This window comes from Pseudomonas sp. 14P_5.3_Bac1 (assembly GCF_025466135.1).
Classification (GTDB): domain Bacteria; phylum Pseudomonadota; class Gammaproteobacteria; order Pseudomonadales; family Pseudomonadaceae; genus Aquipseudomonas.
The window spans coordinates 1-110,643 of sequence record NZ_JANLOF010000055.1 but is presented as its reverse complement, the minus strand read 5'-3'; the positions used below and the strand labels follow the sequence as shown (position 1 = coordinate 110,643).

Annotated in this window: 113 protein-coding genes, 1 tRNA gene, 2 pseudogenes and 1 riboswitch (1 of these 117 only partly in view); of the genes and pseudogenes, 74 read left to right on the top strand and 42 right to left on the bottom strand. The window is 60.8% G+C overall.

What is annotated here, in order from left to right:
- A protein-coding gene (locus tag NTD89_RS12300) for an NEL-type E3 ubiquitin ligase domain-containing protein (RefSeq protein ID WP_262207928.1) crosses the window boundary here: on the top strand, positions 1-2,164 show its final stretch. It extends 2,666 nt beyond the left edge of the window; only the last 2,164 of its 4,830 coding nucleotides appear in the window; its start codon lies off the left edge, out of view; its stop codon occupies positions 2,162-2,164.
- A gap of 11 nt (positions 2,165-2,175) precedes the next feature.
- On the opposite strand, the gene mnmC is transcribed toward NTD89_RS12300, so the two are convergent.
- Entirely contained in the window at positions 2,176-4,164 is a 1,989-nt protein-coding gene (gene mnmC / locus NTD89_RS12295; RefSeq protein WP_262207926.1) for a bifunctional tRNA (5-methylaminomethyl-2-thiouridine)(34)-methyltransferase MnmD/FAD-dependent 5-carboxymethylaminomethyl-2-thiouridine(34) oxidoreductase MnmC, read from the bottom strand.
- A gap of 155 nt (positions 4,165-4,319) precedes the next feature.
- On the opposite strand from mnmC, the gene pap reads away from it, so the two are divergent.
- The 3 genes from pap (at position 4,320) to NTD89_RS12280 (ending at position 8,433) form a co-directional block, all read left to right on the top strand.
- Complete coding sequence (pap, locus tag NTD89_RS12290) at positions 4,320-5,837, top strand: polyphosphate:AMP phosphotransferase (RefSeq protein WP_145158741.1); 1,518 nt, start codon at positions 4,320-4,322, stop codon at positions 5,835-5,837.
- Between the two features lie 320 nt (positions 5,838-6,157).
- The gene (locus NTD89_RS12285) at positions 6,158-7,342 is read left to right on the top strand and encodes a thiolase family protein (RefSeq protein ID WP_262207924.1); all 1,185 of its coding nucleotides are present in this window, start codon (positions 6,158-6,160) and stop codon (positions 7,340-7,342) included.
- 134 nt (positions 7,343-7,476) lie between these two features.
- Entirely contained in the window at positions 7,477-8,433 is a 957-nt protein-coding gene (locus NTD89_RS12280) for a DMT family transporter (RefSeq protein WP_145158737.1), read from the top strand.
- Positions 8,434-8,819: 386 nt separating this feature from the next.
- On the opposite strand, the gene NTD89_RS12275 is transcribed toward NTD89_RS12280, so the two are convergent.
- Positions 8,820-10,208: a class II fumarate hydratase gene (locus NTD89_RS12275; RefSeq protein ID WP_242195464.1), complete on the bottom strand. Its 1,389-nt coding sequence runs from the start codon at positions 10,206-10,208 to the stop codon at positions 8,820-8,822.
- Between the two features lie 193 nt (positions 10,209-10,401).
- Between NTD89_RS12275 and NTD89_RS12270 the strand changes: the two genes are divergently transcribed.
- The 7 genes from NTD89_RS12270 (at position 10,402) to NTD89_RS12240 (ending at position 18,305) form a co-directional block, all read left to right on the top strand.
- Entirely contained in the window at positions 10,402-10,920 is a 519-nt protein-coding gene (locus NTD89_RS12270; protein WP_003175221.1) for a DUF2059 domain-containing protein, read from the top strand.
- Positions 10,921-10,926: 6 nt separating this feature from the next.
- The gene (locus NTD89_RS12265) at positions 10,927-11,220 is read left to right on the top strand and encodes a BolA family protein (RefSeq protein WP_262207922.1); all 294 of its coding nucleotides are present in this window, start codon (positions 10,927-10,929) and stop codon (positions 11,218-11,220) included.
- A gap of 188 nt (positions 11,221-11,408) precedes the next feature.
- Complete coding sequence (locus NTD89_RS12260) at positions 11,409-12,350, top strand: rhodanese-related sulfurtransferase (protein ID WP_131700399.1); 942 nt, start codon at positions 11,409-11,411, stop codon at positions 12,348-12,350.
- Positions 12,351-12,386: 36 nt separating this feature from the next.
- Entirely contained in the window at positions 12,387-12,989 is a 603-nt protein-coding gene (locus tag NTD89_RS12255) for a DsbA family protein (RefSeq protein ID WP_262207952.1), read from the top strand.
- Complete coding sequence (locus NTD89_RS12250) at positions 12,982-14,784, top strand: ABC transporter ATP-binding protein (protein WP_145158731.1); 1,803 nt, start codon at positions 12,982-12,984, stop codon at positions 14,782-14,784. Before NTD89_RS12255 ends, NTD89_RS12250 begins: the two co-directional genes overlap by 8 nt.
- 195 nt (positions 14,785-14,979) lie before the next feature.
- Positions 14,980-17,454: an EAL domain-containing protein gene (locus tag NTD89_RS12245; protein WP_262207917.1), complete on the top strand. Its 2,475-nt coding sequence runs from the start codon at positions 14,980-14,982 to the stop codon at positions 17,452-17,454.
- 77 nt (positions 17,455-17,531) lie between these two features.
- On the top strand, positions 17,532-18,305 hold the full coding sequence (locus tag NTD89_RS12240; protein WP_410017210.1) for a TenA family transcriptional regulator: 774 nt from the start codon (positions 17,532-17,534) through the stop codon (positions 18,303-18,305).
- 22 nt (positions 18,306-18,327) lie between these two features.
- Here NTD89_RS12240 and NTD89_RS12235 read toward each other — a convergent pair whose 3' ends face one another.
- Both NTD89_RS12235 and lldD read right to left on the bottom strand, forming a co-directional pair.
- Positions 18,328-19,257, bottom strand: a complete 930-nt coding sequence (locus NTD89_RS12235; protein WP_145158725.1) for a GGDEF domain-containing protein — start codon at positions 19,255-19,257, stop codon at positions 18,328-18,330.
- A 281-nt stretch (positions 19,258-19,538) separates the two neighbouring features.
- Entirely contained in the window at positions 19,539-20,681 is a 1,143-nt protein-coding gene (lldD, locus tag NTD89_RS12230) for an FMN-dependent L-lactate dehydrogenase LldD (protein ID WP_262207912.1), read from the bottom strand.
- 101 nt (positions 20,682-20,782) lie between these two features.
- On the opposite strand from lldD, the gene NTD89_RS12225 reads away from it, so the two are divergent.
- The 5 genes from NTD89_RS12225 to NTD89_RS12205 all read left to right on the top strand — a co-directional run bounded on the left by NTD89_RS12225 (position 20,783) and on the right by NTD89_RS12205 (position 26,362).
- A complete protein-coding gene (locus NTD89_RS12225) occupies positions 20,783-21,667 on the top strand; it encodes a LysR family transcriptional regulator (protein ID WP_262207910.1) in 885 nt (294 codons plus the stop codon).
- 86 nt (positions 21,668-21,753) lie between these two features.
- A tRNA-Asn gene (locus NTD89_RS12220) sits at positions 21,754-21,829 on the top strand.
- A 134-nt stretch (positions 21,830-21,963) separates the two neighbouring features.
- Positions 21,964-22,470: a sigma-70 family RNA polymerase sigma factor gene (locus NTD89_RS12215; protein WP_242195440.1), complete on the top strand. Its 507-nt coding sequence runs from the start codon at positions 21,964-21,966 to the stop codon at positions 22,468-22,470.
- On the top strand, positions 22,467-23,432 hold the full coding sequence (locus NTD89_RS12210) for a FecR domain-containing protein (protein ID WP_262207908.1): 966 nt from the start codon (positions 22,467-22,469) through the stop codon (positions 23,430-23,432). Before NTD89_RS12215 ends, NTD89_RS12210 begins: the two co-directional genes overlap by 4 nt.
- Before the next feature lie 95 nt (positions 23,433-23,527).
- Complete coding sequence (locus NTD89_RS12205) at positions 23,528-26,362, top strand: TonB-dependent receptor (protein WP_262207907.1); 2,835 nt, start codon at positions 23,528-23,530, stop codon at positions 26,360-26,362.
- 66 nt (positions 26,363-26,428) lie between these two features.
- Here NTD89_RS12205 and NTD89_RS12200 read toward each other — a convergent pair whose 3' ends face one another.
- The gene (locus NTD89_RS12200; RefSeq protein WP_262207905.1) at positions 26,429-28,291 is read right to left on the bottom strand and encodes a DUF3857 domain-containing transglutaminase family protein; all 1,863 of its coding nucleotides are present in this window, start codon (positions 28,289-28,291) and stop codon (positions 26,429-26,431) included.
- Between the two features lie 258 nt (positions 28,292-28,549).
- Here NTD89_RS12200 and NTD89_RS12195 point away from each other — a divergent pair, with 258 nt between their 5' ends.
- The 3 genes and pseudogenes from NTD89_RS12195 to NTD89_RS12185 all read left to right on the top strand — a co-directional run bounded on the left by NTD89_RS12195 (position 28,550) and on the right by NTD89_RS12185 (position 30,526).
- Positions 28,550-29,203, top strand: coding sequence for a hypothetical protein (locus tag NTD89_RS12195; protein ID WP_262207903.1), 654 nt, complete (start codon positions 28,550-28,552; stop codon positions 29,201-29,203).
- A 48-nt stretch (positions 29,204-29,251) separates the two neighbouring features.
- Positions 29,252-29,530: pseudogene (locus NTD89_RS12190) on the top strand (MFS transporter); the annotation flags it as partial.
- Positions 29,531-29,659: 129 nt separating this feature from the next.
- Entirely contained in the window at positions 29,660-30,526 is an 867-nt protein-coding gene (locus NTD89_RS12185; RefSeq protein ID WP_262207901.1) for a DNA/RNA non-specific endonuclease, read from the top strand.
- On the opposite strand, the gene NTD89_RS12180 is transcribed toward NTD89_RS12185, so the two are convergent.
- Genes NTD89_RS12180 through NTD89_RS12170 form a run of 3 tightly spaced genes read right to left on the bottom strand, consistent with a single transcriptional unit; the run spans position 30,501 to position 32,776 of the window.
- A complete protein-coding gene (locus NTD89_RS12180; protein WP_262207899.1) occupies positions 30,501-31,745 on the bottom strand; it encodes an MFS transporter in 1,245 nt (414 codons plus the stop codon). The two genes, NTD89_RS12185 and NTD89_RS12180, sit on opposite strands and share 26 nt — an antisense overlap.
- 7 nt (positions 31,746-31,752) lie before the next feature.
- Positions 31,753-32,316, bottom strand: coding sequence for an isochorismatase family protein (locus tag NTD89_RS12175; RefSeq protein ID WP_262207898.1), 564 nt, complete (start codon positions 32,314-32,316; stop codon positions 31,753-31,755).
- Between the two features lie 22 nt (positions 32,317-32,338).
- Complete coding sequence (locus NTD89_RS12170; RefSeq protein ID WP_262207896.1) at positions 32,339-32,776, bottom strand: MarR family winged helix-turn-helix transcriptional regulator; 438 nt, start codon at positions 32,774-32,776, stop codon at positions 32,339-32,341.
- Between the two features lie 330 nt (positions 32,777-33,106).
- Between NTD89_RS12170 and NTD89_RS12165 the strand changes: the two genes are divergently transcribed.
- The 8 genes from NTD89_RS12165 to NTD89_RS12130 all read left to right on the top strand — a co-directional run bounded on the left by NTD89_RS12165 (position 33,107) and on the right by NTD89_RS12130 (position 40,695).
- Positions 33,107-34,318: a YeeE/YedE family protein gene (locus NTD89_RS12165; RefSeq protein ID WP_262207894.1), complete on the top strand. Its 1,212-nt coding sequence runs from the start codon at positions 33,107-33,109 to the stop codon at positions 34,316-34,318.
- A gap of 22 nt (positions 34,319-34,340) precedes the next feature.
- A complete protein-coding gene (locus NTD89_RS12160) occupies positions 34,341-35,216 on the top strand; it encodes a LysR family transcriptional regulator (RefSeq protein ID WP_262207893.1) in 876 nt (291 codons plus the stop codon).
- A gap of 110 nt (positions 35,217-35,326) precedes the next feature.
- A complete protein-coding gene (locus tag NTD89_RS12155; protein WP_262207892.1) occupies positions 35,327-35,752 on the top strand; it encodes a VOC family protein in 426 nt (141 codons plus the stop codon).
- 86 nt (positions 35,753-35,838) lie between these two features.
- Positions 35,839-36,603: a 5-oxoprolinase subunit B family protein gene (locus NTD89_RS12150; RefSeq protein ID WP_262207891.1), complete on the top strand. Its 765-nt coding sequence runs from the start codon at positions 35,839-35,841 to the stop codon at positions 36,601-36,603.
- The gene (locus tag NTD89_RS12145; protein WP_262207889.1) at positions 36,600-37,538 is read left to right on the top strand and encodes a biotin-dependent carboxyltransferase family protein; all 939 of its coding nucleotides are present in this window, start codon (positions 36,600-36,602) and stop codon (positions 37,536-37,538) included. Before NTD89_RS12150 ends, NTD89_RS12145 begins: the two co-directional genes overlap by 4 nt.
- Before the next feature lie 171 nt (positions 37,539-37,709).
- Positions 37,710-39,050, top strand: a complete 1,341-nt coding sequence (locus NTD89_RS12140; RefSeq protein ID WP_262207888.1) for an MFS transporter — start codon at positions 37,710-37,712, stop codon at positions 39,048-39,050.
- Between the two features lie 114 nt (positions 39,051-39,164).
- Entirely contained in the window at positions 39,165-39,707 is a 543-nt protein-coding gene (locus tag NTD89_RS12135) for a cysteine hydrolase family protein (RefSeq protein ID WP_262207886.1), read from the top strand.
- 4 nt (positions 39,708-39,711) lie between these two features.
- Positions 39,712-40,695: a GlxA family transcriptional regulator gene (locus NTD89_RS12130; RefSeq protein WP_262207884.1), complete on the top strand. Its 984-nt coding sequence runs from the start codon at positions 39,712-39,714 to the stop codon at positions 40,693-40,695.
- Here NTD89_RS12130 and NTD89_RS12125 read toward each other — a convergent pair.
- The gene (locus tag NTD89_RS12125; protein ID WP_145158695.1) at positions 40,666-40,833 is read right to left on the bottom strand and encodes a DUF2986 domain-containing protein; all 168 of its coding nucleotides are present in this window, start codon (positions 40,831-40,833) and stop codon (positions 40,666-40,668) included. The genes NTD89_RS12130 and NTD89_RS12125 overlap by 30 nt on opposite strands.
- A gap of 81 nt (positions 40,834-40,914) precedes the next feature.
- On the opposite strand from NTD89_RS12125, the gene NTD89_RS12120 reads away from it, so the two are divergent.
- Both NTD89_RS12120 and panB read left to right on the top strand, forming a co-directional pair.
- Positions 40,915-41,871, top strand: coding sequence for a glycoside hydrolase family 6 protein (locus NTD89_RS12120; protein WP_262207882.1), 957 nt, complete (start codon positions 40,915-40,917; stop codon positions 41,869-41,871).
- A 164-nt stretch (positions 41,872-42,035) separates the two neighbouring features.
- Positions 42,036-42,851 (top strand): 3-methyl-2-oxobutanoate hydroxymethyltransferase, encoded by an 816-nt coding sequence (gene panB / locus NTD89_RS12115; protein ID WP_262207881.1) that lies wholly within the window; start codon positions 42,036-42,038, stop codon positions 42,849-42,851.
- Here panB and NTD89_RS12110 read toward each other — a convergent pair.
- A complete protein-coding gene (locus NTD89_RS12110) occupies positions 42,839-44,227 on the bottom strand; it encodes a PLP-dependent aminotransferase family protein (protein ID WP_262207879.1) in 1,389 nt (462 codons plus the stop codon). The genes panB and NTD89_RS12110 overlap by 13 nt on opposite strands.
- Positions 44,228-44,495: 268 nt before the next feature.
- On the opposite strand from NTD89_RS12110, the gene NTD89_RS12105 reads away from it, so the two are divergent.
- On the top strand, positions 44,496-44,684 hold the full coding sequence (locus NTD89_RS12105; protein ID WP_242195389.1) for a DUF1737 domain-containing protein: 189 nt from the start codon (positions 44,496-44,498) through the stop codon (positions 44,682-44,684).
- 14 nt (positions 44,685-44,698) lie between these two features.
- On the opposite strand, the gene cynR is transcribed toward NTD89_RS12105, so the two are convergent.
- Positions 44,699-45,583 (bottom strand): transcriptional regulator CynR, encoded by an 885-nt coding sequence (cynR, locus tag NTD89_RS12100; protein WP_262207950.1) that lies wholly within the window; start codon positions 45,581-45,583, stop codon positions 44,699-44,701.
- 111 nt (positions 45,584-45,694) lie between these two features.
- On the opposite strand from cynR, the gene NTD89_RS12095 reads away from it, so the two are divergent.
- Complete coding sequence (locus NTD89_RS12095; protein WP_262207877.1) at positions 45,695-46,318, top strand: carbonic anhydrase; 624 nt, start codon at positions 45,695-45,697, stop codon at positions 46,316-46,318.
- A gap of 120 nt (positions 46,319-46,438) precedes the next feature.
- Positions 46,439-46,909 (top strand): cyanase, encoded by a 471-nt coding sequence (gene cynS, locus NTD89_RS12090; RefSeq protein WP_145158681.1) that lies wholly within the window; start codon positions 46,439-46,441, stop codon positions 46,907-46,909.
- A gap of 75 nt (positions 46,910-46,984) precedes the next feature.
- Here cynS and NTD89_RS12085 read toward each other — a convergent pair whose 3' ends face one another.
- From NTD89_RS12085 to NTD89_RS12075, 3 genes are all read right to left on the bottom strand, one after another.
- On the bottom strand, positions 46,985-47,320 hold the full coding sequence (locus NTD89_RS12085; protein ID WP_262207875.1) for a low molecular weight protein tyrosine phosphatase family protein: 336 nt from the start codon (positions 47,318-47,320) through the stop codon (positions 46,985-46,987).
- A gap of 20 nt (positions 47,321-47,340) precedes the next feature.
- Positions 47,341-48,381, bottom strand: coding sequence for an alpha/beta hydrolase family protein (locus NTD89_RS12080; RefSeq protein ID WP_262207873.1), 1,041 nt, complete (start codon positions 48,379-48,381; stop codon positions 47,341-47,343).
- Between the two features lie 97 nt (positions 48,382-48,478).
- Positions 48,479-48,886: a hypothetical protein gene (locus NTD89_RS12075; protein ID WP_262207871.1), complete on the bottom strand. Its 408-nt coding sequence runs from the start codon at positions 48,884-48,886 to the stop codon at positions 48,479-48,481.
- Positions 48,887-49,153: 267 nt separating this feature from the next.
- Between NTD89_RS12075 and NTD89_RS12070 the strand changes: the two genes are divergently transcribed.
- Together NTD89_RS12070 and NTD89_RS12065 are read left to right on the top strand one after the other, a co-directional pair.
- On the top strand, positions 49,154-49,549 hold the full coding sequence (locus tag NTD89_RS12070) for a hypothetical protein (RefSeq protein WP_262207870.1): 396 nt from the start codon (positions 49,154-49,156) through the stop codon (positions 49,547-49,549).
- Positions 49,550-49,675: 126 nt separating this feature from the next.
- Entirely contained in the window at positions 49,676-49,990 is a 315-nt protein-coding gene (locus NTD89_RS12065) for a hypothetical protein (RefSeq protein ID WP_145158671.1), read from the top strand.
- A 149-nt stretch (positions 49,991-50,139) separates the two neighbouring features.
- Here NTD89_RS12065 and NTD89_RS12060 read toward each other — a convergent pair whose 3' ends face one another.
- Together NTD89_RS12060 and NTD89_RS12055 are read right to left on the bottom strand one after the other, a co-directional pair.
- The gene (locus NTD89_RS12060) at positions 50,140-50,994 is read right to left on the bottom strand and encodes an MBL fold metallo-hydrolase (protein WP_016704671.1); all 855 of its coding nucleotides are present in this window, start codon (positions 50,992-50,994) and stop codon (positions 50,140-50,142) included.
- A complete protein-coding gene (locus NTD89_RS12055) occupies positions 50,991-51,500 on the bottom strand; it encodes a sugar ABC transporter (RefSeq protein ID WP_262207866.1) in 510 nt (169 codons plus the stop codon). Before NTD89_RS12055 ends, NTD89_RS12060 begins: the two co-directional genes overlap by 4 nt.
- A 123-nt stretch (positions 51,501-51,623) precedes the next feature.
- Between NTD89_RS12055 and NTD89_RS12050 the strand changes: the two genes are divergently transcribed.
- Entirely contained in the window at positions 51,624-52,505 is an 882-nt protein-coding gene (locus NTD89_RS12050; protein WP_145158665.1) for a LysR substrate-binding domain-containing protein, read from the top strand.
- 348 nt (positions 52,506-52,853) lie between these two features.
- On the opposite strand, the gene NTD89_RS12045 is transcribed toward NTD89_RS12050, so the two are convergent.
- From NTD89_RS12045 to selD, 7 genes are all read right to left on the bottom strand, one after another.
- Entirely contained in the window at positions 52,854-53,420 is a 567-nt protein-coding gene (locus tag NTD89_RS12045; protein ID WP_262207864.1) for a hypothetical protein, read from the bottom strand.
- A 120-nt stretch (positions 53,421-53,540) separates the two neighbouring features.
- Positions 53,541-53,960 carry a DUF6691 family protein gene (locus NTD89_RS12040; RefSeq protein WP_262207862.1) on the bottom strand — a complete coding sequence of 140 codons (420 nt, stop codon included), beginning with the start codon at positions 53,958-53,960 and terminating at the stop codon, positions 53,541-53,543.
- A gap of 5 nt (positions 53,961-53,965) precedes the next feature.
- The gene (locus NTD89_RS12035; protein WP_262207860.1) at positions 53,966-54,400 is read right to left on the bottom strand and encodes a YeeE/YedE family protein; all 435 of its coding nucleotides are present in this window, start codon (positions 54,398-54,400) and stop codon (positions 53,966-53,968) included.
- A 401-nt stretch (positions 54,401-54,801) separates the two neighbouring features.
- Positions 54,802-55,719 (bottom strand): DHH family phosphoesterase, encoded by a 918-nt coding sequence (locus NTD89_RS12030; protein ID WP_262207857.1) that lies wholly within the window; start codon positions 55,717-55,719, stop codon positions 54,802-54,804.
- Positions 55,716-56,912, bottom strand: coding sequence for a cysteine desulfurase family protein (locus NTD89_RS12025; RefSeq protein WP_262207855.1), 1,197 nt, complete (start codon positions 56,910-56,912; stop codon positions 55,716-55,718). The genes NTD89_RS12030 and NTD89_RS12025 overlap by 4 nt, the downstream gene beginning before the upstream one ends.
- Positions 56,913-56,984: 72 nt before the next feature.
- Positions 56,985-57,746 (bottom strand): sulfite exporter TauE/SafE family protein, encoded by a 762-nt coding sequence (locus tag NTD89_RS12020; protein WP_262207854.1) that lies wholly within the window; start codon positions 57,744-57,746, stop codon positions 56,985-56,987.
- 10 nt (positions 57,747-57,756) lie between these two features.
- Complete coding sequence (gene selD, locus NTD89_RS12015) at positions 57,757-58,806, bottom strand: selenide, water dikinase SelD (RefSeq protein WP_262207851.1); 1,050 nt, start codon at positions 58,804-58,806, stop codon at positions 57,757-57,759.
- Positions 58,807-59,126: 320 nt separating this feature from the next.
- On the opposite strand from selD, the gene msrA reads away from it, so the two are divergent.
- From msrA to NTD89_RS12000, 3 genes are all read left to right on the top strand, one after another.
- Positions 59,127-59,633: a peptide-methionine (S)-S-oxide reductase MsrA gene (gene msrA, locus NTD89_RS12010; RefSeq protein WP_145158649.1), complete on the top strand. Its 507-nt coding sequence runs from the start codon at positions 59,127-59,129 to the stop codon at positions 59,631-59,633.
- A 93-nt stretch (positions 59,634-59,726) separates the two neighbouring features.
- Positions 59,727-60,212, top strand: a complete 486-nt coding sequence (locus NTD89_RS12005) for a GNAT family N-acetyltransferase (protein ID WP_262207848.1) — start codon at positions 59,727-59,729, stop codon at positions 60,210-60,212.
- A 93-nt stretch (positions 60,213-60,305) separates the two neighbouring features.
- Positions 60,306-60,830, top strand: coding sequence for a GNAT family N-acetyltransferase (locus tag NTD89_RS12000; RefSeq protein ID WP_262207846.1), 525 nt, complete (start codon positions 60,306-60,308; stop codon positions 60,828-60,830).
- 185 nt (positions 60,831-61,015) lie between these two features.
- Here the strand turns inward: NTD89_RS12000 and NTD89_RS11995 are convergent, their stop codons facing one another.
- The 5 genes from NTD89_RS11995 to NTD89_RS11975 form a co-directional block, all read right to left on the bottom strand.
- Complete coding sequence (locus tag NTD89_RS11995) at positions 61,016-61,348, bottom strand: DUF6124 family protein (protein WP_262207845.1); 333 nt, start codon at positions 61,346-61,348, stop codon at positions 61,016-61,018.
- A gap of 327 nt (positions 61,349-61,675) precedes the next feature.
- Entirely contained in the window at positions 61,676-62,926 is a 1,251-nt protein-coding gene (locus NTD89_RS11990) for a flavin-containing monooxygenase (protein ID WP_262207843.1), read from the bottom strand.
- A gap of 337 nt (positions 62,927-63,263) precedes the next feature.
- The gene (locus tag NTD89_RS11985) at positions 63,264-63,707 is read right to left on the bottom strand and encodes a type II 3-dehydroquinate dehydratase (protein WP_262207841.1); all 444 of its coding nucleotides are present in this window, start codon (positions 63,705-63,707) and stop codon (positions 63,264-63,266) included.
- Positions 63,708-63,722: 15 nt separating this feature from the next.
- A complete protein-coding gene (locus NTD89_RS11980; protein ID WP_262207839.1) occupies positions 63,723-64,703 on the bottom strand; it encodes an NAD(P)H-quinone oxidoreductase in 981 nt (326 codons plus the stop codon).
- Complete coding sequence (locus tag NTD89_RS11975) at positions 64,700-65,122, bottom strand: RidA family protein (protein ID WP_253397581.1); 423 nt, start codon at positions 65,120-65,122, stop codon at positions 64,700-64,702. The genes NTD89_RS11980 and NTD89_RS11975 overlap by 4 nt, the downstream gene beginning before the upstream one ends.
- A 183-nt stretch (positions 65,123-65,305) precedes the next feature.
- Between NTD89_RS11975 and NTD89_RS11970 the strand changes: the two genes are divergently transcribed.
- The 7 genes from NTD89_RS11970 (at position 65,306) to argE (ending at position 72,497) form a co-directional block, all read left to right on the top strand.
- Positions 65,306-66,280: a LysR family transcriptional regulator gene (locus NTD89_RS11970; protein ID WP_145158627.1), complete on the top strand. Its 975-nt coding sequence runs from the start codon at positions 65,306-65,308 to the stop codon at positions 66,278-66,280.
- Between the two features lie 322 nt (positions 66,281-66,602).
- On the top strand, positions 66,603-68,120 hold the full coding sequence (locus NTD89_RS11965; RefSeq protein ID WP_262207833.1) for an amino acid ABC transporter permease/ATP-binding protein: 1,518 nt from the start codon (positions 66,603-66,605) through the stop codon (positions 68,118-68,120).
- 28 nt (positions 68,121-68,148) lie between these two features.
- A complete protein-coding gene (locus NTD89_RS11960; RefSeq protein WP_242195337.1) occupies positions 68,149-69,021 on the top strand; it encodes a phytanoyl-CoA dioxygenase family protein in 873 nt (290 codons plus the stop codon).
- 28 nt (positions 69,022-69,049) lie between these two features.
- The gene (locus NTD89_RS11955; RefSeq protein ID WP_145158621.1) at positions 69,050-69,880 is read left to right on the top strand and encodes an ABC transporter substrate-binding protein; all 831 of its coding nucleotides are present in this window, start codon (positions 69,050-69,052) and stop codon (positions 69,878-69,880) included.
- A 50-nt stretch (positions 69,881-69,930) separates the two neighbouring features.
- On the top strand, positions 69,931-70,662 hold the full coding sequence (locus NTD89_RS11950) for a class II aldolase and adducin N-terminal domain-containing protein (RefSeq protein WP_145158619.1): 732 nt from the start codon (positions 69,931-69,933) through the stop codon (positions 70,660-70,662).
- 9 nt (positions 70,663-70,671) lie between these two features.
- Positions 70,672-71,349, top strand: a complete 678-nt coding sequence (locus NTD89_RS11945) for a DUF1028 domain-containing protein (protein ID WP_262207832.1) — start codon at positions 70,672-70,674, stop codon at positions 71,347-71,349.
- Complete coding sequence (argE, locus tag NTD89_RS11940) at positions 71,346-72,497, top strand: acetylornithine deacetylase (protein WP_262207831.1); 1,152 nt, start codon at positions 71,346-71,348, stop codon at positions 72,495-72,497. Before NTD89_RS11945 ends, argE begins: the two co-directional genes overlap by 4 nt.
- 138 nt (positions 72,498-72,635) lie before the next feature.
- On the opposite strand, the gene NTD89_RS11935 is transcribed toward argE, so the two are convergent.
- Entirely contained in the window at positions 72,636-73,874 is a 1,239-nt protein-coding gene (locus tag NTD89_RS11935; RefSeq protein ID WP_262207830.1) for an acyl-CoA dehydrogenase family protein, read from the bottom strand.
- A gap of 273 nt (positions 73,875-74,147) precedes the next feature.
- Here NTD89_RS11935 and NTD89_RS11930 point away from each other — a divergent pair, with 273 nt between their 5' ends.
- The 3 genes from NTD89_RS11930 to NTD89_RS11920 all read left to right on the top strand — a co-directional run bounded on the left by NTD89_RS11930 (position 74,148) and on the right by NTD89_RS11920 (position 75,894).
- A complete protein-coding gene (locus tag NTD89_RS11930) occupies positions 74,148-75,071 on the top strand; it encodes an ABC transporter substrate-binding protein (protein WP_262207828.1) in 924 nt (307 codons plus the stop codon).
- A 138-nt stretch (positions 75,072-75,209) separates the two neighbouring features.
- Entirely contained in the window at positions 75,210-75,512 is a 303-nt protein-coding gene (locus NTD89_RS11925) for a type II toxin-antitoxin system RelE/ParE family toxin (protein WP_242195319.1), read from the top strand.
- Between the two features lies 1 nt (position 75,513).
- The gene (locus tag NTD89_RS11920) at positions 75,514-75,894 is read left to right on the top strand and encodes an addiction module antidote protein (protein WP_242195316.1); all 381 of its coding nucleotides are present in this window, start codon (positions 75,514-75,516) and stop codon (positions 75,892-75,894) included.
- Positions 75,895-75,935: 41 nt separating this feature from the next.
- Here NTD89_RS11920 and gudD read toward each other — a convergent pair whose 3' ends face one another.
- Both gudD and NTD89_RS11910 read right to left on the bottom strand, forming a co-directional pair.
- Positions 75,936-77,261, bottom strand: a complete 1,326-nt coding sequence (gene gudD, locus NTD89_RS11915; RefSeq protein WP_262207827.1) for a glucarate dehydratase — start codon at positions 77,259-77,261, stop codon at positions 75,936-75,938.
- Positions 77,262-77,280: 19 nt separating this feature from the next.
- Positions 77,281-78,642 (bottom strand): MFS transporter, encoded by a 1,362-nt coding sequence (locus NTD89_RS11910; RefSeq protein ID WP_242195309.1) that lies wholly within the window; start codon positions 78,640-78,642, stop codon positions 77,281-77,283.
- 348 nt (positions 78,643-78,990) lie between these two features.
- Here NTD89_RS11910 and NTD89_RS11905 point away from each other — a divergent pair, with 348 nt between their 5' ends.
- The 8 genes from NTD89_RS11905 (at position 78,991) to NTD89_RS11870 (ending at position 88,197) form a co-directional block, all read left to right on the top strand.
- Positions 78,991-79,701, top strand: coding sequence for a FadR/GntR family transcriptional regulator (locus NTD89_RS11905; protein ID WP_242195306.1), 711 nt, complete (start codon positions 78,991-78,993; stop codon positions 79,699-79,701).
- 24 nt (positions 79,702-79,725) lie between these two features.
- On the top strand, positions 79,726-80,421 hold the full coding sequence (locus NTD89_RS11900) for a tRNA (adenine(22)-N(1))-methyltransferase (RefSeq protein ID WP_262207820.1): 696 nt from the start codon (positions 79,726-79,728) through the stop codon (positions 80,419-80,421).
- A 101-nt stretch (positions 80,422-80,522) separates the two neighbouring features.
- A complete protein-coding gene (locus tag NTD89_RS11895; RefSeq protein ID WP_262207818.1) occupies positions 80,523-81,746 on the top strand; it encodes a DUF1444 family protein in 1,224 nt (407 codons plus the stop codon).
- A gap of 265 nt (positions 81,747-82,011) precedes the next feature.
- Complete coding sequence (locus tag NTD89_RS11890) at positions 82,012-82,584, top strand: ATP phosphoribosyltransferase regulatory subunit (RefSeq protein WP_262207817.1); 573 nt, start codon at positions 82,012-82,014, stop codon at positions 82,582-82,584.
- 93 nt (positions 82,585-82,677) lie between these two features.
- Positions 82,678-82,968 (top strand): DUF3144 domain-containing protein, encoded by a 291-nt coding sequence (locus NTD89_RS11885; protein ID WP_119742530.1) that lies wholly within the window; start codon positions 82,678-82,680, stop codon positions 82,966-82,968.
- 347 nt (positions 82,969-83,315) lie between these two features.
- Complete coding sequence (locus NTD89_RS11880) at positions 83,316-85,376, top strand: methyl-accepting chemotaxis protein (RefSeq protein ID WP_262207816.1); 2,061 nt, start codon at positions 83,316-83,318, stop codon at positions 85,374-85,376.
- A 386-nt stretch (positions 85,377-85,762) separates the two neighbouring features.
- Complete coding sequence (locus tag NTD89_RS11875) at positions 85,763-87,502, top strand: OPT family oligopeptide transporter (RefSeq protein ID WP_262207815.1); 1,740 nt, start codon at positions 85,763-85,765, stop codon at positions 87,500-87,502.
- A 68-nt stretch (positions 87,503-87,570) separates the two neighbouring features.
- Positions 87,571-88,197, top strand: a complete 627-nt coding sequence (locus NTD89_RS11870) for a glutathione S-transferase family protein (protein WP_145158593.1) — start codon at positions 87,571-87,573, stop codon at positions 88,195-88,197.
- Between the two features lie 276 nt (positions 88,198-88,473).
- On the opposite strand, the pseudogene NTD89_RS11865 reads toward NTD89_RS11870, so the two are convergent.
- The 5 genes and pseudogenes from NTD89_RS11865 to NTD89_RS11845 form a co-directional block, all read right to left on the bottom strand.
- A pseudogene (locus NTD89_RS11865) lies at positions 88,474-88,620 on the bottom strand (N-methyl-L-tryptophan oxidase); the annotation flags it as partial.
- A gap of 484 nt (positions 88,621-89,104) precedes the next feature.
- Positions 89,105-89,455 carry a hypothetical protein gene (locus NTD89_RS11860; protein ID WP_262207814.1) on the bottom strand — a complete coding sequence of 117 codons (351 nt, stop codon included), beginning with the start codon at positions 89,453-89,455 and terminating at the stop codon, positions 89,105-89,107.
- 92 nt (positions 89,456-89,547) lie between these two features.
- A complete protein-coding gene (locus NTD89_RS11855; RefSeq protein WP_242195295.1) occupies positions 89,548-89,958 on the bottom strand; it encodes a hypothetical protein in 411 nt (136 codons plus the stop codon).
- A gap of 9 nt (positions 89,959-89,967) precedes the next feature.
- Positions 89,968-90,594 (bottom strand): LysE family translocator, encoded by a 627-nt coding sequence (locus NTD89_RS11850; RefSeq protein ID WP_315975607.1) that lies wholly within the window; start codon positions 90,592-90,594, stop codon positions 89,968-89,970.
- Positions 90,595-90,660: 66 nt separating this feature from the next.
- The gene (locus NTD89_RS11845) at positions 90,661-91,116 is read right to left on the bottom strand and encodes a VOC family protein (RefSeq protein WP_262207803.1); all 456 of its coding nucleotides are present in this window, start codon (positions 91,114-91,116) and stop codon (positions 90,661-90,663) included.
- A gap of 125 nt (positions 91,117-91,241) precedes the next feature.
- Here NTD89_RS11845 and NTD89_RS11840 point away from each other — a divergent pair, with 125 nt between their 5' ends.
- The 8 genes from NTD89_RS11840 to NTD89_RS11805 all read left to right on the top strand — a co-directional run bounded on the left by NTD89_RS11840 (position 91,242) and on the right by NTD89_RS11805 (position 98,168).
- Positions 91,242-91,982, top strand: a complete 741-nt coding sequence (locus tag NTD89_RS11840) for a BPL-N domain-containing protein (protein ID WP_262207801.1) — start codon at positions 91,242-91,244, stop codon at positions 91,980-91,982.
- A 200-nt stretch (positions 91,983-92,182) separates the two neighbouring features.
- Complete coding sequence (locus NTD89_RS11835) at positions 92,183-93,094, top strand: LysR family transcriptional regulator (RefSeq protein ID WP_262207799.1); 912 nt, start codon at positions 92,183-92,185, stop codon at positions 93,092-93,094.
- Between the two features lie 107 nt (positions 93,095-93,201).
- The gene (locus NTD89_RS11830; RefSeq protein ID WP_262207798.1) at positions 93,202-94,131 is read left to right on the top strand and encodes a hydroxymethylglutaryl-CoA lyase; all 930 of its coding nucleotides are present in this window, start codon (positions 93,202-93,204) and stop codon (positions 94,129-94,131) included.
- 25 nt (positions 94,132-94,156) lie between these two features.
- A complete protein-coding gene (locus NTD89_RS11825; protein WP_262207797.1) occupies positions 94,157-95,347 on the top strand; it encodes a CaiB/BaiF CoA transferase family protein in 1,191 nt (396 codons plus the stop codon).
- A 12-nt stretch (positions 95,348-95,359) separates the two neighbouring features.
- Positions 95,360-95,884 carry a gamma carbonic anhydrase family protein gene (locus NTD89_RS11820; RefSeq protein WP_262207796.1) on the top strand — a complete coding sequence of 175 codons (525 nt, stop codon included), beginning with the start codon at positions 95,360-95,362 and terminating at the stop codon, positions 95,882-95,884.
- A 66-nt stretch (positions 95,885-95,950) separates the two neighbouring features.
- The gene (locus NTD89_RS11815; protein WP_262207794.1) at positions 95,951-97,267 is read left to right on the top strand and encodes an MFS transporter; all 1,317 of its coding nucleotides are present in this window, start codon (positions 95,951-95,953) and stop codon (positions 97,265-97,267) included.
- Between the two features lie 291 nt (positions 97,268-97,558).
- On the top strand, positions 97,559-97,792 hold the full coding sequence (locus NTD89_RS11810; RefSeq protein WP_106576648.1) for a hypothetical protein: 234 nt from the start codon (positions 97,559-97,561) through the stop codon (positions 97,790-97,792).
- A 76-nt stretch (positions 97,793-97,868) separates the two neighbouring features.
- Entirely contained in the window at positions 97,869-98,168 is a 300-nt protein-coding gene (locus NTD89_RS11805; protein ID WP_017136894.1) for a hypothetical protein, read from the top strand.
- Between the two features lie 37 nt (positions 98,169-98,205).
- Here NTD89_RS11805 and NTD89_RS11800 read toward each other — a convergent pair whose 3' ends face one another.
- Together NTD89_RS11800 and NTD89_RS11795 are read right to left on the bottom strand one after the other, a co-directional pair.
- On the bottom strand, positions 98,206-98,445 hold the full coding sequence (locus NTD89_RS11800) for a DUF6124 family protein (protein WP_122528559.1): 240 nt from the start codon (positions 98,443-98,445) through the stop codon (positions 98,206-98,208).
- A 521-nt stretch (positions 98,446-98,966) separates the two neighbouring features.
- Positions 98,967-99,572, bottom strand: coding sequence for a hypothetical protein (locus NTD89_RS11795; RefSeq protein ID WP_262207792.1), 606 nt, complete (start codon positions 99,570-99,572; stop codon positions 98,967-98,969).
- Between the two features lie 124 nt (positions 99,573-99,696).
- Between NTD89_RS11795 and NTD89_RS11790 the strand changes: the two genes are divergently transcribed.
- From NTD89_RS11790 to NTD89_RS11780, 3 genes are read left to right on the top strand one after another with little or no spacing between them, the layout of a single operon-like run.
- Positions 99,697-100,266, top strand: a complete 570-nt coding sequence (locus NTD89_RS11790) for a nucleotidyltransferase family protein (RefSeq protein ID WP_262207791.1) — start codon at positions 99,697-99,699, stop codon at positions 100,264-100,266.
- A 58-nt stretch (positions 100,267-100,324) separates the two neighbouring features.
- Entirely contained in the window at positions 100,325-100,765 is a 441-nt protein-coding gene (gene tspO, locus NTD89_RS11785; protein ID WP_262207790.1) for a tryptophan-rich sensory protein TspO, read from the top strand.
- The gene (locus tag NTD89_RS11780; RefSeq protein ID WP_262207789.1) at positions 100,765-101,742 is read left to right on the top strand and encodes an alpha/beta hydrolase; all 978 of its coding nucleotides are present in this window, start codon (positions 100,765-100,767) and stop codon (positions 101,740-101,742) included. Before tspO ends, NTD89_RS11780 begins: the two co-directional genes overlap by 1 nt.
- Here NTD89_RS11780 and NTD89_RS11775 read toward each other — a convergent pair.
- Positions 101,681-102,139 carry a hypothetical protein gene (locus NTD89_RS11775; protein WP_262207788.1) on the bottom strand — a complete coding sequence of 153 codons (459 nt, stop codon included), beginning with the start codon at positions 102,137-102,139 and terminating at the stop codon, positions 101,681-101,683. The genes NTD89_RS11780 and NTD89_RS11775 overlap by 62 nt on opposite strands.
- A gap of 163 nt (positions 102,140-102,302) precedes the next feature.
- Between NTD89_RS11775 and NTD89_RS11770 the strand changes: the two genes are divergently transcribed.
- The 4 genes from NTD89_RS11770 to NTD89_RS11755 all read left to right on the top strand — a co-directional run bounded on the left by NTD89_RS11770 (position 102,303) and on the right by NTD89_RS11755 (position 104,113).
- On the top strand, positions 102,303-102,722 hold the full coding sequence (locus NTD89_RS11770) for a GNAT family N-acetyltransferase (protein WP_262207787.1): 420 nt from the start codon (positions 102,303-102,305) through the stop codon (positions 102,720-102,722).
- Between the two features lie 94 nt (positions 102,723-102,816).
- A complete protein-coding gene (locus NTD89_RS11765) occupies positions 102,817-103,284 on the top strand; it encodes a DUF1203 domain-containing protein (RefSeq protein WP_262207786.1) in 468 nt (155 codons plus the stop codon).
- Between the two features lie 110 nt (positions 103,285-103,394).
- Positions 103,395-103,619 carry a hypothetical protein gene (locus tag NTD89_RS11760; protein WP_262207785.1) on the top strand — a complete coding sequence of 75 codons (225 nt, stop codon included), beginning with the start codon at positions 103,395-103,397 and terminating at the stop codon, positions 103,617-103,619.
- Positions 103,616-104,113: a GNAT family N-acetyltransferase gene (locus NTD89_RS11755; RefSeq protein WP_169367240.1), complete on the top strand. Its 498-nt coding sequence runs from the start codon at positions 103,616-103,618 to the stop codon at positions 104,111-104,113. The genes NTD89_RS11760 and NTD89_RS11755 overlap by 4 nt, the downstream gene beginning before the upstream one ends.
- Before the next feature lie 295 nt (positions 104,114-104,408).
- Here NTD89_RS11755 and NTD89_RS11750 read toward each other — a convergent pair whose 3' ends face one another.
- The 3 genes from NTD89_RS11750 to NTD89_RS11740 are packed head-to-tail and all read right to left on the bottom strand — an operon-like array spanning position 104,409 to position 107,181.
- On the bottom strand, positions 104,409-105,173 hold the full coding sequence (locus NTD89_RS11750; RefSeq protein WP_262207782.1) for an ABC transporter ATP-binding protein: 765 nt from the start codon (positions 105,171-105,173) through the stop codon (positions 104,409-104,411).
- Positions 105,170-106,174 carry a FecCD family ABC transporter permease gene (locus tag NTD89_RS11745; protein WP_262207780.1) on the bottom strand — a complete coding sequence of 335 codons (1,005 nt, stop codon included), beginning with the start codon at positions 106,172-106,174 and terminating at the stop codon, positions 105,170-105,172. Before NTD89_RS11745 ends, NTD89_RS11750 begins: the two co-directional genes overlap by 4 nt.
- Positions 106,171-107,181, bottom strand: coding sequence for an ABC transporter substrate-binding protein (locus NTD89_RS11740; protein ID WP_262207778.1), 1,011 nt, complete (start codon positions 107,179-107,181; stop codon positions 106,171-106,173). Before NTD89_RS11740 ends, NTD89_RS11745 begins: the two co-directional genes overlap by 4 nt.
- A 115-nt stretch (positions 107,182-107,296) precedes the next feature.
- A riboswitch (cobalamin riboswitch) is annotated at positions 107,297-107,490 on the bottom strand.
- Positions 107,491-107,602: 112 nt separating this feature from the next.
- Between NTD89_RS11740 and NTD89_RS11735 the strand changes: the two genes are divergently transcribed.
- The 3 genes from NTD89_RS11735 to NTD89_RS11725 are packed head-to-tail and all read left to right on the top strand — an operon-like array spanning position 107,603 to position 110,529.
- Positions 107,603-108,037 carry a hypothetical protein gene (locus NTD89_RS11735; RefSeq protein WP_256676531.1) on the top strand — a complete coding sequence of 145 codons (435 nt, stop codon included), beginning with the start codon at positions 107,603-107,605 and terminating at the stop codon, positions 108,035-108,037.
- Positions 108,034-109,500: an ATPase domain-containing protein gene (locus tag NTD89_RS11730; protein WP_262207776.1), complete on the top strand. Its 1,467-nt coding sequence runs from the start codon at positions 108,034-108,036 to the stop codon at positions 109,498-109,500. The genes NTD89_RS11735 and NTD89_RS11730 overlap by 4 nt, the downstream gene beginning before the upstream one ends.
- A 9-nt stretch (positions 109,501-109,509) precedes the next feature.
- Positions 109,510-110,529, top strand: a complete 1,020-nt coding sequence (locus NTD89_RS11725; RefSeq protein ID WP_262207774.1) for a sensor histidine kinase — start codon at positions 109,510-109,512, stop codon at positions 110,527-110,529.
- Positions 110,530-110,643 lie beyond the last annotated feature (114 nt).

Here is a 110,643-nt window from a genome sequence, read left to right as displayed (position 1 = left end):
GGTACGCCGGGACAGTTTGATCGGCGACCTGCTAGGCACCTCTGGCAGCCAGCATGCACGGTGGCGGCGCACGCTGGTCGAGACTGGCGATGGGGTCCAGGCGTTCGACGACAAAGGTACGCCGCTGGGCGAAAAGGCCTCAGGCCCGGACGGGTTTTACCAGGCTCTGCTCGCCACCTTGTCGCCTGCGCAATTGGCAGCGCTGAACCTGTCGGGGGCAGAGCGTGCCAGTCGATTGCGCGATGCGATCCAGGCGTGCGCCGAGGACGAACGCCACGTGCTTTCACGCCATCTATGGCCCGAGCGTGCACTCCCTGAACCGGCGCCGGTGCCGTGCGTTCAAGCCATGGTGCGCTCGACGCGGCACCCGGCGACGCTGGTGCGCAAGGTCAACAGGCTGTATCCCGGTTTTGACGAGCGGCAGGTGGCGACGTTCCTGGACGGGCAAGGCCCCGATCACCTGGCACGCGCCCAGTCCGTGGAGGCGCTGGAGCGACAGTTCGAGGCCCTGCATCGGGCACTCAAGGCGTGGCGCAATGACGAGACGTCCCTCGCCGGTTTACCCCATCCCCAGGCGGATTACCGCTTGGGCCGTCATCAGGCGATGCAGGCCATCGAGGAGGGCTGGCGACAGACGCTCCTGTTGCCCGATGCCAGCGGGGTAAAGGTCCCAAGCCTGGTCCTCGATGGCCTGGTCGTGGGCCGACTGCCCACCTTGCCGGCGCAGGTCAGCTTTGCCCACGTCCGGCAGTTATCGTTGAACAGAATGGGGCTTGACGATGACGTGGCGTATTTTCTCAAGCACTTCAAGCAGCTCGAGGCGTTGGAGCTGCGCAGCAACGAGGTGACACGCCTGCCGGAAGTACTGTCACAGATGCCCGCGCTCAAACACCTGTACCTCAACGACAACCACCTGCAACTCACCGAACACACCCGCGCCAAGCTGGCTGACCTGCGCGGCCTGCAGGTCTTGAACCTGAGCAACAACCCGTTGATCGACCCGCCTGCCATCGGCCACATGTTCGAGTTGCGTGAGCTGATGCTGCGTCATTGTCGTCTGCGCGCGTTTCCCGGTGGGGTACCGCGCCTGCCTTACCTGCATTACCTCGACCTGCGCGACAACGAGATCCCGGCCGTGCCTGGCTGGTTGTTCACCGCGCCACGCCCTGTGGCTGAAGCCATCAACCTGCGCCACAACCCGCTGGATGAAGCCAGCCGAAAGACCCTGGCCGATTATCGGAGCCGAACCGGCGTCGGCATGGGCTTCCTGGAAGATGACATCGCTCGCCTCAACGAGCAGAAAGCCCGGGAATTATGGCTGGCCGACAGCGCGGTTGCGCGGTACACACAAAAAGAGGCGGTTTGGACGGGACTTCAACAAGAGCCAGAGTCCGAGAGCCTGTTCCGGTTATTGGCCGAACTGGGCGGCACCGGCGATGCTCAACTGGTGCGTGAGGACCTGGAACGACGCGTCTGGCGGGTGCTGGAGGCGGCCGGAACTGACACGCAGCTGCGCGATGAAATTTTTGACCGGGCCGCCACGCCACTCAATTGCGATGACAGTGCGGCGCTGAACTTCAGCAACCTTGAGGTGCTGGTGGAGATCCACGAAGCTGCCAAAGGGGTCGAAGGTGGCAAGTTGACCGCCAAGCCGCTGCTGAAGTTGGCCAAGGGCCTGTTTCGTCTGGATCAGTTGGACAGCTACGCACGCACGCACAGTCAGGCGCACCCGGAGGCCGACCCGCTGGAAGTCAGCCTGGCCTACCGGACAGGGCTGGCCAGCAAGTTTCATTTGCCGGGTCAGCCGCTGCACATGCGCTTTGCCCGCCTGGGCGGCGTCACGGTCGAAGCGCTGAACACTGCCGAAGAACAACTCCGGGCGGCGGAGCGCTCACCCAAGCTCTTGAACTACCTGGTGGAGTTGCCGTTATGGGACAGTCACTTGAAAGTCGCCTTCAGCCGATCGTTCGAGGCGTTGAACGAGCCCTTTGACCAACGCCTGCAGGCGGTCTTTGAAAAAAGCACCGCGCTCAACGACGCCGACTACCTTGACCAGATGAACCAGATCCTGCGCGAACAGCAGGCGGCGCATAAGGGCGAAGCTGAGCGCCTGACCAAGGAGGCGCTGAAACTCGGCGACCTGTCGCCCTGTGTGATCCCGTGATTCGGCCAGGTCTAAGGCTTGCCGGCGTTGCTGCGGATCAGCGCGCGCAAGGCAAAACGGTTGGGGTGGCAAGCTTCGGCCACGCTGCTGGGCAAGGGCAAGGGTTCGGCGTCCAGCCAGGCTGCCAGCAGTTCGGCGCACAGCGGCGCGGTGACCAGACCACGCGAGCCATGGCCGCTGTTGATGTAAACGCCGTCCAGCCATGGGCAGGGTGTGGGCGGCACATGGCGAGCGTCCTTGCGCAGGACCGCGTAGGCCTGGTCGAACGCCTCGCGTTCGGCCAGCGGCCCGACAATCGGTAGGTAGTCGGGGCTGGTGCAGCGGAAGGCGGCGCGGCCTTCCAGGTGCTCGGCAGGGCAGGCATCGGCGCCGAGACGGTCGGCCAGGTCGAGGGAGATTTCCCGCAGCATCTCCAGATTACCGGCGTGCTCGGCGGCAGTGGGCGTCAGGTCGTCGCTCTTGAAGTCGAAGCTGGCGCCCAAGGTGTGTTCACCCAGGCGCGCAGGGGCGACATAGCCTTCGGCGCACACCACGGTGGCCAGCGCCTGGCTCGCCGTCGTTTCTGCCAGCCGTGTGATCTGCCCGCGAATGCGTTTGAGCGGCAGGTCGGCACTGAACGCAAACCGCTTGATCTCGGCAGCACCTGCCAGCACCACCACGCTCGCGCTCGCCAGCAGGGTGTCGCCGGCCAGGGCTTGCCATTGACCGTCAACGCGCTGCAACTCAAGGGCTTCGTGATGCGGCAGCACGTCGATCAACGGGTGCTGCGCTTGCCATTGGCATAATGCTGGCGGGTGCACCCAGCCGCCTTCGGGGTAAAACAGCCCGCCGTGTTCGAGCGCCACGCCGGCGCGTGCCTGGGCTTGAGCCTGGTCAAGCAGGTGCAGCAGGCCCGGCGCAAACGCGGCGGCCAGTTGGGCCTGGCGCTCGGCTTCCTTGGCGTTGAAGGCCAGTTGCAGCACGCCGCAACCGTCCCAATCGACGCCGCGGTGCAGGTGCTCAAGCAAGCGTCGCGTGTGGCCGAAACCGCTGAGGATCAGTTGCGAAAGCGCCGTGCCATGAGCCGAGAGCTTGAGGTAAAGCACGCCTTGCGGGTTGCCCGACGCTTCCTGGGCCAGGGCGCCGTGGCGCTCCAGCAGGCTCACGCGCCAGCCACGTGCCGCCAGGCTGGCCGCGGTGGCGCACCCGGCCAGGCCGCCGCCGATTACCAGGGCGCTGCGCTCACCAGGTACCGGCGCCGGGCGGGCGAACCACGGTTTGCTGTGGGCCGGTGGCGGCGTTTCGGCCGGCCAACCGAGGAATTCACCGCGCAGGATCTCCCACTTATGCCCGATGCCTGGCGTGCGTTTCATCTTGAACCCGGCGGCGTTGATCAGCCGGCGTACCCAGCCGGTGCTGGTAAAGGTGCTGATGGTCGAGCCGGGTGCCGCCAGGCGGGCCAGTTCGGCAAACAGTTCGGCGGTCCACATGTCGGGATTTTTTGCCGGGGCGAAGCCGTCGAGAAACCACGCATCGACCTGGGCATCCAGTTGCGGCAACTGCTCCAGGGCATCGCCGATCAACAGGGTCAGCGTCACGCGGCCGTTATCCAGCACAAGCCGCTGGAAGCCTGGGTGGATGGCAATGTAGTGCGCCAGCAGTTGCTCGGCGAAGGGCGCAAGCTCCGGCCAGAGGGCGAGGGCGCGTTGCAGGTCGGCGTGGCTCAGCGGGTACTTTTCCACGCTGACAAAATGCAGACGCGCGCCCGCCACCGCGTGCTGTTCGAACAGCTGCCAGGCGCACAGAAAGTTCAAGCCGGTGCCAAACCCCGTTTCGCCGATCACCAGTCGCCCGTTCACCGGCAGGGCGGCAAAGCGCGCCTGCAGACGGTTCTGTTCGAGGAACACGTAGCGGGTTTCTTCAAGGCCCGACTGGTCGGAAAAATACACATCGTCGAACACCCGCGAGTGCGGGCGACCTTGGTCGTCCCAGTCGAGCTGGGCGTGGGTGATGGGGGTCATGGGCGGCTCATAAAATAACAGCGGGCAACAGCAAGGCGGCCATTCTAGCTGATCAATGGGCTTTGAATTGACCCACGGCACGTTGGCGTGGAATTTCCTCCCGCGCGTTGTTGCCCAATCCGCTAGTCTTGATCCATCTTGAAACGGAGCTGCCCATGTTCGAATCCGCCGAAATCGGTCACGCCATCGACAAAGACACCTATGAAGCCGAAGTGCCGGCCCTGCGCGAAGCGTTGCTGGAAGTGCAGTACGAGCTGCAGCAGCAGAAGCGCTTCCCGGTGATTATCTTGATCAACGGCATTGAGGGCGCCGGCAAGGGCGAGACCGTCAAGCTGCTCAACGAATGGATGGACCCGCGCCTGATCGAAGTGCGCACGTTTGACCAGCAGACCGACGAAGAACTGGCGCGCCCACCGGCCTGGCGCTACTGGCGGCAATTGCCGGCCAAAGGCCGCATGGGCATTTTTTTCGGCAATTGGTACAGCCAGATGCTGCAAAGCCGTGTGCACGGCGAGATCAAGGATGCACGCCTGGACCAGGCCATCGCCGGTGCCGAGCGCCTCGAAAAGATGCTCTGCGACGAAGGTGCGCTGATCTTCAAGTTCTGGTTCCACCTGTCCAAGAAACAGATGAAAGCGCGGCTCAAGGCGTTGGCCGATGACCCGCTGCACAGCTGGCGCATCAGCCCGCTGGACTGGCAGCAGTCCCAGACCTACGACAAATTTGTGCATTTTGGTGAGCGCATCCTGCGCCGCACCAGTCGCGACTACGCGCCATGGCATGTGATCGAAGGCGTAGATGCGCACTACCGCAGCCTCACCGTGGGCAAGATCCTGCTCGAAAGCCTGCAAAATGCGCTGAAGTTGCCCAAGGGCAAGGCCAGCGGCATGAACCCGGCGCCGTTGTTGGCCTCGGTGGATCAGAAGAGCCTGCTCGACAGCCTCGACATGACTTTGAGCCTGGACAAGGACGATTACGAAGAACAGCTGATCACCGAGCAGGCGCGTTTCTCCGGCCTGATGCGTGACAAACGCATGCGCAAGCACGCGCTGGTTACCGTGTTCGAAGGTAACGATGCGGCGGGCAAGGGCGGGGCGATCCGGCGTGTGGCGGCGGCGCTGGACCCGCGTCAGTACCACATCGTGCCGATTGCCGCGCCGAGTGAAGACGAGCGTGCCCAACCGTACCTGTGGCGGTTCTGGCAGAAGATTCCGGCGCGCGGCATGTTCACGGTGTTCGACCGCTCGTGGTACGGGCGGGTGCTGGTGGAGCGCATCGAAGGTTTCTGCACCCCGGCGGACTGGATGCGTGCCTATGGCGAGATCAATGACTTTGAAGAGCAGCTGCGCGACGCCGGTGTGATCGTGGTCAAGTTCTGGCTGGCGATTGACAAGGACACCCAGCTGGAGCGCTTTCAGGCCCGCGAGAATATCCCGTTCAAGCGCTTCAAGATCACCGAAGACGACTGGCGCAACCGCGACAAGTGGGACGCCTACCGTGCCGCCGTGGGCGATATGGTCGACCGTACCAGCACTGAAGTCTCGCCCTGGACGCTGGTGGAAGCCAACGACAAGCGCTGGGCGCGGGTCAAGGTGTTGCGCACCATCAACCGCGCGCTGGAAGAGGCGTTCGACAAAACCGACAAGCACGACAAGAAGAAAAAGAAAAAATAGCGTTGGCGGGCGCTGACCTGTGGCAGGCAGGCTTTTTGTGGTGAGCAGGCTTGCCCTGCGTTGGGCTGCGAAGCGGCCCCATCGTCGGTCAATGCGTTCTAAATGAAAGAGCGCGGCGTCTGGATCAGGGCCGCTTCGCGCCCCAACGCAGGGCAAGCCTGCTCGCCACAACCAGCGTGTCCGCCACAACATCCCACTTGGCAGAACCAGCCTGCTCATTGCCATGCTTTTGTATAGGCGGGGTGAATGATCATCGCGGTGGGGAGGGCGTGGATTTATCCTCGGTTGATCTCCCAACAACGACAAGATCGAGGTAGCCCATGCGTGAAGTAGTGATCGTCGACAGTGTGCGAACCGGCCTGGCCAAATCCTTTCGTGGCAAGTTCAACCAGACCCGTCCCGACGACATGGCGGCCCATTGCGTGAATGCACTGCTGAGCCGCAATGGCATCGACCCGGCGACGGTCGAGGATTGCATCGTCGGTGCCGGTTCCAATGAAGGCGCGCAGGGCTACAACATCGGGCGCAATGTGGCAGTGCTCTCGCAATTGGGCACCGGCACGGCCGGCATGACCCTCAACCGCTTCTGCTCCTCGGGCTTGCAGGCGATCGCGATCGCGGCCAACCAGATTGCCTCGGGTTGCAGCGACATCATCGTCGCCGGTGGCGTCGAATCGATCAGCCTGACCCTCAAAAGCGTCAACACCGACAACCTGATCAACCCGCTGCTGAAAGAGCAGGTGCCGGGCATCTACTTCCCGATGGGCCAGACCGCCGAAATCGTCGCGCGTCGCTATAACGTCAGCCGCGAAGCTCAGGACCGTTACGCCCTGCAGAGCCAGCAGCGCACCGCGCAGGCTCAGGCTGACGGTTTGTTCGACGATGAAATCGTGCCGATGCCGGTCACCTACAAGGTTGAGGACAAGCACACCGGCGCGGTGCAGATCCTTGAAGGCGTGGTGGATCGCGATGACTGCAACCGCCCGGACACCACGCTGGCCAGCCTGCAAGGGCTGAACCCGGTGTTCGCCGAAGACGGTTCGGTGACGGCTGGCAACTCCTCGCAGCTTTCCGATGGCGCGTCGATGACACTGGTGATGAGCCTGGAAAAAGCCCTGGCACTGGGGCTCAAGCCCAAGGCGTTTTTCCGCGGGTTTACCGTGGCCGGTTGCGAGCCGGACGAGATGGGCATTGGCCCGGTGTTCTCGGTGCCCAAGTTGCTCAAGGCCAAGGGCTTGCAGGTCGCGGATATCGACCTGTGGGAACTCAACGAGGCGTTTGCCTCGCAGTGCCTGTATGCGCGTGACCGCCTGGAGATCGACAACGCCAAATACAACGTCAATGGCGGCTCGATTTCCATCGGGCATCCGTTCGGCATGACCGGTTCGCGACAAGTCGGGCATTTGGTGCGCGAGCTGCAACGGCGCAACCTGCGTTACGGCATCGTCACCATGTGCGTGGGCGGCGGCATGGGCGCCACCGGGCTCTTCGAAGCGGTACGCTAGATCTCACTGAAGAAACCCGGCTTAAAAATGTGGGAGCGGGCTTGCCCGCTCCCACATTTGAATTGTGTCGTATCCCAATTCGTGCGCTTGCCCCTAGAATGCCCGTTCCACTTCCTCAGGCATTCGGGGCACTCATGCACATCTCTTCCGGCCGCTGGGTCTATGGCTTTGGCTTGACCCTGCTGACCGCGTTCCTGTGGGGCATCCTGCCGATCAAACTCAAACAAGTGCTGCGGGTGATGGACCCGGTCACCGTCACCTGGTTTCGCCTGGTCGTCGCCGGTAGCTGCTTGTTTATCTACTTGGCCTTCACCCAGCGCCTGCCCAGCCGCAAAGTGCTCGGCCCCAAGGGCGGTTGGCTGGTAGCCATGGCGGTGTGCGGGCTGGTGGGCAATTACGTGTTGTACCTGGTAGGCCTGAAGATGCTCAGCCCCGGCACAGCCCAGTTGGTGGTGCAGATGGGGCCGATCTTTCTGATGGTCGCCAGCGTGTTTGTGTTCAAGGAGCGTTTCAGCCTGGGGCAGGGTGTGGGCCTGGTGGTGTTGATCATCGGCTTCGGGCTGTTCTTCAACCAACGCCTGGTGGAAATGCTCACGTCCTTGGGCACCTACACCGCCGGGGTGCTGACGATTCTGCTCGCCACTACCACCTGGGTGTTTTACGCCTTGGGCCAGAAGCAGTTGCTGACGGTATGGAATTCGCTGCAGGTGATGATGGTGATCTACCTGTCGTGCGCCGCGCTGCTCACGCCGTGGGCGCATCCGCTGGAGGCGCTGCAGTTGAGCCCGCTGCAAGGCTGGCTGTTGCTGGCGTGCTGCATGAATACGCTGGTGGCTTACGGCGCGTTTGCCGAGGCGTTGGCGCATTGGGAGGCCTCGCGGGTCAGTGCGACGTTGGCGCTGACGCCGTTGGTGACGTTTGTGGCAGTGGCGTTGGCAGCGTGGTTATGGCCGGCGTTCGTGCAGGCCGAAGAGATCAACGCCTTGGGCTATGTCGGGGCGCTGGTGGTGGTGCTGGGGTCGGCGACGGTGGCGCTGGCGCCGTCGTTGCTGGCGGGGCTCAGGGCTCGGCGGGTGCGGCTGGCGTCTTGATGCCTGGCGTGGCGGCCGGGTCGTCGCCGCGGCTTTAGGGTGGTAAACCGGTGTAAATGTGGGCGCTGGCTTGCCTGCGATGGCGGCCTCTGGCGCGCCCCGTATCTCGCTGACGCAACACTGTTAACTGTGGGAGCGGGCTTGCTCGCGAAGGCGGCATGTCAGTTGGCTGGGATATTAGTCGGCGTACATACCCTTTGCTGCGGTAACGGCTACCTAGGGTTCCGCTCTTACAGCGGCTCACTTTTGGAGGGACCGGAATGCCGGCCCAGCCAAAAGTAAGCAAAAGGTCCTCGCCCCACCACTCGGCACCTCGCCTAGGCTCGGTGTGCAGCCAGCGTGGTTAACGGGGCGCCTTAGATCACAAGCAGATCAAAAACCTGAGGTTAGTGGCCGGCTTCGAGCATGTTTTCCGGGCGTACCCACTGGTCGAACTCTTCATCAGTCAAGAAGCCCAGCGCCAGCGCGGCTTCACGTAGCGTCAGGCCCTCGGCATACGCCTTCTTGGCGATCTGCGCCGACTTGTCGTAGCCAATGTGCGGGTTGAGCGCGGTCACCAGCATCAGGCCGCGTTCCAGGTGTTCGGCCATTTGTTCTGCATCCGGCTCAAGGCCGGCAATGCAGTGTTCCTGGAAGTTGTTGCAACCGTCGGCCAGCAGGCGGATCGATTCCAGCAGATTGTGGATGATCACCGGCTTGTACACGTTCAACTGCAAGTGCCCCTGGCTGGCGGCAATGCCGATGGTCACGTCATTGCCCAGCACCTGGCAGGCCAGCATCGACAGCGCTTCGCATTGGGTCGGGTTGACCTTGCCCGGCATGATCGAACTGCCCGGCTCGTTGGCTGGCAACTTGACCTCGGCCAACCCGGCGCGCGGGCCGGAGCCGAGCAGGCGCAGGTCGTTGGCGATTTTCATCAGCGCCACGGCCAGGGTTTTCAGCGCGCCGTGCAGGGTTACCAGCGGCTCGTGGCCGGAGAGGGCGGCGAATTTGTTCGGGGCGGTCACAAAGGGCAACCCCGACAAGGCGGCCAACTCGGCAGCAATCGCCTCGCCAAAGCCGTGGGGCGAGTTGAGCCCGGTGCCGACGGCGGTGCCGCCCTGGGCCAGTTCGCACACCGGGGGCAGGGCGCTGCGGATCGCGCGTTCGGCGTAGTCGAGCTGGGCGATAAACGCCGAGACTTCCTGGCCAAAAGTGATTGGCGTGGCGTCCATCATGTGGGTGCGGCCGGTCTTGACCAGTTTCATGTGCCGCGCCGACAGTTCCGCCAGCCCACCCGACAGGTTGGTGATCGCCGGCAGCAGTTGCGTGTTGATCGCCTGCACCGTCGCGATACTCATGGCGGTGGGGAAGCAGTCGTTGGAGCTTTGGGAGCGGTTGACATGATCGTTCGGGTGCACCGGGCTTTTGCCGCCGCGGGTCTGGCCCGACAGTTCGTTGGCGCGGCCGGCGATGACTTCGTTGGCGTTCATGTTGCTCTGGGTGCCGCTGCCGGTCTGCCAGACCACCAGTGGGAACTGATCGTCATGTTGACCGTCGAGCACTTCATCAGCGGCCTGTTCGATCAGGCGGGCGATATCGGCAGGCAAGTCGCCGTTGCGGTCGTTGACCCGCGCCGCTGCCTTCTTGATCAGGGCCAGGGCATGCAGCACGGCCAAAGGCATGCGTTGCTCGCCGATGGCGAAATTCACCAGCGAGCGTTGGGTCTGCGCGCCCCAGTAAGCGTCATCCGGGACATGCACTTCTCCCAGGCTGTCGGTTTCGATACGGCTCATCGGGCACACTCCTTCAGGTTCGTTTGCGCAGTTTAGGCCGTGATAGGCCTTGGGGGTTCCATAAAAGACTTTTCATCGCAGGCAAGTCCTGCAAATCCAGGCCGAACAAGGCCTGGGGTTGAGCCGCGAGGTTTTTTAGGCGCAGAATGGTCGCCCTTGGGGTCTTACCTCGCCTGCTAGAAAAGGAAACTCGATGACTCGTCTTCGTGCCATCTGTACCGCGGTTGCTCTGGTTTGCGCCAGCGGCCAAGTTTTTGCCGATACCGCCAGCCATAACGCCAGTGCCGAAGCCTTCCTTACCCTGGCCCACGCTGACAAGCTGGGTACCCCGGTGTACATGCAAGTGCAGCAAATGTTCGCCCAGCGTTTCGAACAGACCAAGGCGCCTGCCGCCAAGCAGTCCGTACTGGACAGCTACCAGGCCAAGGCCAACGCCGCGCTGGACCAAGCCATCGGCTGGCCGAAGCTGAAGCCGGACATGGTCAAGCTCTACACCACCAACTTCAGCGAATCCGAACTTAAGGATCTGGTTGCCTTCTACCAGTCGCCACTGGGTAAAAAAGTCCTGGAAAAAATGCCGCAACTGACCCAGCAATCGGCCCAGATGACCCAGGCCAAGCTGGAAAGCGCTGTGCCGGTAGTCAACAAGCTGTTGGAAGACATGACCAACGAGCTGGCGCCAAAAGCCGCCGCACCGGCCAAGAAGAAGTAAGCAGGAATGACCATGCAACAGCGTATCGAAACGGCGCTCGCCGCCCTGAGCCCGCAACACGTGAGCGTGCTGGACGAAAGCCATATGCACAGCCGTGGGTTGCAGACCCACTTCAAGGCCGTGCTGGTCAGCCAGCAGTTCGAAGGGCTTAACCGCGTCAAGCGCCATCAGACGGTCTACGCCACGCTGGGTGACCTGATGAGCGAGTTTCATGCGTTGGCGCTGCATACCTACACGCCTGAAGAATGGGCGAAAATCGACGCAGCCCCGGCCTCGCCGACCTGCGCCGGAGGGCATTGAAGCAGCCACAAGTTGTCAGCTGCACGCGACAAGATTAGAGCCCTCGCAGCTGCCTTCTTGCTACAATCCCCAACGCGCCGCCTAGTCGGCGCGTTTTTTTTGCTTTTACTTGCAGCTTGCGGCTAAAAAACCCAGCTGCCGTTATCCGGTTCACCCCTTACGAGGGTAGCCACCTGGAGAGAACACCCATGACTCAACCGATTGTCGTGGCGGCACTGTATAAGTTCGTCACCCTCGAAGATTACGTCGCCCTGCGCGAGCCACTGCTGCAGGCGATGGTCGACAACGGCATCAAAGGCACGTTGCTGATCGCCGAAGAAGGCATCAACGGCACCGTTTCCGGCAGCCGCGAAGGCATCGATGGCCTGATGGCCTGGCTGAAGAACGACCCACGCATGGACGACATCGACCACAAAGAGTCGTACTGCGATGAGCAGCCGTTCTATCGCACCAAGGTCAAGCTCAAGAAAGAGATCGTGACCCTGGGCGTCGAAGGCGTCGACCCGAACAAAAAAGTCGGCACCTATGTTGACCCGCAGGACTGGAACGCGCTGATCAGCGACCCGGAAGTGCTGTTGATCGACACCCGTAACGATTACGAAGTGTCCATTGGCACCTTTGAAGGCGCGATTGACCCGAAAACTACCAGTTTTCGCGAATTTCCCGACTACATCAAAGCCAACTTCGACCCGGCCAAGCACAAGAAAGTCGCCATGTTCTGCACCGGCGGCATTCGCTGTGAAAAGGCTTCGAGCTACATGCTCAGCGAAGGCTTTGACGAGGTTTACCACCTCAAGGGCGGCATTCTGAAGTACCTCGAAGAGGTGCCGCAGGCAGAGACCAAATGGCAGGGCGACTGCTTTGTGTTCGACAACCGCGTGACCGTGCGCCACGACTTGAGCGAAGGCGACTACGATCAATGTCATGCCTGCCGTACACCGGTGAGCGTCGAAGACCGCGCGTCCGAGCACTATGTGGCTGGCATCAGCTGCCCGCATTGCTGGGATAAGCTGCCGGAGAAGACCCGTCGCAGCGCGATTGACCGGCAAAAGCAGATCGAGCTGGCCAAGGCCCGCAATATGCCGCACCCGATTGGCTTCAACTATAAGCAAACCCCTTCCGAGGCCTGACCCATGCCCGCGCGCCTGCTCTATGTGATGGACCCGATGTGTTCCTGGTGCTGGGGCTTTGCCCCGGTGGCCGAGGCGTTGGTCGAGCAGGCCCAGGCTGCGGGCGTTGAGCTGCACCTGGTGGTGGGTGGTTTGCGCACCGGCAGTGGCGCGGCATTGGAGCCGACCACCCGGCGCTACATCCTTGAGCACTGGCAGGCGGTCACCGAGGCCACCGGTCAGCCGTTCACACGTGAAGGCGCGTTGCCCGATGGTTTTGTCTATGACACCGAGCCCGCGTGCCGCGCCATCGTCACGGCGCGCAGCCTGGCGCCGGATTGCGCGTGGAAGCTGCTGGGGCTGATCCAGCGCGCGTTTTACGTCGAGGGCCGCGATCTGACCCTGGCCAGCGTGCTGGTCGAACTGGCCGAGGAGGCGGGCATCCCGCGTATCGAGTTTGCCGGCGCGTTCGACCGCGCCGAGCAGCACGCCGCGACGGCCGCTGATTTCACCTGGGTGCAGGATTTGGGCATTGCCGGTTTTCCGACCCTTCTGGCGGAGCGTAACGGTCAGTTGGCCTTGTTGACCAACGGCTACCAGCCGCTGTCCGAGCTGTCGCCATTGCTCGCCCGCTGGTTGGAGCGAGCCACCTGTGCATGACCAGCCCGACCGTACCGACCGACTGACCTGGGCGGAAATTCGCCGTCTGGCCCTGCGCCACAAAAAATCGCTGTGGATTGCCAATGGCGTCGCTGTGCTGGCGACGTTGTGCAGCGTGCCGATTCCCTTGCTGTTGCCTCTGCTGGTCGACGAAGTGTTGCTGGGCCGTGGCGATGCCGCGCTCAAGGTGATGAACAACGCGTTGCCCCTGGGCTGGCAGAAAGCTGCCGGTTATATCGGCCTGATGTTGTTGGTGACACTGTGCCTGCGTTGCGGCGCACTGGTGTTCAATGTGGTGCAGGCGCGGCTGTTTGCGCGGCTGGCGAAGGACATTGTCTATCGCATTCGCGTGCGCCTGATCGAGCGGCTCAAGCGCATTTCCCTTGGCGAATACGAAAGCCTGGGCAGCGGCACGGTCACCACGCACCTGGTCACCGACCTGGATACGCTGGACAAATTTGTCGGCGAGACCCTCAGCCGCTTCCTGGTGGCCATGCTCACGCTGGTCGGCACGTCGGCGATTCTGGTGTGGATGCACTGGCAGCTGGCGCTGCTGATCCTGCTGTTCAATCCGCTGGTGATCTACGCCACGGTACAGCTGGGCAAACGCGTCAAACACTTGAAGAAGCTTGAAAACGACAGCACGTCGCGCTTTACCCAGGCGTTGACCGAAACCCTCGACGCGATTCAGGAAGTGCGTGCGGGCAACCGCCAGGGCTTTTTCCTCGGGCGCCTTGGCCAGCGCGCCCAGGAAGTGCGCGACTACGCGATCCACTCCCAATGGAAAACCGACGCCTCCAGCCGTGCCAGTGGCTTGTTGTTTCAGTTTGGCATCGACATCTTCCGCGCAGCGGCGATGCTCACCGTGCTGTTTTCCGACCTGTCCATCGGCCAGATGCTCGCGGTGTTCAGCTACCTGTGGTTCATGATCGGGCCGGTGGAGCAACTGTTGAACCTGCAATACGCTTACTACGCGGCGGGCGGGGCGCTGACGCGGATCAACGAGCTGCTGGCGCGCGCCGACGAGCCGCAGTATGCCGGCGGCGCAGACCCGTTCACCGGGCGTGAGACCGTCGGCATCGAGGTGCGCGGCCTGGATTTCGGCTACGGCGACGAGCTGGTGCTCGACCAGTTGAACCTGGCCATTGCGCCGGGTGAGAAGGTCGCGATTGTCGGCGCCAGTGGCGGCGGCAAAAGTACTCTGGTGCAACTGCTGCTGGGGCTGTATACGCCGCAAGCCGGCAGCATTCGCTTCGGCGGTGCCACCCAGCAGGAAATCGGGCTTGCGACCATCCGCGAAAACGTCGCCGTGGTGCTGCAACACCCGGCGTTGTTCAACGACACCGTGCGTGCCAACCTGACCATGGGGCGCACCCGCAGCGACCAGGCCTGTTGGCAGGCACTGGAAATCGCCCAGTTGGATGCTACCGTCAAGGCACTGCCGTTGGGGCTGGACAGCGTAGTGGGGCGCTCCGGCGTACGCTTTTCCGGCGGTCAACGTCAACGCCTGGCCATTGCGCGAATGGTGTTGGCCGAGCCCAAAGTAGTGATTCTGGATGAGGCCACGTCCGCCCTGGACGCCGCCACCGAGTACAACCTGCACCAGGCGCTGGCGCGGTTTCTCAGTGGGCGTACTACACTGATCATCGCGCACCGGCTTTCAGCGGTGAAACAGGCTGACCGGGTACTGGTGTTTGATGGTGGGCACATCGCCGAGGATGGCGATCATCAGCAGTTGATCGCTGACGGTGGCCTGTACGCCAAGCTCTACGGACATTTGCAGCAAGTTAGGTGATGTTGGGTTTGCAATGATTGACTCTGGCAGGCACAAGAGTCTCCCCAGGAAATAGCGGCTTTCCTGCGCCGTTCAAGGTTCAGGCGCTGAATCGAGCCGGCGCCCTTGAGCGGATCGAGCGAATTTAGCCAAGATTGTGCTGTCAGGAGCGTTAATCACTCGCCTGTTTTTGGTAGTGCTTGTGCAAGGGACCTCATGAAGCAAAAGCGCACTCTCGGAACGACGTTAAGTACGCCTCGGTTGTTGGGCATCGTCTGGCCGTTTATCGCGGTGGTACTGTTCCAGGCATTGCTGGGTTGCGTCAGCCTTTACATGCTCTCGGCGGTACGCGGGTATGTGGCCGGTGAAAGCCTGTGGTCCAAGGGCCAGAAAGATGCGATCTACTACCTGACCCTTTACGCCGACAACCGTGATCCGGCCACTTACCTCAAATACCAGCAAGCCATCTCAGTGCCCCAGGGCGGGCATGAATTGCGCATTGCCCTCGACCGGCCCACCCCCGACCTGACGGCCGCGCGCCTGGGTATCCTCAAGGGCGGCAACCACCCTGATGACGTTTCCAGCCTGATCTGGCTGTACCTCAACTTCCGCCATTTCAGTTATCTGGAAAAGGCCATTGAGCTGTGGACCGTGGGCGACGGTTACCTGGTGCAACTGGATGACCTGGCGCGCGCCATGCATCGGGCGATCAGCGCTGACCAGGCCAGCAGCACCGACGTGCACGCCTGGAAAACGCGCATCACCGCCATCAACGACGGCGTTACGCCGGCTGCCAAGGCCTTCAGTGATGCTCTGGGCGAGGGCTCGCGGGTCATCCTGCGTCTGCTGTTGATCACTAACCTGGCCACCGCACTGGGCCTGATCGTGCTGGCCCTGCTGCGCACCCACAAGTTGCTGACCCAGCGCCATGCCTTCGCCGACGCGCTGCAGGTGGAGAAGGAGCGAGCGCAGATCACTCTTGAGTCGATCGGCGACGGCGTGATCACCACCGACGTCGACGGCGCCATTGCCTACATGAACCCTGCGGCAGAGGCACTGACTCACTGGCGCTCGGCGCAGGCCCAAGGGCTGCCCCTGGCGGCGCTGTTCAAGCTGCTGGACGAGAACGCCGAGCCGGACGGTTTTACGCTGCTGGAGCACATCATCAAGGGCCAGCTCAGTGGCGGCAGCGAACATTCGAAGCTGATCCAGCGCCTGGACGGCAGTACCGTGTCAGTGACGCTGGTGGGCGCGCCGATTCGCAGTGCAGGCAAGGTCAGCGGCGCGGTGCTGGTGCTGCACGACATGACTCAGGAGCGTCAATACATTGCCAACCTCTCCTGGCAAGCGACCCACGATGCGTTGACCGGCCTGGCCAACCGCCGCGAATTCGAGTATCGCCTTGAGCAAGTGCTGCACCCTGCGGGGCGCCAGCAAAGCGGGCGGCATGCGCTGATGTTCCTCGACCTTGACCAGTTCAAATTGGTCAACGACACCTGCGGTCATGCGGCGGGCGATGAGTTGCTGCGCCACATCTGCGCACTGCTGCAATCGGACCTGCGTGAGGGCGACACGCTGGCGCGGTTGGGCGGGGACGAGTTCGGCATTCTGCTGGAGAACTGTCCGGTACCTGTGGCGGAAAAGATCGCCGAGAGCCTGCGCCATACCGTACAAAGCCTGCATTTTGTGTGGAAGGGGCGGCCCTTCATGACCACCGTCAGTATTGGCCTGGTGCACATTTCGCAAACCCCGACCACGCTGGAAGCCTCGTTACGAGCCGCCGACATGGCGTGCTACATGGCCAAGGAAAAGGGCCGCAACCGTGTGCAGGTCTACCACGCAGATGACTCGGAGTTATCCGTGCGTTTTGGCGAGATGGCTTGGGTGCAGCGCCTGCACATGGCATTGGAGGAGAATCGCTTTTGCCTCTACGCGCAGGAAATCTCCCCGCTGGGCCAAACCGATGGCGGCAATGGCCATATTGAAATCCTGCTGCGCCTGCACGACGAGGCGGGCCGGATCATCCTTCCCGACAGTTTTATCCCGGCCGCCGAACGTTACGGTTTAATGACCTCGCTGGACCGCTGGGTGGTGGAGAACGTATTCAAGATCATCGCCCGTTGCATGCACGAGCGTGCGGGCCGACCTATGGCCATGTGTGCGATAAATCTGTCAGGAATAACTATTGGAGATGACGATTTTCTTGGGTTTTTACGTGAGAAATTCGAGGCTTACAGCATTCCGCCTGAAATGATTTGTTTTGAAATAACCGAAACCAGCGCTATAGCGAATTTGGGCAGTGCAATTCGGTTTATTAATGAACTCAAAGCCTTAGGTTGCCATTTTTCGCTCGACGATTTTTGCGCCGGAATGTCCTCATTCGCCTATCTGAAACATTTACCTGTAGACTTCCTGAAGATCGATGGAAGTTTCGTAAAGGATATGCTGGACGACCCGATTAACCGCGCTATGGTCGAAGTGATCAACCACATCGGCCATGTCATGGGTAAGCGCACAATTGCCGAGTTTGTTGAAACACCGCAAATCGAACAGGCGTTACTGGAGATAGGTGTGGATTACGCTCAGGGCTACCTGATTGAACGCCCGCAATTGTTTACCTTTGACAGCTTGCAGTGTCGACCTGTGCGGCCGCAGCCTCTGTTATTCAAGGCGCCCGGCACATTCCGCTGAAACTTTGCTGGTCTGTACAATCACACTTAAAAAGGAGCCTTACAGTGATCGACACATTCAACAGAACCGGCCCGCTTATGGAAGCCTCGAGTTACCCCGCCTGGGCGCAGCAATTGATCCAGGACTGTAGCGAGAGCAAGCGCCGAGTTGTCGAGCACGAACTGTATCAGCGCATGCGTGACAACACGCTCAGCGCCAAGACCATGCGCCATTACCTTATCGGTGGCTGGCCAGTGGTTGAACAGTTTGCCTTGTACATGGCACAAAACCTCACCAAGACCAAGTTTGCCCGTCATCCTGGGGAGGATATGGCGCGCCGGTGGTTGATGCGCAATATTCGCGTGGAGCTCAACCACGCCGACTATTGGGTGCATTGGGCCCGTGCCCACGGCGTCAGCCTGGAAGAACTGCAAGCGCAGAACGTACCGCCTGAACTGCACGCACTGAGCCATTGGTGCTGGCATACCAGCTCGGCCGATTCGTTGATTGTCGCGATTGCCGCCACCAACTACGCGATCGAAGGTGCAACCGGTGAGTGGTCGGCGGTAGTGTGCTCGACCGGTGTTTATGCGGCAGCCTTCCCTGAGGAAGACCGCAAGCGCGCCATGAAGTGGTTGAAGATGCACGCGCAGTATGACGACGCCCACCCATGGGAAGCGCTAGAAATCATCTGCACCCTGGCCGGGACGAACCCCAGCAAAGCCCTGCAGGTAGAGCTGCGTCAGGCGGTGTGCAAGAGCTACGACTACATGTACCTGTTCTTGGAAAGCTGCATGCGGTTGGAGAACGAAAAAGCAAAGGCGCCTGCGGCCACTCGCGAACGTCAGGTTCGCGTCGCCAGCGAGGCGTGATGTAAGCGTGATGGCGGGGTGTTTACCCCGCCATTGCCAAGCGGTTGCGCCCTTCGCGCTTGGCCACGTACAAGGCGTTGTCGGCACGGCGCAACAGGCTTTCGGCAGACTCGGCGGCCAACAGCGTCGAACACCCCAGGCTCACCGTCAGTTCGACCCGTGTGGTCTCCGCCCAATAGTCCTGAGCTTGTGCCGCTTTGCGCAGGCGCTCGCCGACCATCCCTGCCGCGTCCCGGCCGGTGTTGGAGAGCAGGATCAGAAACTCTTCCCCGCCAAATCGAAACACCATGTCGACATTGCGCAGCTGGCTCTTGATCGCCCCGGCCACCGCGCGCAGGACGGTGTCGCCGGTTGCATGGCCGTGAGTGTCGTTGATCTTCTTGAAGTGATCGATGTCCAGCATCAGCAGGGACAACGGGTTCATGTGCCGCCGGGCCATGTCGATTTCGCGTTGCAGGGTCTGGTCCATGGCCACGCGATTACCGGTTTCGGTCAACGGGTCGCGCAGAGCACTGCGAGTGGCGGCGCGGTAGAGCAGGGCATTGCGCATCGGATAAAGCAAGGTTGCCAGCAACGCTTCAAGCTGGACCAGTTCGTCTTCCAGCAAGCGTTGATTGCGTCGAAAGACCAGCTCGCCCAAGTGCTCACCTTCATGGCTCAAGGCATAGCTCACCGAGTGGTGGCCGCGATGACCAAATTCCAGGCGCAGGTCGCTGGCTTCGTGGCGATACTGCAATGCGTCCAGGGGCACCAGGCGCTGAATCTCGCGAAAGAACAGGCCAAGGATGCGCTGGGGCTCCAGGCTGACTTGCAATTGTTGGCTCAATTGCTGACGAAGCTGGGCAAATGACGTCGGTCGACGGGGTGGCAGGAGAGATGGCTGACCAAAACCCAGGCGTTGCAATTTGGCACTGTCGAAGTCAATTGCGTGAGTCTGGGTCGGTGTTTTCATAAGCTATCTGCCTCTAAGCACTTAACTGTCTTACAGGCTGCGTGAGAGTGGCGAGTGCCAAGCGTCTTACTGTTCCTTCAGTTCCGTAAAACATTGGTAACAGTTTAAACCGCTTTACCATGGGTTATAACCCCTGGATACCGCCGCACGTCTTGTCATCGCCTTACCTGCTTGAAAGGGATTAGAGCGAGATTCATGCCATTTCGTTTAACTTATTAAAACTTCTTATAAATCAACGACCGTTTTACAGAGTAAAAACAGTCGTTGGGTACTGACGTCAGTTATTTGGCTGATTGAACCAGCGTAGTGCTGTCAATCTGGTCAATTGACGTGACGCCGGTCAGCGTCATGGCCACGCGCATCTCCTTGGCGAAGATGTCCAGCAGGTTTTCAACGCCGTGCTGGCCATCGGCGGCCAGCGCGTAGGCCGTTGCGCGTCCCAGCAGGCAGGCCTTGGCACCCAGTGCGAGCATGCGCACCACATCCAGCCCGGAACGGATGCCCGAGTCGACCAGTACCGTCAGGTCATCGCCAACCACATCAGCAATCGGCGGCAAGGCTCTGGCGGTAGAGAGCACGCCATCGAGCTGACGGCCGCCGTGGTTGGAGACCACGATACCGTCGGCGCCGAAACTCAGCGCATCCTTGGCATCCTGCGGGTCGAGAATGCCTTTAATGATCATCGGGCCTTTCCAGAATTCACGGATCCACTCCAGGTCTTTCCAACTGATCGACGGGTCGAAGTTGTTGGCCAGCCAGCCGATGTAATCTTCCAGATGAGTAGGTTTGCCGAGGTATTTTGAGATATTGCCCAGGTCGTGAGGGCGGCCCATCAGGCCTACGTCGAAGGCCCATTGCGGTTTGGTGACCGCTTGCAGCATGCGTCGCGATGCCGCGAACGGCCCGGACATGCCGGAGTGCGCATCGCGGTAACGCGCGCCAGGCGTCGGCATGTCCACGGTGAATACCAGTGTGGTGACCCCGGCAGCCTGCGCACGCTCCAGCGCATTGCGCATGAACCCACGGTCCTTGAGCACGTAGAGCTGGAACCAGATCGACTGCGGGCTCTGCGACGCCACTTCTTCAATTGAACACACCGATACCGTCGACAAACAAAACGGAATGCCCTGATTCGCCGCTGCCTTTGCCGCTTGCACCTCACCGCGCCGCGCGTACATGCCGGTAAGCCCCACCGGGCTCAGGATCACGGGCATGGCCAGTTCCTGGCCGAACAGGTGGGTCTTGAGGCTCAGGTTGTCGACATTGCGCAGGACGCGCTGGCGCAGGCTGATCTCGGCCAAATCCGAACTGTTGGCGCGCATCGTGTGTTCGGCGTAGGCGCCGCCGTCGATGTAGTCGAACAGAAAGCGCGGCAGTTTGCGCTTTGCGGCTGCGCGGTAATCGGAAGCGGACGAGATGATCATCAACAGGGTCTCCACAAGGCAAGGTGGGTTCAGCATAAGGAAATATCTGGCATGATAAAAACAACTTTTATCGCTAGCAGCCAGTCGCTAAAGGAATACCGATGAACCTCAGAACATTGCGCGCCTTTGTCGAAGTGGTGCGCCAGGGCGGTTTCTCCCAGGCGGCCCAGGTGGTGTCCCTGACTCAGTCCACCGTGAGCAAGGCGGTCAAGACGCTGGAAGATGAGTTGGGTACGCCGCTGCTCAATCGCCTCGGCCACAGGAACGAACTGACCGCCGCTGGCGAAATTGCCTACCGCCGCGCGCTGGTGTTGCTCGCTGAACGCAACGACTTGGTGGCCGAGATCAACGACCTGCGCGGGCTCAAGCGCGGTGTATTGCGCATTGGCTTGCCGCCCGTGGGCTGCGGCGTGCTGTTTGCCGCGATGTTCGCCGCTTACCGCAGGCGGTATCCGGACATCGATATCGAGCTGACCGAATATGGCAGCAAGAAATTGCGTGAATGCCTGGAAGCCGGCGAGGTCGATCTGGCGGCGCTGCTGTTGCCCATGGACGAAGATTTCGACTACCAGTCGGTGCGCAACGAACCCCTGATGGCCGTGCTGCCCATGAGCCATCCACTGGCCCAATGTACGCGCATTGATTTCAACGACCTGGCGGATTCGCCGTTTATCCTGTTCGAAGCGGGTTTCGCCCTGAATGCCAAGATCCTTGCGGCCTGTGAACGCAAGGGCGTGACGCCGAGGGTAACGGCACGCAGCGGCCAGATCGACTTTATCGTCGACTTGGTGGCGGCGGGACTAGGCGTCGCTTTCCTGCCGCGCATGCTTGCGCACAAGCATCAGCAACCCGGCATCGCGCTGATTGCGCTGGACGAGGCGCACACCGATTGGCACATCGCCTTGGCGTGGCGCGCCAGTGCACACCTGCCGCCCGCCGCCCGCGCCTGGCTGGACCTGGCCAAGGAAATGGCCACCCCGATATAGACGTTTGCAGCGGTTATCCGAGGGAATTCTGGAAAATATGCCTCGGTGCTTGACTTCTTCTTTTTAATCAGTAACATACGGCGCATTCCGCGATAGCTCAGTTGGTAGAGCAAATGACTGTTAATCATTGGGTCCCTGGTTCGAGTCCAGGTCGTGGAGCCAGATAGAGAAAAGCCTGCAGAGATGCAGGCTTTTTTTTGCCTTGGATTTGACTGATGGCAGCCACTCCAACCCCTATACAACGCCCACCCCAAAGCCATAAGATGAGAAGCATTATCATTTAATGCGGACCTGACATGCACGACGACAGCATTGCCTCGCCGGTCGCCAAGCTGTATGCGAATCACCATGGCTGGCTTCGAAGCTGGCTGCATCGGCGTTTGGGGCACAGTGCCGATGCCGAAGACCTGGCACACGACACCTTTATCCGCGTGCTGCGCTCCAAGGAAGATGTGCGCGAGCTGCGCCAGCCCATGGCGTTTCTTGCCACGATCGCCAATGGTTTGCTGATCAATCGCTGGCGTCGCCAAGCGATCGAGCGGGCGTACCTGGAAGCGCTGGCGGCGCGGCCGGTGGCCGAGGAGCCGTCGCCGGAGGAGCGCCACTTGATGATCGAGACGTTGTTGCAGCTCGATTCGCTGCTGGTCGGGTTGTCGGCGCGGGTTCGGCAGATTTTCTTTTTGTCCCAGCTCGATGGGCTGACCTATCCACAGATCGCCGCGCAGTTGAGCCTGACCGTGGCCCAGGTGCAGCGCGCCATGGGCAAGGCGTTCAGTGTTTGCTACGCGAGCCGGTTCGAATGAGTGGCGCCGCGGTTGATCCTCGCGTGCGGGACGTTGCCATCGATTGGCTGGTGCGGATGCAATCCGGGTTGATGAGTGCTGGCGAGCATCAGGCCTTGCAGTTATGGCGCCAGGCCAGTGCCGAGCATGAGCATGCGTGGCAGCGGGTAAGCAGCTTGCCCCTGCTGCTTCAGCCGGGCGCCAATCTATTAGCCGATGCCACGGCGCGCCGGGCGTTGCAGGCGGCCGGGGCTGATCCGCAGCGTCGTCGCCAGGTGCTCAAGTGTTTGCTGGCGTTGGGGCTGCTGGGTGGGATCTCCTGGCAAACGGCGGATTCCACCTTGGTGCGTTCGGCATTGGCGAGCTATCGCACGCGCGTTGGCGAGCGGCGCCACTGGGCCCTGGCGGATGGCTATTCGCTGTGGCTGAACACCGCCAGTGCGGTGAACCTGGACATGAGCGCGGGGCGGCGCAGCGTGCAGTTGATCGAGGGCGAATTGGCCCTGGATACTCCGGCAAGTTCCGCGTCGTTGGAGCTGCTGACCCCAAACGCGGTGCTCTACAGCCATGGCGCCCACCTGCTGGTGCGCCATGATGGCCATGGCACGCAAGTGACGGTCTTGCGCGGTCTGGCGCAAGTGAGCACGCGGCATCAGCCAGCACCTGTACCGTTGCAGGCTGGCTGGCAACTACGGTTTGATGAGCACGGAGCGGGGCACCCGACCGCTATCGACGTGTTGCTGGCCCAGGCCTGGATGCGCGGCATCCTGCCCGCCGAGCGCATGCGCCTGGATCAATTGCTGGCTGAGATCTCGCGCTATCGCCAAGGCTTCTTGCGTTGCAGCGAAGCAGTGGCGGACCTGCGTATAACCGGCAGTTTCCAGCTGGACGATACCGACGCAGCGCTGGCGCTGGTCGTCAATACCTTGCCGGTGCGCATCGAACGAAGAACGCGTTATTGGGTGACGGTGGTGCCCGCGTAAAATTTTTTTCAGCGGCGCGATAGTTTTTTCGATCTGGCTTGGCCTTTAGGTATTACCCACCGGCACAGGTGGGTGTCGATCCTTAGGAGCCTTGCATGATTGCCCCCGCTCGTGTCTTGCGTACCCATACGTTCAGCCTGCTGTTTCTCAGCCTCCAGCCGCTCTATGGCGAGTTGGTTTTTGCGGCCGGTGAACGCCCCTACAGCATCAGTGCCGGCCCGTTGGACAAAGTGCTGTCGAGCTTTGGTGCCGAGGCTGGGATCAGCATGGCGGGCAGTTCGCTGATCACTGCCGGCAAGACCAGCCAGGGCCTGCAGGGCGATTTCAATACCGAGGCGGGCCTGACTCAGCTGCTGTCGGGCACGGGCCTGGGCTATCAGCGCCAGGCGGACGGTGGCTATGTCTTGCGCCCGCACCAACAGGCAATTTCCCTGCCGACACAAAAGGTGATCGGCGAAAATTTCGATGAGGAAGAGGTCTACCCTGCGCCGCGTTCGTCGGTGTATATCTCCGGCGAAGACATGCAGCGCTTCGGCGTGGTCTCGGTGGGCGATGTGCTCAAGGGCCAGCCTGGCGTGCAGGTCGGCGACAGCCGTAATGGCGGCGGCCTGGATGTGAATATCCGTGGCATCCAGGGCCAAAGCCGCGTGGCCGTCACGGTAGACGGTTCGCAGCAGGCATTGGATGTTTATCGCGGTTACGCCGGTACCCAGCAGCGCAGTTACATCGACCCGGACCTGATCAGCGACATCACGATCGACAAGGGCCCAAGCCTGACCTCCAGCGCCATCGGCGGCACGGTGAAGATGCGTACCCTCACTGTCGACGACATCCTCAAAGACGGCCAGAACATCGGCCTGCGCCTCAAGGGCGACCTGTGGAACAACGGCGTCGCCCCAGCCTCCCGAGACCCGCATTCCAAAACCCAGGAGCTGTACTCAGAACCGCACCAGAGTCGCGGTGGGTTGTTTGGCTCAGAGGCGCAGGCTGGCAGTGCGGCGTTTGCCTATACCCATGAGTTTTTCGACGTCGTGGCGGCCTATGCCAAGCGCGATCAAGGCAACTATTTTGCCGGCAAGAAGGGGCAGGATCGCTACCGTACTTACGACCGCTGGGGCGATGAGCAGAGCAGTGTGGCCACCGCCTACAACGCCGGCGAAGAAGTGCTGAATTCCTCGTCGAGCACCGAATCGTTCCTGCTCAAGACCACCCTGCGCCCGGCGGACGGGCATACCTTCGACCTGGGCTATCGCCGTTATGACGGACGCATCGGCGAAATCATGCCTTCGGATATCTTCCGCTTCGGCACCGGCGGCATCTATCAGTACCCGCTGGGTCACACCAAGATCGACACCTACACAGCGCGTTACAACTACTTGCCTTCGGGTAACCCGTTGATGGACCTGACTGCCGACCTGTGGCTGACCGACGCGCAAACCAGCCAGCTCACCTCGGTCAAGGCGCCGGCGTCCCAGGCCTATCGCTCGGACCGCGCCTGGAGCCGTCAGGCTAACCAACGCATTGGCGGCGGCCTGGCCAATACCTCGCGCTGGGCCACCGACTACGGCGACTTGAAGCTGGACTTGGGCGGCTCGTTCCATCTCGAAGCACTGCGCCCGCAAAAAGGCGTGGTCACCAACCAGGACGATATCAACGCCAACCGTATGTTGCGCGAAGGGTCGCGGCAGGAGTTCAGCTTCAATGGCAAGCTGGAATACAAGCCTGTGGACAGGCTCACGTTATGGGGCGGCGGACGTTACACCCACTATCGCAGCAAAGACCACATCGCCAATGCCACGGCACGGCGTGAGGAGCGAGACCTGCGCTACCTGCGCGTCTACAACGGCGGCAATTCCGGCAACATGATGTGGTTCCCTGATCAGAACGGCGATTACACCGACGCCACCGATCCACGCCTGAACAATGGCATTGTCTTCCAGAACACTAACTTTCCTTTCGAGGGCGTTCGGTACAACAACTTTGGCGTGGTTGATTCCACGGTCTATCCGTCCCAGGTCGGGGAGGTGGTTATTGGTTATGACTATTCTGCCAAGGCGAGCAACAGCGGCGGCGCCTTTGCCCCCGCGGTGGGCATCAATATCGAGGTGCTGCCGGACACCTTTGTGTATGCCTCTTACACCCAAGGCTTTCGTATGCCTTCGCTGTTCGAAACCAGCCAGGGCGTGTTGCAGACCATGCCCGGCAAGGGCTTGAAGCCCGAGCGTTCGAGCAATTGGGAGATCGGCGCCAGCACGCTGCAAAAGGGGCTGTTGTTCGATGACGACTCGGCGGCGATCAAGCTGGCCTACTTCAACAACACCATCAAAAACTACATCACCCGCTACTACGATCCCAGCCCTGGCCTGTGGGGCTTGATGCGCTTCAGCAATACCGACAGCTACAAAACCAGCGGCCTGGAGTTCCAAACCCGCTACGATACCGGACGCGTATTTGCCGACCTGTCGTCCACCTACTACCTGAAGACCGAAACCTGCGATTCGGCCTTCGCCGCCACACTGCGCGCCACCAGTGACCTTTATCAGCAAACCGGTAATACGCCGAACTGCACGCCGGGCAGCTTCATGGGTTCTTACACCAACACCCAGAACCCACCACGCTTCGCCGGCAACCTCACCACAGGCCTGAGTTTCTTCGATCAGAGCCTTACGCTCGGTACGCGCATCACCTACACCTCAGGCCCCACCGTCACCGCCGACAAACCCTGGCAGACTGGCGCCACCACGCCGCAATTGAATTACCGCGAAGTGGCCTTGGTCGATCTGTTCCTTAACTACAAGTTGCAAGAACACGCTGGCCTGAACGTGTCACTGCAGAACCTGACCGATCGCTACTACCTGGACCCGCTGGCGCAGAGTTTCATGCCGGCACCGGGGCGCACACTGCGAGTGGGAGTGCAGGCGAAGTTCTAAAGGGGAGGGTGGTGATCCTCGCGCGGCGGTGCATCAGCCCGTCACGCGAGAATCGGCAAGGTGGGGTTACAGCGTCTGCACAATAATCTGGCTTTTCAGGTCGTTGACCATACCTTCAATCGCCGGCTTCATGGCGACGAAATCCTGTGGGCTGCACACCACGTCGGGGTGGTTAAACGCGTAGCTGCGGGTGATCAGTACGCTGTTGCCTTCTTTGACGTAAGTGGTCTGGTAGTTGAATCCACCGGTATTCAGCGTTACAGCCTTGGGCACCGCGAGGATATTCAATTGTTTGGGGAAGTCGAAGCGTGCCTTTTCTTCGATCGTGCCGGAAGTACAGGTGAAGTTCTGAGTACGCTCCTGTTCCGACAGGAAGCTGAACACGTTCTGGCCGATACCGCCCGCCAGGCTGCTAAGCGTGGGCACGCCGGTAGGGCCGGGCAGGTTGACCAGGTTGTCGGTACGCCCCTTGACCGTGGAGGTGAAGGTGGCAGCGTTGCTGTCCAGTGGGTCGGTTTCGATCTTGCCGCTGCCGGTTTGCCCGTACAGGCTGAGGACTTTCTGGGTCAGTTGGTCAAGGTCGGCAGGCATCATCGATTTGAACAGGAAACGGTTGAGTTCCGTCGCCCAGCCTTCCACCGTGGTGCCATTGGTGAAGTCCGCCGCGCCGCTCGGGTCGATTTTGAAATGCAGCGTGCCGTCCACTTTGCCCAGTTGGTTTACGGGTGTACGCGCCAGTTCGCCGCGCTGGGTCAGCAACACAGGTTTGCCCAATTCGGGAAGCAGCAAGTAGCCGGCGGCGATGGGGGTGGCGGTGGAGTCCAGATAAAGATCGAGGGCCGGAATGTAAGTGATCGCATGGTTAAGCACACCCAAGGTCGGCACCTTTGGTAGTACATAGGCGTCGCCGAGGTTGATCAGTGCGGGGGAGCTTTCAATGGCCACGGCCTTGAGTAGCGCTTCAAGCAAGGCCACATGGTCCTTGCAGTCGCCATAACGGTTATCCAGCACCGCCTGCGCCGAATGCGGCACCACGCCGCCATTGCCGACGTAAACCGCGACGTAGCGAATGTTCTTGCGCACCCAGTCACTCAACACCAGCGCTTTGCTGCGCGGTGAATCCAGGTTGGCGGTGAGTTTATTGGCCAGTTGGGTAATGGCCGGTGTTACTTCGACCTGCGCCCTGGCGGCGTACGCCTGGGCAAACTGTTTGTAGTCGGTGAACGTCGAAACCGCCAGACGTTGGCCGTAATCGGTGTAGGCAACAGAGCCGACTTCAACGCGGTTTTTCTCGGTGGGCTCCAGGTTCCAGCGGTAGATCTTGCGCCCGTTGGCTAGGGTGGGCGCGATGGCTTTGAAACCCTTCACGTCAGCGAACAACGGCATGTCTGCCGGCATGTCGTAAGTGAGGTGGATTTGCTGGCTCTCGTAGAAGTCCGGTGCATACAGGTCTTCGAACTGGCCGGGGAACATCGGCGTGGTGCGCTGGCGTTGGTAGTGCAACACCATACGGTCACCCACGGCAACGTCCGGGAAGATCACCACTTTGACCCGCGAGTCCTGGAACATCGGCGCTTCGGCTGAAGCCTGTTCCTGCTGCTCCTTGATCTGGTCGGCGGCGACCGGCACTTTGCGGCCATCAGCTTTGAGCGTGTAGGCATCCATGATGTCCACGGTTTCCAGCGTGCGGTTGAAACTCACCGAGCGCTCGGCGTTGGGCTTGATCGCGCGCTCTTCATTGATGCGCCGGACCAGCTCGACGTCGAGCACAAAACTGCCGTCGGCATTCACTACGTAAGACTGGTTATTTTTTTCGACAGTCAGCGAGCGGTCGGTGTAATCGGCACTTGCCTGCGCGCTGAACAGCCCGCAGATGACCACCGCCAGTGCACCGAACAGGCGCGTCGGCAAGAGAGTTGCGCTTTGCATAGAGATCCTTCTAAACGATGACGCGCACCGTCTGGAGGAGGGTGCACGTTCCTTGGTAAACCGCCAAATGCGAAGCGTTACTATAAAGAGGTGGCGATGAGCCTGCAGATTTTTGTAGCTTAAAGAGGTGTAGGAGCGTTCTGGGTATCGCTCTGTAAAGCCCTACCGATACGGCCGGCAGAGCGCCCGGTGGCGTTTATTGCTTGATCGCAGAGGGTTGCCGTAAGTTTGCTCGCTTTGTTCAGGAGCAACCTCTGTATGACTCGCACGCCGTCTAAAAAAACCTCTCAGCGACGCAGCCATTGGGAGCTGCTGCAAATCAAGGTGGGGGTGGTTGCCAGCCTGCTCTCCCTTGTCGGCCTGTTGTGCGTGGGCGGCTGGACGGTCTGGGTGACTTACTACGTTAAGCAGGACTCACAACTGAGCGCGCTCCTGATCAAGGAATTGCAGTTGAAAACCGAATTGAGCGCGCATGTAGGGGCAACCTTGGCGACTCACCTGAAGCCTACCGAAGGGGGTTCCAGCTTGTTGGAAGTAGGCGTCACGCTGTCCAACAGTGGCAACGACATTGCCAGGCTGAACCTTGATCGGCGGGTTTTATCGATCATCAAAGTCCAGCGTTTCGAGGCAGGCCTGCCGTTTTATGGGCCCGCCTGGGACGTAGCAACGGCCCGGTACGATGGTCTGAGCTCGACGTTGTGGGTCTTTCCTTACCTGGATATCGGCCCGTCTGAGTCCTATGAACTCAAGTACGTCGTTAAACTCGATGAGCCAGGTTTGTACCTGGTGCGCTTTCTTTCGCGGATGAAAAGCGACCATATCGAACGGCACAAACTCAAAATGAGTACACCGTCGATCATTGAGTATTCAACCGGAGCCGACGCATTTATCACAGTGCCCAAGGGGGCATGAGATTCTTGTATTTAAAGCCGAGAGACTGGTAAGTATGGCGTCGACTATTTTGGCGGCGCGGCGACCTTGCTGCAAACAGCCATCGCGGACGCGGCGGGTGACGGCGCAGACGTGGCGCTGTCGCTGAACGTGGTGGCATGGAACAGCGCGATTGCCGGCAGTGGCGTGGTGGGCGGCGTACTGCTCGATACCTGGGGCGTTGCCTCATTTCCCTGGGCTATGGCGTTGTTGGTCGCGCTGTCGTTTGCGATTGCCTGGCGCGCACACACCCATGCGTTCAAGCCAGGCGCGCGCGGGGCGGGCAAGCCCGCCGTGGCGGGGCATTGACAGGGTTGCTGAAAAACGCGTGAAGAGGCCGCACTAAAATGCCTTGCGAGGGTCAATAAACCTCGCAAGATCATCCACTTGGCTCCGCCAGCGGAGCCTGCCGCTTACTCCCTTTCAAAGAAGTCATGCATGCACCTGCGCAAAATTGCAGTCGGGCTGTCAGCCCTTGTTTTGCTTTCCACCGGGGCAGATGCCCGTGGTTTGTTCGACCTTATCAAGCCACCCGCCCAGGCACACACCTCACGCGCAGGCTCGACCAGCCAGCGCGCGGCCCTCGACCTCTATTCCAGCAAGCAACAGCAACCCACGTTCGCCAGCTGCGCCGATCTGTTCCCCGGTGCAACACCGATCAACACCGCCACCGTGCCCAGCACCATGAAACCCATGGCGTTGTGTTCCGATAATTTTGCGGTGCTCTACTCGCAAACGAGCAAGACGCCGCTGGTGGTGGTCGAGCGCTTGAACGCCGCGCAGCTCAAGAACGCCAAAGGCGAGGAACGCACCAACCAGTTCTACGCAGACCCGCGCATCCCCAAAGGCGCCCGCGCCGAGTTGAGCGACTACCGCAGCCAGCACCCGGCCGTGGACCGTGGTCATCAGTCCCCGGCGGCCGACGCGCCGAGCGCGAACGCCATGGCGCAATCCTTCGCGCTGTCGAACATGGTGCCGCAAGACCCTACCAACAACCGCAAAATCTGGAGCAAGGTCGAGGCGGATGTGCGCAAGTTTGCCGTGCGTGCCGGCGGCGATGTGTTTGTGTTCACTGGCCCGTTGTTCGACGCGGGCTACAGCACCATCGGCGACAACAAGGTCTGGGTGCCGACGCGCCTGTTCAAGCTGGTGTACGACGCCTCGTCGAAACGCGCCTGGGCCTATGTGCTGCCCAACGCTGAAACGCGCATCCAGAAGCCGATGGACTACGAGACGTTTGTGAAGAGCACTGGCCTCAAGCTGCTGGGCAATCTGCCGGTCACGGGGTCGGTGGGTCGGACGTGATCACCTGCGGCCGATCCAGCTGGCGCTTGATCGTATAGAGCGCCACGCCCACCGCCAGGATGCCTGACACCGCGCCGACCACCAGCGCCCAGCGCGGGCCCAAGTGGTCGGCGACCCAACCGACGATGGGCGCGCCAATTGGCGTGCCGCCCAAGGCGACGGCGACGCGCAGGGCGATTACCCGGCCACGCATCGCGGGCTCGGTGGTCAGTTGCATCAGGCTGTTGGTGGTGTTGCTGAAGGTCATGGCGCCCACGCCGATGACCACCAGCGCAATCGCAAACGTCCAGTAATTGGGCGCCACGGCTGCCAGCATGCAGCCAAATCCAAACACCGCCGCACCGGTCAGCAGAGACTTGAACCGGGGTCGCTCGCTGCCCGCGGCAATCAGCGCACCGGCGATGGTGCCGATGGCCAGGGTCGAGGTCAGCAGCCCGTAGCCGCGCGCGTCGGCGTGGAACACGGTGACGGCCATGGTCGAGATGAAAATCGGGAAGTTCATGCCGAAGGTGCCGATCAGAAACAGCATCAGCAGGATCGCCTTCAAGTCCGGCCGTGCCCACACGTAACGCATGCCTTCGGTGAGGCTGCCTTTGGTACGCAGCGCGCGCACCTTGGTGTGTTGAGTTGAGACGCGCAGGAAAAACAGCGACGCCAGCACCGCAAAAAAGCTCGAGCCATTGAGCAGGAACGCCCAGCCGGTGCCCACCGAGGCGATGGTCACGCCGGCCACGGCCGGGCCGATCATGCGCGCCATGTTGAACGAGGTGGAGTTGAGCGCGATGGCGTTGGACAAGTCCTTCTCGCCCACCAGTTCCGCGACGAAAATCTGCCGCACCGGCGCATCGAATGCCGAGGCGCAGCCGGATAAAAACGCGAACACGTATACATGCCACAGCTGCACGAAGCCGGTGATGGTGAACACACCCAGCGTCAGCGCCAGCAGGCCCATCACCGCCTGAGTGAAGATCAACAGTTTGCGCTGGTCGTAGTGATCGGCAGCAAACCCGGTCCACGGCAGCAACAACAGTTGCGGCCCGAACTGCAGCGCCATCACGATACCCACCGCGGCGGCGTTGTGCGGCGTGAGTTGAGTCAGCACCAGCCAATCCTGGGCGGTGCGTTGCATCCAGGTGCCGACGTTGGACACCAGCGCGCCGGCGGCCCAGATGCGGTAGTTGGGGCTGCGCAGGGAACGGAACGTGCCGAGGAAACTCATGACGGCTTCAGTTCCCCCGGTTGTCGAGCAACTCGATGATGGCTTGCGCCGTGCCCGATTCGCCCAGCTTGGGGAACACGTGCTGCTGGCTGTAGGCGTGGGCTTCGGGGCTGACGTCGGTCATGGCATCGATGGCCAGGGTCACGTTGAAGCCGAATTCATACGCCTGCCGCGGGGTGGCCTCGACGCCGGTGCCGGTGACGACGCCAGTGATCACCACTTGCGTGACATTGAGCGCCTTCAACTGCGCTTCAAGGTCCGTATTGGCGAAGGCGCCCCAGCTGCGTTTGGTCACCAGAATGTCGCTGGGCTGCTGGCCGAGTTGCGCAATCAAATCGGCCCAATCGGCTGGCAGCTCAGTGCTGCGACGCGGCCGCTCGGTGCGTCCCGGCGCAAAGCCGCTGACATTCACCAGCACCACCGGCAGCCCGCGTTCGCGGAAGGCGTCAAGCAGTGCACGCGACCGCTCTATCACCTCGCCAATGGGATGAATAAAAGGGTAACCCACGATGCCGTGTTGCAGGTCCACGATGATCAGGGCGGTTGTTGCATCCAGCGAGGTGACAGCCATGCTATTTCCTCAATCGGGTGATTCAAAAGTCGGCGAGGCGCTCCAGCAGTTTCACCGCAGCGGCGAGTTCGTGTTGTTCCTGGGGTGACAGCTGTTCCTGCAGCGCGTGCAGCAGCCAATCGTCTTTGGCGGCGCGGCTTTGGGTCAGGTGTTTGCGCAAGGTGGGCGTCAGTTCGATCAGCGTCTGCCGGCCATCGGATGGGTCCGGCTTGCCGCTGACGGCTTGCATTGCCTCAAGCCCGGCCACGGTGATGCGCATCGACTGCGGCCGCACACTTTCAGCGCGGGCGAGGGCGGACACGGTCGTCGGGCCATCGCGGTCCAGGCGCAGCAACACCGACTTTTGCGCGGTGGTGAAATCATCGGGGTGAGTCTGTTCGCGCAGGCGGCGGATCAGCTTGCCCAGTGAGATGCGCAGTTCGGCGGCCAGGGTGGCGGTGTCAGGAGAAGAGTCGGTCATGCCTTAACCGTAGCACCCGTGCAGGAAAACTCTACAGTTTGGCTGTATAAATTTTTCTTCATAAAGGCTACTTGTTGTGGCGAGTGGGCTTGTTGTGGCGAGCGGGCTTGCCCCGCGTTGGGCTGCGAAGCAGCCCCAGTTCGGTTAACGCGATTTTCCAGTAAGACCTCGCTGGCAGGTTTTAGGGCCGCTTCGCGCCCCAGTGCGGGGCAAGCCCGCTCGCCACAGGATGCCCGCTGGTCAAAATAAGCGAGCGCACCACACCACGGCCCTCGGTTTATACTCGCCCCCCATTGCAAACCTTCAAACTCAAACATCCCGAGATCCCCGATGAGTACCTCTCTCTCCCTTGCCCCCGCGCGCAAACCCATCGCGCCGCTGGTGGCTTTTATCATCCTGGTGGCGGGCGCCGTGTTCCTGCAAAGCAGTGTCGGCTCACGCCAAGTGCTGTTGCTGGTGGTCGGCGCGGCACTGGGTTTGACCCTGTATCACGCCGCCTTTGGCTTTACCTCGGCCTGGCGCGTGTTCATCAATGATCGGCGTGGCGCCGGCTTGCGAGCGCAGATGGTGATGCTGGCGGTGGCGGTCGTGCTGTTTTTCCCGGCGCTGGGGGCAGGCACGCTGTTTGGTCAGCCGGTGGTCGGGCTGGTGGCGCCGGCCGGCGTGTCGGTGGTGTTTGGCGCGTTTATCTTCGGCATTGGCATGCAGCTGGGCGGCGGTTGTGCCTCGGGCACGTTGTTCACCGTGGGCGGCGGCAATGCGCGCATGTTGGTGACGTTGTTTTTCTTCATTTGCGGGTCGTTGATCGCCACCCACCATGTTGATTGGTGGTTTGCACTGCCGGCGTTTCCGGCGGTGTCCATCGTCAAAAGCTTCGGCGTCGTACCAGCGCTGCTCTTGAGCCTGGCGGTGTTCGCGATCATTGCAGCCGTCACCGTGCGCCTGGAGAAGGGCCGTCATGGCCAACTGGAAGAGGGCGTGACCAGCGAGCACACCGGCCTGCGCCGTTTCCTGCGCGGGCCGTGGCCCTTGGTATGGGGCGCGATTGGCCTGGCGCTGCTCAACTACGCCACCCTGGCGCTGGCCGGGCGGCCGTGGGGCATTACCTCGGCGTTCGCGCTGTGGGGCGCCAAGGTCGCCAGCGGTTTGGGCGTGGACGTGGCCAGTTGGGCGTTCTGGCAGGTGCCGGGCAATGCCAAGGCCCTGGCCGCACCGGTGTGGGAAGACATCACCAGCATGATGGACATCGGCATCGTCCTTGGTGCGCTGCTGGCGGCTGGCCTGGCCGGGCGTTTTGCGCCAAGCCTGAAAATCCCCGCGCGCTCGCTGGTGGCGGCGGTGATCGGTGGCTTGTTGCTGGGTTACGGTTCGCGCCTGGCGTACGGTTGCAATATCGGCGCGTACTTCAGCGGCATCGCCTCGGGCAGCCTGCATGGCTGGGTATGGTTGGTGGCGGCGTTTATCGGTAACGGCGTGGGCGTGCGGTTGCGTCCCTTCTTCTTTGCGGGCGAGCGGCCGCAGGTGGCGTTGAGCGGCTGCTGAGCGAACCAGTGAGGTATGCGGCATGATTCGAGAACTGAGGACCTTCGTCAGCGCCGCGCGGCGCGGCACTTTTGCCGCTGCCGGCCAGCAGGTGGGGCTGACGCAATCGGCCGTGAGCGCGCAGATCAAGCACCTTGAAGACGCGCTGGGGGTGAAGCTGTTCGACCGTACCGGCCGCTCCGCCACGCTCAACTCGGCAGGGCAGCGTGCGGTGCCGCTGGCGGAGGAAATTCTCGATATTTTCTCGCGCATGGGCACGCCCGACAGGGCCAACAACTTCCACGGTTCGTTGCGCATCGGCGCCATCGGCAGTGTGCAGACCGGCATCCTGCCCAAGGCGCTGGTGGCCCTCAAACAGCGTGCGCCGTTCATTGAAGTCAACCTGGTGCCGGGAGTTTCGCTGAACCTGCTCAGCCAGGTCGATGCCGGTGAACTGGACCTGGCGATCATGATTCGCCCGCCGTTCAACCTGCCAAAGGAGCTGAATGTCGAGGTCATCGCCCGCGAGCCTTTTGTGCTGATCGCCGCCAAGGACGTACCGGGCGATGACCCGTTGCAGATCCTGCGCGAGCAGCCGTTTGTGCGATACGACCGGGGCTCGTTCGGTGGCCGCCAGGTCACGCAGTTTCTCAAGGAGCAAAAGATTCAGACGCAGCAGGCGCTGGAGCTTGATGAGTTGGACGCCATCGTCAAGATGGTCCGCAGCGGCCTCGGCGTGTCCCTGGTGCCACTGGCCGGCTTGTGGCTGGAACACGGCAGCGACGTGCGGGTTTTGCGATTGGACGACCTGACTTTCCATCGCGAAATCGTCTTGCTCACCAAGTACACCCAGCGCCAACTGCCGCTCTTCGCGTTATTCAGGGCGTGCATCATGGAAGTGCTCGGTGCGCCGAAGTAGGGCGCGAGCATCGAAAAAATTGAGGCTCAGGACGAAAGATATGCGCTTTATCGCACGGTCTTTCTGGTGAAGAATCGGGTTCTGAATAACAGAACCCGCAGGTAGCCACCGTGAGCCTTTCGCCCTTTCATTTAGCTATTCCCGTCTACGACCTCGCCGCCGCCCGCCACTTCTACGGCGACGTGTTTGGCCTTCGCGAAGGTCGCTCCAGCGCGCAATGGGTCGATTTCGACTTTTACGGTCACCAGTTGGTCATCCACGAACACCCCAAGACTCAATCCCAGGCATCGGTGCACTCCAACCCTGTCGATGGTCACGACGTACCGGTCCCGCATTTCGGCATCATCCTGCACTGGGACCAATGGGAAGCCCTGGCCGATCGGCTCAGAGCGCGTGAAACCCGGTTTGTGATCGAACCCTACATCCGCTTTCAGGGCCAGGTCGGCGAGCAAGCCACCATGTTCCTGTTTGACCCGTGCGGCAACGCGCTGGAGTTCAAGGCGTTCAAGGACATGAGCCAGTTGTTCGCCAAGTAGTTGCCATCCGCGCGACCGTCGCCACCCGAGTGACGGCGTCAACAAGACGTGAAGCTGCATGCCTGCCGCATGAGAGAAGTGACGTGATGTCTGACGTTGACTGTGATTTTCGGCCTGTGCGTGCCGAACAGCGCTGGCAGTTCGAGCCGTGTGGCGACAGCTGCATCGTGGTGGTGTTTGCAACGCTGTTCAGCGCGCCGGCCAACCGCCGTGCGGTGGCATTCAGCGCCACGCTGCATGACCTGTTGGCGCGCGGGCTGCTTGGCGGTGTGACCGATGTGATCCCGGCGATGGTGTCCGTGGGCGTGCATTATGCCCCGCCTATCATCGCCAGGCTGTACCCCGGATCAGTGCCCTACGACGCTATTGCCCAGGTGTTGGAAAACGCCCTGACTCAACAGCACAACCTGGCGCGCATCACGCCAAAACGCCTGGAAATCCCGGTGTGCTACGAGGGCGACTACGCGCCGGATCTGCTGGACATCGCCAGCGCCTGCGCCATCACACCCAGCGAAGTCATCACCGCACACAGCGGGCAGTGGGTCGATGTGCTGATGGTCGGTTTCGCACCGGGCCATCCCTATATCGGCATGCACGAGCCTGCGCTGAAACTGACGCGCCGCGCCGTACCGCGCACGCAGGTTACGCGCGGCAGCGTCGGCCTGGCCAATTGTCAAAGCGTGATTTACCCCGCTGATTTGCCGGGTGGCTGGAACATTGTGGGCCGCACACCGTTGCCGATGTTTTCGCCGGCCAATCAGCCGCCGTGCCTGTTGAGCGGTGGCGATCAGGTGCGCTTCGTGCCCATCACCGCCCGTGAATTTGAACAACTGGCCGGAGCGCAGCGATGACCATCAAAGTGCTCAGGCCCGGTCTGTTTTCCACCTTTCAAGACTCGGGCCGCGTCGGCTTCCAGCATTGGGGCGTGCCGGTCAACGGCGCCATGGACCAGGACGCGCATGCGCTGGCCAACCTGTTGGTGGGCAACCCGACCACTGCTGCAACCCTGGAAATCACCCTTCAAGGCCCGGTCTTGTGCTTTCAGGCACAGGCGCTGATCGCCCTGGCCGGGGCTGACCTGGGCGCGCGCCTGGACGGTGTTGCGCTGCAACCGGGGCACGCCATGCGCGTCAAACCGGGCGCGATGCTTGGCTTCGAGAAGCGTGAGTACGGCGCGCGGGCCTATCTGGCCGTGGCCGGCGGTTATCTGCTCACGCCGGTGATGAACAGCGCCAGCACGTATAGCCGGGGAGGGTTTGGCGGGCTGTCGGGGCGCGCACTGCAAGCCGGCGATGTGATCCCCATTTGCTCATCGTTCGCAAACCCCGTGCGGTTGAATATTCCTGCGGGCTGGCGGCTTGGCGCGCCGACACGTCCAGCTTGCATTCGGGTGCTGCCGGGGCGCGAATGGGCCGACTTCACCGAAACGGCTCGCCATGACTTCCTGCATGAGCCCTATCAGCTGACCGCTGCCTCGGATCGCATGGGGTATCGATTGGAGGGCGCTGCGCTGGACCTGACGCAACCCCGTCAGCTGCTGTCCGAAAGCGTGGCATTCGGCACCGTGCAAGTGCCCGCCGGCGGTCAGCCGATTGTGCTGATGGCCGACCGGCAAACCACCGGTGGCTACCCGCGTATCGCCCAGGTGGCCAGTGTGGATTTACCCAAGCTGGCGCAACTGATGCCCGGCGATGACATTCGATTTTCGCTGATTGATTTACCCACGGCTCAAGCGTTGTTCGTGGCGCGTGCACACGCGCTGCAACGACTGGAGGCCGCCCACTGAGCAAAAGCCGTCGCTACCCATAATAAAAACAGGAGCGCTAGATGATTAAGCCCACGTTCAAACTTTTAACTGTCGAGCATTAAAACCCCTCGCAACCTGACGGGTTTACTTCTGGGTGGAACTGTCCACCTCAATAACTCAAATGACCAACGGTCAGAGTGGAAGGTGTTTATGTCTCGCGTGATCGCTACTCCCATCCCATCGCCGCGTTTGGGCGAGTTCGACAAGACCGCTGACAGCAGCGCCACCAGGATCGCCAAGCGGGCAGCCATCGCTGCCGCGACGGGCACTGCGGTGGAGTATTACGAGTTCGGTGTGTACGGCTTTATGGCGACGATTATCGCGCCGTTGTTTTTCCCCAGTGATAACGCCGCCGCCGCGCTGCTGGCCACGTTGGCGGTGTTTGGCAGTGCGTTCTTGATCCGGCCGTTGGGCGGCATTCTGCTCGGGCGGCTGGCGGACCGCATCGGTCGGCGCAAAGTATTGCTGAGCACCGTCATCGGAATGGGCACCGCGACCGCGATGATCGGGCTGTTGCCGACGGCGGCCCACGTGGGGATTGCTGCGCCGATCCTGCTGGTGCTGATCCGGCTGGCGCAGGGCTTTTTCGCCGGCGGTGAGGTGATCGGCGCTGCGGCCTTTCTGGCCGAGTCTTCCCCCCGGGGCCGCCGTGGCTTCTACGGTGCCTTCACGCCGGTGGGTGTTGCGATTGGCGGGTCGATGGCAGCGATCATCTGCGGCATCACCACCGGCCTGGTCGATGCACAGCAGCTGCAGGCCTGGGCCTGGCGTATCCCGTTTTTCCTGGCGATTCCGTTGGTGATCTTCTCGTGCATCATGCGCCACAACGTCGAGGAGACGCCTGAGTTCAAAGCCTTTCTCGCCGTGGAAAAGCCGCCCACCGCGCCGGTCAAGGAGGTGCTCAAGCAGAACCTGCCGGCGGTGCTGCGCGTGGTGGTGTTCGCCTTTGCACAGAACGCCGGCTACTACATCGGCCTGGTGTTCATGAACATCTACCTGACCACCTACCTGCATTTCGAGAAGTCCAAGATCTACTGGGTCATCGCCGGCGTCAGCCTGTGCATGGCCGCGCTGATGCCGTTCTGGGGCGGGCTGTCGGATCGCATCGGGCGCAAGAAAGCCCTGGCCATCGGCTTTGTCGGTTATGCGGTGCTGGTCATTCCGATGATGGTGTTGATGAACAACAGCAGCCTGTTCATCGCGGTCCTGGCGTTTTTTGTGGCGACGCTGCCGATGCCGGTGATCCAGTCGGTGGGCTACCCGACCTATGCCGAGCAGTTTCCCACTCGGGTTCGTTACACCGGCATGGCCATCAGCATCAATCTGGGCGCCATCCTGGGCGGCGGGATCACGCCTTATATCGTCACAGCACTGATCGGCTCGACCGGCAATTTGCTGATCCCGGGGTTTTTCATGGCCGGCGCGGCGGTCTGTGCGTTGATTGCCTTGACCACCCTGCGTGAAACCTCGCAAGGTGCTTTGCGCCGCTGACAATGGATGTCCGAATACGTCCTCAAGTGGTCCGGCACGTGCCTGTTGCTCACCTGCCGCACTGCCTAGTATGGCTTGCATCATTCACTGAACTGCACGCCAACAGGACACCTCATGAGCCGCAAAGCCCTTATTGTTATCGATGCCCAGCATTCGTTCCGCCATTCAAGCTACTGGTCCGAAAATGACCTGCCGGGTTACCTGGAAAAGCAACAGGCCCTCATTGATGGGTGTGTTCAACAGGGCATCCCGGTGATACAAGTCTTCCATGTGGAAGACCAGGGGCATTTTTCGCTGGCCTCGGGCAATGTTCGGGCATTGAGCGAATTGTCGATCAACCCTGACCGGGTCATTCACAAGCGCTTTCACAGCGCGTTCGCCGGCACGCCCTTGGCGGCGTGGCTCACGGAAATGGGAGTGACCACAGTGATCATCAGCGGCATTCGCACCGAACAGTGCTGTGAAACCACCACGCGGCAGGCGTCGGACAGTGGCCTGAGTGTGGATTTTGTCAGCGAAGCGACGTTGACCTTCCCGATGACCCACGCGCGCAGCGGCCGGGTCTATACCGCAGCCGAAATACGCGAGCGTACGGAGTTGGTGCTGGAAGGCCGCTTTGCGCGCATCGTCACGGTCGCCCAGGCATTGGAGGATTGACCCCGTGAGCGTGCCGGTGCTGTTTGTGCTGCTGCCCAACGTGCTGATGCTGGACCTGGCCGGTCCCGCCGAAGTGCTGCGCCTGGCCGCTCAGGTCGAGGACTCGACGGCCGTTGAGTTCGACTTGCAGTACGTCAGCCCGGTTGAAACGCTGCAAACGTCCATCGGCTTGCCCCTGACCGGGTTGGCGCCGCTTCCGCCAACCCTGGCGCCGGGCACGCTGGTGGTATTGGTGGGCTCCACGTCGAAGGTCACCAAGGCGTGCCAGCAGGCATTTGACTCGGCCAGCAGCGTGCTGACCCATTGGCTGCAAGCGGTGTTCGCGCCGTCCGGCGAGAAACTGGTCTGCGTCTGTGCGGGCGCGTTGAGCGCCGCCCGCGCCGGGCTGCTGGACGGACGCCAATGCACCACGCACCACGCGCTGTGCGCCTCTTTGCAATCCATGGCACCCAAGGCTCGAGTACTGGAAAACCGCTTGTACGTCACCGATGGCAACATCAGTTGCAGCGCTGGCGTCACTGCCGGCATCGACCTGATGCTGCATTGGGTTGCCGAGCTGGCCGGGCCGCGACTGGCCTGCGCGGTTGCGCGGGACATGGTGGTGTACATGCGCCGCAGCGGTGCCGATCCACAGCTGTCGGCCTGGATCGCCGGGCGCAATCACCTGCATCCCGCCGTGCATCGGGTGCAGGACGCCGTCGCCGCAGCCCCGTGTGAGCCGTGGACCGTCACGCGTATGGCCAGCCTGGCCTGCACCAGCAGCCGGCACCTGGCGCGACTGTTTCACGAACACGTCGGCATCAGTCCGCTGGATTATCTGCACACCCTGCGTTTAACCGTGGCGCGTGAATTACTGGTTGAGTCGACCCTGGACATGGAAACCGTCGCCGAGCGCGCGGGCTTTGGTTCGGCGCGGCATCTGCGGCGTATCTGGGGCAAATATGAAGCGGGGACGCCTTCAGCTGGGCGTGTCGGTGGCAGTGGTTGACGCTTGATCGGCCTGCGCTTCGAGTTTGGCGCGGTCGGCTTTGCTGATGTATTTATCTTTGCTCTTGGGGGCCAATTTGGCGCTGGCCTTTTTCGCTTTGGCCTTGAAGAGCTGCTGCAGTTTTTTCTGGCGGTTCATGGTGTGCTACTCAGCGGGTAATTGATCGCATGATATCAGCTTGAGGCAGTGCGTCAGGCCCCGGCCTTGTGGAGTCAACATATGCTCAGGTTCATCGTTGGCGTTGCCAGTCTGGTGTTGTTATCGGTGCTACCGGCCGCCCACGCCGGCGACACCTTCTACATCAACCCCGAATCGAACGCTGCCCAATGGGTAAAACACAACCCGCAGGCGCCCGACGCGGCAACCATCCGTGTTGCCATTGCCCAGGTGCCGAGTGCCCTGTGGCTGACCGGCAGCAGCCAGGGCAGCGATCAACTCGAGCCGCGTGTGCACCGCTACGTATCCGCCGCCGCCACGGCCCGCGCCACACCGATTCTGGTCGCCTACAACCTGCCGCACCGTGACTGCAGCGGCGGCGCCTCTGCAGGCGGCGCGGCCGATGCGGCAGCGTATCGCGCCTGGATCGACCACCTGATCAACGGCGTTGGCCGCAAACCGGCGATCATCATCCTGGAGCCCGACGCCTTGCCGGACATGCACTGCCTCAGCCAGTCTCAGCGAGACGAGCGCCTGGCGCTGTTCAACTACGCAGTCTCAGGTTTCAAGCAACGCGCGCCCCAGGCGGATGTGTACCTGGACGCCGGTAACGCGCACTGGAAGCCCGCCGCGCAGATGGCCGATGCCCTGCATGCGGCCGGGATAAAAAACGCGCGCGGTTTTGCGCTGAACGTCTCCAATTTCTACACGCTCGATCAATCCCGTGACTACGCCGACCGGATCAACGCTAGGCTCTTTGCCAATCACGCCTACACAAAGGCCGTGGTCGTCGACACCAGCCGCAACGGCAACGGCGCCGTCCGTGGCGACTGGTGCAACCCGCCCGCACGCAAGCTGGGCATGCTGCCGCACGCCGTCACGCCCAACCTGCTGGCGCTGTGGATCAAGCTGCCGGGCAACTCGGACGGCGCCTCTTCGCCCATCGCCGACTGCCATGGTGGCCCGACGGCCGGCACGTTCAGCGCGCCGTTGGCGCTGCGGTTGATCGAGGGCAAATAAACCCCTCTGCGTGAACCCGGTGCTGTTGGCGAACGCGCAACGGCCCTCGCCACAACGGAACGTCTTGGCATCTGGGTCGCTTTTCAGCGCCGATCTGTGCATTGAATCACCGGGTGTTTTGCCAATAATCAGGCCGGGTATTCAGCGCAAACGGAAGCCATTTGATGAGCACGCATACCCGCACCCAACGCACCACCGTCCCGCAACTGGTCGCGATGAAAGGCCAGCAGAAAATCGTCTCCCTGACGGCGTACTCCAGCACCATCGCCAAGCTGATCGACCCGTTGGTCGACTTCATTCTGGTCGGTGATTCCACGGCCATGGTCGGCTATGGCCGGCCTTCAACCTTGAGCATGCAGCTCGAAGAAATCATCGGCCACACTCGCGCGGTGGTCGATAGCACGCGCCTGGCCTGTGTCATCGCCGACATGCCGTTTGGCAGCTACCAGGAATCCCACGCGCAGGCGTTTCGCAACTGCGCCCAGGTGTTGGCGCGCACCGGCTGCGATGCGGTCAAGCTGGAAGCCAACCAGGCCCTGGCCAGCACGGTTGAGTTTCTGGTGGCGCGCGGCATTCCGGTGATGGCCCATGTGGGGCTGATGCCGCAGTTTGTGAATGTGATGGGCGGCTTCAAGGCGCAAGGGCTCACGACCGAAACCGCTGCGGTGATCGCTGAAGATGCGCGTGCCAACCTGGAGGCGGGCGCTTTCAGCCTGCTGCTGGAAGGCGTGGCCGAAGGTGTGGCCCGGCAGATCACCCAGGACGCGAAGATGCCGACGATCGGCATCGGCGCCTCGCCCGCCTGCGACGGCCAGGTGTTGGTCACCGAAGACGTGCTGGGCCTGGGCGGTGAGCACCTGCCACGTTTCGTCAAACAGTACGCGGATGTCGGCGCGGTGATTCGCGATGCCTGCGAGCGCTTTGCCGGTGACGTACGCCACGGGCGTTTCCCCGAGGCGCGGCATTGCTACGGGCTTTGACGCATCGCCTGGGCCAACAGATTTAGGGCCTGGGCGATATCCTTGCCCCAGTCGAGGGTGTAGCTCAGGCGTAGGTGATGCCGCCAGGCGCCTTGCTGACTGAACAGCTCGCCGGGCGCAATAATGATGCGCTCGGCGCGCAGACGCTCGAATACCTTGCGCATGTCGACGGCGGGCGAGGCCTCAAGCCAGAAACTCGCGCCGCCGTGGGGGCGGTGTACCTGCCACTGATCGTGTTCGCTCAGCAGCGCGCCGAGTTGGGTCATGCGCTCCAGCAGCAGTGCCCGCAGCGCTTTCAAATGTGGGTCGATGCGCTTGGACGTGAACAGTTTGGCGATCGCCTTCTGACGGATAGGCGACAGGCGGAACCCGCGCTTGAGAAACTCTCGCTGCAACTGCGGGCCTTGCCCGCGACTCAGTACGTACCCATAGGGCGCTTCCGCGCCGATGACTTTGTCGAAGGTCGAAAACACCAACAGCTTCTGCGGGTCGGCAAAGTCGCGATAGCGCGCCGGTTGCGGCTCGAAATACAACTCGCCGTAGGTGTCGTTTTCGAACAGCCAGATATCCCGCTCTGCCAGCCAGCGGCAAATTTGCTGTTTGTCCCGCGCAGGCATCACGCCCCCCTGGGGGATATTCACCGTCGACGACAGCACCGCCAATCGAATCGGCGCGCGCTGCAATAACCCTTCCAGCGCGGCCAGGTCAAACCGCCCGTGCGCATCCAGGTGCAACTCGATCACCCGGATATTCGCCGCCTGCAGCTGACGCAGGATCGCCCACGAACACGGCGACTCCACCAACGCCACCGTGCCGGCGAGGTCCAGCGCGTTGAGCGCTGCGTCCAATACCGCGTGCAAGTCCGAGCCGATAAACACATGGTCGGCCTGCCAGTAACGGTCGGTGGACTGGGTGTAGCGCTCGGCCAGTGCGGCACGCAACTCGGGCTCGCCGAACGGCAGGTACAGCGGCGTCAGCGAGCGCGGGTGTTGGCGGGTGAGTTCACGCTCGAGCATCAGCAGCGGGTTTTCCAGCGACAGCAGCATCGCCGGGGCATCGCTGCTCAGCGCCAGCATCCCGGGCTGGCGGGCCGTGGCAAACACCTGGTCGAGCAGGCTTGATGTGCCTTCAGTCAATAACGGCGCAGGTAGCGATCGGGTGAAGTAGCCGAATTTGGCTTTGGCGTAGATCCGCCCTTGATCTTCAAGCAGCGCGTAGGCGTACTTGGTGGTCGACACCGACACACCCAGGCGCTCGGCCAGTTGGCGCAGAGACGGCAGTTTGCGTTCGCCGTCTGGCGGGCCGGCGTCGATCAACTCGACCAGGTAGCGGTACACCGCCTGATAGGCGAAAGCGCTGTGTTTAGTTCTATCCATGACTATTCGCGCTACTCGACCAGGTTACACGGGGAATACATCGGGGTTGGGGCCGGTCCAGTATTACTCAAGGCGATGTGATACGGAACTCAGCGGCAGCCACCCATGATCAAGCCGTACAGCCTTAACATTCCTGACGAGCGCTGTGCTTATCGGATTGGCAGATTTGAGCCGAAGCAGGAAATCATGGATGCTGCTGTCGGTTCGTTCACGGGCCGTACGATGCGTTCGGGCCTGATACTTTCATGTCGACCAGGAAAACCACACCATGCAAACCACGCCGCCCGATGGATTACCTGTTTACCGGCTACTGACGGGCAAGGATGACGCCGCGTTTTGTCACCGCGTCTCTGAAGCCCTTGCGCTGGGTTATCAGTTATATGGCTCGCCAGCGGCCACCTTCAACGGCGAGTACGTCGTGGTGGCTCAGGCCATTGTTTGGGGGCCTGGTAAGTAGGCACGTTTGCCCTGTCAGGTCAGCCCCTCGGCGACGTCCTTGGCCAACGCCAAAAACGCCCGCGCCGCCGCCGGCTGATAATCCCCTTTGCGCTGCATCAACACAGCGGTGCGCTGCAACCGCTGCGGCCCCAGCTCAATCGCCACCAACTGCGGATGCGCCCGTGCAATCGCCGCCGGCAACAGTGTCGACAGCGTGGTCCGGCGTACCACCTCAATCAGCGCGCCAATCACATTGGTCTCCATCACCACGCGTGGGCGAATGCCGTGCGTGCTGCAATAGCGGTCAATCTGCTCGCGGGTGGCGAATTCCTTGCCCAGCAAAATCAGTGATTCGCCATTCAATGCCTCCAGCCCAATAACCCGCTCCTCAGCCCGCGGGTGCTGCTTGCCGACGACCAGCGCAAGGGTTTCGACCAGCAGGGGCGTGGCGTCGATGTCGGGCGCGTGCACCTCATCAAACGCAATCCCTACGTCCAGTTCGTCCGCCAGCAGGAGGTTTTCCATGTGTTCCTGGGCGACCTCACGCACGTTCAGCGTGATGTTTGGATAGCGGCCGTGAAAGGCCTCCACCAGCGGCCCCACCAGGTAGGTGGTGAACGTTGGCGTGACGGCAATTCGCAGCGTCCCGCGGCTCAGATCGCCCACGTCATGGATCGCGCGCTTACCTTGCTGCAGTTCCTGCGCCGCCCGCAGCGCATAGCGCAGGTACACCTCACCGGCATCGGTCAGGCGCGTCTGGCGGCCGGATCGATCAAACAACTGCGCACCGAGGCTCTCCTCCAACTGCCGCACTTGCTGCGACAGCGCCGGTTGCGAGACATGCAGGGCCGCCGCCGCTTTGGTAAAGCCTTGGTGTTCTGCAACGGCCAAGAAGTATTGGATATGGCGTGCCAGCATGTTTGTACTCATAAGATTATCTAATGTTCTGGATCATATATGAGACTTTTACCTTATTGCACGGGCTCCGTAACCTTTGCTCCATCGCATCGCGATTCAAAGGAGTTACCCATGCAAGACATCATCGACGGTTTCCTGAAATTCCAGCGCAGTGCCTTCCCCGAGCGCGCCGGCCTGTTCAAAGACCTGGCCAACCAGCAGAGCCCACGGGCGCTGTTCATCTCCTGCTCCGACAGCCGCCTGGTGCCCGAGCTGGTCACGCAGCGTGAACCGGGCGAGCTGTTTGTCATCCGCAACGCCGGCAATATCGTGCCGTCTTACGGCCCGGAGCCGGGCGGTGTGTCGGCGTCAGTGGAGTACGCCGTGGCGGCCTTGCAGGTCCGCGACATCGTGATCTGCGGGCATTCCGATTGCGGCGCCATGACCGCCATCGCCACCTGCAAATGCCTGGACCACATGCCCGCCGTGGCCAGCTGGCTGCGCTACGCCGACTCCGGCCGGGTGGTCAACGAGGCTCGCCAGCATGTCGACCAGCACGCCAAAGTCGCCTCCATGGTCCGCGAAAATGTGATCGCGCAATTGGCCAATATCCAGACGCACCCCTCGGTACGCCTGGCCCTCGAAGAGAAGCGCATGACCCTGCATGGCTGGGTCTACGACATCGAAAGCGGCTGTATCCAGGCCTTCGATAGTCGCACCGGCACCTTTGTGCCGCTGGCCGATTACCCTGCCTGATACACCGAGGTGTCTGCATCGCAGCGGTGCGGCGATCCGACATACCAGCTCGCACAGTTGAGCGTTGGCGCTTTCCCCATCAGCCGTTTTACCCACAGTTTTAACCACGGAGATAACCCCATGATCCAGTCACAAATCAGCCAGAACACTCGCCTTGCCCTGACTGACGTCATCCTGCTGGCCAAGGCCCGCAAAGACCTGTCGTTCGCCCAGATCGCCGAAGGCACCGGCCTGCACGAAGCCTTTGTCACCGCCGCCTTGCTCGGCCAACACCCACTGCCGGCCGACGCCGCCCAAACCGTTGCCAACACCCTGGGCCTCGACGCGGACGCCGTGCTGCTGCTGCAAACCATCCCCGTGCGCGGCAGCATCGGCAACGGCGTCCCGACCGACCCGACCATCTACCGCTTCTACGAAATGATTCAGGTCTACGGCACCACGCTCAAGGCACTGGTTCACGAGAAGTTTGGCGACGGCATCATCAGCGCGATCAACTTCAAGCTGGACGTCAAGAAGGTCGAAGACCCGGACGGCGGCTCGCGCGCGGTGATCACCCTGGATGGTAAGTACTTGCCGACTAAACCGTTCTGATCACGCTTCACATGGCCCGGCGCTGCGAGGTGACCGGGCCACGGCTGTTGCATAGGTTGGGCCAGTGCACCACGCCTAGGTGTTGAGATAAGGCGCGACGGTGTCTTCAAGCAGCTCCATCAGTTCAGGGTCCATGTAGCGAAAGTCATCCGGAATATCCAGGCAGTAAAGCGGCTTGTGTTCAAGCAACCGCGCGTAGTCTGCCTGCAGGCGATGCAGGTGTTTGCGCTCCATGACGAAGATCACATCTGCCCATCGAATATCCGCGGCGCCGATGGTTTTGCGCGCATTCGGGCTGGTGCCCGCCGAGCGCGCATTGAAGCCGGGGCGACGGCGCCAGATGGCCTCTGCGCTAGGGCTACGCCACTGGTTGCGGCTGCACACGAAGAGCAGATTGATTGGGCTATTCATTGCCTGTCCAAACGTCTTGGTTAAGGGTGAATGGGCCGTGCCAGAAACCCAGTAATCAGCGCCACCACTTGCTGCTGGATCACCGCCCGTGGCCGCGCCCCTTCGCCGTCCCGGCAAATCATGCCATCGCCCGGCGAGCTCTCTTCAATCAATGCCATGCCACCCGGGTTGCAGATCGACATAAAGCTGAAGTGCGTGGCGTCGCTGATCTCCACGTACTGCGTGGAGGGTGTTGGCATGCGCTTGACCATGTCGGCGGATTCCAATTCAGGCGACATGTCCTCGGTTGGCACGCCCCCGGCAATCACCAGCGCCGGCACCGGCAGTGCGGCCAGGCTGGCGCGGGTGAAGCCTCGCGACAGGCCAAGGTCCAGTGACACAACGGCGGTGATGCGTTTGTCGCTCAAGTCAGCGGCCAACTGGGCCTTGCCGGCGGGCGTGGCGGCGGGGTTCATCTGCTGGTAGCCGATGCAGCCGCCCAACTTCGGGTGGTCGGCGCAGTCGCGGTTGAACAGGTCGGGGTCGAAGCGTGCCCCGGCGATTTCCATCACGGTCCAGCCGCCGAGGGAGTGGCCCACCGCAGCAATCCGGTTATGTGCGACGGCGCCAAATTGCTGCGGCTGAGCCAAAACCGCGTCGATAGCGCGGCTCAGGTCGGCCGGGCGCAGCCACAGTTGCGCGGCGGCTCGCGGGCTGCGGTCTTTGGTGGTGGTGCCGGGGTGATTGACCGCGGCCACGATATAACCCTCGTGCGCCAAGGCACTGGCCAGCCACACCTGTTTACCCCAATTGCCGCCGTAGCCGTGGGACAGCACCACCAACGGATGCTCGCCGGCAGCCGGTGGCGCGTCGGGCACGGCGAGGGCGCCGATGAACACCGCGTTGTCGGCGATCAGCTCGGGTTGGGCTGTGGTGGTGGCGGGGTACCAGACCACCAGTTCCAGCGGGCGCTGGTGTGTGGTATCGGGCAGCGTGGCGGTCTTGAAACCCACCGGGCTTTCGGCCGCGAAGGCGGGCGTGGACAGGCACAGCAGCAACAGGGCGCGCAGCGCGGTTTTCATTGTTTTTATCGTCCTTGATTTGGGTGGCGCATCATTACCTGAAATGCCCTCGCAATGCATCCCTTACCGGGCCGCCTGCAATGATTGAAACGCGCTTCTACGGCGCTTCGAAACCCTCGTAATCCAGGGAGATCTCATCGTCTTTCGGGTAGCTGACGTACACCACCACCGCGTCGCTGCTGTCGACCAATGCGTAAGGCCATTTACCGTTGGCCTTGCGCATGTGCTCATACAACGGCAGGAAAAAATCCTTGGTCTGACCGCGCGGGTCGTAGGGCGCTTGCACCTGGAAAATCGGGTAATGGCCGCCGTTGCACAGCTGGATGCGTTCGAGCTGGAAGTTGTTCTTCTCCAGCAACGCGCGGGTGGGATGCTGCCAGGTGGCCAGATTAACGTCCTCGCAGTCGTGGACGGTGGTGGTGTAGAGCGTGGTGTCTTTCAGGGCGGGGAGGGCGTAGGCCAGGCTGGGTAAAAGCGAGAGCAGAAGGGGGAGAAGGCGCGGCATGGCGAGGTTCCGAGAAAGATGGGGTTTGGTTGGAGTGCTTTTACCAGAGTTATAGGTGTGAAGCGTTTGCTATCTGGTCGAGGTGTTTTGGCTTCACGGGGGCTGTTGGCTTATGGTGGTATGCGCTGCGAGATAGGCTGCTCTCGACCCAAAGCTGCCCTTTACGGAGGGGCAGCAATCGGTCAATAGCGTAAAAATAAGCTGCCCGTTATTCCTATGCATAGGACAGAATGTGACCTTCCCTTATACGCTTAGGCCTTGCACACCATGGACGACTCTCGTTTCACACTGGGGCAGGTGGCGTCGCGTTCTAGTAATGCTCAGGTGGATAAGGATGTGAAGCAGTGGTTAGTGGGCCTTCCAAACGCTCAGAGACTCGATTTTCTAAAGCAATTATGGCCACTGAACTTTCGGTACTCACTCAGACTAATCCAAGCAGCACAGCTATCGCGGCAGGAAAACGAATACATGTTCAGGCACTGGCTGCGTGTTGGCCATCACAATACAGCGCAGGAACTCATCAAGCGGTTTGAGCCGGTTCTTGGGGAAAGAAAATTCTGGCAGATTGCTTCACAAGAGACGCTTTCACCGACTATGCGCGAATTCATGAACTACTACGGTCTTGGACGCCTGAACTCACAACACGAAGGTAATCAACCTTGAGCCTTCTATAAAGTCTGTTTTCGGCGCACCCGGATATTGCCGCCATTGGCGGCCACTGTTCTGCGCTGGGTTGATTCCTCCTCTTGTGCTACGGCAAAAAGCGACCATTAGCAATCGGGGGAAAAGATGAACGAAGAATTTAGCTATGTCTGGCTATTACCGCTGCTTGAGAAACCTTTCGAAATGGCGGTACTCGATTTGCCAGATGCGGTAAGCGCTCTTAGCAAAAAATATACGCTACCTACTGACATTGCGTTGCAGCCGCTGGTGATCACAGCCTTGACGTCACATTCCGAATATTGGTCGGGACTGGCGCTTAAATGGCTGGAGGATGGCTTTCCTGTAGACATTGCGATGACCGCGCTCCTGGCTCACTGCGCCGAGGACAAAACGCTGTCTCAGTCTCACCGTCAGAGAGCACGCAGGCTTGTTGGCCGGTAAAATCATGGGGCTGAATCCTATGTCTGGCCGCAATCGGCCAAAAGCGGACGTCAGAGTCGTGCAAACAAATGTGCTCCCTTTATCGTTCCTGGCAAGTTTTCAGCCGCGAAGAAAAACTATCGAAAGACAGTTTGCTGCCCGTACTTGACTCACGTTTCGTAAGCAATGGCGTAGGTGCTCCCTGAGCGCTTGATATGAGCAAAGCCGAGCGCTCCTAAGTGCATGCCAGCGACCATCAAGTTATCTGAACTGGCCAAATCCAGCAGTCTCGTTCGCGTGGCCGCCGATAGCAGGGGATCTTGGTCGAAGGCAATCGTGACATCGGGGCGCGCAATCTGAATCTGAGGAAAATGAACAATATCGCCCCATATCAGCAAGCTGCGTGCACCGGACTCAAATCGGTAGCCGCAATGCCCGACGGTATGCCCAGGCAATGGCATCGCGCTGATGCCCGGCAAGACATCATCGGTGGCGAACGGGCGCAGATTTTTCCGGTACCGTTCGAACACCCTTCGTGCAAACAGAAAGTTTCCACGCGCACGTTCACTGGCCTTGCCAAGGTGACCATCGTCCTCCCAGAACGCTAGCTCTCGCTGATGCACAACCAACTCAGCATTACCAAAGGCCATGTCTCCCTCTGCGTTTAACAAGCCACCTACGTGGTCGGGGTGCGCGTGAGTCAACAGAACCGTATCTATGTCGGCAGGCTGCACTCCGGCCAGTGCAAGATGCGTCAGCAACTCGCCGCCCCAGTGATTGAATCCACCGGCGCCGGCGTCGATCAGAATCGTTCGGCCACGCCCACGTACCAGATAGCAATTGATATGGATCGACGCAGGCTCCCTGATTCCGGCGGCTAACTGCAGTCGGGCCGCCTCCGAGGGAGCGATGTTGGCGAGAAAATCCAGGTTCGCTCCCAAGTAGCCGTCGCTGATGGCTGTGATCGAAAACTCACCGACTTGCTGGCTGGGGAGCCTCCAGTTAGGTATTTCTGCCTTATTCATGACTGTAGCTGCTCCGTCATGGCGCGATAGACATTAAGCCCCTGCAGATCGTTGGCTTTGGCCTGAGTGCAATCCAGTTTGGCCAGCCAACGGTGTGCAGGAGACTTGTCCAACGCAAAGGCGTGCAGTGCTACAGGTGTAAGGCCTAGTTCAATCAGTACGTGAGGGCCTTGTTCACTGATCAACAGGAACTCGTCCGCGCCCACGGCAACTGCACGGCCTTCTGCGGCATAGAGGTTGCGTTTCCAATCAGTGATGTGAGAATGCCAGCGAGAAAAATTGCCACCTCCCTTTACGCGGTATTCTTCGCTCTGCAATACAGCGAGCGTCTCAACGGAATGCAAGGCCAAGTAGGCCGGGCAATTGCCGCTCAAGGCTTTGAAACGCTGTGAAGAGCTGAAACCGCTCACCGAAATCAGCGCGGGCAGTTTTTCCAGGGTGTAAAACTCATTCCACTCGGCTTCGCTGTCAGGTTCAGCGTAGTTGCATTCGACTGTGTAAATCATAAAGTCACCACATAGATTGATGTTTCATCATGCTAGTGGTGTGGTAATACCTGATAAAACGAATTTTCGGCACCCATCAGTGACTTAACATCAAGTTGGTTATCTTGACTCAAGGAAAGGACCATGCGTCGAAAGCTACCCAGTAACGCTGCGCTGATTGCCTTTGAGACAGCAGCCCGTCATGGCAGCTTTGCCCGCGCCGCCAATGAGTTGGCGTTAACCGAGGGCGCAATCAGTCGGCAAATAGGTCGCTTGGAAGTCTTTCTGGGAGTCACCCTTTTCGAGCGCGTGGGCAACCGCGTGCGACTCTTGCCTAACGGTGAGCGATACGCGGTGCAAGTTCGCGAACTGCTCGATCGTCTAGACAGGGACAGCCAGTATTTGATGGGCCAGCCCGAGAACGGTGCAAGTCTGGATATCGCCGTCAGCCCGACCTTTGCCTTGCGCTGGCTCATCCCTCGTTTATCTGGCTTTAGCCAGCAACACCCGAATATCTGCGTACACCTCTCGGAACGCATGGAGCCGTTCGTACTTGCTGGTAGTGGTGTTGATGCAGCCATCCATTTTGAGCACCCGGCCTGGACAGGCATGCATACGCATCGCTTGTTGAACGAAGTGTTAATTCCGGTTTGTCATCCTGTCCTACTGAAGCAGGGAAAGCAGGCAACGGCGCTGGATTCACTGCCGCGATTACACCGACGACAGAACCCGGATGCGTGGCAGCGCTATGCCCAGGAAACCGGAATTGTCCTAAGTAACCCAGCGATGGGCGCACGCTACGACTTGCATGCGATGTTGATTGAGGCAGCACTGGCTGGCCTGGGTGTGGCACTCGTACCGCGGATGTACGTGGAGGCGGAGTTGGCGCAGGGCCGGCTGGTTGCCCCATGGCCGCAGAAGGAGAATGTCGCCAAGACGTTTTGCCTCGTGTTACCTGAACCCCTTGAGCTGAGTCGCCCGCCCATCCAGGCATTTGCGCATTGGCTGTTGGAGGAGGCGCAGTGAACCGCCCCTGATTTTGTAGATTGAGTGACGGCTTCTGGCCGATTGCTGTCTATCGCGAACGGCTGAAAACGACTCAGAGAAGAATAGGAGAAGAATAGGGTCAGACCACTATTATAAAAGGTGGTCTGACCCCGTTTTTATGACCCCGTTTTTACAAGAAATACTCTGTTGTTTTGGTCGATTCAGATGGAAGGCACATGCTCTACCCGATGAAGAGAACAATAGGGTCAGACCACTATTATAAAACGTGGTCTGACCCCGTTTTTACTCTGTTTTAAACCGCAGGTTTTGAGCTGCTCGGCGGGTGTTTTCACACAGCCTGGTTCATTGGCGGTCAGCCAACGTGTCTCAAAAGGGATCGAGCCGTGCGTCGATGCCAGCCTGCTTGGCCAGCGCGATCAGGTTTTCGACGCAGTCTTGCTCAATGATGCAACCCACATAATCGGAGCCGCCTGTATCCACATGCAGAAAGCGCTTCCCGAACCCGGTCAGCCATTGATCGAAATCGATCAGCACTTGCATCAGTGATGGCGTCTCTTCCAGCTTGTAGGCATAAACCTGGTCAATACCGCTGGCTTCAACCAGTTTCGGTGCCAGGTACTTGAAATCATCGACGCCGTGCACGTCCACGGCCATGAGAACCAGATTATTGAGTAACTGGCCTTTCTCAGCGTCCAAAAGACCACTGACCAACGCGGTGGCCGGGTCTTCACCCAGGTTGTAATAGCGCGACACCCTTCTCACGAGACGCGCACGTTCCTTGTCAGGCAGCCGCGCCAACAGGGCCTGGGTGAACGTTTTCAGTTGCGCACCGAATGGATAAAGCTCACGCATAATCGCGGCATCGCTCAACCGTGGTTCATCGGGTGGGGGTTGTGTGAAGCGATCGCCGAACAATCGACTGAACAAGCCCATCGCCGTCTATTCTCCTTGCTGGGGGAAGCCTCTGGCGCGAAGCTTACCCCAGCGGTTCGATGACGGCGAATAGGGTCAGGGCTGATATCTACCAGTCTATAAAAATCGGGGTCAACCCCATCAAGACGTGCGCCGGCCTTCCAGGCTGGAAAACACATACATACCCACCAGCATCGCCACTACGAAGATGAGAATTTGCCAGTGCCCGGTAAACAGAATGGCGACCGCTGGCCCAGGGCAGATACCCGCCATTCCCCAGCCAATACCGAACACCACGCTGCCCCCTATCAAGCGCACGTCCAACTCCCGGTTAACAGGTAACTGCATGGGCGCCGCGAGTAAGGACTGCTTGTTCTTGCGTGCCCAACCCATAGGGATAACCGCCACGGCGATGGCCCCGACCATCACCAAGGCGAGTGACGGGTCCCAGGCCCCGGCCACATCGAGAAACGCCAACACCTTGGCGGGGTTGGCCATGCCGCCCAAGAGCAGGCCCAGGCCGAAGATCAGCCCGGCGAGAAATGCGGTCAACTTGAGCATCAGCTTCAAACCCCCAGCACATGGCGGATGAGGTACACCGTTGCAAAGCCGGCGGCCATAAAGCACACAGTCGCCGCCAGGGAGCGGGGTGACAATCGAGAGATCCCACACACGCCGTGACCACTGGTACAGCCGGAGCCGTACCGGGTTCCCAAGCCGACGAGCAGGCCCGCCATCACCAAGGCCGGCCACTGTGCCGTGATCTCGATCTGTGGCAACACGCTAAACAGCCCCCACAGCAATGGCGCAATCACCAGGCCAAGAAGAAACAACGCTTTCTCGCCCCAGCCCTCACTGCCAAACCGCATCACGCTTCCCAGCAAGCCGCTGATACCTGCGACTCGGCCATTGGCGAGAACAAACACGCTGACGGACAGCCCGATCAAGGCGCCTGCGCCTAGTGAAGTCCAAGGCGTGAAGTTGATCCAATCAATGCTCATTTTGCATTTCCTGCACAGGAGGGTGGGTGAGGGCTGTTGATCAGCGAAGCATCATAACCATCCGTGCGGGTCTGGGTCTGCGCAAATCAGGTTTTGCTGCCGTCCCCATGAAATGGGTGAAGCGCTGCTCCCAGTCCCTCCGTGAACATAATGGGCATTGCCCTGTGCGCCGCCACCGGCATGGACGCACTGACCCACGCCGTCGAAGCCTAAGTGTCGACCGCGGCCACGCCGATGCTGGAGAGAACGCCCCGCCTTTGGTTGAAGTGCGGGGTATTTTGGTTTTGCTCACAGATAGGGTTGAAGTGGTTCACTGGCTTGGCCGGAAGTGGTGTGTCATAGCGGCTACTGTCGCCCAAAAGCAGCCCTTCGACGCGACTACAAAACCAGCTGCGGTTTACTCACAACGCAGACGCGGCCAACCCCAGCTTCAACAGTTCCTTGCGTAGCAGCGCGGGCTCAAGCACCGCCATTGCGGCCTGCCATTCGATCGACAGCAAATGGCTCAACTTCTGTTGGCTGACCAAGGGCTCAGCCAGAAAGTAGCTTTTGCACTCGCGGATGCTGATGACGTTCAACAGCCAGTCTTCACCCTGCGCCGCCAGCCAGTCACCGATCGCTGCACGATGCGTTCGGATGAGCGCACTGGCATCCCATACCGCCAGCTGCGCGAAAACCTGCGGCAGGTTGCTCTCGGCTTTCAGCCGCTTCACATCAACCGCCAACGCGCCAATCAGGTCTGATTCGACAGTAGCCTGACACTCGGAGAAATACCGCTCGGGCCAGTCGGCCTCCAGCTTCGCCCGCCCTGCGAGGACTTCATACGCCCGGATATCCGCTTGGGTGGTCAACTGCCCGGTGAAATTCAGGGTATTGTCCAAAATGGCCGTGGCCAGCAGCGCAGCACTTTTTTCGCTGATCAGCGGCACCAGCTCTGCCGCTTCCCAGCGCTGAAAAATCAGCGTTGCTGCTGCGCCGATCGGCAGGATGTCTGCCGCAGGTCCGAGCTTCTGCGCCCAATAGTTTTCAAAGCCTGGGTGATGGTCAATGACTTCCACCACCTGCTCAAGCACCACCAGCGGGTCGAAATGGTGGTAGTCGGAGACATCCACCAACACGAACTCATCACCCGCTCCCGGCCGGTAATCGTCCAGAGATGATTGCCAGCCGAGCACGGTCCTGGAGATGCTGACATTGAGCGGGGCGCTACTGACGGCCCGAGCATCAACGCCCTGGTGATTCAACAGCTCGGCGTACGCAATGCAGCAGGCATACGCGTCGATGTCCAGGTACGCCGAGCCTGAGGTCACCACCCTCATAACACGTGGGTCACAGTGTGAGCTGCCGGTACAGTCGAAGACAGCTTCAGCGCTTGGGCGATGCCCTCCAGAATCCGCTCATAGGCGAATTGACACTGTGCTTCGTCGATGGAAATGCGCACCGTGGCCCCGGCGATCCGGTCGGGATATCCCAGTTGTGTAACCGTGTTGGACAGGCTCAGTTTCTTGTCCGAGCATGCCGACCCACCGGTGATGTAGATCGACTGTGTGTTCAAGGCCCACTGCAGTTTTTTTGTATTGACCCCTGGCAATGCAACAAAACTCACACAAGGCACACGCGGTGCTTGCTGACCGATCACGACCACTTCGCCCAGCATCGCTTGCAGCGTACGCTCAAACGTTTCCCGGCTCTGTTGTACCGCGACTTTGCCGGTGCCGTAGGTGTGCTGTTTTTCCTGCAACGCGGTTTCAATCGAAAGAATGCCCGGATAGTTCTGAGTACCACCGCGCAACCCGCCTTCCTGGCCGCCGCCAACGATCAATGGCGACAATCCGTAACGGCTTCTGGCGTACAGAAAACCGGCACCGGGCAACGCCCCGAACTTGTGTCCTGACGCAATGGCGAAATCAACGCCGGATGCGTGCAGGTCCACAGGGATTTTGCCGATGGCCTGGGTCATGTCCGAAAACAGCAGACCACCTCCAGCCTTCACTCGTCGGGCGATGTCTTCGATCGGTTGAATCACGCCGGTTTCGTTATGCACGGCCATAACGCAAACCAATGTCGGGCGACCTGCATGGGCACGCAGCAGCTGCTCCAATTGGTCGGTGTCGAGCAGTCCGTTCATTTGATGCCCGATCGCTATGGCTTGCAGGCCTTCCAGGCCGTAGCGGTTTATGTTCTGCAGGGTGCAGGCGTGTTCGATCGCGGAGTACAACACCAAGGGTTGCTCATGTTTGTAGCGATCGAAAAAACCATGAAACACCTGGGCACAGCCCTCACTGGAGCCGCTGTTGAAAATCAGGCAGTCGGCGTCCACGTTCAAAAGGCTGGCGATGCTGCCACGCGCCCGTTCGACGCGTTCGAGCAACGCAACGCCCAGGGCATGATTGGCATTGGGGTTGGCGCATTGGCGGGTCGAAAACAACGCCTGAAGCATGTTGCTCACACCCATTGAAACCGGAGCCGACCCACAGACGTCGGCATAAACTGCATCCACAGCAATATCCATATCAAACACTTCCAGGTTTCTTTTTTATGTCATTCAGGATGCTGCTCGCAGGTGCGAACAGAGACTCACAGGTCAAATAAGCACGCGCAGCATGAGCTGGAGCGAGCACAGCAAAACGAAAGCATTCAGCGCCTGTTTCAGGTGCCTCGAGTCCAGCCGATGAGAAAGCATGGCACCGAGCAAACCCCCCACCAATATCCCCAGTACCAACTCACCGGTGTAGCCGAGAAAATCCATGGTTGAACCCACTCTGCCGAATAACGCCCCACTTGCGCCGATGATACCGATCAGCGCCGAGGTCGAAATGGCCTGCTTTATCTGCAGACCAAACAAGCTGATCAGCACAGGCAGGTAGATGAACCCGCCACCCTGTCCAACCAGCCCGCACAATACGCCCAGCACCAGCCCTATCAGTGGCAACGACAGCGATTGATGGTTGCACAACAGGGCCACCGGTTTACGGAACAGGTACGTGACCAACAACGACATCAACCCCAGCAGGCCGAAGATGAACAGGATGAAGTTTTCGCTGAAGGCATCAGCATTCAGCGAGGCAAAAAAGTTGGCGACAGCCATCGGTACGGCAAAGCTTCTGATCACTCGCCAATCGGGCTGAAACTTGATGCGGTGCAGCGCGAACGACACGAGGGACGAAAAGAAGCCCTGTGCGGAAGACAGCCCCGTCACGACTTCAATCGGCAGTTTCTGACCGGACAACATCGGGTAAATCAGCACCAACAGGGGCGTCACGATGATGCCCCCACCGATACCGAACAGACCTGACATGAAACCCGCCATCACGCCCACACCGACCATGACCGGGTAGATTGTCATGGCTACCATCTCAGCAGACCTTGATCTTGCCGGTCCCTTCCTTCATCCGACCAATAACAATCAGATCAGGGCAAAGCGCCTGCCACGCCCGACGGTTCGTTTCAAACCCTTCGGCACTCACCGTGAACAGCAACCCGCCATTCGTTTGCGGGTCATGCAACAGAAACTTTCTAGCCAAGGGAAGATCAGCCAGGTACTCCACGTTCTGCGCGTACTTTTTAAGGTTAGAAAAAATACCGCTGTCAGCCGACGTCACCGCCACCGCCAATGACTCTGTACCGTCATAAAAAACCAGACCGCTCGTGTCCAGGTCAACATCCAGTTGCCCCAGCCCGACCATCTCACTGATATGGCCGATCAAGCCGAACCCGGTGATATCAGTCAAACTGCTGACTTCAGGGCTTTCGCTCAGCGTGCGGCCAAACGCGTTATCGCCGGTGATCTGGGCAAGCGTCGACGCGGCAATATCCTCTTGTTCAATCACGCCGGTCTTCAGGGCATTGGCGAGGATGCCGACACCGATCGGACGCGTCATGACCAGCAAATCTCCGGCCCTGGCGGTGTTATTTTTCTTCAACCGGTGCTTTTCCACCTCACCAATGATCGAGAAGCCGTACAAGGGCTGGCTGTTCTTGATCGTATGGCCACCGACGATGCTCACATTGAACTTGTTCATCACCGACTGGGCGCCCAGGATCATCTGCGTTACCTGCTCGGCCGACACCAGTTCCGGGTCGAACGCCATGATCGAGTTGGCAATCAGCGGACTCCCGCCTGAAGCAAAGATATCGCTCACAGCATTGCTGGCTGCCAATTGGCCGAAGACATAAGGATCGTTAACTATCGGGGAGAAAAAATCGGTGGTGAATAAAAGGTATTTTTCACCTGCGTCATAGACGGCGCAATCGTCAGAAGACTCAAAGCCCAATACCACTTTGTCATCCGACACCGTATTGGCTGCTGCAGTTTGCGACAGAATCTTCGTTAACACGCTGGATGGGATCTTGCACCCGCACCCACCACTCTCAGATTTATCCATAATCTGACAAAACATCGACATCGGCTTTCCTTAAAATCCATTTTCCATAATTAAAACAGCGGTTTAGCGTTCTAGAACTGGCTGTTGTGTCCTATTTCCGCCGACAAAAAATCGCATGGTTTCATTGCAGAAATATGACGAAATGGCGGCCTTTTGAAGTCATGCGGATGTCCGCGCGCAGGGGCGTATGAACCATTGCCTCACGGCTGCGCAGCGCTGTGCGGCCATTTTGCTGGCCGGGAATTTTATGAGTGAGGCGAGCGCAACCCGACGTTCACCCTTGCTATTGCCCAGCGCAGCCCCATAACTATCCCGGTACTCATTCAGCACAAGGGCAGACCATGACCAACCAAACCGAAACCGCGATTCTTGCCGGCGGCTGCTTCTGGGGCATGCAGGACCTGTTGCGGCGCTACCCCGGCGTACTCAGTACGCGAGTCGGCTACACCGGCGGCGATGTGCCGAACGCCACTTATCGCAACCACGGCAATCATGCTGAAGCGATTGAGATCGTGTTTGATCCTGCGGTGATCACGTACCGGCAGATTCTCGAATTCTTTTTCCAGATCCACGACCCCAGCACGCCTAACCGCCAGGGCAATGACCTTGGGCCAAGCTATCGTTCAGCGATTTATTACCTGAGCGAACAGCAACGCGACATCGCCGAAGACACTGCTGCCGACGTGGATGCCTCCAAGTTGTGGCCAGGCCGTGTGGTGACTGAGATAGAACCCGCAGGGCCGTTTTGGGAAGCGGAGCCAGAGCATCAGGATTATCTGGAGCGCATACCCAATGGCTATACCTGCCACTTCATCCGGCCGAATTGGAAGTTGCCCAAGCGCGCCTGAGCCTGTGATGCGCTTAAAAAAACAAGGTAGACCACGCTTCGGGAAACCGTATTAACGTGGTCTTACTCCTGCGCCTATGTAGAGTGCAACGTCATGCCCATCACACGCGATCAAAACGCCCCCGTCAGGTTAGTCCTCACTCAACCCGGCGACCTGGACGACTTGGTTGCCATTCGAATCGAGGCGATGCGCGACAGTCTGGAGCGTGTCGGGCGGTTTGATCCGGTGCGGGCGCGTGAGCGCTTTGTCAGCGGCTTCGAAGCCCACAACACCCGTTACATTGAGGTGGCTGGAGACCGGGTCGGCTTTGTCGTGGTCAAGCACTATCCCGATCAACTCGTGCTCGACCACCTATACGTGAGGCCGAGTGCGCAAGGGGCAGGGGTAGGTGCTGCGGTGCTTGCTCTTATTTTCAAAGAAGCGGACGCGGCTGCACTGCCGATCAAAGTGGGTGCTCTCAAAGAAAGCGCCTCGAACCGGTTTTATACCCGCCATGGTTTCCAATTCGTCGAAAGCAGTGAATTCGACAATTATTACGTCCGTCAGCATCTTACGGCGCGCGGCGTAACTGGCCCGTAGTGTGTATGGATGGCACGAGGGGCTGTGCATCGCAAAATCGTCATCGAGGCCGGCTTACGCTAACCCCTTGATATCCGAACAAGGAACGCTTCGATGATTCGTCATGCCTCACCCGCCGACGCCAGGGCGATTGCCCAGGTGCACATCAGCAGTTGGCAGGACGCCTATCGCGAGCTGATGCCCGCCGACTACTTGGGTGCGTTGAGCTCGACGTTGGCCAGGCGCGAATCATTTTGGATGGCCTCGATTGAATCGGGCGAATCAACAGTATGGGTGGCGCAGGTGAACAAGCAGGTAGTCGGCTGGGTATCCGTCGGCGCCAGCCGTGATGAGGATGCTGCTGCGCAGAACGTAGGTGAAGTGATGGCCATCTACGTGGTCGCTGAGCACTGGCACACGGGCGTCGGGCTGGCGTTGTGGAACGCGGGCTTACAGTATTTGGCTGAGCAAGGGTTTGAACAGGTAACGCTGTGGGTGTTGGCCCGTAATGAAAGGGCTGTCCGGTTTTATCGCCGGGTAGGCTGTGTTGAGGAGGCGGGCAGTGAGCGCACGCTTGAGAGGGGCGGTGTGCAGTTGGTCGAGGTGCGGTATCGGTTGCCGTGTATTCGGTTGCGTTAGACAGAACAGGCGGCAGGCCACGCCTTTAACGGTGGCCTGTTCCCCACTACCCATCAGTCAAGCGCAGAACCCCTGTGGGAGCGGGCTTGCCCGCGAAAGCGGCGGGTCAGTCGACATCAATATTTGCCGGCCCGACATGTTCGCGAGTAAGCCCGGTTGTTTATTCGGGTCATACAGTTGAAAGCTCAGCTACCCGCTACAGCAGCCTCCCGCTCCATTAGCCTGTCCATCAACAAAACCCCCAGCTCGCTCAACTGGTGAATCGCCAGCGCCACATCGCGCTGTTTCCCGGTCAGGTCCTCCGACAGGTCAAGCAGCAAGGCGGTCACTGAGGAGAAGGTTTCGTAGCTGTTGGTGATCAGGGTTTCGTTGCTGGCATCGGCGGCAACGCTGAACAAGCCTGTCGGTGGTAAAGGTGAGTCAGTTTCTGGATTGAGATAGCGATCAATCGCGCGATGCGCCGCCTGGTTCAGCTTCAGGTCCGGCTCGTTCGGAGGGTTGGGTGTGACTTTGAACATATCTTGGAATTTCCCACTTTAGGGCCGTCACCTCTGAGCTACTAAACAAAGGGGTGGCAGCTGTGCGCAGGTTAGTAGACCGGGGAATTCCAAGAAAGCCGGCGCGCCCGAGGACGCCCTGCACACAGCCACCATCGAGCACGGACTAGACCGTCCGACAGATGAAGCTTGTGCGCTGACTGGAATAACCCCGAGCTACTAAACCCGATCACTGAGTATTCAGCGACCGAGCAACCTTAGAGACGCCCACCCAAGCGCACAAGCCGGCGGATTCTGACGCAAGCGTAGGCAACGGAGCAAGGCGCTGTCGCCTCGGACTTTGCTGTTTCAGGGCTTGGTGTAGGACATGTACTCATTCTGCAAAACAATATGGTCGGCCACGTACTTCGCGTCGTGCCAAACCCCGTAGATAAACGACGACGCGCGGTTCACCAGATTCGGCAGGCCGAGGAAGTAAATCCCGCTCTGCGCCGAAATCCCACGCTTGTGAAACGGCTCGCCTTTTTCGTCAAACGCATCGACCTTCAACCAGCTGAAATCAAACTTGAAGCCCGTCGCCCAGAGGATGGTGGTTACGCCGGCCTCGGCCAGGTCCAGGCTGAGGGTCGGGTTAACCAGGCATTCCGGGTCGGGCAGCAATTTCCAGGCGTCGGGCTCCAACGGGAACGGCAAGCCGTTGGCCTCGATGTAGGCGTCGGCGTCGCGCAGTACATCAAAGTAGGCGCGGTCACCTTCGGCCACGTTGTCGGCCAGGCCCGGTTCGAAAGTCATGACGCCCTCGTTCCACGCGCGCGTGACGCCGACCAGGTGGATGCCCTGGTGCGCCAGGCGGCGGAAGTCCACGGTCTTACCGCCTTCATAGCCGCTGACGGCAAAGGCCACGTGCTTTTTCTTCGGCTGAATTTTGACTTCGTCCCACAGGCCCAGCGCGCCGAGCCACCAGCAGTAGTCGCGGCCGCGGTACGCGCGGGGCGGGCGGTAGTGCTCGCCCACCGAGAGGTACACGGTTTTGCCGGCCTTTTGCAGCTCTTCGGCGATTTGTGAGCCGGAGGCGCCGGCGCCGACCACCAGCACGGCGCCTTCGGGCAATTGCGCAGGGTTTTTGTAGGTGGAGGAGTGCAGTTGGTGCACGGGCGCGGCGGCCGGGACGATGGTGGGGATCGATGGGCGCTGGAACGGGCCGGTGGCCGCCACCACATTCGCGGCTTCGATGATGCCCGCGGAGGTGGTGACTTTGAAGCCGGGGCGGCCCACGTGGCGTTCCACGCGTTGGACTTCCACGCCGGTGCGCACGGGGGCCTTTAACTTCTCGACGTAGGCTTCGAAGTAGTCGGCCATGCGCTCTTTCGGCGGGAAGGCTTCGGGGGAAATGCCCTCGAATTTCAGCCCGGGAAAGCGGTCGTGCCAGGCCGGGCCGTTGGCGACCAGCGAGTCCCAGCGCTCCGAGCGCCAGCGTTCGGCGATGCGGCTGCGCTCCAGCACCAAGTGCGGCACACCCATCAGGGAAAGGTGCTCGCTCATGGCGACGCCGGCCTGGCCTGCGCCCACTACCAGGGTGTTGATTGTTTCCACTGACATGTGCGTTTCCTAAAAGTGAACGACCTCGGTCGGTTTGGGCGACGCGCAAGCATCGACAGCCTCAGTGTGATCACGCAGTGGAAGGAGCGAAATTATGCTTTTTGAAGGCAGAGGTTAGGAAAATCCAAACCCCATGGGGCAATCACCAGCAGCGTCATTCTCGATGCATCACTGATGCACCCTGAATACACGCTTTTTCAGCCTGATTTTTTTCGACGGGTAGCTGCGTCAGCCAGTTTGCGATGCAGGTGCACGGGTAATCAGGTGCACTGCGGTGATCCCTTCGCCGCCTCGCTAAAGCTCGACAGCGCCCACAGTTGATCTGCGGTGAGGCGGTTCATTGGGTTTTCAACAACGTGGCCACCGCCGTAAGCGCCAGCTCATAACCCAACGCCCCAAGCCCTGCGATCACGCCGGTAGCCGCCTTGGACACGTAGGAGTGATGCCGAAAGCTCTCGCGCTTCCAGATGTTGCTCATGTGCGCTTCGATGATCGGGCCGTCGAAGGCCAGCAGCGCGTCGAGGATCGGTACCGAGCTGTAGGTGAGCCCGGCGGCGTTGATCACGATGGCGTCGGCGTTCAGTCGCGCTTCCTGTATCCAGTCCACCAGCACGCCTTCGTGGTTGCTCTGACGAAAGTCCAGGGTCAGGCCCAGCTCAGCGGCGTGGCGTTGGCAGCGTGCTTGGATGCTGGCGAAACTTTCGCTGCCATAGGTGCCGTTTTTGTCCAACCCGTACAGGTTGGCGTTAGGGCCATTGAGGAAAAACACGCGATGGTGCATGGCTTGCGCTCCAGGTTATTGCGCGACGGTCAGCACGACTTTGCCGACATTGGCGTTGGCCTCCAGCAGCCGGTGGGCCTCGGCGGCGTGCAGCAGTGGCAGCTGCGTGTGGATCTGCGGGCGCACCAGGCCGGAGGCGAGCCAGGGTAAAAAACGCGAGCGAATGCACACCGCCAAACGGGCTTTTTCGGCGTGGCTTTTAGGGCGCAGAGTGGAGGAGGTGAGGCTGAGGTTTTTGCGCATCAAGACCTGTAAATCCAACTCGATCTTCGCGCCTTGCAGGAATGACAGACTCACATGCCGCCCGCCCATCGCCATGGCGGCGAGGTTGCGCGCGACATAAGGGCCGCCGACGTTATCCAGCACCACGTCCACGCCGCGCCCTTCGGTGCAGTCGTTCACTACCTCGACGAAATCTTCAACGTGGCGATCCACCGCGCGCCACACGCCAAGCGCTTGCAGCATCGCGACTTTCTGCGCGCCGCCGGCGGTGGCAATCACCCGCGCCCCGGCGGCATGCGCGCACTGCACGGCAAAGCTGCCGACGCCACTGGCGGCGCCGTGGATCAGCACGCTGTCGCCGCTGCGCAGGCGGCCCAGTTCAAACAGGTTGTGCCACACGGTGAACGCCGCTTCCGGCACGCCAGCGGCATCCTGAAGTGATAACCCCACCGGCACCGGCAAGCAGTGCGCCGCCTGTGCCACGCAGTACTCGGCGTAGCCGCCGCCGTTGAGCAGCGCCATCACGCGGTCGCCAGGGGCAAACTCATCCACGCCATGGCCTACCGCGACGACGATGCCCGCCGCTTCCAGGCCGAGCACGTCGGTGACGCCAGGCGGAATCGGTGCGCCGCTGCGTTGCATCAGGTCCGGGCGATTGACGCCTGCAGCGACCACGCGAATCAACACTTCGCCGGCTTCGGGTGTCGGCACCGGGCGCTCTACGCCGTGCAGCACCTCAGGCCCGCCCGGCTCACGGGCAATCACCGCCCTCATACGGCCCAGTCATCCGGCACAACGGCAATCACGTCGATTTCCATCAGCCATTCCGGCTGGCCCAGGCCGGAAATCACCAGCCCGGTGGAGATCGGGAACACGCCTTTGAGCCACTTGCCTACCTCTTGATACACCGGCTCGCGGTAACGCGGGTCGATCAGGTACGTGGTGGTTTTCACGATGTGCGACAGGTCGGAGCCGGCCTCTTCAAGCAGTTGCTTGACGTTTTTCATCGCCTGCTCGGCTTGCGCGCGCGGGTCGCCGAGGCCGACCAGGTTGCCGTCGAAATCGGTGCCGATCTGGCCGCGCACATAGATGGTGTTGCCGGCGCGCACGGCCTGGCACAAGTCGTTGTCCAGCGCCTGGTTGGGGTAGGTCTGTTTGGTGTTGAACATGCGGATGCGGGTGTGGGTCGGCATGGCGGGCAACTCATCGGAAGCGGGATACAACAAGCTTCACATCGCCCCGGAACTCGCGAAACCAGCATTTGTGCGCGGTAGTGCTTAGGAAAAACCGAAGCCCGTGCAGGTCATCGGTTCGCGGCTGACCCGGCACGAACCCTGCAACACCCCGCGTACAGTCATTGTTGAGGGGCAGGCGTAATGCTCAGTCGTATTACTCAGCGTCAACTGGAGTATTTCGTGGCGTCAGGAGAGGCGGGCAGCATCAGTGCTGCGGCTGAACGCATTCATGTGTCGTCGCCGTCGATCTCGGCCGCCATCACCCATATGGAAGCGGAGCTGGGCATCCAGCTGTTTATTCGCCATCACGCCCAGGGCATTTCGCTCACGGCGGTGGGGCGCCAGGTGATGCAGGAAGCCAAGCTGATTCTGGAGCAGATGACCAACCTCTACACCATCGCCTCGGAGTCGTTGAACACTGTGCGCGGGCCTTTGCGGGTGGGTTGCCTGGAGTCGCTGGCGCCAATGATCACCCCCGAACTGGTGTTTGGTTTTGGCCGCGCCTTCCCCGGCGTACGGCTGACCCAGGCCGAAGGCAACCACGAGGAGTTGCTGGAAAAACTGCGCAGCGGCGAGCTGGATATCGCCCTGACCTACGACCTGGTGACCAGCCCCGACATCGACTTCCAAGCCCTGGCGCACCTGCCGCCGTACGTGATGGTCGGCGAGTATCACCCGCTGGCGAGCTTGCCGGCGGTGAGCATGCAAGACCTTGAAGCGTATCCGGTGGTGCTGCTCGACACGCCCTGGAGCCGCGACTATTTCCTCAGCCTGTTCATGCAGGCGGGCACCACGCCCAACATCATCATGCGCTCCACCAACCTTGAAACGGTGCGCGCGATGGTCGGCAATGGCATTGGCTATTCCTTCGCGAATGCGCGGCCCAAATCCAATGTGTCCCAGGATGGCAAACGCGTGATTCGCCTGCGCCTGGCGGGCTCGCACCGGCCGATGCGGCTGGGCTACGCCACGGCGAGCAACACCCAGCTGTCGCGTGTGGTGTCGGCGTTTGCCGAGCGCTGCCGGATGTTTGTGTCCGATCAGTACATCCCCGGTATGGCGCCGCCGAGCTTTTTTGACCCGCATGCGGTTCGGGTCTTGAGCGGTGTGAGCTGAGGATGCACCAAAAGGTGGCGTGGGCTGCGCCACTTGCTCGGTGGTGCACCCTTTTGGCCTGACCCTGCGACGTCAAGGACAAAATCAATCAAATGTGGGAGCTGGCTTGCCTGCGAAAGCGGTCTGTCTGTGCCTGATGTGCCAGCTGATGCACCGCAATCGCAGGCAAGCCAGCTCCCACAGTGGAGTTTTGGTGTTTTTGGGTTGCATAGGTTCTGCCTACCCAGTGAGCCGGGTTTTACGAATTGACCCTGCACCCCCGTCCCCACGACTCTCATCCCATCGATGCAGATCAATTTCTTTTCAGCAAGGCACCGCGACGATGACATTCGACTGGCACTACATGTTTGGTTTGCTCGCCGATCCCGAGTTCTGGCGGGCGACGTGGACGGTAATCAAGCTCAGCACCCTGACCTGGGTCCTGAGTATTGCCCTGGGCTTTCTGCTGGCGCTGGCCAAACAATCCAAACATGGGCTGCTCAGCGTCCCGGCCCGAGGCTATATCTGGTTGTTCCGCAGCCTGCCGCTGCTGGTGCTGCTGATCTTTATCTACAACCTGCCCCAGGCGCTGCCCGGCACCTCGGCCGTGCTGGCCGACCCGTTCTGGTCCGGCCTGCTGGCGTTGGTGATCTGCGAGACGGCGTACGTGGCCGAAATCCACCGTGGTGGTTTGCTCTCGATTCCCAAAGGGCAGGGCGAAGCGGCGCGGGCGTTGGGCTTGAAGTTCTTTGGCACCCAGTGGCGCGTGGTGATCCCCCAGGCGCTGCGCGTGGCGTTGCCGTCGCTGGCCAACGAGTACATCTCCATCGTCAAGCTCACCTCGCTGGTGTCGGTGATCTCGCTGACCGAGATTTTGATGGTCGGCCAGCGCCTGTATTCGCAGAACTTCCTGGTGATCGAAACCATGGCGGCGGTGGCGTTTTTCTACGTGTTTATCGTCACCGTGTTCGACTTCCTGCTCAAACGCCTGGAGCGCTTTCTCGACGTCAACCAGCGCAACGTGTCCCGCGTGCCGGATGCGGCGGTGCTGGCATTGGCTACCCAACAACGCACGGCGGCGGAGCGCCCGGCCAACACTGGCGTCGCCGCGCTGCAAGCCGCCCGCTTGCATAAGGCTTACAACGACATTGAAGTGCTGGGCTCGGTCAACCTGCAGGTGCAGCCGGGTGAGGTGGTGTCGGTGATCGGGCCGTCCGGGTCGGGTAAAACCACGCTGATCCGCCTGCTCAACGGCCTGGAGCAACTGGACAACGGCGAGATTCATATCAACGGCCTGCCGTTCATTCACTTGCACAAAGTCGGCGCGCAGAAACCTCAATTTATTGAGCACGCCGAGCACCGCCTGAACATCGGCATGGTGTTCCAGAGCTTCAACCTGTTCCCGCACTTGAGCGTGCTCGACAACCTGCTGATGGCGCCGAAATACCATCGCCTGGGGCGCACCGATGAGCTCAAGCAACAGGCCTACGCGCTGCTGCACAAGGTCGGCATGCTCGACCACGCCTGGAAGTACCCGCACCAGCTGTCCGGCGGCCAGCAGCAACGTGTGGCCATCGCCCGCGCCTTGATGATGCGCCCGCAGATCATGCTGTTCGACGAGCCCACCTCGGCGCTCGACCCCGAGAAAGTCAACGAAGTGCTGCAGGTCATCGAAGCCCTGGCCGGGGAGGGCATCACCATGGTGATCGTCACCCACGAGATGAACTTCGCCTTCAAGGTTTCCGACCGCATCGTGTTCATGGAAAAGGGCCGCGTGGTCTGCGACGACACGCCCCAGGCCCTGCGCAGCGGCCACAACCCACGCGTGGAGGCGTTCCTCAAGGACGTCTCGCTGGCGTGATCTCGTTAATGTTCAGGACTCACACAAAATGATCGAGCAAGCTCAAATCGAACAATTCCAGCGCGACGGCTTCCTGGTGGTGGAGGGCGTGTTGTCGCTGGACGAAGTGGCCGCGTTGCAACATGACTTCGACCAGTGGGTAGAGGAGAGCCGCAGCCACGACCAGGGCTGGGGTGCCACCGTGGATGGCCGCGCGCGCTTCGACCTGGAAGGCGATCATCGCGCCGATCACCCGTCGTTGCGCCGGGTGAGTTCGCCCACCGAGATTTCCCCGGCGTATGAGCGCGTGGCATTGCACTCGCGGATGGCGGCGATTTCCGCGCAGTTGGTGGGCGCTGGCGGCGCGCGTTTTCACCACAGCAAGATCAACTCCAAACTGCCGCACACCGCGACGCAGGTGAAGTGGCACCAGGACTTTCTGTTCACGCCGCACAGCAACGACGACATCGTCACTGCCTTGCTGATGGTCAGCGAAGTGACCCCGCAAAACGGCCCACTGAATGTGATCCCCGGCAGCCACAAAGGCCCGTTGTGGTCGCACTGGCAGAACCAGCGTTTTACCGGCTCGGTGGACGATGCCGTGGTTCAAGAGCATTGCCAGCAACCGGTCGCCTGCTACGGCCCGGCCGGTTCCGTGTGCTTTATGCACACGCGCCTTCTACATGCTTCCAGCCCTAACGAGACCGAACTGCCGCGCACCCTGTTCATCAGCGTCTACGCCGCTGAAGACGCGCTGCCATTCGGCGAAAACCCGCTGCCCAGTGCACACGCCGGCCTGCTGGTGGCCGGTGAAGAAAGTGGCTTGGTGCGTTCCACCGACAACCACCTGCGCCTGCCTCAGAAACCCCGTGGCGCATCGTTCTTTGTGCAACAGGCCGGCCAAGACTCCGCGACTGCCTAACCCCCTAAACCCCTTGCAGGTAATGACCATGACAGCGTCTCAAAAAAGTCTTCGCCCTCTTGCCGTGTGCCTGTTGGGCGCCGCGGTTGCACTGACCTCGTTGGCGGCTTCGGCGTTCCAGCAGGAAGGCAAGATCATTGCCGGTTCCGACGTGACCTTCTTCCCGTACGAGTACATGGATAACAACACGCCGGCAGGCTTTGATATCGAGTTCATGGACGGCCTGGGCAAGGTCATGGGGCGCAAGGTCGAAACCCTCGACACGCGCTTCCCCAACCTGATCACCGGCCTGCAGGCCGGGCGGTTCGATGTGACCAACTCGTCGATGTACATCACCGCGGAGCGGGTCAAAGTCATCGACATGATCCCTTACCTGAAAAGCGGCGAGTCGATCCTGACCCTCAAGGACAGTGCGTTCCAACCCAAGAAGCCGGAAGAGTTCTGCGGCCACAAGATCGGCTCCATGGGCGCCACGTCCTGGCTGGCGCAGATGCACAAACTGTCGGATGAGTACTGCGTGGCCAAGGGCTTGAAACCGATTGCGATCAGTGAGTACAGCACCGACCCGCAAACCACCCAGGCGTTGCTGGCCCACGCCGTTGAAGCGCAGATCACCGATGCCGCCGTGGCGCGGGGTGTGGTCGACAAGCTCGGCAGCCGCGTGGTGATTTCGTCCGACACGCTGATCTACCCGGTCCTCAACGGCTTCGGCGTGAAAAAGGGCAACGACGAGGTGAAAAAAGCCCTGCTCGACGGGCTGCAAAAGTACCGCGCGACCCCGGAATACGCGGCATTGCTCAAGAAATACAACTTTGAAGCGCCGACCGATGCCGACATCGCAGCGTTGATGCCCAAGTAAGCCTATTGCGCGGCCGCAGCCTTGCGGTCGCGCCTTGCGGAGACAGATTCATGGCGTTATCCCTTGAAGAACAGGCGCGCATCGACCTGGCGGCAACCTTCCGCATCATTGCCCACTTGGGCATGCACGAGGCGGTGGCCAACCATTTCAGCGCGGCGGTATCGGCCGACGGCAAACAGTTTTTGCTTAACCCGAAGTGGAAGCATTTTTCGCGCATTCGCGCCAGCGACCTGTTGCTGTTGAACGCCGACGATCCGGCCTGCGCCGACCACCCGCATGTGGACGCCACCGCCTGGTCGATCCACGGGCAGATCCACCGACTGCTGCCGCAAACCCGCGCCGTGCTGCACTTGCACCCGGTCTACACCACGGCGGTGGCGTGCCTGGCCAAACCGCACATTCCGGCGATTGACCAGAACACCGCGCGCTATTTCAACCGCGTGGCCGTGGACGAGCTGTACGGCGGCATGGCTGACACCGAAGCCGAAGGCGCGCGCCTGGCCGCGCTGCTCGACGGCAAGAGCCGCCTGCTGATGGGCAACCATGGCGTGATGGTCACGGCTGCGTCCATTGGTGAGGCCTTTGACGATATCTGGACCCTGGAGCGTGCCTGCCAGATCCTGGTGACGGCGTGGTCCACCGGGCAACCGTTGCGGGTGTTGTCGGATGACGTGGCGGAGAAAACCGCACGCGGCTGGGAAGGTATCGCGGACTTTTCGCGGCAGCACTTTGAAGAAATGAAGCAGTTGATGATCGACGCCGACCCTTCGGTGCTCGACTGAGGGCTTTTTATGACGTTTTCCGTTGCCGCTCGCTGTGCCGAAACCGGCCAGTTGGGCATTGCGATCAGCTCTTCAAGCATTGCCGTTGGCGCGCGTTGCCCATGGCTGCGACCCGGCGTGGGCGCGGTGGCGTCGCAAAACATCACCTTGCCGAGTTTGGGCCCGCATATCCTGGATAGGCTAGGGCAGGGCCTGGCGCCGAGTGAGGCGCTGGAAACGGTGCTGGCCGGCCAGGATCACAGCCAGTATCGCCAGGTGACGGTGATCGATAACCAAGGCCGCACGGCGCATTTCAGTGGCGCGCAGACCCTTGGCATTCATGCGGCGTTGAGTGGTGAGCAATGCGTGGCGGCGGGGAATATGCTCGCCCATCCCGGCGTGATCGAGGCCATGGTGCGGGCGTTCGAAAACGCCTCCGGGCACCTGGCCGACCGATTGCTTGCCGCGATGCAGGCGGGCCAGGCCAAAGGCGGTGAAGCCGGCCCGGTGCATTCGGCCGCCCTTGTGGTGGTCGATGACCTGCTGTGGCCCATCGTCAATTTGCGCGTGGACTGGGCCGATGAAGACCCGATCGGCGCCCTCGACCAATTGTGGCAGGCCTATCGCAGCCAACTGCAGGACTACATTGATCGCGCCATCAACCCACACCAGGCACCGGGCTATGCGGTACCGGGAGATGACCGATGAGCAACAGCCGCGACCTGCTGGCGCAACTGGTGCGTTTCGACACCACCAGCCGTGAATCCAACCTGGCCTTGATCGACTTTGTGCGCACGTATTTGCAAGGCCACGGCGTGGCCTGCGAGTTGGTGTTCAACGCGCAAAAGAGTAAGGCCAACCTGCTGGCAACCCTTGGCCCGGCCGGCGTGCCGGGGATTGTGTTGTCCGGGCACACCGATGTGGTGCCGGTGGACGGTCAGCGCTGGACGGTGGCGCCGTTCGACCTGACGGAAAAAGACGGCAAGTTGTACGGGCGTGGCACGGCGGACATGAAGGGCTACATCGCCTGTGTGTTGGCCTGCGTGCCGGCACTGGTGCAGGCGCCGCTGCGCATGCCGGTGCATATCGCGCTGTCCTATGACGAAGAGGTCGGCTGCCTCGGCGTGCGCTCGCTGATCGAAAGGTTTCACGCGCAACCGGTCAAGCCGCTGCTGTGCGTGATTGGCGAGCCCACCGAGCTCAAGCCGGTGCTGGGCCACAAGGGCAAGCTGGGCATGCGCTGCCAAATCCATGGCGCGGCGTGCCATTCGGCCTATGCGCCGTCCGGCGTAAACGCCATCGAATACGCTGCGCGGTTGATCAGTGAGCTGGTGCGACTCGGTGAAACGCTCAAGGCTGAGCAGCACCTTGATGCGCGATTTGACCCGCCATTTTCCACCGTGCAAACCGGTGTGATAAGCGGCGGGAAGGCGTTGAACATCGTGCCGCAGGATTGCAGTTTTGACTTTGAAGTGCGCTCGTTGCCGACCCAGAACCCCTGGCAGGTTGCGGACCAGTTACGCGGCTACGCCGAACACACGCTGCTGCCGGCAATGCAGGCAGTGAGCGCGCAGTGTGCGATCAGCTTCAGCGAGTTATCCAGCTACCCGGGCCTGGCGACGTCGCTGCAGAGCCAGGCGGCTGAGTGGGTTGCGCAATTCTGCGGCTCGCGCGACTACGGCACTGTGGCTTTCGGGACTGAGGGCGGGCTGTTTGACCAGGCAGGCATCCCCACCGTGGTCTGCGGACCGGGCAGTATGGAGCAGGGGCACAAGCCGGATGAGTTCATCAGCCTGGAACAATTGGCGGCGTGTGACCGGATGTTGGCGCGGGTGGTGGCGTTTGTGAGCCAGTAAGCCCACCCCTATCCAATGTGGGAGCGGGCTTGCCCGCGATGCAGGCGCCCCGGTCTTGCCGTTAAACCGAGGTGATGCCATCCCAGGCAAGCCAGCTCCCACACAAGCCAGCTCCCACATTTGCTCTGTGTTGTTTGATCAGGCTTTGGCCACCCCCACGCGCCACTGCGCCGGCGGCAGCAAGCCATTCACCAGGTAATTGCCCACAATCCGCGACTTGTACACGCGCGGGTTATGGTTCGCCAACGTCCGCGCATTGCGCCACAGCCGGTCCAGCGCTTTGTTGCTGGCCGTGGCGCTGGCGCCCAGCGCGTCAAACAGTGCGGTGGTCGCCGCGAGTGTGGCATCCACTACCGGGTTGACTGCCAGGCACACTTCCAGCTCCGCCAATGCCACGTGTGGGTCATCGTCGTGCAGCGGCTGGTCGTGGGCGATTACATACTGCGCTGTCTGCTCCAGGCGCTGCGCCGCTTGCTGGGTGATGGCGTGCGCGGCGTAGGCCTGGCTGGCGACTTCGCCGATGACTTGCAGCAACTGCACGTCGTGCGCTGCGGTGTCGGCGTTGCCAGTGGTGAAGGTCCTGGCGCGCTGGCTGAGTTCTTGTGCACCGCTCAGCGCCGCACGGCGAGCAATGCCGGCGAGGGTGCTGAGGTGGTAGATCTGGTAGAACGACTGGCCGTAGCCGAAGCGTTGGTGGGTAGGGCGCAGGTCGTCCTCCACCGGGGCATTGTCGAAGATACAGGTGCCGCTGGCGGTGAGGCGTTGGCCGAAACCATTCCAGTCATCGACGATGTGCACGCCGGGGGCCTTGAGGTCGACGACGACGGAATACACCGTGCCGTCCTCACCCGTGGCGACGGTGTTGATCAGGTCGCTGTAGAGCGCGCCGGTGGTGTAGAACTTTCTGCCGCTGATGCGCAGGGTGCCGTCGGCATCGCGGTGCAGACGGGTTTCGAAGTCGCCTCGGGTCTGGTTGCCGACTTCGGTGCTGCCGGGAGAGAGCAGCGCGCCCTGGCCGAGCCGGTCCAGCCATTTGGCGCGCCAGTCGAGGTCTTTGGCACAGAGGACGTCCTCGCAGAAACCAAAATGCCCGCGCAGGGCCTGGGTGATGTTGGAGTCGGCGGCGGACAGTTCGGTGAGCAACGCAAGCAGTTCGGCAAAGGTCGCGCCCTGGCCACCGTGGCTCACGGGCAAGCGCCAGCGGGGCAGTCCCAGTTCGTTGAGTTGGCGGATAACAATCGCCAGGCTGGCGCGTGTCTGATCGGCCTCTGCGGCTTGCGCAAGGATCTGCGCAAAGAGCGGGCGAAACGGTGCAGCCAGTTGTTCGTAACGGGAGGAGGGCGCAGCGCCCCAAATATTCAACGCAGAAATCGACATGCAATGGACCTTGCAGAAAGTGGCTCAGGTGCTGGGGTCCAGTGGTCTGGTGCCGTCACCCTAACCCACGGTTCGCAAAGTTTTTAATACGAAAAATAGCTATCAAGCTGTGCGGCGGTTCTATCGATAGTGCGCAACAGTATTAAACCCCGTGATTTTATTGCGTTAGCTTCTACGGGCGCCGTACTTGGCGACCTTCCAATCCCTTTTCTCATCACCAGACTGCACGCCCACAGATGGTTGAGTCAGCCCTCACGTGTGTGGAGTGCGTTCATGATCAATCGTCGACACTTGCTTGCCCTGCTCGGCCTGGCCGTTCTTACGCTGCACGGTCCTTCTGTCGAGGCGGCAGAGCCCCTGACGCTCACCGTGGGCGATCAGTTTTTCTCCAACCGCATTGTTCTGGAGCTGTCAGGCGAGTTGAAGGACTTGCCCTACAAGATCGACTTCAAGCGCTTCAATACCGGCTCCCCTGTGGCCTCGGCGGTTGCCAGCGGCGCGCTGGATGTGGGGATTGTCGGTGACACGCCGGTGATCAGCCTGGCGGCCAATGGCGCGCCGGTGAAAGTGGTCGCCAGCACCCAGACCAGCCTTGACGGCGTCGGCATCGTCGCGCGCAAAGGCATCCAGTCGGTGGCCGATCTGAAAGGAAAAACCATCGCAATCTGGAACGGTTCGTGGAGCCAGCAACTGGCCTACAAAGCCCTCGACGAAGCCGGCGTGCCGCGCAACAGCGTGAACTTCAAATACCTGCTGCCGGCCGAGGCCAGTCTGGCGTTGACCCAAGGCGACATCGACGCGTTCGGCACCTGGGAACCCTACGTGTCGCTGCAGGAGAAAGAGGGCAGCAGCCTGATTCGCAACGCCAAGGGCTTGATGAGCGCGCCGACCTACATCGTTGCGTATGAGCCGGCGCTGGCGCAGAAAGGCGCAATCATCAAAGACTTTGTCGCACGCCTTACCCGCGCTCGTGTGTGGAGCAACAGCCATGTCGACGAGTACGCCGAGGCCTGGTCGAAAGCCAACCAGTCTGCGCCGCAGATCGCCAAGGTGTGGTTCAAGCGTGACGCAATCAAGGTGCTGCCGATTTCGCCGACGATAGTCAGCGAGGCGCAGGCCACGGCGGATTTCCTGGTGGATGCGCAGATGCTGAAGCAGCGCTATGACGTGACGCCGCTGTTCGATCGGGCGCTTTAAACATAAAGGACATAAGCGCTAACAGTATCGACAGTCTGATTATGCGTGGGCTGAGCTAGGTTTTTTGTTCCGGATCGCGCCGGAACAAAAAATTAACTAGCATCGGCAAGGAGTAGCCAGTAGGCTACATGTGAATCTGTGACTAACTTGATCGGCAGGACGCCGGAGTTCGATACATGGCTCGACGGTATGAAGGATATCTGGGGGAAAACGGCTGTTCTGACGCGCTTGGACCGCGCCGAAGACAACAATTTTGGCGACTGCGAGCCAGTCGGCGAAGGCCTGAGTGAAATGCGTGTTTTCGTCGGGCCTGGTTACCGGATTTATTTTGTACGGACGGGGATCACCGCTTACCTGATGTTATGGGGCAGCGATAAAACCGATCAGAAGCGGGGAATCAAACGGGCAAAAGAGATACTCGATGCCCTGAGAGGTCAATGAAATGAGTGAATCGAAATTCAAACCCGAGGACATGCCGATCCTCGATCTTGATACCTCCGGCACCCAGGTTTATGAGGCGTCGCGCTTTCTCGACAGCCCGCAAGTTATCAGTGCTTATCTGGCGCAAAGCATGAAGTCGCAAGACCCGCAGGTGTTTATGAAGGCGCTTGCCGAGGTTGCCAAAGCCCAGGGCGTGAACAAGGTGGCTGAGGCGGCCGGGGTCAACCGCGAGAGTTTGTATAAAACCCTGAAGGGCGGCTCGAAGACCCGCTATGAGACGATCCACAAGCTGATGCTGGCGTTAGGCGTTGAGCTGACTGTGCAGCCGATTGCGCTCAATCAGGCGACAAGCGCTAAGCCAGTGGTCGCCGGTAAACCATGATGGCTTAACGGCGCCCACATTGACCGACTTTGCGCTGAGGCTCAGCGCACCAGGCACGGCTGCTTGTTGTTGAAGCGCCAGCCCGGAATCAAGAACTGCATCGCCACGCTGTCATCTCGCGCCCCAAGGCCCATGCCTTTGTACAGCTCGTGGGCCTTGGCCATTGCATCCATGTCGATCTCCACGCCCAAGCCAGGCTGGGTGGGCACTTTGACGTAGCCGGCTTCGATTTTCAGTGGCGCCTTGGTCAGGTGCTGGCCGTCCTGCCAGATCCAGTGGGTGTCGATGGCGGTGATGTCTCCCGGTGCGGCGGCGGCCACTTGGGTAAACATCGCCAGGGAAATATCGAAGTGGTTGTTGGAATGCGAACCCCAGGTCAGGCCCCATTCATTGCACATCTGCGCCACACGCACCGAGCCTTGCATCGTCCAGAAGTGCGGGTCGGCCAGCGGGATGTCGACTGATTGCAGCTGGATCGCGTGGCCCATTTCGCGCCAGTCGGTGGCGATCATGTTGGTCGCGGTTTTAAGCCCGGTGGCACGGCGGAATTCAGCCATGACTTCGCGACCCGAGTAGCCGTTTTCTGCGCCGCAGGGGTCTTCGGCGTAGGCGAGCACGTGGTGTTGGTCGCGGCACAGGCGGATGGCTTCTTTGAGTGACCACGCGCCGTTGGGGTCAAGGGTGATGCGCGCATCGGGAAAGCGTTCGGCCAGGGCGGTGACGGCTTCGATTTCTTCATCGCCACTCAGGACGCCGCCTTTGAGCTTGAAGTCGTTGAAGCCGTATTTGGCCTTGGCGGCTTCGGCCAGGCGCACCACCGACTCGGCGGTCATGGCTTGCTCATGACGCAGGCGGAACCAATCATCATCGGCGTCCGCCTCGTTGCGGTAGGCCAGAGAGGTGGCCGTGCGGTCGCCGACATAAAACAGGTAGCCGAGCATTTTTACCGCATCACGTTGCTGCCCTTCACCCAGCAGCGCCGCCACCGGCACTTCCAGGAACTGGCCCAACAGGTCGAGCAGCGCTGCTTCTATGGCGGTGACGGCGTGAATGGTGATGCGCAGGTCAAAGGTCTGCAGGCCGCGGCCGGCAGCGTCGCGAGCGGCAAAGGTGCTGCGCATCTGGTTAAGGACGCGTTGGTATTGGCCAATTGGCTGGCCGACCACCAGGCTGCGCGCATCTTCCAGGGTTTCACGGATGCGCTCGCCACCGGGCACCTCGCCGACGCCCGTGTTGCCGGCGCTGTCCTTGAGAATCACGATATTGCGGGTAAAGAATGGCCCGTGGGCGCCGCTCAGATTGAGCAGCATGCTGTCGTGGCCTGCCACCGGGATGACTTGCAAATGGGTGACTACGGGAGTGTTCATGGCAATGTCCTAAGTAAGCTCAAAGAGGTTTGCTGATGGCGGCGCCGGTTGGCGCAGCGCTGGCAGAGGTCAATACGGGCGAGGGCGACGTCTTGGCGAAAAACACCAGGATCGCGGCAAGCACTGAGGTGCCGGCCAGGCCGTAGAGGCCGCCCTGGATCGAGCCGGTGGTTTGTTCCAGAAAGCCAAACGTGGTCGGGGCCACGAAACCGCCCAGGTTGCCGATGGAGTTGATCAACGCGATCACGGCCGCGGCGATGCGCACATCCAGATAGCCTTGGGGAATCGGCCAGAACAGCGACGAGGCGGACTTGAACCCGATCGCCGCGAAGCAGATCGCCACAAAGGCAAAGATTGGCCCGCCGGTGGTGGACATGAACATGCCCGCAGCGGCAATCAACAGCGCGGCGGCCACCCAGGCTTGCTGGAACTTGAACTTGCCAGACAGCGAGGCGAAGGCGTACATGGCGATGATCGAGATCAGCCACGGGATCGAGTTGAAGAACCCGACCTGTATGTCGCTCAGGTCACCCATTTTCTTGATGATGCTCGGCAGCCAGAAGGTCGCCGCGTAGATCGTCAGTTGGATACAGAAGTACAGGGCGCAGAACAGCAGAATCTGGCGGTCCTTGAGCAGTTTGCCGATGGTCGGTTTGACCGTGGTCAGCGCTTCCCGCTCACGTTGTTCCTGGTCGATGGCGCCGACCAGTGTGTCCTGCTCTTCGCGGGTCAGCCATTTGGCGTCGTGGGGTTTGGAGTCCAGCCAGAACCACACGAAGAACCCCAGCGCCACGGACGCCAGGCCTTCGATGGCGAACATCCATTGCCAGCCGTGAAAGCCGAAGCCTTCGATTTGCAACAGCGCGCCCGACAAGGGGCCGGAAATCAGCGAGGCGACCGCCGAACCGCTGAGGAAGATCGCGATGGCCTTACCGCGCTCCACGCCCGGCAACCAACGAGTGAAGTAGTAGATCACCCCAGGGAAAAACCCGGCTTCGGCCACGCCCAGTAGAAAGCGCAGGATGTAGAACTGTGTTTCGTTCTGGATGAACGCCATCAGCGTGGCAACGATGCCCCAGGTGAACATGATGCGCGTCAGCCAGATCCGCGCACCGACCTTTTGCAGCAGCATGTTGGAGGGCACTTCAAACAGTGCATAGCCAATAAAGAACAACCCGGCGCCCAGGCCATAGGCGGCCGCGCCGATGCCCAGGTCATGCTCCATGTGCGTGCGCACGAAGCCGATATTGACCCGGTCGATGTAGTTGAGGATGAACATGATCACGAACAGTGGGAGCACATGGCCCTTCACTTTGCTCACGGCGCGCGTGAGTACTGAGTCGCTGGGTGAAGCGGCAGATACATGGTTTGAATTGGTCACAATTCAAAACTCCCCTGATTTATTTTTATGCGGGTTTGTGTGTCTTGTTGATAGACATCATACAAGTGCATTTCTTTTTTTCGCAATGCGGCGTGGGGTGTATTTGTTCTTATAAGCGCAGCGTTGGAATAGGTATTTTGGTTATTTGCCCAGCTTTACTGGGTTTTTATACCGTTTCGCGTGTGTCGGGAAGGTGTAAGCGTGACCCGCTAAGCGACACTGACGCCCTTTGGGTTAAGCGCTATAAAGTTTAGTTGTCATACAAGTATGGCGTTTTTTGAATCAACTCAGCGTCGCCGCCAGGCGGGGTGTTAAGCTCCGTCCAGCCCAACCCCGTGGACCCTAGCGATGCCCATTGAAAACGGAACCCTGGTCCGTAGACGTTCCAATAACCTGGCCCAAGGCGTGGTTGATGCGCTGACCCAGCGCATCCTGCTCGGCCAGCTCAAGCCCGGTGAAAAACTGCCGTCCGAATCCACCATCGTGCTTGAGCATGGGGTGAGTCGCACGGTGGTGCGCGAAGCCATTTCCAAGTTGCAGGCCTCAGGCCTGGTAGAGACCCGCCACGGCATCGGCACCTTTGTACTGGAGCAACAGGCGCAACAGGGCTTGCGCCTGCATGTGGACACCGTCGCCAGCGTGCGCAATATGCTCGAGCTGCGCCTGGGCCTGGAGGTGCAAGCGGTGGCGCTGGCCGCTGTGCGCAGAAGTGACGAGCAACTCGTGCGCATGCGCGAAGCGCTGGATGACTACCAGGCTTCGCTGGCCAACAACGACAGTTGCGTGGAGGAGGACAAGCGCTTTCACCAACTGATCGCCGAAGCCACCGGCAATACCTTCTTCACTGAAATCATGCTGCACCTGGGCAATGCGATGATCCCACGCACCCAGGTCAAGGGCGCCGAGCGCGGCGGCGCCGATTTTGCCAAGCTCGGTCAGTTGGCGAACCTGGAGCACGAAGCGATCTTCAATGCCATCAAGCGCCAGGACCCGGACGCCGCGCGCGCGGCCATGGTGCTGCACCTGACCAACAGCCGGGATCGGTTTTCGGGTGTGTAATGGCGTGCTGATAAGGAACAACCGTTGAACGAACACACATTGTCCATGCGCCTGGAGCGCGTGGCGGCAAACGTGCCGGCCGGTGCGCGCCTGGCCGATATCGGCTCGGACCATGGCTACCTGCCGGTAGCCTTGATGCGTCGCGGCGTGATCGCGGCGGCGGTGGCGGGGGAAGTGGCGGCCACGCCTTTTCACGCGGCCGAACGTACGGTACGCGACAACGCTCTGCAGCAGCACATCAGCGTGCGGCTGGCTGATGGCTTGGCGGCCATTGAACCGGCGGACGCAATCACCGCGATCACCCTGTGCGGCATGGGTGGCGAAACCATCCGCGACATCCTCGACAGCGGCAGGGCGCACCTGAGCGGTCAGGAACGCCTGATCCTGCAACCCAATGGCGGCGAACAACCCCTGCGCCAATGGCTGATGGACAACGGCTACCAGATCCTGCGCGAGGAGCTGTTGCAGGAGAACCGGTTTTACTACGAAATCATCGTCGCCGAACGCGCTGAGCCGCTGATCTACACGGCGCAACAGCTGTACTTCGGCCCGCTGCAAATGCAAGCGCGCAGCCCGGAGTTCCTGGGCAAGTGGCAACGCATGTTGCGTCAGAAGCACAAGACCCTGGCCAGCTTCGAGCAGGCCCGGCAGACGGTGCCCCAGCACAAGGTTCAGGAGATTGAACAGCAGGCGCACTGGATCACCCAACTGCTGGCTTGAACTGGCAACAGTGAACAGGGTCACACATCCCAGACCGGCGCTTTACCCGGTCTCTTGCGCCGCCCATGATGGACGGCTCGCACCCATGGAGGACGCTGCGCATGTTCGGCTCTCTGCTCGACAAACTGTTCAATCGCCCGCTGACCCAAGACGCATTCGCCGAGAAAGTCATCAAGGCGGCTCGCGAAGCGGGTTTCAACGAGCCTCTTGAGTACGTGCCCAAAGAGTTCCGCCTCAAACATGGCGACGGTAGCTACTTCAACCTGCATAACGCATTCAATGACTATCAGAACGCCGAAAAAGCGCACAAATCTGACGTATTGAAAGGGTATGTATCGACATTGCTCGGCTACAAAAAGCCAGCCCCGCCCACCTTTGAAGGCGTCAGGCCGCTGTTGCGGCCGGTGATTCGTAACCTGGCGATGCTCGAAGAAGTGCGCCTTTATCACGTACGCAACAAGGGCTGGGATGCGCCTTACACCGCCGTTCACAAAGCGCTGGGCAGCGACTGCGTGACCCTGCTGGCGGTGGACTACCCCGAGACCACGTCCACCCTGACTGAGGGGCCTGATCCACAGTGGGGCGTGAGCCTGGACGAGGCATTGGCGGTGGCGGTGAGCAATCTGCGTGAAGCGACCCAGGACGCGTTTGACGAAATTGTGCCTGGCCTCTACCTCGGCCGCTGGAATGACGGCTATGACACCAGCCGCGTGCTGCTGCCGGATGTCCTGCAGCGTGCGGCCATCAAGGGCCGTCCTGTGTTCATGATCCCGACCCGCGACATCCTGATGGTGACCGGTGACAAGGATGAAGAGGGCATTCGGCACATGGTCGAGGTCAGCTTCAAGGCCATGGAAAGCGGGCGTGCGGTGTCCAGCCAGGTCTACACCTATGACGATCAACGGATCGTGCCTTTCATCAGTCAGGATGAAGCGCTCAAGGTGCGCATGGCGAGCCTCGAACACATGCTGCTGCAGGGCAACTACCACGCGCAGAAAGAACAGCTCGACACCCTGCACGATGAGCAGAAGATCGACGTGTTTGTCGCGACCTACACGTTGTTCGAGTTGAAGGACAGTCACGGCAAGACCTTCTCGATCTGTAGCTGGACAGAAACCGTCGACACCTTGCTGCCCAAGACCGACCGCGTGGCGCTGGTGCAGATCCAGCCCGATGGCACCGCCCAGACCCAGGTGGTCGAATGGGCTGAGCTTGAGGCCAAGGTGGGTGACCTGCTGGCGCCGGCGAGCTTGTACCCGGCGCGCTATCGCACGCTGGGTTTTCCGACGCCTGCGCAATTGAGTCAGCTGACGCCGCTGGTTTAACGCCGGCTTGTCACGCCTCACCCACCTGTGCAAGGATCGCCCATGACTGAATTTTCGCAAAGCAACCGCCATCACCCCCACGGACCTTGCCAAAGGTGCCGCGGTTGCTTGCGCTCACTGATTGACCAGAACCTCTGATCACTCAATGAACCACCACCCAAGGCGCCCACGGCGCCTTTTTTATTGCTTGTAGAAAGGGAGATTCAACGGATGACAATGCTACGTGGTACCCGAATAGTGACTGGCAAAGAAGCCGCGATGATGCGTGAAATCGAGGCGCGTTTTCGGAGCTATCTTCATCGACGCGGGCGCTGAAGAAGCCATCGTGCCGGCCCTGTGGGGCCAGGACACGTTTATCGAAAAAGCCGGCGGCAGTGAAATCATCGGGCAGATGTGGGCCTTCGATGACAAGGCGGGACGTCAGTGTTGCCTGATCCCGGAAGCCACCGCGCTGTTCCAGGAACGCAACACGCAATTGCTTGGCACGCGCGAGGAGGCGATGTTTTTCTACGTGGCGCGGTGTTACCGGTATGAGCGGCCGCAAGCTGGGCGCTACCGCGAGTTCACTCAGTTGGGGCTGGAAATTCTCAGCCCTGAGCCCGCGCTGGCGTTGCAGCGCAGCCAAGCGCTGTGCTCCGGTTTTCTCGACACGCTGGGCCTTGACTATGAGCTTAACCTGGCCGTCAAACGCGGCTTGAGTTACTACCTGCAAGGCAATGGCTTCGAGGTGCGTTGCCCCGCGTTGGGGGCTCAGCAACAAGTGGTGGGCGGCGGCGCATACCGCGAAGGCGCCGGGTTCGGCATCGGGCTTGAGCGTCTGGTGCTTGCGTTGGCGTGACGTGCAAGGACGCCTCCACCCGGAGGCGTCTCCTATCCGGCCGCTGGATATGCTCCAATAGCCGCCATCATTTGCTCACCCGGGAACACCGCCATGGCCGACACCACCGACCAAGCCTTCTACGACCGTGCAGACGCACACATCGAACTGTCGAACGAACAACTCAAAACCTGTGAAAACCTCGGCGAGGTCAGCGCCTCGATGATGTTCGGCACCACGCGCTTCAATGCCTGGGCCAGTGCACGCAACTTCAAATCCGGCGCCGAAATGGCCGAGGCGCGGGAAGCGATGCTGAAGTATTTCTGTGACCAGTACCGGATGATGCTTGAGGACAATCTGGATGATCACATCAATAATTTCAGTCAGTACATGTTGGTCAAATAGCTCGCCGGCACCGATTCCACTTGCTCTTGTGCGTTGAGTTGTCTTTTCTTCAGCAGCCGTTGGATGTCCATGGCGGTTTCAGATGTCCTTGCACGCTAGGTCGGGCAGCTCAGTGCCGAGGGCACTCCAGAGCACGCCAGCCTCTCTGGAAAGCCGGGTTACCGTTCCACTCTGCACACTGAGTGCTTTTGCCCCATTTTCGCGCATGCCACCGCGCTGTCACCTCGCCAAGCCGCCTATTTCGCGACCCGCCACCAACGGCCCGTATCTTGCTAGTACCTTCCCAATCAATGACATGGCATTTTGCTTCTAGTCATATCCAGGTTGTTTGGGGGAGTGGGTCGGCCATGCACAGTCTTTTATCACCGGGTATCCGCCTGCTTGGCCGTTTCGGTTTTGCGCGCAAGTTTCAGATTCTGTTTTTCCTGTTCATGCTGCCCCTGGCCGGTAGCCTGTGGCTGATCGGCCAGGACTATCGCGACAAATTAGCGGTGATTTCCAGCGAGCAGTCCGGCGTGCGCCAACTGCTGGCCCTGGACACCCTGGATGGCCAGTTGACCGCACAACGCAACCTGGCTGCCCGCTGGAAAGCGCTGGATATTCTGCACACCCCAACCCCCGCCGCGCAGGCCGCGATGGACAACGTCGATGCCGGCAACCCCGCCATTGTGCAAAGCCTGCAAGCCTTGGGCGATGCGCTCAAGACCCACAACGCCAGCGCCGACACCTTGGCCCGTTTTGAGGCCTTGCAGGCGACGGTCAAGGGCATGGACACCCAATCGCTGCGCACCGTGGGCTGGTGGCCGGACGGTTATGACCGCTTCACCGCCGCCCTGACTGCGATGCAAACCTTGCGCGAGCAGATCACCCTGGAATCCGGCCTGATCCTCGACCCCTGGCTGGAAACCTACTTGCTGATGCAGATTTCCACCCAGCACACGCCGGACCTGATCGAGCGTATTGGCCGCACCGCGAGCGTCGGGCAGTCCTCGATTGCCTCCGGGCAATTCACCTTGCAAAGCCGCTTGCAGATGCGCGACCTGCGCGGCCGAATCGGCGATGCACGCGACCAGTTGGTCAAGGCCGCCGCGTCGCTCAAAGCCAAGCAATACGCCGGGATGGAACCGTGGACGGCGCAATACGACACCAGCCTGCAGTTGCTCGATAACGAACTCAAAGGCCTGGACGATGGCGTGTTTGGCGGCACCATCAAGCTCGACACCGCAGGCTTTGATCGCAGTGTCGACAGCATCCTCGGCGCGTTGGGCGCACTGCGCAGCCAGTCGCTGCACTCGCTGGATGCGCGTTTGAGTTATTACCGTGACCGCTCGCTCAGGGAGTTTATTCCGGTGGTGGCCACGTTCAGCCTGCTGGTCTTGGCCGCGTTGTACTTGTTCATTTGCCTGCAGGCTTCGATTCGTCGCAGTGCCAGTGGCATCACCACGCTCGCCGAGTCCCTGCGTGACGGCAATCTGTGCGTCGAAGTGGCGGTGGAAGGTCGCGATGAACTGGCGGCGATCAGCACCGCGCTCAACGTCGCCGTGGTGCAACTGCGCACCAGCCTGCTGGGCGTCAATCACGAGACCCAGCAACTGGGTTCGGCGGTGCTCACCCTCAACGCGCAATCGGGCAGCACCCTGACCGACGTCGAAGACCAGCAACACCAGATCAGCCAGATCGCCGCCGCTGCCACGCAACTGGCGGCCACCTCGATGGGCGTCGCCAAAAGCTGCGAACAGGCTTCGGGCAGCGCCCAGCAAACCCGGCGTATCGCCGAAGACAGCAGCCGCGACAGCCAGCGCACCACGGCGAGCATCCAGCAACTCAACCAGCGCCTGACCGACACGGCCAATGCGCTGGAACAAGTCAGCCAGCAGGGCCAGCAGATTCAGTCGGTGGTCGACACCATTCGCGGCATTGCCGAACAGACCAACCTGCTCGCACTGAACGCCGCCATCGAAGCGGCTCGCGCAGGCGAGCAAGGCCGCGGGTTTGCCGTGGTGGCGGACGAGGTGCGCAGCCTGTCGCAACGCACCCAGGCTTCTACGGCGCAGATCGCCGGCACGGTGGACAGCTTGCGCGCGACGGTGAGCCAGGCGGTCACGCTGATGGGCGCCGCGTGTGACCAGGCGCTGACTGACGCCGAGTCCGTCACCGGCCTGGGCACACGCCTGGGCGAGATTGCCGGCGCGGTGCAAAACGTCACCGACACCCTGGCGCAGATCGCGGCGGCGGTGGAAGAACAGGCGACGACGGCGGATGAAGTCAGCGGCAATATCCAGCAAGTCGATCAGGCCGCAGGACGCTTGCTCGACGGCGCGCGCGCGGTCAACCAGGCGGCCGACACCTTAAGCAAAGGCAGCCGCGCCCTCAGTGAAAACACCGCGCGCTTTCGCCTGGACCGATAATGCCCCCCTGTGGCGAGCGGGCTTGCCCCGCGTTGGACCGCGAAGCGGCCCCAAAGCCAGACAACGAGGCCTATCAGAAAACCCCCATCGCTCCATCGATCCTGCTGCGCGCCCCCAACACAGTGCGCCCTGAGTAAAAGCACCACGCGCTTTCGCCTGGACCGATGATGCCCCCCTGTGGCGAGCGGGCTTGCCCCGCGTTGGGCCGCGAAGCGGCCCCAAACCCAGACAACGAGGTCTATCAGAAAACCCCATCGCTCTAATCGATCCTGCTGCGCCCCCAACACAGTGCACTCTGAGCAAAAGCACCACGCGTTAGATGAACCTTCAGCGCCAACAGGGCTCACTTATCAAGTCGCCCTGTTCCATTGCCGAAAGGAATCCGCATGCCTTCGACCCCGCCATCCCCCGACCTGACCGCCCCCGTGGAACGCGAACTCAGCCTGCGCGCGGTGATTACCGGGATCGTGCTGGGCATCCTGCTCACGCCCTCGAATGTGTACGCGGGGCTCAAGATCGGCTGGTCGTTCAACATGTCGATCATCGCCTTGCTGGTCGGCTATGCCATCTGGCAGGGCCTGGCCAGGCGCAGCCCCGGGCAACTGCCGTGGACACTGCACGAAAGCAACATCAACCAGACCGTTGCCTCGGCCGCCGCCTCGATTATCTCCGGCGGGCTGGTGGCACCGATCCCGGCCTACACCTTGTTGACCGGCCACACGCTGGACGCCTTGCCGATGATCGCCTGGGTGTTCTCGGTGAGCTTTCTCGGTATCTGGATTGCCTGGTACCTGCGGCCCTCGCTGCTCAATGACAACGCGTTGAAATTTCCCGAAGGCATGGCCACCCTGGAAACCCTGCTGCACATCTACAACCACGGCCGCGAAGCCGCCACGCGCTTGAAGGTGCTGCTCGGCGCCGCGGTGCTGTCCGGGCTGGTCAAATGGGTGGACACGTTTATGTGGGCCTTGCCGCGCTGGTCGCCCAGCGCGGCGTTGGAGCGCCTGACGTTTACCGCCGACCCTTCGCTGCTGTTGCTCGGCTTTGGCGGCATCATCGGTATTCGCGTGGGCCTGACCCTGCTGCTTGGCGCCTTGCTCGCCTGGGGCGGGCTGGGGCCGTGGCTGTTGGCGCAAGGCCTGGTCAGCCTGCCGGCAGATAGCAGCGGCCCGCAATTTGCCGCGCTGGTGGAGTGGTTGTTGTGGCCCGGCGTGAGCCTGATGGTGTGTTCGACGCTGGCCTCGCTGGCGATCCGCCTGTGGGGCTTGCACACGTCCACCCAAGCCGGCGGCGGCACGCCCTGGGCGATCCCCAAGGCTGGGCCTGCCGCCGGTTTTGCATTGGCGATTGTGCTGGTGGTGAGCCTGCAGGCGCTGTTGTTCGGCATCAACCTGTGGATGGCCTTGCTGACCATTCCTCTGGCGATTTGCCTGGCCGCCGTGGCGGCGCGCGTGGTCGGCGCCACCGGCATTCCGCCGATTGGCGCCATCGGGCAATTGTCCCAGCTGAGCTTCGGCATCGTTGCGCCGGGGCAAGTGCCGATCAACTTGATGAGTGCCAACACCGCCGGCGGCTCGGCCGGGCAATGCACGGACTTGATGAACGATTTCAAGGTTGGCAAGGCGATTGGCGCCACGCCGCGCAAGCAAGTAATCGCGCAAATCCTGGGGATTTTTGTGGGCAGCATCGTCGGTGTGTTTGCCTACCTGGCGTTGATCCCTGACCCGCAAAGCATGCTGCTCACCGAAGAGTGGCCGGCACCTGCGGTCGCCACCTGGAAAGCCGTGGCGCAAACCCTGACCCATGGCCTGGATTCATTGTCGGTGAGCATTCGTTGGGCGATTGGTCTGGCAGGCGCGGTCGGCGTGTTGCTGGGCATTCTCGACAGCACCTTGTCCGCCCGACGCGCCCGGTATCTGCCCAGCGCCGCGGCCTTGGGCCTGGCCTTCGTGCTGCCGGCTTCGGTGTCGCTGATGATGGCCCTCGGCGCGGTGTTGACGTGGTTGGCGAGCTGCCGCTGGCCGAGTCTCACCGAACGTTTTGCGATTACCGCGGCGGCCGGATTGATCGCCGGGGAGAGCATCACCGGGGTCGGCGCGTCGTTGTGGGCGATGGTTGCGAATTAATCCATGGCACTCCACCGCGACAGCGTAGTCTCTTACCTGGATACCCACTCTCGTTCAGCGGAGCCCTTATGATCACTGTCCACCACCTCAACAACTCGCGTTCGCAACGCATTCTGTGGCTGCTCGAAGAACTCGGCCTGCCTTACCAGATCAAGCGCTACCAGCGCGACCCGAAAACCAACCTTGCCCCGCCCGAACTCAAGGCCATCAACCCGCTGGGCAAATCCCCGGTGATCGAAGACGGCGACCTTGTGCTGATCGAATCCGCCGCGATCATCGACTACCTGATCCGCCGTCATGGCCAAGGCCGCCTGCAGCCTGATCCGGCCACCGCCACCTACGACAAATACGTGCAATGGCTGCACTTCGCCGAAGGCTCCGCAATGCTGCCGCTGATGCTCAACCTCTACGTCGGCCGCCTGGGTGAAGCGGGCGCACCGTTGCATCCGCGCATCGAGTCGGAGTTGGCCAACTACCTGGGCTACCTGAACGACGTGCTGGCGGACACGCCATACCTGGTGGGTGACGAGCTGAGCGGCGCTGATATCCAGATGAGCTTCATCGGCGAAATCGCCAAGGCCCAAGGCAAGTTGCAGGCCTACCCAAACCTGGCCGCCTGGGTGCAACGCTTCCAGGCGCGCCCGGCGTACCACAAGGCAGTGGAGCAGGGCGGCGAGTACGCCTTCGCCAAATAAAAGGCTCAGCAGGCGCGCGTAACCCTCGTGGCGAGCGGGCTCGGTGTGGCAAACGGGCTTGGTGTGGCAAGCGGGCCTGATGTGGCGAGCGGGCTTGCCCCGCGTTGGGCTGCGAAGCAGCCCCAAACCAGCCGCCGGAGTAACGTCTGGCACACTGCATTTTGCCTCATTGGGGCTGCTGCGCAGCCCAACGCGGGGCAAGCCCGCTCGCCACAAGAAGCCCGCGCGTCACAAAGCTTTAGCCCCTACAGACCACCGAGAGCTGTGTGCGGCTTCTCAGCTGTTCGCAAAGCGCTTCAACGAAAACGACGACAAATCCAGGTCACTCGAACCCCGGATGCACCACTGCGCAAACGCTTCACCCAGCGCCGCCGAGTGCTTGAAGCCATGCCCCGAACACGGCGACACCACCCGAGTTTGCTGATCAGCCATGACCTGGCCGTGGTACGCGCGTTGGCGTACGACTTGATGGTGGAGGCGGGGAGTACCGAGCAGCTGTTTAAGACACCGCAGCATGCCTATACACGAGATCTGCTGGTGGCCTCGTCATTGCGGCCACTGGAATGATCAGCGCCCACGCAGCATTGGCGAGCAACAACGATCAACTGTGGGAGCTGGCTTGCCTGCGATAGGGGCGTGTCAGCGTAAGCCTATGCCACTGATCCACCGCTACCGCAGCACAGAGTGCGCTGTTGTGGCGAGCAGGCTTGCCCTGCGTTGGGCTGCGAAGCAGCCCCAAACCCAGACGCTGAGTTCTTTCAGGAAAATGGCAGTGCCTTTACTGGGCCTGCTTCGCAGCCCAACGCAGGGCAAGCCTGCTCGCCACTGGGAGAAATTGGTTGCCTTCAAAAGTTGTGTAGATATCCAGGGCGATCGCAGGCAAGCCAGCTCCCACAGTAGAGCCGCTTCAGGCCAGTCGCGCCCGCCAATCACCGCCATGCTGGAGGTTGCAGGCTTCTTCGCAATCAAAGCGTACACAGCGCTCGATTTTCACCGAGGCCACCTCGGCGTCTTCCAACGCAGCAGCCGTCAGTTCGCGCATACGTTGGTCCGCCCCGTTTGCCAGGGCCAGATCCTTGTTGGCCCGCGTATCGAACACCCAAATCACACGCAGGCTTTGCGGGAACGCAGCGTAGTCAACCGTGTGAGTCAGCCACTCGAAGCCCGGGATTTCAGCTTTGGCGGTTTCGCAGGCTTCGGTCAGCGTGGCGACCAGGCGGCGTTCGAGGCGGGCGGTGGCGCGTTTGGTTAGGGGCATCAAAGGTCCTGAGATTCAAAAAAAGTCATCACATCATCCGGCCCGTATTCACGGGTTAGCCAGTGGTTCCCATCGGTTCGAAGTGAAACGCCTTAGACCTGAATGTCACACCACGCCTCAACGGCGTGCAGCCGCAAAGTCAGACCCGATGCGAAGCACACGACCACGTGATGGTCGGCGGGGAAGGTATCGCAGAGGTAGAACGTTTCTGTCGCGGCGTCGGCTTCCACAATGCCGATGGCGTGAAGCACCGTGTCATCCTCAATCGGGCTATCATGGCGCCCTTCGGCCGAAAAATAACTCACGCCATGGAAGGTGACGGTGATCTCCCGTGGCTCTTCGGGCGGCACCCAGTCCTCGGTCCGTCGTGTAAACCTGAGCGACAGCGTGCGCTCAGACAGCGCGTAATGGATGTCGCTGGCGACATAGAAATTGTGCAGGTCACAGGCGCGTCCTTCGACCTCAACCTCTATATGCCCGAGTACAAAACCGTGAAATTTCATCGCGCTTGCCTATCGCTGCTGAAAGGCCACCTTCAGCCCCAGCCCCATAAACAGCGTGCCGATGATTTTGCCTTCCCAGCGACGCAGCTTTGACAGCCCCTTGAACCCGCGACTCAACGGGCGAATCGAGATCGCCAGCAAGCTCGTGTAAATCGCGCTCAGCACCGAAAAAATCAAACCCAGCACCGCAAATTGCACCAGCGACGAGCCGGATTCGGGATGAACAAATTGCGGCAAAAAGGCCAGAAAAAAGATCGCGGTTTTCGGGTTCAACACCTCGGCCCCGATCGCCTGGAAAAACGCCTGACGCGGCGTCACCGCCGGTAACTCAAGGCGCGCATGCTTGCCGGTTTTGGCCATAAAGGCCCGCACGCCCAGGTAGATCAGATACGCCGCACCGGCCCACTTCACCGCGTTGAACGCCGCCGCCGAGGTCATCAAAATCGCTGACAGGCCCAGTGCCGCGCACAGTGTGTGAATCAAGTCGCCGCAAGCCACCCCCAGCCCGGTGGCGATGCCCACCTTGCGCCCGCCTTGAATCGTACGCGTGAGCACCAACAACACCGAAGGGCCGGGGATCAGGAAAAGACCGATCACCACGGCGACGTAGGTGACGAGGGAGGCGAGTTCAAACATGGCGGCGATCTCTGAGTCAGGCACGGCCTACAGTAATCCTCATGTAAAGGGGTAATGCAACGCCGCTCAAGCAAACGCCGCCAGCATAAAGGCCTGCAAGCCTTTTTCTTCCAGAATCTCGATGGAGAAATGCCCAAAGCGCTTGGGCAACCAAATGATGCGCGTGCCGGATGGCGACTGCAGATCCTCCAGGGCCAATGGCCGGCCGTTTTCATCCTCCGGTTGCACGCCCTTGGCGACCAACTCGGCATAGGCCACCTCGATGTCCGGCGTGGTGTAGCAGTGCCGGTAAATCATCCCTTCGCCGTGTGCGTCCAACAGCTCGCGCAAATTACCCGTCAGCGGCTGCACCAGCATAAAACGCTCCTGGCCCATCAGCACGACCGCATACCGCACATGAAAGCCGCCGCGATTCCAGACTTGAGTGGTGGAGATGTTGGCGTTGAAAATGTTGGCGTAATACGCGCACGCCTGTTCGAGGTCCTCGACCAATATATCGACGTGGCTGAATGTCAGCTCCATTGCATGCCCTCTGGCGGATGTGGGTTCAGGCGACACTAGCCGATTTACAACTGTTTACGTATTCAAAGAAACCTTCGATATAGGCTTTGAACAGCCCCGACCCACTGTTCGCTGAGCCAGCCGCCATGAAACTGCCTGCTATCACCGTCGCGTTTTTTGCCCTCGCCACCCTGCAATCGCCATGGGCGCAAGGCGCAACGCCCATCACCCATGTCGCCATCTACCGTGGCCCGGCGGGGTGTGACGACTGTTCCGAGAACGTCAAAAACGCCTTGCTGCGGCTCAGCCCGAACTACCAGATCGACTTTGTCGGCGCGGATGAAGCCATCGACATCACCCCGCAAAACCTTGCGCGTTACGACCTCTATGTTCAGCCGGGCGGCGGGCAGGACATTCCCGCTGCGCTCGACAGCTTTGGTGACGCACGCGTGGACGCCATTCGTGAATACGTGGCCAAGGGCGGGCGCTACCTGGGGTTATGCATGGGGGCTTATCTGGCGGACAACAGCAACTTTGGGTTGATACCCCAAGACCTCGACTCCGAAGCCGGGCGGCCGGGGTTTGAAGTGCGCGGGATTGAAGACGCGGCGGTGCGGGTGGTGTGGGATGGCAAGCCAGACAGCGTGTTCTATCAGGATGGACCGTATTTTCCCAAGGTTGATGGGCACGCGCCGTATACGGTGATTGCGACTTATCGCAATGGGGATGTGGCGGCGGCGCGGTATCGGTATGAGAAGGGCGTGGTGGTGCTGAGCGGGCCGCATCCGGAGGCGGGGAAGGCGTGGTTTGAGAATGCGGGGATTGCGGTGAGTGAGATGCCGCGGGGGGAGTTGTTTGGGGTGTTGGTGGGGAGGGTTGGGGAATGATGTATGTATCTGCGTTTGTTCGGTAGCGGGTTGTCGGGAAGGGCAGCTTTTGACCAATAGCTGACTTTCGATGCGTCTGGAAAACCCGAAGCCATTCACACGGCGATTGCGTATATCCAGAATATTTGCGAAAACCTCAATAGATTGAACGCGGGGAATACGTCTCTTCGCGCCACATTGCGATTTGAAGGAAGGACGTAATGCAGCACCTGGATCACTTATCTTTGCACTTGTTCATTCTGGTTTGTGAAGAGGGCACGATTGCACGCGCCAGCGCGCGGGCATTCATTGCGCCGTCGGCGGTCAGTAAGCGTATTTCCGATATTGAGGCCCGGTTTGGTACGCCGCTGCTTAACCGCAGCAAACGCGGGGTTGAAGCGACTCCGGCGGGGTTAGCGCTACTTCGGCACGCTCGATCTCTAACGCGGGCTATGGAGCGGCTCGATAGCGAACTTAGCGAATACGCTGAAGGCGCCCGAGGACATGTACGGGTGTTGGCAAACATCTCGTCAATCATGGAGTTCCTACCGGAAGAACTGTCCGACTTCATGATCGAGCACCCAAGAATCCAGGCAGACATCGAAGAGCGTTTCAGTCCCGATGTGGTCCGCGGGGTAGCCGAAGGCAATGCTGATTTAGGTATTTGTCGACGATCAATGGCCGTGGGCGATCTGGAGTTTCTGCCCTATCGTCGGGATCATCTGGCGGTCGTCGTAGGGGCGAACCATTCCCTGGCCGATCGTACCAATATTGCATTCGTTGAGACCCTGGCCTTTGATCACTTGGGGCTGTCAGCTTTCGCCACGTTGAATAACTTCATGCGCAGTGAAGCGACGAAGGTGGGCCATGAGTTGCGGTTTCGCTCCTATGTATCGTCGTTTGACGCAGCATTTCGCTTGGTGCAATTCGGCTTGGGGCTTGCTGTATTCCCACTCGAAGCAGTCGAACGGTATGCACGGTTGTTTGACTTGCGGATCATCCCTCTGACCGATGATTGGGCATTGGGTGAGTTTGTTATCTGTGTACGTGATCGGGATGCACTATCGCTGTCGGCAAGGCGATTGCTGGATCATTTGCTTTTGCGAGCAACATCGCTTCCGTCCCGCCCCTGACTGCATCCGTCGCGGTTGGCGATGGATCACCGCGTAAATGACGTCTTTTTGCTGAATCCATGCCTCTCTAATCTGAAGCTGCGTTTCAGACTGTGAGAGCTTTTTTCATGACAACAATAACAATCAATGAAGTCGGCATGCGTGATGGTTTGCAAAGCCTTCAAGCCACTATGCCGACATCTGCCAAACGACAATGGATCGATGCCGCCTATGCCGCCGGTGTGCGATACATGGAGGTCGCGTCCTTTGTTCCCGCCAAACTGTTGCCGCAGATGGCCGATGCCAAAGAAGTCGTAGCCCATGCCTTAAGTTTTCCGGATTTGGTTGTCACGGTCCTGGCGCCTAACCTGCGCGGCTGTCGCAATGCGCTGGAGTCTGGCGCGCACCGTATCATCGCGCCCGTATCCGTCAGCGCAGCCCATAGCCTGGCCAATGTGCGCCGTACGCCGTTGGAAATGGTCGAAGAGCTGGCGCGAATGTGCCAACTGCGCACTGAATTTGGCTTGCACAATGTTCAAGTGATTGCCGGAATGTCTGTGGCCTTTGGCTGCACCCGCCAGGGTAATGTTCCATTGAGCGATCTCTGTGCGTTAACCGGGCATGTGCTTCAAGCCGGCTGCGATCTGGTGTCCTTGGGAGACACCACGGGCTATGCCAATCCTGGCCAAGTGGCGACCACCTTGCAGGCGGTTCGCGCCATCGCGGGTGACAAGCTCAGGGCCGTGCACTTCCACGACACTCGAGGCCTGGCGCTTGCCAATAGTCTGGTCGCCGTTCAGCAAGGTATCACCGAGCTCGACGCCTCGCTGGCCGGGTTGGGTGGTTGTCCGTTTGCACCGGGCGCATCCGGCAATACGGTCACAGAAGACCTGGTGTTCATGCTGCAGAGCATGGGCTACGAGACTGGCATCGACCTGGCAGCACTGATCGCTTCTCGAAATGTGCTGAGCGAAGCACTGCCGCACGAGACGCTCTACGGCTGCATTGCACGAGCTGGCCTGCCACTCAGTTACGCATCAGTTGCCGGCCGCGTCTGAACCTACCCGATCAAGGAGAAACCTAATGTCCAGGCTTCCATTGGACGGCATTCGCGTCGTTGAAATTTCTCACATGGTGATGGGCCCGACCTGCGGAATGATCCTGGGAGACCTCGGTGCCGAGGTGATCAAGATTGAGCCGATCCGCGGGGACGGTACGCGCCGTCTGCTGGGCGCCGGTGCCGGTTTTTTTCGCACCTTCAACCGCAACAAACAGTGCATCGCCATCGATATCAATACTCAACAAGGACGAGATGCGGTACTGGAGTTGATCGACACCGCTGACGTGTTTATCGAGAATTTCAAGCCCGGCCGCATGAGCGAGCTCGGCTTCGGTTACGCGGCGATTCGAGCGCGTAACCCGCGCATTATCTACGCCTCGCACAAAGGCTTTCTCAACGGCCCCTACGACAATCGCCTGGCCCTGGATGAAGTTGTGCAAATGATGGCGGGCCTGGCCTATATGACCGGCCCGGTCGGTAGACCTCTGCGTGCCGGCAGTTCGGTGAACGACATCATGGGCGGCATGTTCGGTGCTATCGGTGTGCTTGCTGCGCTCAACGATCGTAATGTCACCGGCGTCGGTCGTGAGGTGCAAAGCTCGCTTTACGAAAACTGCGTATTGCTCGCTGCTCAGCATATGCAGCAGTACGCCGTGACCGGCCAAGCGGCTGCACCGATGCCAAATCGTATCAGTGCATGGGCCATTTACGATGTATTCGAGTTCGCCAATGGGGAGCAGATGTTCGTCGCCGCCACAGGTGAAGGTCAGTGGACCGCCTTGTGTCAATTGCTGGGCCAGACCACATTGCTGGACGACCAGACCCTTGCTACCAACAATGATCGCGTGCTGCAGCGGCCACGTCTGTTGGCTCACTTGGCTGAAGTCTTTGCCAGCATGGACGCTCAAGCGTTTGCCCTGGAACTTGAGGCCAACAGTATTCCGTTTGCGCCGATTCGACGGCCCGAGGAACTGTTCGAAGATCCTCATCTGCTGCAAAGCGGCGGCCTGGCAAATCTTGAACTCGAAGACGGATCGTTCACCGCCATGCCATTGCTGCCGTTGTCCCTGGATGGCGAGCGTCTGCAACCCCGTCGATCTATTCCACGCGTCGGCGAGCACACCCACACAGTCATGCGTGAACTGGGCTACAGCGACGAACACATTGCCCAGCTGTGTGCTGCCGGTGTTCTGAAAACTGATACTCAGGCCTAAGGATAAGTTGCCATGGCTATCTATCAATATGACACGCTTATCCCCACCATCCACGCTGAAACCTTCGTCGCGCAAGACGCTACCGTCATCGGCAATGTCACGCTGGCGCAGGGCGTCAGTGTCTGGCCCCAGGCTGTCCTGCGTGGTGATAACGAGCCGATTTGCATCGGTCAACATAGCAATGTGCAGGAGGGTGCGGTGCTGCATGCCGACCCGGGATTTGCGCTGACGGTGGGCGAGGGCGTCACCATCGGTCACCAAGCTATGTTGCACGGTTGCACCATCGGCGACGGAGCACTGATTGGGATTCAGGCAGTTGTGCTCAATGGGGCGGTCATCGGCAAAAATTGCCTGGTCGGTGCCGGAGCCATTGTCACCGAAGGCAAGGTGTTCCCGGACAACTCACTTATTCTCGGCGCACCTGCCAAAGTCGTGCGCGAACTGACGCCTGAAGCGATTGCCAACATGCACCGAAACGCCGCCGACTATGTCGTCAGAGGTCAGGCTTACAGGAACAAACTGATTCTAGTCAGCTGAACCCGTTGAGCAGGGTTTCTGAAGGGCCTTGCCTCTCTCCAATAATTACAACAATGGAGAAACATCATGGTCGCCATGACGACTGATATCGCGCTTGCGCGCAGCGAAGAAACGATTAATGAGCTGTTGCTTTATAGGCGTGTGGCCTGGCGAATTATGCCGCTGGCCATTATCTGCTTTCTTTTTTCTTATTTTGACCGGATCAACATCAGCTTCGCCAAGACCCAGATGCAACAAGAATTGGGTTTGTCCGACGCGGCGTACGGTCTGGCCGCAAGCATGTTTTTCTTCGGCTATGTGCTATTCGAAGTCCCCAGCAGCCTTGGGCTCAAGCGCTATGGTGCGCCTGCTTGGATATGCCGAATAATGATTTCCTGGGGGTTGGCGACGGCGGCGTTGATGTTCGCCTACACGCAATACACCCTGTACTTTCTGCGATTTCTGATCGGCGTCATGGAAGCCGGTTTTGGCCCAGCGATCCTGTTCTACTTGGCGTGCTGGTTTCCCAAGAAGCACTTGGCGAAAATGAATGGCCTCTGGTTCCTCGCAGTGCCTCTTGCAGGCGCTGTCGGGGGGCCGGCCGCGGGGATTCTATTGGGAACGATGGATGGCGTGTTCGGTCTGGCTGGCTGGCACTGGCTGTTTCTGATGTCCGGACTGCCTTGTGTAGTACTTGGCCTGCTAGTGCTGTGGAAACTGGACCGAGACATCGAGTCGGCCAAATGGTTAAGCCGTAGCGAAAAGGATTTGCTGGCGGCTAATCTGGCGCATGACAAAGTCAATCAGAAGCCGATATTGGGGGCCCTGTGGCGTGTGTTGCTGACGCGGGAAGTTGCAATCATGGCGTTTATTTACTTTGTGATTAAGACCGCTTCCTATGGCCTCAACTTCTGGATGCCACATCTGATCAAATCCTCTGGTGTGCAGAGCTTGTTCTGGGTAGGGATGCTTTCCGCGCTGCCGTACATCGTGGCGTGTATCGGCATGATATGGCTGACCCGGCGTTCCGATCGTACCGGTGAGCGTAAGATTTATCTTGTTCTGTGCCTGATGGCGGCGGCAGTCGGCTACCTGCTAGCCTGCCTATTTTCCGACTCTTCATGGACCATGATGGCAGCACTCGTACTCGCTACCGCGGGCACCTTTATTGCGATTCCGATTTTCTGGACTATCCCACAATCGACATTCTCCGGTCTGGCAATCGCTACTGGGACTGCTGCAATCAACTCCATCGGTCAATTGAGCGGCATCGTTGCACCTGTGATGGTGGGCAAGATCAACGATCTGTCCGGTTCCACGTACATGGGGATGCTTTCCATCGCACCGCTGATTCTGATCGCCTGTTTCGTCGTCATGCGCTACGTCAAGAATCCTAGGCCCTGACGAGATTCCCCACTAATGACCGGACTTATACATCTTTGTCTTCCCAGTCTGCGCGCATGAACGGGCACGCTCATTTTTGAAGGGGCTGAATCGCGCACGCGCTATTGAGCCGCCTTCACCCGTTAATGCCGTGGGTAACTAAGGGGGAAAGTGAAGTGACCCAGGTATCGTAGACAAATTTGAGAGTCCGCTTCTGGCCCGAAAGCGCCCCTTTCCCCGCCAACCGGTCTACCATGGCATCCCCCGGCAGTGGTCCATGCGCTCCCGATCATTTTTTCTCAAGGTATCGCCATGTCCATCGACCAAATCTCCCTCCCCAAAGGCGTAGGCCCTCACGCCATCAAGCTGCTCGACGCCATCACCGGCGCTTCCACCCACGAAGAACTCAACCGCGCTGGCGGCAAGGCTGAAGGGTTTGTGTTGGGGCTGGAAGCCACCAAAGCCATCAAAAGCCAGATCGCCGAGTCGTTGTATGTGGCTTACGACGATGCGGCGAGTAACCGCGCGGGTGAGTTGAAGGGTTAAGAACCCAGCACTACAGGACGTTGTGCGCGCAGGTCGTTAAACTGGGCGCCTTTTTATTTCTCAGGATGAGGCTGTCATGTTCAAAGTTGCTCTCGCGTCACTGCTGCTGGCGTGTGCCTTCGGCGCTCAAGCGGATACGACTGTTGATGTGTCAAAGATTTACGGCAACATCAAGTTTGTCAGTAGCTTCCCGGACTATAAGGTCAAGGTGGTAAACAGTTTCCCTGACCTTAAGGTAAAACAGGTGAGCAGTTTTCCCGATTCGGCCGGTAAGTGGAAAACAGTCGAGAGCTTCCCCGACTACAAGATCCAGATTGTTGACTCCTTTCCAGACTTCACCATTCAGTACGTTGATTCGTTCCCTGGGGTTAATTGAAGGCAGCGCCCTCAGCGGCGCTGCCGTGGGCTGTGGGTCAGCCAGGGCAAGGCGCTTCACGGTCGAGCAATTTGGCCGTGAGCAGCACGCCCAGTTCGCTCAGTTGGTGGATGGCCAGGGCGATGTCGCGGTGTTTGCCGCACAGGTCTTCGGACAGGTCGAGCAGCAGGGTGCTGACGCTGGTGAAGGTTTCGTAGCTGTTGGTGATGAGGGTTTCGGTGCTGGCGTCGGGGACGACGGTGAAGAGGGTGGTTGAGTCAGTTTTTGCTTGAGTCATAACGATATCCTGGTTTTGGCCGCCATCCTTTCGCTACTAAACGAAAAGGTGGCAGCTGTGCGCAGGTTAGTAGACCGGTGGATATCAAAGCCGGCGCGCCCGAAGACGCCCTACGCACAGCCACCATCAAGCACAGACGCAATGTCTGATTGATGAAGCTCATGCACTTTTCAATACCCAACTCAGGCTACTAAACCCGATCACTGAACATTCAGCGACCGAGCCACCTTAGAGACGGCCACCCCAGCGCACAAGCCGGCGGATTCTGACGCACGCGTAGGCAATGGGGCAAGGTGCTGCGGGCCGTTCGCAATGTCCCAGGCTGAGGAAACTCCTTTTGTGGCGAGCAGGCTTGCCCTGCGTTGGGGTGCGAAGCGGCCCCTGCAAACAGGCGACCGAGTTTTACTGTTGGACCGCGGTGGCTGGGTTGGGAGCGCTGCGCACTCCAGCGCAGGGCAAGCCTGCTCGCCACAACAAGCACTCAAGCCACAACAAGCCTGCTTGCCACAAGCGTGCCGGGTTTAAAACGCCTGATTCACCCCAACCCCACGCATGATCGAAAACCGTGGGTCGATCAGCTTCAGCGTTTGCTCGCCCTTCAAACGCCCGACCACCACGTGGTAGGTCTTTGGCACTTCGGAGAGGTTTTCCGGGTTGCGGGCCAGTTTTTCAATCGCCGGGGTGTTGGCCCAGTCGGCGATGGTTTTCTGGCGAATGTCGACGGTTACCACCCAGGATTTGTCCACGGCGTCGCCCATGGGGTTGGTGTTGGCGGCAATGTTCTGGACCTTGGCGATTTCATAGCCCTGGGCGTAGCAGAACCCGGATTCCTGCTGCACGTAGGCGGCGCGGCCGGCGTCGGTGAGGGTGTAGGTTTTGTCGCTTTTGGCCAGCAGGCCGGCGTTGGTCAGCGCATCGAAGGCCGGCTGGTTGGCGCTGGAGGTGCCGCTCATGACGCTGTCACTCAAGGTCACCGGGAAGCTGTTGAACATCGCCGCCTTTACGCAGGAAGCCCCTTCCAGCTTGGGTTGCAGCGCGGCTTGAATCTCGGCGTCCGATGGGCTGTCGCTGCAGGCGGTGAGCAGCAACGCGGCGGCGGTGATGAGGGCCATTTCTCTGATTCGCATCGTTTTATCCTTGACGATTGGTGGCGGGCGGGCAAAGTGTATAGAAATATTGCCGTCACGAAACCCTCCCGCCAGTCGTGTAGGGGCGGTGGCTTGAGCCGCACTGAACACCCAAGGATTAACCATGACATTGACCGTCAACACCCTGCTCGACCTGGCCATGGCCAACCCCATCAACGCCCAGATCACCGCGCGCCTGCCCGACCTCGGTGTGGAGCAGTGCATGCTCACGGCGGGCTGCCTGTTCCAGGCCGTATGGAACCATCAGTCAAACTTGCCTGCGGCGCAGGGCGTAAAGGACTACGACGTCTTTTACTTCGACACGGATCTGTCCTACGAAGCGGAGGACAAGGTGATCCGCGCCGCCGAACGGCTGTTTGAGGATTTGGGCGTCAACGTCGAGGTCAAGAACCAGGCACGGGTGCACCTTTGGTACGGCGAGCGTTTTGGTCGGCCTTATCCACAGTTGCACTCGGCTAAACAGGGCGTGGACCGTTACCTGGTGGCGGGCACCTGCATCGGGCTGGAGATCGACACCGGCGAGGTGTATGCGCCCTATGGCTTAGCGGATGTGGAGCAGGGCGTGTTGCGCATCAACCCGCTGCACCCGGAGCCTGAGTTGTTCGCCGCCAAGGCCCGCAGTTATCAAGCGCGCTGGCCTTGGCTGAAGATCGTGGCGCCGGAGGATTTGTGAACTTTTACCGGCTCCCCATGCGTCCTATCTTCAAATGAACCCTGAGAGTGGATTGCCCATGATCTTCCTGATTTTCCTCATCGCCTGCGCCGCGGCCGCCAGCACCGGCGTTATTTTCAAGCCCGGCCAGTGGTACGAAAGCCTGGTCAAACCCAGCTTCACCCCACCCAATTGGCTGTTTCCGGTGGCCTGGACGGTCATCTACCTGCTGCTAGCGTGGGCGGGCTATCGCCTGACGATGATCCCCGGCAGCCAATTGGCCCTGGGCTTGTGGGCGGCGCAGATTGCGCTGAACTCGCTGTGGACGCCGGTGTTTTTCGGCGCGCATAACCTCTTCGCCGGGATGGTGGTGATCGTGCTGCTGTGGCTCGTAGTAGCGGCGTTGGTGGTGATGGCGTTGCGGTTGGACTTGATCACCGGGTTGATCCTGTTCCCGTACCTGGCGTGGCTGAGTGTGGCGGCGGCGTTGAATTTCTCGATTTTGCGGAACAATCGCTGATGGCCTACACACCGTGGCCTGCCAGCGAGCCTGAGCTGGAGCAGATGCGCGACTTCAACAAGAAGCTTGCCTGGATGCCGCGCTTTAAAATCCGCAACCGCGTCACGCCGCGTGTGATTCAGGCGCTGTTGCGGGTCAGCCAAGCCCTCAAGAAAGCGCCTGTGGCCGAAACCCGAAGGGTCGGCTCGGTGCCCGTACGCATCCTGCGGCCCGAGGGGAAAACCAAAGGCGTGGTGCTGGATATCCACGGCGGCGGCTGGGTGATCGGCAATGCGCAGATGGACGACGACCTGAACCTGGGCATGGTGCAGGCGTGTGGCGTGGCGGTGGTGTCGGTGGATTATCGGCTGGCGGTCGACACGCCGGTTGAGGGGCTGATGGAAGACTGCCTGAATGCGGCGCGTTGGCTGCTCAGCAGTGACGAGTTTGCCGATTTGCCGGTGTTTGTCGTGGGTGAGTCCGCCGGTGGGCATCTGGCGGCGGCAACCTTGCTGGCGCTGAAGCAATGGCCGGATTTGCTCAAGCGCGTGCGCGGTGCGGTGTTGTACTACGGCGTATACGACTTGACTGGCACACCGAGCGTGCGCACGGCGGGGCCGGAGACATTGTTGCTGGACGGGCCGGGAATGGTCGAGGCGCTGCGCATGCTCACGCCGGGGTTGAGTGATGAACAACGTCGGCAACCGCCGTTGTCACCGTTGTATGGCGACCTGACAGGTTTGCCGCCGGCGTTGATGTTTGTGGGGGAGTTGGACCCGCTCAAGGACGACACGCTTCATCTCGCTGAGCGATGGGCAGCGGTGGCGGAGGTTGAAGCCCATCTGCTACCGGAGTCAGCCCACGGGTTTATTCATTTTCCGGTGGCGATGGCGCAGGCGGTGCTGTTGCATAGCCGAGCGTGGATCACGGCTCGCATCAAGGCGTCGCCAACCCCAATCGATGCGCCTCCACACTCACATTCAACGGCGCAGCCGTAAGCGCTGGCCGATGCCCGAGCAGGCGCGTGGCGGGCTCCAGGCTGTCATCGGCGGGTATCAGCAGCACCTGCAAGGTCACGGGGTTGATGACGCCCCAATTCGACAGGGTGTGGCAGGCTGTTCCGTTGCACACGGCCTGGTAGACGATGCGCGGCTCGCCATTGGCGTCGGAGTCGCACGCGCCGCCGATGAAGTCGATGCTGTAGTAGCGCAGCAGCGTTGCACGCGGGCCGCGTTCTACGCGCAGGAAAACTTCAGCGCTTTCGCTGGTCAGCAAGGGCAACGTCGCGTCCACGCCGATCGTCACCGTGGCGTCGGCGCACTGCAGGCGTTGTTCGGCCAGGGCCGATGGGGCGCACAAGCTGGCGAGGAGGGTGCAGGCTGCAATCCGTAGCATAGGGGCGACTCCGTGGTGGGCTGGCGCGGATGCTAGCAGAGCGGTTGGCGAAGAAGATGAAATCCCTTTTTTGCAGCAAGGCAGGTAATCTCACGCGTCCAGATCGTCAGTCATCAAGGGCGGTGCAATGTGTGATTCTCGCGTAACACTCAGGCCGGCCGCTGTGACCGACCTGCCATCGATCTACCGGGGCGAGCAAGCCTACATCCAGTGTTGGGAGCCTGCGCATGAATCCGCATGGCGGCTGCAACTTGAGCGACACCTCACCCTCTGGGCAGACAACTTTGACCGGCTGACCGTCGCGATGCTTGATGGGCAGTTTGCGGGCTACTCGTTATGGGCGCCCGAGCAAGGCGCCGCCGAGCTGTACACCCTCAATGTCAGCGAGGCCTGCCGGCGCAACGGGGTGGGCCGGGCGCTGCTGGACGCTTATGCGCTCAAGGCCAAACAGAGTGGCTTCAATCAACTGAGGTTGCACGTACGGCCAGATAACCCTGCCCGGCTGCTGTATGAGCACGCGGGATTTGTTTGTGTGGGGACGGCGGCCAACGGTTATCTTCGCTACGTGCGGGACAATGCATGAGCACCCTGTGCGGGTGAATCTCGGCGCAAGAATCGGATAGTGCATGATGCCGCGGGTATCGCCTGATAGGTGCCTACCCTGAGAGGCCTCTATCATGAACTTTCGAATTACCGGGCTTGCCCCCGAACCTTTTTCCAGCTTGTTTGGGTTGCCCGATGACGAACTCGCCTCGCGTGGCATCAAGCGTTGCTATGTCGACTGTCAGCCAGGCTTTCCTGACCGCATAGAGATGAAGGACGCCGAGGTCGGGCAGAGTATGTTGTTGCTCAATCACGTCAGCCAACCCGCGAACTCACCCTACCGCGCCTCGCACGCAATATTCGTTCGAGAGGGCGCGACGCAGGCCTACGATGCGGTGAATCAAGTGCCTGAGGTGATGCGAATCCGGCTGCTGTCTCTTCGGGCGTTTTCTGAGGACGGCATGCTACTGGAGGCCGATGTCGCGCCGGGGCAGGAGATAGAGCCGGTGATCGAGCGAATGTTGGCCAACCCAGCGGTCGGTTACATCCATGTTCACAACGCCAAGCAAGGCTGTTATTCGGGGCGGATAGAGCGGGTGTAAGGTCGGCTGAGTAGCATCTGCGGGGGTTAGGCGCCTCACCCGGTTGAACTTGAAACCTGATCGGTAGGTCAGGATATGCAGTTGCTTACTCCCATCACAAGGATGCCACCATGCGCAAATACACCCTGAACTACCTCTTCAACGACGAGCCCCGCACCCACGTGTTTGAACTCAAACAGCCTGAACTGCCCGTGCACGAGGCGGCGATGCATTTACTGCAATTGCATTTTGGCGATGCGGAGAATGGGTTGATCCTGCCGCCTGCGGATGCGACGCCCGAGGAGATTCTGGAGCAGGCGCAGGTGGTAGGGATCAGCCAGATCAAAGTTGTATGAACGAGCGACCGGTCATTCAGGACGTGACCTGCGACGACATTCCAGCAGTGCTGGACTTTGTCCTTGAGGCTCGCAGCGAGCTTTTCCCCAAGCTCAGCGCAGCCGGCATGCCGGACGATCTGGCGCGATTTGAAGCGGTGTATGTTCATGGCGACGGCCAGTTCCTGATCGCCCGCGTTGATGGCCAAATTGTTGCGGCCATCGGCTATGTGCCCTACGACGGGCGCTTCTCCCAGTTGAATTACCAGGGCCTCAAGACGGTGGAGGTGGTGCGCCTGTTTGTGGCGCCGGCGTTGCGCCGATTCGGGTTGGCGGGTGAGTTGTACGGCGCGCTGGAGGCGAAGGCGCGGGGGGAGGGGGTGGAGATGGTTTACCTGCATACTCATCCGTTTCTTGCTGGCGCGATTGATTTTTGGCTTCGGCAAGGGTTTGAAATTGTTGATGTCGAGGCGGACCCGGTTTGGCGGACGACGCATATGCAGCGGTCGCTGTAGCTGCTTCAAGGACCCCGGGCAGCCGACCTGATTCTGGAAGCTGAACTCAATCAACTGTGGGAGCTGGCTTGCCTGCGATGGCATCAACTGTGTGTCCCTGATAGACCGAGGTGTCTGCATCGCAGGCAAGCCAGCTCCCACAGAAAAGCAAAGCAGTGCGGCACTGGCAGATGAACTCGGTCAAACTGTGGGAGCGGGCTTGCCCGCGAAGGCGGTGTGTCAGTGATACAACAGTCGGCTGACCCACCGCCATCGCAGGCAAGCCAGCTCCCACATTTTAACGGCGTTCAGCCAGTCAGTTCGAGCGCAACCGCAGGATCTGCGCGCCGTCAAACGGGTCCGTCAGGTAGTGCGCCTGTACCCCGAATGTCTCTTGCAATCGCTGCGGCGTCAGCACCTCCAGTGGCGGGCCCAGCGCCACCAGCCGCCCGCGGTCCAGCACAGCCAAACGATCACAGGTCAGCGCCTGGTTGAGGTCATGCAGCGCAATCAACGTGGTCACCGGCAAGGCCTGCACGCCCTTCAAGATCGCCAGTTGATGCTGGATATCCAAGTGATTGGTCGGCTCATCCAGCAGCAGAATCTGCGGCCGTTGCGCCAGGGCACGGGCGATGTGCACGCGTTGGCGTTCGCCGCCCGAAAGGCTGCGCCATGCGCGTTTGCTCAGGTGGGTGGCGTCCACGTCGTGCAGCGCCTGGCGCACGATGGCGTCGTCTTCTTCAGACCAGGGGCTCAGCGCCGACAGCCAGGGCGTGCGGCCCAGCGCCACGGCGTCGAACACGCGGATGGCGTCGTCGGTATCAGCCTGCTGTTCCACCACGGCCAGTTGCTGCGCGATGGCGCGCCGGGATAGGCGGCCCAAGTGCTGGCCGCCCAACAGCACTTCACCGGACGCCGGTGCACGCAAACCGGCGAGCAGTTTGAGCAGGGTGGACTTGCCGGAACCGTTCGGCCCGACAATGCCCAAGGTTTCACCCTGCTGAACGTCAAGGTGGATATCGCGCAGCAACTCGGCGTCGCGCACTTTGAACCCCAGCCCTGTGCAACTGAGCACCGTCATCGCGCGTTTCTCCGGCCGATCAGGATCAATGCAAACACCGGCGCGCCGACCAGCGCGGTAACCACGCCGACCGGAATCACCTGGCCCTTGATCAGCGTGCGCGAGAGCACGTCGGCGGCTATCAAAAACAGCGCGCCGCCCAAGGCGCTGGCCGGCAGCAGGCGTGAATGCCCGGTACCGACCAGCAGGCGCACGGCATGCGGAATCACCAGCCCGACAAAGCCAATGGAGCCGACAATCGACACCATCACCGCCGTCACCAGCGCCGCACAGCCCACCAGCACAAACTGCACGCGGCGCACTGGAATGCCCAGCGAGGCCGCCGAGTCGGTGCCGAAGGTGAACGCGTCCAGCGCGCGGCGGTGCCACAGGCACACCGCCAGGCCTGCGACGGTCACCGGCACCGCCAGCCACACCGACGGCCAGCGCACCCCGCTGAGGTTGCCCAGCAGCCAGAACATAATGCCGCGTGCCTGCTCGGAGCTTGCGGACTTGGTGATCAGGAACGCCGTGAGGGCGTTGAACAGCTGTGACCCGGCGATGCCGGCGAGGATGATCTGGCCGGTGCCGCTCGCCGAGCCGCTGGCGCGCGCCAGCAGAATCACCAGCGCAAAGGCCGCCATGGCGCCGACAAACGCGCCTGCCGACAGCGAAACCAGCCCGCCGCCGATGCCGATCAGCGCCACCAATACCGCGCCGGTCGAGGCGCCGGCGCTGATGCCCAGCAGATAAGGATCGGCCAACGGGTTACGCAACAGCGACTGCAAGATCACCCCGCACGTGGCCAACCCGGCACCGCACGCGGCGGCGACCAGGGCGCGGGTCAGGCGGTAATTCCACACCACGCCTTCGTCGATTGGGTCAAGCGCATAACCGGCTGCCCACAGTTTGTTGGCAAGCACTTGCAACACCACCTGCGGCGCGATGGCGGTTTCGCCGATGGCCACCCCGGCGAGCACGGCGAGCAACAGCAGCGCCAGTGCGAGAAGGGTACGCATCATTTGCGCAGGTCGTAGCCGTCGATGGCGCCGGCCAGCTGTTCCAGGCCATCGAACGTGCGCACGCTGGCCTGCAATGCCAGGGCGTCGAGGATGATGATGCGGTTGTTTTTCACCGCGTCCATGTTGCGCGTCACCGGGTCACTGCGCAGGAAGGCGAGTTTCTTTTCATGGTCGTCGGCCGGGTAGCGGCGCCGGTCCATGCGCGCGATCACCAGAAAGGTCGGGTTGGCCTTGGCAATGGTCTCCCAGCCGACGGCGGGCCACTCTTCATCGGACTGCACCACGTTGTGCAGGCCCAGGGTTTGGAGCATGAATTCGGGCACGCCCTTGTGGCCGGCCACGTACGGGTCGCTGGCCATTTCCGAGCTGGAGAACCACACCAATGCGCTGGCCTGCTTGAGACCTTTGCTGTGGGCGGTGGCAATGGATTTGGCCAGGCGCGCCTTGAGCTCGTCGTTCAATTGTTGGCCGCGCGCCTGTACGTCGAAAATCTCGGCCAGTTGGCTGATGCTTTTATAGACGGTCTCGACGCGAAACGGCTCCAGCCGCGTGCCGTCGGCGCCCACCAGGTTGTCCTTGGCTTCGCAGTCGGAGGGCAGCAGGTAGGTGGGGATCTTCAGCTCGTGAAACTGCTCGCGGGTGCCGACCACGCCTTGCGGGCCCACCACCCATTCCAGCTCGGCCGCCACCAGTTGCGGGCGCTTGGCGATCACCGCTTCGAAGCTGGGTTCGTTGTTGGCCAGGCGCTCAATGGCGTCGTTCTGCGCCTTGAATTGCGGCAATACGTTGTTGAACCACAGCGAGGTGCCGACCACTTTGTCGCCCACGCCCAAGGCGTAAAGCATCTCGGTGGCGGCCTGGCCGATGGTCACCGTGCGCGCAGGCGCCTGCTCAAAGGTCAGGGTGCTGCCGCAGTTCTGCACCGTCAGCGGGTAGTGAGTGGGCGCCGCTTGGGCCAGGGCACAAAAGCCCAGGGCGGTGATCAGGGCGGTAACGCGTGGCAACATCGGGCAATCTCCGGGTGAACCTTACGTGGAACTGGGGAGGTACGGCTCGGAAATACACCCTGGAGCGCTGCGGGCATCGCAGGGCGCGGAGGTACTTCCCGGACACCCCGCCGGTTAGTGATTTTGCTGGGCCGGCAGGTCTCCTGACTGATGCGTCGTCGCCACGCTCCGGCCTTCCCGGGCAATGCCCAGTGGCGATGTGGAGCAGGCTCAGCACCTACAGTTGCGGGGGCAGTTCCGATTGGCGCAATGAACGCGCTTCGGATTCCCTATTAGTCCCGTGTGGGAACCGGCGCGGTATGGTAGTCGATCATGCCCGCAAGGGGGAGCCTGTCCACGCGCAATTGGCAGGCCGCCGGGGGTCTCTATCTGCGGATATAGGGTGTACCATCAGTCTCTGTTCATCAGATATTAGTCAGACATGCCCACGCTTAGCGAAGAGAGCCGCCGGATCGTAGCTTCTCTGGCGCACCGTGTTGGTCCGCAGGCTGACACTGCAAGCATCGCCGCGGCGGTTGTTTCGATTTTGCAGGATGTGGGCGCAGCACTGGCGCCCGTCATCGGCCAGCAAGGCGTTGCCGCGCTGTACCGTCGCAGCTTCCATCTGTGCGTCTCGACCCATCCACGCCTGGCCGCCACCTATGACAGTGTGCCGGCCGCGATGGACTTGATTGCCCTCAAATCCGTACTCGTCGAGCAGAACGAAACCGATGCGCTGTTTTTCGGTGAGGTGTTGCTGACTACCCTCTACGAGCTTCTGACCACGCTGATCGGGCCTTCACTCACCGCACGTCTGCTGGTTGGCGTGTGGCAGCCTTCTTCGAGCGACACCTCTTCGCAGGAAATTTCGCCATGAGCACCAAAGTGACTATCAACCGCCTGGCCACGGGTGTGCCAGGACTGGACGAGGTACTGGGCGGTGGCCTGCCGGAGTTTTCGTTCAACCTGATCGCCGGCCCGCCAGGCTGCGGCAAAACCACCCTCGCGCACCAGATGATGTTTGCGCTGGCCACGCCGGAGCGTCCGGCGCTGTTCTTTACCGTGCTCGGTGAGCCGCCGCTGAAGATGCTGCGCTATCAGCAGCAATTCGATTTTTTCGACGACGCCGCCATCAACCGGTCGATTCGTTATATAAACCTGGCGGACGACACCCTGGCGGGCGACCTGGACGAGGTATTGCGGCGCATTGTCAGCGAGGTCGAGGCGCATTCGCCGTCGCTGGTGTTTGTCGATTCCTTCCGCTCCGTGGTGCTGGCCAGTCAGACGCAGCACAACCCGAACAACAACCTGCCGCAGTTCATCCAGCAGTTGGGCATGTTGATGACCACGTGGCAGGCGACCACCTTCCTGATCGGCGAATATTTCACCGAGACGGACACTAATCCGATTTTCACCGTGGCCGATGGCCTGATCTGGCTGCGCCAGAGCGTTGAGCGCAATTCGATGGTGCGCAAGATGGAAATCATGAAGATGCGCGGCCAACCGACCTTGCCGGGGCTGCACACCTTTCGTATTGCCACCTCGGGGGTCAAGGTGTTCCCGCCGGCCGCCGTCAACCGTTTGGTTGAAGCGCCGTCGACGTTCCCGATCACCCGCCTGAAAATGGGCGTGCCGGCGCTTGATGAGATGCTCGGCGGCGGCCTGCCTCGTGGTTATTCGCTATTGGTGGCCGGCCCGTCCGGATCGGGCAAGAGCATCCTGGCGGCGACCTTCCTCGCTGAAGGCGTGCGCAACGGCGAAACCGGGGTGATTGCGGCGTTCGAGCAACGGCCCAACCATTCGCAGAACCCTCAGTTGGCCGAGTTGATCAAGAGCGGGAAAGTCAGTCTGGTGGACAGCCGCGCGCCGGACCTGTCCATCGACGAAATCGTGCAACTGCTGCTCAGTGAAATCAGCCGGTTGAAAGCCACCCGTGTGGTGATTGACTCGCTGTCAGGCTTTGAGCTGGCGTTGGCGCCTACCTTCCGTGCGGATTTTCGCGAGTCGCTGTCACGCATGGTCACTGCGCTGACCGCCGTTGGGGTCAGCGTGTTGATGACCTCGGAGCTCGAAGACCGTTACACCGACCTGCGCTTCAGCCCTTATGGCACCGCGTTTCTGACCGACGCGATCATCGTGCAGCGCTATATCGAAGTACAAAGCCGGTTACTGCGCATCATGGCCGTGGTCAAAGTGCGCGCCAGCGCCCACTCCGACCAACTGCGCCAGTACCACATCGACGATAACGGCCTGCAGATTCGCGACATGCTGCCGGAGCAGGAGGGGCTGTTGGGCGGCCGACCGACCCGACAAGCTTTGGCGGAAACCAAACATGTGTGAGCCCGACTCGTGAGTGGCGGCGACGGCAAGCCTGACAGTGAGCTGACCACGGCGGCTCACGAGCTGTTCCTCATTGGCCAAAAAACCGTTGAGGCGCGTGCAGTGCTGGCCGCCCTGCAGCAGCAACTGACTGACGCCAGCAGCCGTCTGGTGGATACCCAGCACGTCGAGCAGGTGATCGAGGCCAATCAGCAGCTGGTGCTGGCGATCCTGCTTGCTCAGTCGGACGCCGCAACCCCGCCGCCCCTGGAGGAACAACGCCTTTACCAGGAGCTTCGCGAGGCGAATGCGCAGCTGGTGATCGCGGCGCTCAGTGCTCAAGACTTGCAGGCCACGGCCGAGCGCGCGCTGGGCCAGCAGAAAAGCATCCTGGCGATGGTGGCGCATGAGCTGCGCAACCCATTGACGCCGATCAGCATGATCGCCGAGCGCATGGTTCGCCTGCCCAGCGACCAGCTGCCGCGCATGCGTGAGCTGATTGAAAGTCAGGTGCAGCATATTTCACAGTTGGTCGACGACTTGCTGGACGTGTCCCGCGTCAGCACGGGCAAGCTGCGCATCGAACGACGCGATGTGGACATCCTGCAAATCCTCAGAAGTGCCATTGATGCCTGCGGCCCGGTGATGCGGGCGAAGAAGCAGCAATTTGAGGCCCACCTGCCTGACGGCCAAGTGATGGTGAGCGGAGACCCTGGGCGCCTTGCGCAGATTCTGCATAACCTGCTGGCCAACGCAGCCAAGTACACGCCGGTGGGCGGCTCGATTGTGCTGGCTGTGACCGCGACGGACGCGCTGCGGATCAGCATTTGTGACAACGGTATTGGCGTTTCGGCCAAGGCGCTGCCGCTGATCTTTGACCCTTACGTGCAGGATGAACACGCCATCGGCTTCAACGGCTCGGGCCTGGGGATCGGGCTTACGGTGGTGCGCGAGCTGGTTGAAGCGCATGGCGGCAAGGTCACCGCCAAAAGCGAGGGCAAGGGCAAGGGCAGTGAGTTTGTGGTGACGCTGCCGTTGTTGAGCGACTGACTCGCGTATTTGCGATCCAGCCACAGGGGCTACGCGTTGCAGAATTCACGCACGGCCACAAACACCGCAAATCAAAAGTGGGAGCAGGCTTGAGTGGGAGCGGGGGGGGGGGGG

Bases quoted from the DNA above. Each gene is read 5' to 3' on its own strand.
- mnmC (WP_262207926.1), bottom strand. From the start codon at position 4,164: ATGACCCCCATCACCCACGCCCAGCTCGACTGGGACGACCAAGGTCGC.
- pap (WP_145158741.1), top strand. From the start codon at position 4,320: ATGTTCGAATCCGCCGAAATCGGTCACGCCATCGACAAAGACACCTAT.
- NTD89_RS12285 (WP_262207924.1), top strand. From the start codon at position 6,158: ATGCGTGAAGTAGTGATCGTCGACAGTGTGCGAACCGGCCTGGCCAAA.
- NTD89_RS12280 (WP_145158737.1), top strand. From the start codon at position 7,477: ATGCACATCTCTTCCGGCCGCTGGGTCTATGGCTTTGGCTTGACCCTG.
- NTD89_RS12275 (WP_242195464.1), bottom strand. From the start codon at position 10,208: ATGAGCCGTATCGAAACCGACAGCCTGGGAGAAGTGCATGTCCCGGAT.
- NTD89_RS12270 (WP_003175221.1), top strand. From the start codon at position 10,402: ATGACTCGTCTTCGTGCCATCTGTACCGCGGTTGCTCTGGTTTGCGCC.
- NTD89_RS12265 (WP_262207922.1), top strand. From the start codon at position 10,927: ATGACCATGCAACAGCGTATCGAAACGGCGCTCGCCGCCCTGAGCCCG.
- NTD89_RS12260 (WP_131700399.1), top strand. From the start codon at position 11,409: ATGACTCAACCGATTGTCGTGGCGGCACTGTATAAGTTCGTCACCCTC.
- NTD89_RS12255 (WP_262207952.1), top strand. From the start codon at position 12,387: ATGTGTTCCTGGTGCTGGGGCTTTGCCCCGGTGGCCGAGGCGTTGGTC.
- NTD89_RS12245 (WP_262207917.1), top strand. From the start codon at position 14,980: ATGAAGCAAAAGCGCACTCTCGGAACGACGTTAAGTACGCCTCGGTTG.
- NTD89_RS12240 (WP_410017210.1), top strand. From the start codon at position 17,532: ATGGAAGCCTCGAGTTACCCCGCCTGGGCGCAGCAATTGATCCAGGAC.
- NTD89_RS12235 (WP_145158725.1), bottom strand. From the start codon at position 19,257: ATGAAAACACCGACCCAGACTCACGCAATTGACTTCGACAGTGCCAAA.
- lldD (WP_262207912.1), bottom strand. From the start codon at position 20,681: ATGATCATCTCGTCCGCTTCCGATTACCGCGCAGCCGCAAAGCGCAAA.
- NTD89_RS12225 (WP_262207910.1), top strand. From the start codon at position 20,783: ATGAACCTCAGAACATTGCGCGCCTTTGTCGAAGTGGTGCGCCAGGGC.
- NTD89_RS12215 (WP_242195440.1), top strand. From the start codon at position 21,964: ATGCACGACGACAGCATTGCCTCGCCGGTCGCCAAGCTGTATGCGAAT.
- NTD89_RS12210 (WP_262207908.1), top strand. From the start codon at position 22,467: ATGAGTGGCGCCGCGGTTGATCCTCGCGTGCGGGACGTTGCCATCGAT.
- NTD89_RS12205 (WP_262207907.1), top strand. From the start codon at position 23,528: ATGATTGCCCCCGCTCGTGTCTTGCGTACCCATACGTTCAGCCTGCTG.
- NTD89_RS12200 (WP_262207905.1), bottom strand. From the start codon at position 28,291: ATGCAAAGCGCAACTCTCTTGCCGACGCGCCTGTTCGGTGCACTGGCG.
- NTD89_RS12195 (WP_262207903.1), top strand. From the start codon at position 28,550: ATGACTCGCACGCCGTCTAAAAAAACCTCTCAGCGACGCAGCCATTGG.
- NTD89_RS12185 (WP_262207901.1), top strand. From the start codon at position 29,660: ATGCACCTGCGCAAAATTGCAGTCGGGCTGTCAGCCCTTGTTTTGCTT.
- NTD89_RS12180 (WP_262207899.1), bottom strand. From the start codon at position 31,745: ATGAGTTTCCTCGGCACGTTCCGTTCCCTGCGCAGCCCCAACTACCGC.
- NTD89_RS12175 (WP_262207898.1), bottom strand. From the start codon at position 32,316: ATGGCTGTCACCTCGCTGGATGCAACAACCGCCCTGATCATCGTGGAC.
- NTD89_RS12170 (WP_262207896.1), bottom strand. From the start codon at position 32,776: ATGACCGACTCTTCTCCTGACACCGCCACCCTGGCCGCCGAACTGCGC.
- NTD89_RS12165 (WP_262207894.1), top strand. From the start codon at position 33,107: ATGAGTACCTCTCTCTCCCTTGCCCCCGCGCGCAAACCCATCGCGCCG.
- NTD89_RS12160 (WP_262207893.1), top strand. From the start codon at position 34,341: ATGATTCGAGAACTGAGGACCTTCGTCAGCGCCGCGCGGCGCGGCACT.
- NTD89_RS12150 (WP_262207891.1), top strand. From the start codon at position 35,839: ATGTCTGACGTTGACTGTGATTTTCGGCCTGTGCGTGCCGAACAGCGC.
- NTD89_RS12145 (WP_262207889.1), top strand. From the start codon at position 36,600: ATGACCATCAAAGTGCTCAGGCCCGGTCTGTTTTCCACCTTTCAAGAC.
- NTD89_RS12140 (WP_262207888.1), top strand. From the start codon at position 37,710: ATGTCTCGCGTGATCGCTACTCCCATCCCATCGCCGCGTTTGGGCGAG.
- NTD89_RS12135 (WP_262207886.1), top strand. From the start codon at position 39,165: ATGAGCCGCAAAGCCCTTATTGTTATCGATGCCCAGCATTCGTTCCGC.
- NTD89_RS12125 (WP_145158695.1), bottom strand. From the start codon at position 40,833: ATGAACCGCCAGAAAAAACTGCAGCAGCTCTTCAAGGCCAAAGCGAAA.
- NTD89_RS12120 (WP_262207882.1), top strand. From the start codon at position 40,915: ATGCTCAGGTTCATCGTTGGCGTTGCCAGTCTGGTGTTGTTATCGGTG.
- panB (WP_262207881.1), top strand. From the start codon at position 42,036: ATGAGCACGCATACCCGCACCCAACGCACCACCGTCCCGCAACTGGTC.
- NTD89_RS12110 (WP_262207879.1), bottom strand. From the start codon at position 44,227: ATGGATAGAACTAAACACAGCGCTTTCGCCTATCAGGCGGTGTACCGC.
- NTD89_RS12105 (WP_242195389.1), top strand. From the start codon at position 44,496: ATGCAAACCACGCCGCCCGATGGATTACCTGTTTACCGGCTACTGACG.
- cynR (WP_262207950.1), bottom strand. From the start codon at position 45,583: ATGCTGGCACGCCATATCCAATACTTCTTGGCCGTTGCAGAACACCAA.
- NTD89_RS12095 (WP_262207877.1), top strand. From the start codon at position 45,695: ATGCAAGACATCATCGACGGTTTCCTGAAATTCCAGCGCAGTGCCTTC.
- cynS (WP_145158681.1), top strand. From the start codon at position 46,439: ATGATCCAGTCACAAATCAGCCAGAACACTCGCCTTGCCCTGACTGAC.
- NTD89_RS12085 (WP_262207875.1), bottom strand. From the start codon at position 47,320: ATGAATAGCCCAATCAATCTGCTCTTCGTGTGCAGCCGCAACCAGTGG.
- NTD89_RS12080 (WP_262207873.1), bottom strand. From the start codon at position 48,381: ATGAAAACCGCGCTGCGCGCCCTGTTGCTGCTGTGCCTGTCCACGCCC.
- NTD89_RS12075 (WP_262207871.1), bottom strand. From the start codon at position 48,886: ATGCCGCGCCTTCTCCCCCTTCTGCTCTCGCTTTTACCCAGCCTGGCC.
- NTD89_RS12070 (WP_262207870.1), top strand. From the start codon at position 49,154: ATGGACGACTCTCGTTTCACACTGGGGCAGGTGGCGTCGCGTTCTAGT.
- NTD89_RS12065 (WP_145158671.1), top strand. From the start codon at position 49,676: ATGAACGAAGAATTTAGCTATGTCTGGCTATTACCGCTGCTTGAGAAA.
- NTD89_RS12060 (WP_016704671.1), bottom strand. From the start codon at position 50,994: ATGAATAAGGCAGAAATACCTAACTGGAGGCTCCCCAGCCAGCAAGTC.
- NTD89_RS12055 (WP_262207866.1), bottom strand. From the start codon at position 51,500: ATGATTTACACAGTCGAATGCAACTACGCTGAACCTGACAGCGAAGCC.
- NTD89_RS12050 (WP_145158665.1), top strand. From the start codon at position 51,624: ATGCGTCGAAAGCTACCCAGTAACGCTGCGCTGATTGCCTTTGAGACA.
- NTD89_RS12045 (WP_262207864.1), bottom strand. From the start codon at position 53,420: ATGGGCTTGTTCAGTCGATTGTTCGGCGATCGCTTCACACAACCCCCA.
- NTD89_RS12040 (WP_262207862.1), bottom strand. From the start codon at position 53,960: ATGCTCAAGTTGACCGCATTTCTCGCCGGGCTGATCTTCGGCCTGGGC.
- NTD89_RS12035 (WP_262207860.1), bottom strand. From the start codon at position 54,400: ATGAGCATTGATTGGATCAACTTCACGCCTTGGACTTCACTAGGCGCA.
- NTD89_RS12030 (WP_262207857.1), bottom strand. From the start codon at position 55,719: ATGAGGGTGGTGACCTCAGGCTCGGCGTACCTGGACATCGACGCGTAT.
- NTD89_RS12025 (WP_262207855.1), bottom strand. From the start codon at position 56,912: ATGGATATTGCTGTGGATGCAGTTTATGCCGACGTCTGTGGGTCGGCT.
- NTD89_RS12020 (WP_262207854.1), bottom strand. From the start codon at position 57,746: ATGACAATCTACCCGGTCATGGTCGGTGTGGGCGTGATGGCGGGTTTC.
- selD (WP_262207851.1), bottom strand. From the start codon at position 58,806: ATGTCGATGTTTTGTCAGATTATGGATAAATCTGAGAGTGGTGGGTGC.
- msrA (WP_145158649.1), top strand. From the start codon at position 59,127: ATGACCAACCAAACCGAAACCGCGATTCTTGCCGGCGGCTGCTTCTGG.
- NTD89_RS12005 (WP_262207848.1), top strand. From the start codon at position 59,727: ATGCCCATCACACGCGATCAAAACGCCCCCGTCAGGTTAGTCCTCACT.
- NTD89_RS12000 (WP_262207846.1), top strand. From the start codon at position 60,306: ATGATTCGTCATGCCTCACCCGCCGACGCCAGGGCGATTGCCCAGGTG.
- NTD89_RS11995 (WP_262207845.1), bottom strand. From the start codon at position 61,348: ATGTTCAAAGTCACACCCAACCCTCCGAACGAGCCGGACCTGAAGCTG.
- NTD89_RS11990 (WP_262207843.1), bottom strand. From the start codon at position 62,926: ATGTCAGTGGAAACAATCAACACCCTGGTAGTGGGCGCAGGCCAGGCC.
- NTD89_RS11985 (WP_262207841.1), bottom strand. From the start codon at position 63,707: ATGCACCATCGCGTGTTTTTCCTCAATGGCCCTAACGCCAACCTGTAC.
- NTD89_RS11980 (WP_262207839.1), bottom strand. From the start codon at position 64,703: ATGAGGGCGGTGATTGCCCGTGAGCCGGGCGGGCCTGAGGTGCTGCAC.
- NTD89_RS11975 (WP_253397581.1), bottom strand. From the start codon at position 65,122: ATGCCGACCCACACCCGCATCCGCATGTTCAACACCAAACAGACCTAC.
- NTD89_RS11970 (WP_145158627.1), top strand. From the start codon at position 65,306: ATGCTCAGTCGTATTACTCAGCGTCAACTGGAGTATTTCGTGGCGTCA.
- NTD89_RS11965 (WP_262207833.1), top strand. From the start codon at position 66,603: ATGACATTCGACTGGCACTACATGTTTGGTTTGCTCGCCGATCCCGAG.
- NTD89_RS11960 (WP_242195337.1), top strand. From the start codon at position 68,149: ATGATCGAGCAAGCTCAAATCGAACAATTCCAGCGCGACGGCTTCCTG.
- NTD89_RS11955 (WP_145158621.1), top strand. From the start codon at position 69,050: ATGACAGCGTCTCAAAAAAGTCTTCGCCCTCTTGCCGTGTGCCTGTTG.
- NTD89_RS11950 (WP_145158619.1), top strand. From the start codon at position 69,931: ATGGCGTTATCCCTTGAAGAACAGGCGCGCATCGACCTGGCGGCAACC.
- NTD89_RS11945 (WP_262207832.1), top strand. From the start codon at position 70,672: ATGACGTTTTCCGTTGCCGCTCGCTGTGCCGAAACCGGCCAGTTGGGC.
- argE (WP_262207831.1), top strand. From the start codon at position 71,346: ATGAGCAACAGCCGCGACCTGCTGGCGCAACTGGTGCGTTTCGACACC.
- NTD89_RS11935 (WP_262207830.1), bottom strand. From the start codon at position 73,874: ATGTCGATTTCTGCGTTGAATATTTGGGGCGCTGCGCCCTCCTCCCGT.
- NTD89_RS11930 (WP_262207828.1), top strand. From the start codon at position 74,148: ATGATCAATCGTCGACACTTGCTTGCCCTGCTCGGCCTGGCCGTTCTT.
- NTD89_RS11920 (WP_242195316.1), top strand. From the start codon at position 75,514: ATGAGTGAATCGAAATTCAAACCCGAGGACATGCCGATCCTCGATCTT.
- gudD (WP_262207827.1), bottom strand. From the start codon at position 77,261: ATGAACACTCCCGTAGTCACCCATTTGCAAGTCATCCCGGTGGCAGGC.
- NTD89_RS11905 (WP_242195306.1), top strand. From the start codon at position 78,991: ATGCCCATTGAAAACGGAACCCTGGTCCGTAGACGTTCCAATAACCTG.
- NTD89_RS11895 (WP_262207818.1), top strand. From the start codon at position 80,523: ATGTTCGGCTCTCTGCTCGACAAACTGTTCAATCGCCCGCTGACCCAA.
- NTD89_RS11885 (WP_119742530.1), top strand. From the start codon at position 82,678: ATGGCCGACACCACCGACCAAGCCTTCTACGACCGTGCAGACGCACAC.
- NTD89_RS11880 (WP_262207816.1), top strand. From the start codon at position 83,316: ATGCACAGTCTTTTATCACCGGGTATCCGCCTGCTTGGCCGTTTCGGT.
- NTD89_RS11875 (WP_262207815.1), top strand. From the start codon at position 85,763: ATGCCTTCGACCCCGCCATCCCCCGACCTGACCGCCCCCGTGGAACGC.
- NTD89_RS11870 (WP_145158593.1), top strand. From the start codon at position 87,571: ATGATCACTGTCCACCACCTCAACAACTCGCGTTCGCAACGCATTCTG.
- NTD89_RS11860 (WP_262207814.1), bottom strand. From the start codon at position 89,455: ATGCCCCTAACCAAACGCGCCACCGCCCGCCTCGAACGCCGCCTGGTC.
- NTD89_RS11855 (WP_242195295.1), bottom strand. From the start codon at position 89,958: ATGAAATTTCACGGTTTTGTACTCGGGCATATAGAGGTTGAGGTCGAA.
- NTD89_RS11850 (WP_315975607.1), bottom strand. From the start codon at position 90,594: ATGTTTGAACTCGCCTCCCTCGTCACCTACGTCGCCGTGGTGATCGGT.
- NTD89_RS11845 (WP_262207803.1), bottom strand. From the start codon at position 91,116: ATGGAGCTGACATTCAGCCACGTCGATATATTGGTCGAGGACCTCGAA.
- NTD89_RS11840 (WP_262207801.1), top strand. From the start codon at position 91,242: ATGAAACTGCCTGCTATCACCGTCGCGTTTTTTGCCCTCGCCACCCTG.
- NTD89_RS11835 (WP_262207799.1), top strand. From the start codon at position 92,183: ATGCAGCACCTGGATCACTTATCTTTGCACTTGTTCATTCTGGTTTGT.
- NTD89_RS11830 (WP_262207798.1), top strand. From the start codon at position 93,202: ATGACAACAATAACAATCAATGAAGTCGGCATGCGTGATGGTTTGCAA.
- NTD89_RS11825 (WP_262207797.1), top strand. From the start codon at position 94,157: ATGTCCAGGCTTCCATTGGACGGCATTCGCGTCGTTGAAATTTCTCAC.
- NTD89_RS11820 (WP_262207796.1), top strand. From the start codon at position 95,360: ATGGCTATCTATCAATATGACACGCTTATCCCCACCATCCACGCTGAA.
- NTD89_RS11815 (WP_262207794.1), top strand. From the start codon at position 95,951: ATGGTCGCCATGACGACTGATATCGCGCTTGCGCGCAGCGAAGAAACG.
- NTD89_RS11810 (WP_106576648.1), top strand. From the start codon at position 97,559: ATGTCCATCGACCAAATCTCCCTCCCCAAAGGCGTAGGCCCTCACGCC.
- NTD89_RS11805 (WP_017136894.1), top strand. From the start codon at position 97,869: ATGTTCAAAGTTGCTCTCGCGTCACTGCTGCTGGCGTGTGCCTTCGGC.
- NTD89_RS11800 (WP_122528559.1), bottom strand. From the start codon at position 98,445: ATGACTCAAGCAAAAACTGACTCAACCACCCTCTTCACCGTCGTCCCC.
- NTD89_RS11795 (WP_262207792.1), bottom strand. From the start codon at position 99,572: ATGCGAATCAGAGAAATGGCCCTCATCACCGCCGCCGCGTTGCTGCTC.
- NTD89_RS11790 (WP_262207791.1), top strand. From the start codon at position 99,697: ATGACATTGACCGTCAACACCCTGCTCGACCTGGCCATGGCCAACCCC.
- tspO (WP_262207790.1), top strand. From the start codon at position 100,325: ATGATCTTCCTGATTTTCCTCATCGCCTGCGCCGCGGCCGCCAGCACC.
- NTD89_RS11780 (WP_262207789.1), top strand. From the start codon at position 100,765: ATGGCCTACACACCGTGGCCTGCCAGCGAGCCTGAGCTGGAGCAGATG.
- NTD89_RS11775 (WP_262207788.1), bottom strand. From the start codon at position 102,139: ATGCTACGGATTGCAGCCTGCACCCTCCTCGCCAGCTTGTGCGCCCCA.
- NTD89_RS11765 (WP_262207786.1), top strand. From the start codon at position 102,817: ATGAACTTTCGAATTACCGGGCTTGCCCCCGAACCTTTTTCCAGCTTG.
- NTD89_RS11760 (WP_262207785.1), top strand. From the start codon at position 103,395: ATGCGCAAATACACCCTGAACTACCTCTTCAACGACGAGCCCCGCACC.
- NTD89_RS11755 (WP_169367240.1), top strand. From the start codon at position 103,616: ATGAACGAGCGACCGGTCATTCAGGACGTGACCTGCGACGACATTCCA.
- NTD89_RS11750 (WP_262207782.1), bottom strand. From the start codon at position 105,173: ATGACGGTGCTCAGTTGCACAGGGCTGGGGTTCAAAGTGCGCGACGCC.
- NTD89_RS11745 (WP_262207780.1), bottom strand. From the start codon at position 106,174: ATGATGCGTACCCTTCTCGCACTGGCGCTGCTGTTGCTCGCCGTGCTC.
- NTD89_RS11740 (WP_262207778.1), bottom strand. From the start codon at position 107,181: ATGTTGCCACGCGTTACCGCCCTGATCACCGCCCTGGGCTTTTGTGCC.
- NTD89_RS11735 (WP_256676531.1), top strand. From the start codon at position 107,603: ATGCCCACGCTTAGCGAAGAGAGCCGCCGGATCGTAGCTTCTCTGGCG.
- NTD89_RS11730 (WP_262207776.1), top strand. From the start codon at position 108,034: ATGAGCACCAAAGTGACTATCAACCGCCTGGCCACGGGTGTGCCAGGA.